The 115,343-nt window shown below is 70.9% G+C and carries 88 protein-coding genes and 4 pseudogenes (1 of these 92 cut by a window edge); 50 read left to right on the top strand and 42 right to left on the bottom strand.

Translation table 11 applies throughout. The features are described from left to right. A protein-coding gene (locus DRB89_RS05945) for a transglycosylase family protein (protein WP_112447220.1) crosses the window boundary here: on the bottom strand, window positions 1–556 show its beginning. It extends 749 nt beyond the left edge of the window; only the first 556 of its 1,305 coding nucleotides appear in the window; the start codon lies at window positions 554–556; its stop codon lies off the left edge, out of view. A gap of 298 nt (window positions 557–854) precedes the next feature. Between DRB89_RS05945 and gndA the strand changes: the two genes are divergently transcribed. Next, a complete protein-coding gene (gene gndA / locus DRB89_RS05940; protein WP_112447218.1) occupies window positions 855–2,300 on the top strand; it encodes an NADP-dependent phosphogluconate dehydrogenase in 1,446 nt (481 codons plus the stop codon). 126 nt (window positions 2,301–2,426) lie between these two features. On the opposite strand, the gene DRB89_RS43635 is transcribed toward gndA, so the two are convergent. From DRB89_RS43635 to DRB89_RS05920, 5 genes are all read right to left on the bottom strand, one after another. Further along, window positions 2,427–2,600: a hypothetical protein gene (locus DRB89_RS43635; protein WP_204357648.1), complete on the bottom strand. Its 174-nt coding sequence runs from the start codon at window positions 2,598–2,600 to the stop codon at window positions 2,427–2,429. A 47-nt stretch (window positions 2,601–2,647) separates the two neighbouring features. After that, window positions 2,648–3,280 carry an arylsulfatase gene (locus DRB89_RS05935; RefSeq protein ID WP_239516029.1) on the bottom strand — a complete coding sequence of 211 codons (633 nt, stop codon included), beginning with the start codon at window positions 3,278–3,280 and terminating at the stop codon, window positions 2,648–2,650. After that, a complete protein-coding gene (locus DRB89_RS05930; protein WP_112447216.1) occupies window positions 3,277–3,630 on the bottom strand; it encodes a GNAT family N-acetyltransferase in 354 nt (117 codons plus the stop codon). Before DRB89_RS05930 ends, DRB89_RS05935 begins: the two co-directional genes overlap by 4 nt. A gap of 15 nt (window positions 3,631–3,645) precedes the next feature. Further along, entirely contained in the window at window positions 3,646–4,065 is a 420-nt protein-coding gene (gene panD, locus DRB89_RS05925) for an aspartate 1-decarboxylase (protein WP_112447214.1), read from the bottom strand. A 560-nt stretch (window positions 4,066–4,625) separates the two neighbouring features. Beyond that, entirely contained in the window at window positions 4,626–5,129 is a 504-nt protein-coding gene (locus DRB89_RS05920) for a hypothetical protein (RefSeq protein ID WP_239516028.1), read from the bottom strand. 548 nt (window positions 5,130–5,677) lie between these two features. Here DRB89_RS05920 and DRB89_RS05915 point away from each other — a divergent pair. Continuing rightward, window positions 5,678–6,781: an alpha/beta fold hydrolase gene (locus DRB89_RS05915; protein ID WP_112447212.1), complete on the top strand. Its 1,104-nt coding sequence runs from the start codon at window positions 5,678–5,680 to the stop codon at window positions 6,779–6,781. Between the two features lie 1,427 nt (window positions 6,782–8,208). Continuing rightward, window positions 8,209–8,343, top strand: a pseudogene (locus DRB89_RS05900) (transposase family protein); the annotation flags it as partial. A gap of 157 nt (window positions 8,344–8,500) precedes the next feature. Here DRB89_RS05900 and DRB89_RS05895 read toward each other — a convergent pair. From DRB89_RS05895 to DRB89_RS05875, 5 genes are all read right to left on the bottom strand, one after another. Then, a complete protein-coding gene (locus DRB89_RS05895) occupies window positions 8,501–8,842 on the bottom strand; it encodes a YbaY family lipoprotein (RefSeq protein ID WP_112447206.1) in 342 nt (113 codons plus the stop codon). Continuing rightward, window positions 8,839–9,867 (bottom strand): MvdC/MvdD family ATP grasp protein, encoded by a 1,029-nt coding sequence (locus tag DRB89_RS05890; RefSeq protein ID WP_112447204.1) that lies wholly within the window; start codon window positions 9,865–9,867, stop codon window positions 8,839–8,841. Before DRB89_RS05890 ends, DRB89_RS05895 begins: the two co-directional genes overlap by 4 nt. Then, on the bottom strand, window positions 9,864–11,162 hold the full coding sequence (locus DRB89_RS05885) for a M12 family metallopeptidase (RefSeq protein WP_112447202.1): 1,299 nt from the start codon (window positions 11,160–11,162) through the stop codon (window positions 9,864–9,866). The genes DRB89_RS05890 and DRB89_RS05885 overlap by 4 nt, the downstream gene beginning before the upstream one ends. Window positions 11,163–11,377: 215 nt before the next feature. Further along, entirely contained in the window at window positions 11,378–13,468 is a 2,091-nt protein-coding gene (locus DRB89_RS05880; RefSeq protein ID WP_112447200.1) for a hypothetical protein, read from the bottom strand. 81 nt (window positions 13,469–13,549) lie between these two features. Beyond that, entirely contained in the window at window positions 13,550–15,580 is a 2,031-nt protein-coding gene (locus DRB89_RS05875) for a hypothetical protein (RefSeq protein WP_162688480.1), read from the bottom strand. Window positions 15,581–16,649: 1,069 nt separating this feature from the next. Here DRB89_RS05875 and DRB89_RS05870 point away from each other — a divergent pair. The 5 genes from DRB89_RS05870 (at window position 16,650) to DRB89_RS05850 (ending at window position 21,139) form a co-directional block, all read left to right on the top strand. Then, entirely contained in the window at window positions 16,650–16,976 is a 327-nt protein-coding gene (locus DRB89_RS05870) for a hypothetical protein (RefSeq protein ID WP_112447197.1), read from the top strand. Between the two features lie 46 nt (window positions 16,977–17,022). Next, window positions 17,023–17,328 (top strand): hypothetical protein, encoded by a 306-nt coding sequence (locus DRB89_RS05865; protein ID WP_112447195.1) that lies wholly within the window; start codon window positions 17,023–17,025, stop codon window positions 17,326–17,328. A 218-nt stretch (window positions 17,329–17,546) separates the two neighbouring features. After that, the gene (locus DRB89_RS05860) at window positions 17,547–18,734 is read left to right on the top strand and encodes a peptidoglycan-binding domain-containing protein (protein ID WP_162688479.1); all 1,188 of its coding nucleotides are present in this window, start codon (window positions 17,547–17,549) and stop codon (window positions 18,732–18,734) included. Between the two features lie 69 nt (window positions 18,735–18,803). Then, window positions 18,804–19,664 (top strand): thermonuclease family protein, encoded by an 861-nt coding sequence (locus DRB89_RS05855; RefSeq protein ID WP_112447191.1) that lies wholly within the window; start codon window positions 18,804–18,806, stop codon window positions 19,662–19,664. A gap of 287 nt (window positions 19,665–19,951) precedes the next feature. Further along, window positions 19,952–21,139 carry a hypothetical protein gene (locus DRB89_RS05850; RefSeq protein ID WP_112447189.1) on the top strand — a complete coding sequence of 396 codons (1,188 nt, stop codon included), beginning with the start codon at window positions 19,952–19,954 and terminating at the stop codon, window positions 21,137–21,139. A gap of 15 nt (window positions 21,140–21,154) precedes the next feature. Here DRB89_RS05850 and DRB89_RS05845 read toward each other — a convergent pair whose 3' ends face one another. The 11 genes and pseudogenes from DRB89_RS05845 to DRB89_RS05795 all read right to left on the bottom strand — a co-directional run bounded on the left by DRB89_RS05845 (window position 21,155) and on the right by DRB89_RS05795 (window position 30,156). Next, window positions 21,155–21,907, bottom strand: a complete 753-nt coding sequence (locus DRB89_RS05845) for a hypothetical protein (protein ID WP_112447187.1) — start codon at window positions 21,905–21,907, stop codon at window positions 21,155–21,157. A gap of 557 nt (window positions 21,908–22,464) precedes the next feature. Continuing rightward, window positions 22,465–22,611: pseudogene (locus DRB89_RS44260) on the bottom strand (replication-associated recombination protein A); the annotation flags it as partial. After that, window positions 22,608–22,991, bottom strand: a complete 384-nt coding sequence (locus tag DRB89_RS05835) for an MmcQ/YjbR family DNA-binding protein (protein ID WP_112447185.1) — start codon at window positions 22,989–22,991, stop codon at window positions 22,608–22,610. The gene DRB89_RS05835 and the pseudogene DRB89_RS44260, both read right to left, overlap by 4 nt. Beyond that, a complete protein-coding gene (locus tag DRB89_RS05830) occupies window positions 22,988–23,380 on the bottom strand; it encodes an MmcQ/YjbR family DNA-binding protein (RefSeq protein WP_112447183.1) in 393 nt (130 codons plus the stop codon). The genes DRB89_RS05835 and DRB89_RS05830 overlap by 4 nt, the downstream gene beginning before the upstream one ends. A gap of 41 nt (window positions 23,381–23,421) precedes the next feature. Then, entirely contained in the window at window positions 23,422–24,402 is a 981-nt protein-coding gene (locus tag DRB89_RS05825) for a zinc-binding dehydrogenase (protein ID WP_112453226.1), read from the bottom strand. Window positions 24,403–24,758: 356 nt separating this feature from the next. Continuing rightward, a complete protein-coding gene (locus DRB89_RS05820) occupies window positions 24,759–25,181 on the bottom strand; it encodes a nuclear transport factor 2 family protein (protein WP_112447181.1) in 423 nt (140 codons plus the stop codon). A 290-nt stretch (window positions 25,182–25,471) separates the two neighbouring features. After that, entirely contained in the window at window positions 25,472–26,281 is an 810-nt protein-coding gene (locus DRB89_RS05815; RefSeq protein ID WP_112453225.1) for an MBL fold metallo-hydrolase, read from the bottom strand. Between the two features lie 129 nt (window positions 26,282–26,410). Next, the gene (locus DRB89_RS05810; protein ID WP_112447179.1) at window positions 26,411–27,055 is read right to left on the bottom strand and encodes a DsbA family protein; all 645 of its coding nucleotides are present in this window, start codon (window positions 27,053–27,055) and stop codon (window positions 26,411–26,413) included. A gap of 120 nt (window positions 27,056–27,175) precedes the next feature. Next, window positions 27,176–27,670, bottom strand: coding sequence for a MarR family transcriptional regulator (locus DRB89_RS05805; protein ID WP_112447177.1), 495 nt, complete (start codon window positions 27,668–27,670; stop codon window positions 27,176–27,178). Window positions 27,671–28,352: 682 nt separating this feature from the next. Continuing rightward, window positions 28,353–29,693, bottom strand: coding sequence for an MFS transporter (locus DRB89_RS05800; RefSeq protein WP_112447174.1), 1,341 nt, complete (start codon window positions 29,691–29,693; stop codon window positions 28,353–28,355). Window positions 29,694–29,763: 70 nt separating this feature from the next. Then, window positions 29,764–30,156, bottom strand: a complete 393-nt coding sequence (locus DRB89_RS05795; protein WP_239516027.1) for an ester cyclase — start codon at window positions 30,154–30,156, stop codon at window positions 29,764–29,766. A 287-nt stretch (window positions 30,157–30,443) separates the two neighbouring features. Here DRB89_RS05795 and DRB89_RS05790 point away from each other — a divergent pair, with 287 nt between their 5' ends. The 4 genes from DRB89_RS05790 (at window position 30,444) to DRB89_RS05775 (ending at window position 33,977) form a co-directional block, all read left to right on the top strand. Next, window positions 30,444–31,031 carry a PadR family transcriptional regulator gene (locus tag DRB89_RS05790; protein ID WP_112447170.1) on the top strand — a complete coding sequence of 196 codons (588 nt, stop codon included), beginning with the start codon at window positions 30,444–30,446 and terminating at the stop codon, window positions 31,029–31,031. A 20-nt stretch (window positions 31,032–31,051) separates the two neighbouring features. Then, window positions 31,052–32,035 carry an NADPH:quinone reductase gene (locus tag DRB89_RS05785; protein WP_112463222.1) on the top strand — a complete coding sequence of 328 codons (984 nt, stop codon included), beginning with the start codon at window positions 31,052–31,054 and terminating at the stop codon, window positions 32,033–32,035. A 49-nt stretch (window positions 32,036–32,084) separates the two neighbouring features. Continuing rightward, the gene (locus DRB89_RS05780) at window positions 32,085–32,279 is read left to right on the top strand and encodes a hypothetical protein (protein WP_112447166.1); all 195 of its coding nucleotides are present in this window, start codon (window positions 32,085–32,087) and stop codon (window positions 32,277–32,279) included. Window positions 32,280–32,579: 300 nt separating this feature from the next. Continuing rightward, window positions 32,580–33,977 (top strand): glycoside hydrolase family 43 protein, encoded by a 1,398-nt coding sequence (locus DRB89_RS05775; protein ID WP_112447164.1) that lies wholly within the window; start codon window positions 32,580–32,582, stop codon window positions 33,975–33,977. A gap of 214 nt (window positions 33,978–34,191) precedes the next feature. Here the strand turns inward: DRB89_RS05775 and DRB89_RS42720 are convergent, their stop codons facing one another. The 7 genes and pseudogenes from DRB89_RS42720 to DRB89_RS05750 form a co-directional block, all read right to left on the bottom strand. After that, complete coding sequence (locus DRB89_RS42720) at window positions 34,192–34,308, bottom strand: prealbumin-like fold domain-containing protein (RefSeq protein WP_162688478.1); 117 nt, start codon at window positions 34,306–34,308, stop codon at window positions 34,192–34,194. Between the two features lie 265 nt (window positions 34,309–34,573). Continuing rightward, window positions 34,574–36,271, bottom strand: a complete 1,698-nt coding sequence (locus DRB89_RS05770; RefSeq protein WP_239516026.1) for an LPXTG cell wall anchor domain-containing protein — start codon at window positions 36,269–36,271, stop codon at window positions 34,574–34,576. Between the two features lie 548 nt (window positions 36,272–36,819). After that, window positions 36,820–37,263, bottom strand: a complete 444-nt coding sequence (locus DRB89_RS44255) for an RICIN domain-containing protein (RefSeq protein WP_275432065.1) — start codon at window positions 37,261–37,263, stop codon at window positions 36,820–36,822. A gap of 24 nt (window positions 37,264–37,287) precedes the next feature. Continuing rightward, a pseudogene (locus DRB89_RS05765) lies at window positions 37,288–38,895 on the bottom strand (glycoside hydrolase 43 family protein); the annotation flags it as partial. Between the two features lie 296 nt (window positions 38,896–39,191). Beyond that, the gene (locus tag DRB89_RS05760) at window positions 39,192–41,090 is read right to left on the bottom strand and encodes a family 43 glycosylhydrolase (RefSeq protein ID WP_239516025.1); all 1,899 of its coding nucleotides are present in this window, start codon (window positions 41,088–41,090) and stop codon (window positions 39,192–39,194) included. A gap of 1,028 nt (window positions 41,091–42,118) precedes the next feature. Further along, window positions 42,119–43,600 carry a non-reducing end alpha-L-arabinofuranosidase family hydrolase gene (locus tag DRB89_RS05755; protein WP_112447161.1) on the bottom strand — a complete coding sequence of 494 codons (1,482 nt, stop codon included), beginning with the start codon at window positions 43,598–43,600 and terminating at the stop codon, window positions 42,119–42,121. Beyond that, a complete protein-coding gene (locus DRB89_RS05750; RefSeq protein WP_204358136.1) occupies window positions 43,600–43,917 on the bottom strand; it encodes a hypothetical protein in 318 nt (105 codons plus the stop codon). The genes DRB89_RS05755 and DRB89_RS05750 overlap by 1 nt, the downstream gene beginning before the upstream one ends. A 383-nt stretch (window positions 43,918–44,300) precedes the next feature. Between DRB89_RS05750 and DRB89_RS05745 the strand changes: the two genes are divergently transcribed. The 6 genes from DRB89_RS05745 to DRB89_RS05720 all read left to right on the top strand — a co-directional run bounded on the left by DRB89_RS05745 (window position 44,301) and on the right by DRB89_RS05720 (window position 49,852). Next, complete coding sequence (locus DRB89_RS05745; protein WP_112463220.1) at window positions 44,301–45,209, top strand: TauD/TfdA family dioxygenase; 909 nt, start codon at window positions 44,301–44,303, stop codon at window positions 45,207–45,209. Continuing rightward, on the top strand, window positions 45,206–46,267 hold the full coding sequence (sbnB, locus tag DRB89_RS05740; protein WP_112447097.1) for a 2,3-diaminopropionate biosynthesis protein SbnB: 1,062 nt from the start codon (window positions 45,206–45,208) through the stop codon (window positions 46,265–46,267). Before DRB89_RS05745 ends, sbnB begins: the two co-directional genes overlap by 4 nt. An 830-nt stretch (window positions 46,268–47,097) precedes the next feature. Then, a complete protein-coding gene (locus DRB89_RS05735) occupies window positions 47,098–48,234 on the top strand; it encodes an AAA family ATPase (protein ID WP_112447096.1) in 1,137 nt (378 codons plus the stop codon). A 49-nt stretch (window positions 48,235–48,283) separates the two neighbouring features. Further along, window positions 48,284–48,889, top strand: a complete 606-nt coding sequence (locus tag DRB89_RS05730) for a 4'-phosphopantetheinyl transferase superfamily protein (protein ID WP_112447095.1) — start codon at window positions 48,284–48,286, stop codon at window positions 48,887–48,889. Window positions 48,890–48,993: 104 nt separating this feature from the next. Next, on the top strand, window positions 48,994–49,410 hold the full coding sequence (locus DRB89_RS05725; protein WP_162688477.1) for a hypothetical protein: 417 nt from the start codon (window positions 48,994–48,996) through the stop codon (window positions 49,408–49,410). Window position 49,411: 1 nt separating this feature from the next. Then, window positions 49,412–49,852, top strand: a complete 441-nt coding sequence (locus DRB89_RS05720; RefSeq protein WP_239516024.1) for a 2OG-Fe(II) oxygenase — start codon at window positions 49,412–49,414, stop codon at window positions 49,850–49,852. Between the two features lie 74 nt (window positions 49,853–49,926). Here the strand turns inward: DRB89_RS05720 and DRB89_RS05715 are convergent, their stop codons facing one another. Then, window positions 49,927–50,874, bottom strand: a complete 948-nt coding sequence (locus DRB89_RS05715; protein ID WP_112447090.1) for a methionyl-tRNA formyltransferase — start codon at window positions 50,872–50,874, stop codon at window positions 49,927–49,929. A 262-nt stretch (window positions 50,875–51,136) separates the two neighbouring features. Here DRB89_RS05715 and DRB89_RS05710 point away from each other — a divergent pair, with 262 nt between their 5' ends. The 8 genes from DRB89_RS05710 (at window position 51,137) to DRB89_RS05675 (ending at window position 71,402) form a co-directional block, all read left to right on the top strand. Beyond that, window positions 51,137–52,504 carry a lysine N(6)-hydroxylase/L-ornithine N(5)-oxygenase family protein gene (locus tag DRB89_RS05710; protein ID WP_112447088.1) on the top strand — a complete coding sequence of 456 codons (1,368 nt, stop codon included), beginning with the start codon at window positions 51,137–51,139 and terminating at the stop codon, window positions 52,502–52,504. A gap of 201 nt (window positions 52,505–52,705) precedes the next feature. Next, window positions 52,706–53,779, top strand: coding sequence for an iron ABC transporter permease (locus tag DRB89_RS05705; RefSeq protein WP_112447086.1), 1,074 nt, complete (start codon window positions 52,706–52,708; stop codon window positions 53,777–53,779). After that, the gene (locus DRB89_RS05700) at window positions 53,776–54,837 is read left to right on the top strand and encodes an iron chelate uptake ABC transporter family permease subunit (protein ID WP_112447085.1); all 1,062 of its coding nucleotides are present in this window, start codon (window positions 53,776–53,778) and stop codon (window positions 54,835–54,837) included. Before DRB89_RS05705 ends, DRB89_RS05700 begins: the two co-directional genes overlap by 4 nt. Before the next feature lie 39 nt (window positions 54,838–54,876). Next, entirely contained in the window at window positions 54,877–55,767 is an 891-nt protein-coding gene (locus DRB89_RS05695; RefSeq protein WP_112447084.1) for an ABC transporter ATP-binding protein, read from the top strand. A gap of 86 nt (window positions 55,768–55,853) precedes the next feature. Further along, complete coding sequence (locus DRB89_RS05690) at window positions 55,854–56,912, top strand: iron-siderophore ABC transporter substrate-binding protein (protein WP_112447083.1); 1,059 nt, start codon at window positions 55,854–55,856, stop codon at window positions 56,910–56,912. Window positions 56,913–56,914: 2 nt separating this feature from the next. After that, a complete protein-coding gene (locus tag DRB89_RS05685; protein WP_112447082.1) occupies window positions 56,915–58,702 on the top strand; it encodes an ABC transporter ATP-binding protein in 1,788 nt (595 codons plus the stop codon). A gap of 57 nt (window positions 58,703–58,759) precedes the next feature. Next, window positions 58,760–69,712, top strand: a complete 10,953-nt coding sequence (locus DRB89_RS05680; protein ID WP_112447081.1) for a non-ribosomal peptide synthetase — start codon at window positions 58,760–58,762, stop codon at window positions 69,710–69,712. After that, window positions 69,699–71,402 (top strand): ABC transporter ATP-binding protein, encoded by a 1,704-nt coding sequence (locus tag DRB89_RS05675; protein ID WP_112447079.1) that lies wholly within the window; start codon window positions 69,699–69,701, stop codon window positions 71,400–71,402. The genes DRB89_RS05680 and DRB89_RS05675 overlap by 14 nt, the downstream gene beginning before the upstream one ends. A gap of 85 nt (window positions 71,403–71,487) precedes the next feature. Here DRB89_RS05675 and DRB89_RS05670 read toward each other — a convergent pair whose 3' ends face one another. Next, window positions 71,488–72,603 (bottom strand): alpha/beta hydrolase-fold protein, encoded by a 1,116-nt coding sequence (locus DRB89_RS05670; protein ID WP_112447077.1) that lies wholly within the window; start codon window positions 72,601–72,603, stop codon window positions 71,488–71,490. A 185-nt stretch (window positions 72,604–72,788) separates the two neighbouring features. On the opposite strand from DRB89_RS05670, the gene DRB89_RS05665 reads away from it, so the two are divergent. The 6 genes from DRB89_RS05665 to DRB89_RS05640 all read left to right on the top strand — a co-directional run bounded on the left by DRB89_RS05665 (window position 72,789) and on the right by DRB89_RS05640 (window position 78,395). Next, the gene (locus tag DRB89_RS05665) at window positions 72,789–73,001 is read left to right on the top strand and encodes an MbtH family protein (protein WP_112447075.1); all 213 of its coding nucleotides are present in this window, start codon (window positions 72,789–72,791) and stop codon (window positions 72,999–73,001) included. A 293-nt stretch (window positions 73,002–73,294) separates the two neighbouring features. Continuing rightward, entirely contained in the window at window positions 73,295–73,960 is a 666-nt protein-coding gene (locus DRB89_RS05660) for an isochorismatase family protein (RefSeq protein ID WP_204357642.1), read from the top strand. 79 nt (window positions 73,961–74,039) lie between these two features. Continuing rightward, complete coding sequence (argC, locus tag DRB89_RS05655; RefSeq protein ID WP_112447073.1) at window positions 74,040–75,086, top strand: N-acetyl-gamma-glutamyl-phosphate reductase; 1,047 nt, start codon at window positions 74,040–74,042, stop codon at window positions 75,084–75,086. Continuing rightward, a complete protein-coding gene (argJ, locus tag DRB89_RS05650; protein WP_112447072.1) occupies window positions 75,083–76,234 on the top strand; it encodes a bifunctional glutamate N-acetyltransferase/amino-acid acetyltransferase ArgJ in 1,152 nt (383 codons plus the stop codon). The genes argC and argJ overlap by 4 nt, the downstream gene beginning before the upstream one ends. 44 nt (window positions 76,235–76,278) lie before the next feature. Beyond that, a complete protein-coding gene (gene argB, locus DRB89_RS05645) occupies window positions 76,279–77,208 on the top strand; it encodes an acetylglutamate kinase (RefSeq protein ID WP_112453215.1) in 930 nt (309 codons plus the stop codon). Then, complete coding sequence (locus DRB89_RS05640; protein ID WP_112447070.1) at window positions 77,205–78,395, top strand: acetylornithine transaminase; 1,191 nt, start codon at window positions 77,205–77,207, stop codon at window positions 78,393–78,395. Before argB ends, DRB89_RS05640 begins: the two co-directional genes overlap by 4 nt. 81 nt (window positions 78,396–78,476) lie before the next feature. Here DRB89_RS05640 and DRB89_RS05635 read toward each other — a convergent pair whose 3' ends face one another. From DRB89_RS05635 to DRB89_RS05625, 3 genes are all read right to left on the bottom strand, one after another. After that, window positions 78,477–78,911, bottom strand: a complete 435-nt coding sequence (locus tag DRB89_RS05635) for a GNAT family N-acetyltransferase (RefSeq protein WP_204357991.1) — start codon at window positions 78,909–78,911, stop codon at window positions 78,477–78,479. Between the two features lie 250 nt (window positions 78,912–79,161). Further along, the gene (locus DRB89_RS05630; protein ID WP_162688476.1) at window positions 79,162–79,392 is read right to left on the bottom strand and encodes a hypothetical protein; all 231 of its coding nucleotides are present in this window, start codon (window positions 79,390–79,392) and stop codon (window positions 79,162–79,164) included. Then, window positions 79,389–80,969, bottom strand: a complete 1,581-nt coding sequence (locus DRB89_RS05625) for an amidohydrolase (protein WP_112447065.1) — start codon at window positions 80,967–80,969, stop codon at window positions 79,389–79,391. The genes DRB89_RS05630 and DRB89_RS05625 overlap by 4 nt, the downstream gene beginning before the upstream one ends. A 178-nt stretch (window positions 80,970–81,147) precedes the next feature. Between DRB89_RS05625 and DRB89_RS05620 the strand changes: the two genes are divergently transcribed. Together DRB89_RS05620 and DRB89_RS05615 are read left to right on the top strand one after the other, a co-directional pair. Continuing rightward, entirely contained in the window at window positions 81,148–82,053 is a 906-nt protein-coding gene (locus tag DRB89_RS05620) for a hypothetical protein (RefSeq protein WP_112447064.1), read from the top strand. Continuing rightward, window positions 82,053–86,825, top strand: a complete 4,773-nt coding sequence (locus tag DRB89_RS05615; protein ID WP_112447062.1) for a caspase family protein — start codon at window positions 82,053–82,055, stop codon at window positions 86,823–86,825. The genes DRB89_RS05620 and DRB89_RS05615 overlap by 1 nt, the downstream gene beginning before the upstream one ends. On the opposite strand, the gene DRB89_RS05610 is transcribed toward DRB89_RS05615, so the two are convergent. Then, on the bottom strand, window positions 86,791–87,246 hold the full coding sequence (locus DRB89_RS05610; protein ID WP_112447060.1) for an Lrp/AsnC family transcriptional regulator: 456 nt from the start codon (window positions 87,244–87,246) through the stop codon (window positions 86,791–86,793). The two genes, DRB89_RS05615 and DRB89_RS05610, sit on opposite strands and share 35 nt — an antisense overlap. Before the next feature lie 128 nt (window positions 87,247–87,374). Here DRB89_RS05610 and DRB89_RS05605 point away from each other — a divergent pair, with 128 nt between their 5' ends. From DRB89_RS05605 to DRB89_RS05590, 4 genes are read left to right on the top strand one after another with little or no spacing between them, the layout of a single operon-like run. Then, window positions 87,375–88,385, top strand: a complete 1,011-nt coding sequence (locus tag DRB89_RS05605; RefSeq protein ID WP_112447057.1) for an asparaginase — start codon at window positions 87,375–87,377, stop codon at window positions 88,383–88,385. 43 nt (window positions 88,386–88,428) lie between these two features. Further along, window positions 88,429–89,301: a heavy metal-binding domain-containing protein gene (locus DRB89_RS05600; protein WP_112447055.1), complete on the top strand. Its 873-nt coding sequence runs from the start codon at window positions 88,429–88,431 to the stop codon at window positions 89,299–89,301. Between the two features lies 1 nt (window position 89,302). Beyond that, the gene (locus DRB89_RS05595; protein WP_204357640.1) at window positions 89,303–90,166 is read left to right on the top strand and encodes a heavy metal-binding domain-containing protein; all 864 of its coding nucleotides are present in this window, start codon (window positions 89,303–89,305) and stop codon (window positions 90,164–90,166) included. Beyond that, on the top strand, window positions 90,159–90,563 hold the full coding sequence (locus tag DRB89_RS05590; protein ID WP_112447054.1) for a hypothetical protein: 405 nt from the start codon (window positions 90,159–90,161) through the stop codon (window positions 90,561–90,563). The genes DRB89_RS05595 and DRB89_RS05590 overlap by 8 nt, the downstream gene beginning before the upstream one ends. A gap of 21 nt (window positions 90,564–90,584) precedes the next feature. Here DRB89_RS05590 and meaB read toward each other — a convergent pair whose 3' ends face one another. The 4 genes from meaB to DRB89_RS05570 all read right to left on the bottom strand — a co-directional run bounded on the left by meaB (window position 90,585) and on the right by DRB89_RS05570 (window position 96,736). Further along, on the bottom strand, window positions 90,585–91,568 hold the full coding sequence (gene meaB / locus DRB89_RS05585; RefSeq protein ID WP_112447053.1) for a methylmalonyl Co-A mutase-associated GTPase MeaB: 984 nt from the start codon (window positions 91,566–91,568) through the stop codon (window positions 90,585–90,587). 13 nt (window positions 91,569–91,581) lie between these two features. Further along, a complete protein-coding gene (gene scpA, locus DRB89_RS05580; protein ID WP_204357639.1) occupies window positions 91,582–93,777 on the bottom strand; it encodes a methylmalonyl-CoA mutase in 2,196 nt (731 codons plus the stop codon). Beyond that, on the bottom strand, window positions 93,774–95,630 hold the full coding sequence (locus tag DRB89_RS05575) for a methylmalonyl-CoA mutase family protein (protein ID WP_112447052.1): 1,857 nt from the start codon (window positions 95,628–95,630) through the stop codon (window positions 93,774–93,776). Before DRB89_RS05575 ends, scpA begins: the two co-directional genes overlap by 4 nt. A 62-nt stretch (window positions 95,631–95,692) precedes the next feature. Continuing rightward, window positions 95,693–96,736 (bottom strand): ROK family protein, encoded by a 1,044-nt coding sequence (locus DRB89_RS05570; RefSeq protein WP_343234845.1) that lies wholly within the window; start codon window positions 96,734–96,736, stop codon window positions 95,693–95,695. Here DRB89_RS05570 and DRB89_RS46260 point away from each other — a divergent pair. The 7 genes and pseudogenes from DRB89_RS46260 to DRB89_RS45885 all read left to right on the top strand — a co-directional run. Continuing rightward, window positions 96,680–96,829: pseudogene (locus tag DRB89_RS46260) on the top strand (ABC transporter ATP-binding protein); the annotation flags it as partial. The gene DRB89_RS05570 and the pseudogene DRB89_RS46260 overlap by 57 nt on opposite strands. Before the next feature lie 26 nt (window positions 96,830–96,855). Beyond that, a complete protein-coding gene (locus DRB89_RS05565; RefSeq protein ID WP_112447050.1) occupies window positions 96,856–97,242 on the top strand; it encodes a signal peptidase I in 387 nt (128 codons plus the stop codon). Between the two features lie 181 nt (window positions 97,243–97,423). Continuing rightward, window positions 97,424–99,673, top strand: a complete 2,250-nt coding sequence (locus DRB89_RS05560) for an MMPL family transporter (protein ID WP_112447049.1) — start codon at window positions 97,424–97,426, stop codon at window positions 99,671–99,673. Window positions 99,674–99,712: 39 nt separating this feature from the next. Further along, a complete protein-coding gene (locus DRB89_RS05555; RefSeq protein WP_112447048.1) occupies window positions 99,713–100,267 on the top strand; it encodes a GNAT family protein in 555 nt (184 codons plus the stop codon). Window positions 100,268–100,394: 127 nt separating this feature from the next. Next, a complete protein-coding gene (locus DRB89_RS05550) occupies window positions 100,395–100,961 on the top strand; it encodes a hypothetical protein (protein WP_112447047.1) in 567 nt (188 codons plus the stop codon). 141 nt (window positions 100,962–101,102) lie between these two features. After that, window positions 101,103–101,300: a hypothetical protein gene (locus DRB89_RS42715; protein ID WP_162688393.1), complete on the top strand. Its 198-nt coding sequence runs from the start codon at window positions 101,103–101,105 to the stop codon at window positions 101,298–101,300. Window positions 101,301–101,380: 80 nt separating this feature from the next. Beyond that, window positions 101,381–104,434 carry a helix-turn-helix transcriptional regulator gene (locus DRB89_RS45885; RefSeq protein WP_112447045.1) on the top strand — a complete coding sequence of 1,018 codons (3,054 nt, stop codon included), beginning with the start codon at window positions 101,381–101,383 and terminating at the stop codon, window positions 104,432–104,434. A gap of 26 nt (window positions 104,435–104,460) precedes the next feature. On the opposite strand, the gene DRB89_RS05540 is transcribed toward DRB89_RS45885, so the two are convergent. From DRB89_RS05540 to DRB89_RS05530, 3 genes are all read right to left on the bottom strand, one after another. Next, window positions 104,461–104,646, bottom strand: coding sequence for a DUF6191 domain-containing protein (locus DRB89_RS05540; protein ID WP_112447043.1), 186 nt, complete (start codon window positions 104,644–104,646; stop codon window positions 104,461–104,463). A 42-nt stretch (window positions 104,647–104,688) separates the two neighbouring features. After that, a complete protein-coding gene (locus DRB89_RS05535) occupies window positions 104,689–106,008 on the bottom strand; it encodes a PQQ-dependent sugar dehydrogenase (RefSeq protein WP_204357638.1) in 1,320 nt (439 codons plus the stop codon). 143 nt (window positions 106,009–106,151) lie between these two features. Further along, entirely contained in the window at window positions 106,152–107,159 is a 1,008-nt protein-coding gene (locus DRB89_RS05530; RefSeq protein ID WP_112447041.1) for an aldo/keto reductase, read from the bottom strand. 80 nt (window positions 107,160–107,239) lie between these two features. Here DRB89_RS05530 and DRB89_RS05525 point away from each other — a divergent pair, with 80 nt between their 5' ends. The 5 genes from DRB89_RS05525 (at window position 107,240) to ilvC (ending at window position 115,156) form a co-directional block, all read left to right on the top strand. Next, window positions 107,240–108,196: a 2-hydroxyacid dehydrogenase gene (locus DRB89_RS05525; RefSeq protein ID WP_112447039.1), complete on the top strand. Its 957-nt coding sequence runs from the start codon at window positions 107,240–107,242 to the stop codon at window positions 108,194–108,196. A 349-nt stretch (window positions 108,197–108,545) separates the two neighbouring features. Then, window positions 108,546–111,365, top strand: a complete 2,820-nt coding sequence (locus DRB89_RS05520) for an EAL domain-containing protein (protein ID WP_112453211.1) — start codon at window positions 108,546–108,548, stop codon at window positions 111,363–111,365. 215 nt (window positions 111,366–111,580) lie between these two features. Then, complete coding sequence (locus DRB89_RS05515) at window positions 111,581–113,470, top strand: acetolactate synthase large subunit (RefSeq protein WP_204357636.1); 1,890 nt, start codon at window positions 111,581–111,583, stop codon at window positions 113,468–113,470. Between the two features lie 32 nt (window positions 113,471–113,502). After that, on the top strand, window positions 113,503–114,027 hold the full coding sequence (gene ilvN, locus DRB89_RS05510) for an acetolactate synthase small subunit (protein ID WP_053677671.1): 525 nt from the start codon (window positions 113,503–113,505) through the stop codon (window positions 114,025–114,027). Window positions 114,028–114,154: 127 nt separating this feature from the next. Next, window positions 114,155–115,156 carry a ketol-acid reductoisomerase gene (gene ilvC, locus DRB89_RS05505; RefSeq protein WP_112447035.1) on the top strand — a complete coding sequence of 334 codons (1,002 nt, stop codon included), beginning with the start codon at window positions 114,155–114,157 and terminating at the stop codon, window positions 115,154–115,156. Window positions 115,157–115,343: the final 187 nt, after the last annotated feature.

Genomic DNA, 115,343 nt, shown 5'->3' with positions numbered 1-115,343 from the left:
GCGCGACCACATAGGGGTTGGGCAGCACCGAGGTCCCCGTCGGGCGGGGCGCGGACTTCGGCGGTGTGCTCCGCGGCGTGCTCGGCGGAGCGGCCGCCTTCTTCTCCTGGAGCTGGGCCTTCGTCTGCTGGACCGGGGTGACCGGTTTGGCCTGCGCGGGGAGGGCCGGGGCCGGTCCGCTGCGGCTCAGTCCGGCCTTCTTCCCGCAGACCGGCCAGGCCTGCGGGCCCTGCCCCTTCAGCACCTTCTCCGCGACCGCGATCTGCTGCTCCCTGGTCGCCAGGTCCGCGCGGGAGGCGTACGCCGCGCCGCCGAAGGCGCGCCAGGTGCTCTGGCTGAACTGGAGCCCGCCGTAGTAGCCGTTGCCGGTGTTGATGTGCCAGTTGCCCGTGGACTCGCAGGCCGCGACCTTGCTCCAGGTGTCCACCGAGGCGGCGTGCGCGGTTCCGGCGCCGATCAGGGGGAGCGCTATCCCCGCGCCACCGGCGGTGACCACGAGCGAGGCCCGGTTGATGCTGCTCGGCTGATACCGGCGGTGCCGGCCCCGTACACCCATGGGTGCCCCCACTGAAGACGTCAGGAACCGCACAACTTAACGCCGCGACCAGGGCATGACAAGGGCCACAACAAGACACGTCCGAGCGGTAGTTGATTACCCGCCAAAGGTAGGGGGGCCGTAAGGATCTCCGCCGGGGTAGCGTCGGTGTCCCGGCTCCGTCCGCACGTCGGAGCAGCACGCGGGCGTCACGCGCGCACTCGCCACGCACCACACGCGCGCACGCACCACGCGGGCATGACGGAAGCACCCCCGAACCACCCTCGAAGCACCCCCGAAGCACTCAGGAGCGCACCCCATGAGCAGCAGCACGGCCCAGATCGGCGTCACCGGTCTCGCGGTGATGGGCAGCAACCTCGCCCGGAACTTCGCGCGCAACGGATTCACCGTGGCCGTCCACAACCGCACCGCCGCCAAGACCACGGCGCTGGTGGAGGAGTTCGGGCACGAGGGCGCCTTCGTGCCCACCGGGTCCGCCAAGGAGTTCGTGGACGCGCTGGAGCGCCCGCGCCGTCTGATCATCATGGTGAAGGCCGGCGAGGCGACCGACGCCGTGATCCGCGAGTTCGCTCCGCTGCTGGAGCCGGGCGACGTCATCATCGACGGCGGCAACGCCCACTTCGAGGACACCCGTCGCCGCGAGAAGGAACTGCGCGAGCAGGGCCTGCACTTCGTGGGCGTCGGCATCTCGGGCGGCGAGGAGGGCGCGCTGCTCGGCCCGAGCATCATGCCGGGCGGCTCCGAGGAGTCGTACGCCTCGCTCGGCCCGCTGCTGGAGAAGATCTCCGCGAAGGCCGCCGACGGCACGCCCTGCACCTCGCACGTGGGACCCGACGGTGCCGGGCACTTCGTCAAGATGGTCCACAACGGCATCGAGTACGCCGACATGCAGCTCATCGCGGAGGCGTACCACCTGCTGCGCGAGGTCGCCGGCTACTCCCCCGCGAAGATCGCCGAGACCTTCCGCTCCTGGAACGAGGGCCGGCTGGACTCGTACCTGATCGAGATCACCGCCGAGGTGCTCGCCCACACGGACGCCGTGACCGGCCTGCCGTTCGTGGACGTGGTCGCCGACGCCGCCGAGCAGAAGGGCACGGGCCGCTGGACCGTGCAGATCGCCCTCGATCTGGGCGTCCCGGTGTCGGGCATCGCCGAGGCGGTCTTCGCCCGCGCGGTTTCGGGCCACGGCGAGCTGCGTACGGCCGCGCGGGACCTGGCCGGCCCGAAGGCCGCGCCGCTCTCCCCCGAGGCCGCGGCCGCCTTCGCCGCCCAGGTCGAGCAGGCGCTGTACGCCTCCAAGATCGTCTCGTACACCCAGGGCTTCCACCAGATCCAGGCCGGCAGCGAGGAGTACGGCTGGGGCGTGGACCCGGGCGCCGTGGCCTCCCTGTGGCGCGGCGGCTGCATCATCCGGGCCGCGTTCCTGGACCGGATCCGCGCCGCGTACGACGCCCGTCCGGAGCTGCCGAGCCTGCTGGCGGACGCCGGCTTCGCCGAGGAGATCGGGGCCGCGCAGGAGGGCTGGCGCGAGGTGCTGGTGGCGGCCGTCCGCCAGGGCATTCCGGTACCGGCCTTCGCGGCCTCGCTGGCGTACTACGACGCCCTGCGCTCGGAGCGGCTGCCGGCGGCGCTGACCCAGGGCCAGCGCGACTTCTTCGGGGCGCACACCTATCGGCGCACCGACCGCGAGGGCTCGTACCACACCCTGTGGAGCGGCGACCGCTCCGAGGTCCGTACGGCCTGACGCGTGCGCCTGACGCGCACACCTGACGCGTGCGGCGGCCCGGGCCCGGCGCGGCCGGGCGCCGGGCCGGTTCCGGCCGGGCCGCCGGTCGGTCGGTCAGCTCAGCGGCTCAGGTGCTCCGGCCGGTCAGCTCAGGGGCTCCGGCCCGGGCATCGGCGCGGGCCCCGGCGGCGGCGGGACCGGATCGGGCTCGGGCACCGGGCCGGGCGTCGGCGGCTCGGGCCGGGGCAGCGGCCCGGGATCGGGGAACGGCTTGGGCGCCGGTGCCGGGGCCGGATCGGGGAACGGGGGCTGTGTCATACCTCCACTCTGCCCCGGTCCCGCTTCTCCAGCGCGCCGGGCCGCGCCTATTTCCGCAGGGCGGCCGCGAGGCCCGAAGCCGGGCTGGTCAGGACCGGCGTGGAGGTGGTGGCCAGGGCGGCCGCTCCGGTCATGGAGACCTGCGCCAGGACGATGGCGTCCACATCCGCCAGGGCGTCGGCCGCGGCGGCCACCAGGCGCAGGGAGCCGGCCCCGTCACCCGCCGCGAAGCGGTCCCACGCCCCGTCGACCAGCAGGGTGCGGACGGACAGCGGCAGCCCGGCCTTCGCGGCCTCCTCCTCCAACAGCTCCACGGTCGGCGCGAGCGTCGACTCCACCGTGGCCAGTACGGCGATCCGCGGCCCGGTGCGGACCGCGTCGGCCGCCATCGGGCGGTCGACGCGGAGCACCGGGACGCCGAGGTCCTGGGCCAGGGTCTCGCCGACGGCCCCGAGGGTGGAGCAGGTGACCAGGACGGGCCCGCCGGATCCTTCGAGCAGCTCCCGCACGGCCGGGGCCTGCGACGCGGGCCCGAGCGCGCGGGCCCGCTCCAGCAACTGCGGCACCACCAGGTGGCGCAGCACCGCGCCGGGGTGGTGCCGGTCGCGCAGGGCGTCGAAGACCGGGACGTGCACGGGCGAGGTGTGCAGCAGGGTCAGGCCCGGCGCGGGCGGCGTCACCACAGGTCCGGGTCCGAGTCGAGCTGCGCCTTGGCGACGACGACGACCTCGGCCGGCGCCTCGGGCGCCTGGTCGGGGTGTTTGGCCGCCCAGCTCGCGGCATAGGGGCACAGCGGGACCACGGGCACGCCCTCGGCGGCCGCGATCCCGTAGAAGGCCTTCACCAGGTTCCCGGCGATGCCGCGGCCCTCGTGCCCCGGCTCGACGACGGTGTGGACCGCCACGAGTGCGCGGGGCTCCTCGGCGAGCACGAAGTAGGCGATGAAACCGACCACCGCCCCGCCCTCGGCGGCGAGCAGCCTCCCGGATGTGCGGTCGTCCACGATCTCGATCGGATCGGCCTGCGGCATGGTCCCCGACTCCCCTCAGACAGCCACCGCGTGGGGGCTGCGCTCCTGGTCCGTTCCCGGAACGGGGGCGGACGGATCCGCGCCCAGCTCGATGATGCGGTTGTCCGCGTCGACGTGCACGACGCGCGGCTTCAGCGCTCGCGCCTCGGCGTCCTCGACCTGCGCGTAGCTGATGAGGATGACCAGGTCGCCGGGGTGCACGAGGTGCGCGGCGGCCCCGTTGATCCCGATGACCCCCGAGCCCCGCTCGCCCTCGATGACGTACGTCTCCAGGCGGGCCCCGTTGGTGATGTCCACGATGTGCACGAGCTCGCCGGGCAGCAGGTCGGCCGCGTCCAGCAGATCGGCGTCGACGGTCACGGACCCCACGTAGTGGAGGTCGGCCTGGGTGACCGTGGCCCGGTGGATCTTGGACTTGAACATGGTCCGAAACATGAAGAAACTCCCGAAATGTATGCTCCCTGCCTGTTTTCCACAGGTCAAGGGCGGTCTCCGGAGCCTACAACGATTCGCATGTTCGGTCAGCTTTCCCCGGGTCTTTCAAGACTCATGCTGACCTACTGCTGACTTTTCCGACGCACCGTCAGGGCAGTGCAGCAGCTCTCCTGCACCCCGATCCCTACCGCGACGATGCCCCGCCGATACGCACTCGCGGCAGAAGACATCAGTGAGGCTATCTCTACACAGGGCGGGAACCGTTAATGCGAGTACCTCGCAACCGGAAAGGAGCAATTTCCCTCTATAGGGGGGTGAGCCATCCCTGGCATAGAGGTCACTGCTGCCCGGTACCGCCTCACGAAGGCGATTTCCCACCCGGGGTGGGTATCCGTCAGATCTGACGGATACCCACCCCCAGAACCACTCACACAAGCCCCAACACCCCCGGGACACAGAAGATCTCAAACGCGGTCTGAGGATCTTCCGGGTCTTCATGGTGGCGAAGACTCGCTGAAGCGCGAACGGGTGGCTCAGCATGTGCTGCGCCACCCACTTCTTCACGTCATGGCGTGGTCCTCTGGGACGTACTCGGGAACCACGCCGAGTAGCGCATCGACGGCCGCTCGCCCCTTGCCGCCGGCCCCGGGCATGAAGTGGGCGATGGGGTCGAGAGTGATGGTGGGGCTGGACTGGCCGAGCCATCGGGCGGGGGTGACCACGGACTCGCCGGCTTCGAGGACGATCGAGGCGTAAGCGTGCCGGAGCACGTGGAAGCCGTCCTTGCGAGGTGCCTGCCAGCGCTCGCCCTTCTCCCGCATCGGGATGACACCGACCTCCGCGAGGAGCGGCTTCCGGACCTCGACGTTGAAGATGTTGGCGCGGATCGCGTTGCCGTACGTCGTGGTCAGGACGAGCGGGAACGTCTGCTTGTCCCGCTCGGGCTCCGGACCACCCCACGGCAGCTCGACCTGGACGGCCGGGTGCTGGAGGAAGTAGGCGGCCAGTTCCTCGGCGACCGACGGAGGCATGTCGACGACGCGCGTCTTCCCGTCCTTGGGCAAGGTGAAGTACAGGCGACCATTGCGGATAGCGCCACGCTCGCAATCAACGTCCTCCGGGGAGAGGCCGAAGCCCCCTGGCGCAGCCCGCACCCGAGAGCGACGACGACCGCGATCCGGTCTTGCGGCCCTCAGCTACCCGCCAATGCAGCCGTGGTCCGCATACCGCGAGTGGGGCGACGCAATGAAGGCCTGGGTCAGCCGGGAGGGCCCCCTCAAGGGGCTTGCAAGGTCGCGGAGGCGAAGTTCCCGACGAAAAAGCTGGGGCCCTGCTGAACTCGTGTAAAAAGAGGAGCCCCGACGGCACTACCGACGTTTACCCCAGGCTCACCGGGCCGAAGCCTGGACCGCTCAACCGCCGCCGCCTCACAGGCTGGCATCGACAGCAGGCTCCGTGCCGAAGTAGCAGCCGCGGAGCACCTCCTTTCAGATCGTCCAGGGAGTCCGCAACGCTGCTGACGTCGAGACGGCTCCCTGCGGGCAGGCCGTCGCGGACGGGGGCGCGTGCCCGGGCCGTCGGGGTGCCTCAGGGATGGCGAGCGTGGTGACCTATGACGCAAGCGGCCAGAGAAGAGCTCGGCGTTGTCTTCGTCCATGGGTTCAAATCCTCCCCGGACACCTGGAATCACTTCCTGCGGCTGATCGACAGCGACCCGGACCCGTCCTTCGTGGCCCCCAAGACGTTCCGGTACGCGACGCGGCTGTGGAGCTTCAATCCGCTCCGCCGCATTCCCGACTTCGATGACGTAGCAGACAGCCTCAAGGGCTTCCTGGAATCCGAGACCTCGGACGTACGGGACCTGGTACTGGTGGCCCATAGCCAGGGTAGCCTCAACGTCCAGAGGTACCTGGCCCTGATGGTGACCGAGGGGCGCAGGATGGAGCTGCGCCGCATCCGCCGCATCGTGATGCTCGCGACCCCCAACAGCGGCTCCGCGTTTCTCGTCACTCTGCGCCGCAGCTGGTTGCGGAAGAACCCTCAAGTGGAGCAGCTCAACCCGCTGGTCAGCCAGATCAACCAGACCCGGCGCGTGGTGAACACCCAGATCGTGCACGCGCCCCTGGTCGCCGACCGCATACCGATGACGGCCTACGCCGGCGAGGAGGACGGCATCGTCGTGGCTGCATCGGCGTACGGCCCGTTCACCGATATCGGCGTCCTGCCCGGCGACCACTTCGGAATCCTGCGCCCCGACTCCCCCAGACACCGCTCGTACCTCGCCCTGAAGCGCGCGTTCCAGGCGGCCGCCGCCGACGCCCCGCCCGTGGAACGCGTGCGGACGGTCTCCGCGGCAGCCCTGGGCGTCCACGCCGCCCTCCCTCCGGGCGCTTCGGTCGGCCCCGTGCACCGAGGCCGCCGAGGACCTCGGACGCCTATCCGACAGCGCCTGGCGGCTCGACCTACGCAGGCAGTCGGTCCGACTCGGCTGCCGGGCCGTGCTTGCCGTGACACTCCACCGCCGCCCGGCAGCTCTTCCGCCGGATCGACGGCCCGCTCGACCCGGACCGCGCAGGGGCCGAGTGGATCGCCCGGCACATGGACATCACTGACACGAACGGCGTCGCCAGACTGCTCATGGCCTTCCGTGAGGCCGGTGCGGACAGGGCGTCCGCCGCATTGCTCGCGCGGGATCCTGTCGCCCACGCGGACCTGACCCGCCCGAACGCGGCCGAGAGCCTGCTGCGCGCCCTCCGAGGCAGCGGGGCTGACCAGGCCGCCGGCAACCTGGCCCGCCTGCTGGTCGACCGGGCCGGGATCACGGACCCCAAAGAGGCAGCGAAGCTGATCGAGAGCTCTGCCGGGTGGCCCCACCTACGGCGCAGGACCGATCCCGCGGCCTCCCTCCGCACTCAGGGACCCGGTGCTGGCATACGGCAGGCCGTCCGCGAGCCGGTTCCCGCGGAAGGGGGGACGTTCGGCCGCGACCCCGACGGAAGCCGCTCCCCGGCCTGGACCTGGCACGACATAGGCGTCCCCTCCGGCGATATATGAGCCAGGGATCGCTGACTAAAAGCCTCGTCGCCACGCCGCTGACCTGCGGAAACGCCAAGATGTCAGATGTCTGCAGGTCAAGTGCGTCCCGCACGCTACACCGGCACGCGTCAGAGCAAGGATGTTTAGGAACATCGATCCCCTCTGACGAGAAGGCCCCTTGCCTGCACTTCCGTGCGAACCAGGCCATTGTCACGCCGCAGAGCAGGCGCCGAATCGGACAGCCGCTTCGAAGTGTTCAGGGACTGACGCCGACCTACCTGATAGTGCATCAGGTAGGGGAGGACACAGGACGACTCGCAGTCCCCGAAAGCCCTCCCGGACCGGTCACGGACCGGATTTCCTGGTCAACGCCAACCGAACCCAGTGGATCACGCACGATCGCGGACGAGGGCTTCGCGCCCCTGCTCCTGATGTCGCCAGTCGGCATCACCCTCCCCGCAACCCGGCGACCCAGGTCGTCGCCAGCGCGGATTCGATCAGGTCTCGGGAAGCCTGTCCATTGACAGTGGAGGGCTGGAGGCGCCCGAACGCCCTGCGCAATAAGGCAAGCCGATCCTGATCCTTGATTGTTTCGGCCCCACGGTATCCCTCGACCTCGACCCTGCTGTCGTCGAAGACCGAGAAGCCGCCTCCCGGATGGACCGGGAGGCGAGCTCGGGCCGGGATGATCCCCAGAGACAGGACCGGCAGGTCCGTGGCCTCCAGCAGCCGGAGAAGCTGGGCTCGCATCTTCCGACCCGCCGAAATCGGTGTACAACGCCTGCTCACCCAGCAGGATGTGGACCGGCCTTCCTGGCCGATGTACTGCGCGCGAGCCGTGCGGGCAGCTACCCCTGCGTCGATGGCAGCTGGACAGCCGCAAACTCAAGCTCGACGGAGCCTCGACCACCGTCGGCGCGCTCTCCGCGGCCGAACCGTTGCTGGAACCGCCCGCCCGTTTCCCGCTGAGCTGGATCAGACCCGCGTCGTCGGCCCACAGGACTCGTCTCCTTCACCGGCAACCGCTACTCCGTCCCGCCCGGGCTGAACCGTTCCGGGTTCGGTAGAGATCTCAGATGTTGATTGTGACTGGGATTTCGTGGTGCTCAGGACCGGGTGCTGGTGGCCGCGTACTACCGCACGAACCTCATCATGAGGCAGCTCGCGCCGCTGTTCGGCTGCTCGCCGGCGACGGTGTGCCAGGGGATCCAGCGACTGCGGCCGCTGCTCGCGATCGAACCTGCCGCCCGCCCGGCCGACGCTGAACCTGACGGTACTGAAGCGGCCGGGGTGGGGCCGCCCGGTTGTGGGCATCCATCCCCCTGGAGGCACGACGGGCGGCGCCCCTTCCGGGCCCGAGCGGTGAGGGTCCCCTCCGGCGCGGAGGGGACTCTGACTCTCACACCCTGCTGACTTCCGCCACGATCCCCTGGGTTTGCTGGGCGGATACGGCGGTGGTCCGGGTCGTGATCAGGTCGCCGGCCTCGACGATCCCGCTGCCGTTGAGGTCGACGTGGACGCGGATGCCGTACGTCTCCCCAGGGTCCAGATCGTCCACGTCGACGCGGAAGGGAACACTGGCGCCGGGGGTGAGCTCCAGGTCCGTTTGCGACTGGCTCCCCGTGACGGTGGAGGGCGCGTCGCTCCGTGAGGTGCTGCGCACTTCCACCACCACCCGTGCCGCGCGGGTCGTGGGTGCGTCGGCAGGCATGGTCACCGTGCCGGTGACCGCGTAGCTCATGGTCCGGCCACCGAACTGGCCGGCCTCGGCGCCGTCCGTTCGGCGACGACGTTCTCGCCCACCCTGCTGGTCCGCTGGGATCCCATGGCGTCGAGGCGTGACAGAAGCCCGGCGACCGCGCTCGTGATCGGCAGCCCCGCGTGCTCCTCGGCGAACAGCCACTGACCAGCGGGGTTGACCTCGAAGAAGACGTACTGTCCGTCGGGCCGGCGGCGCAGGTCGACGGCGCCGTACACCAGCCCGAGGTGGCGCATGAGCCGGAGCAGCGTCGCAGTGAGGGCCGCCGGCAGGGTCACCGGCCGGACCTTGGACTCACCGATCACCATCCGCATGTCGACGGGATAGCTGGTGTCGGTGGCGTCGATCTCGGCCGCGAAGACGCGCTCGCCCACGATCGTGACGCGGAGATCGACCCCGGCCACGAACTCCTGGAAGATGACCGGGGCGTAGCGGACGGCCTCGAGATGCTCCAGGTCCTGTAGTCGCACGACTCTTGTTTCACGCCATGCCTCGGTGGTGGCGAGGAAGGACTTGAACACCGTGCGCCCGATTCCGACCTCGTCGACGAACCGCTGAGCTCGTTCGGGCTGATTGGTGACGAGAGTACGCGGCAGCGTCAGACCGACTCTGCGCGCGGCCTCCCACTGGTAGGGCTTGTGCTGGGCCATCCCGTCCAGGAGAGGGGGGTTGACCCAGGTGCAGTCCATCGCCTGGAAGAGACCGTGCAGCGCCTGGCCTGTCTCGCTGACCGCGAAATGGTGGTCCAGCGGGGAACCGAGCTTGGGGTCACAGGTGAAGGGCCGTACTCGCCTCCACCATGCCGCGTGGCACCGATCGAGCTCTGCGTGGCCGGCCGGGGTGGTGAGGGTCAGCTCTGGCCTCCCGACAAGGGGGTACTCGAGGTTGATCGCACCGCGTACGGGGAAATCAGCGAGGTCGATACGCAGAACCTCGCGCCCGGCCGCCTCCAGGTGGCTCATCACCGCCAGTGCGTGATCCTCCTCGTACGACACGATGAGGATCACTGCTGCGGCCCGGTAGAAACGCCACGGCCGAGCAGATAGTCGAGCCTGCCCACGAGTTGCGTGTGGTCCGCCATCACGGCGGTCATGCTCTGCTGGAGCCCGGCCACAGCCTCGGCGAGCCGGCCCACCTCAGCCGCGAGACCGTCGGCCTGGCCAACCAAGGACGGCGCCTGATGCCCTGTGGCCAGGATGTAAGGGCTGGTGGGTACCAGGGCAGGTGTCTGCAAGTCGATCCCCTTCGGCGGCTGGTCATGGGTCGGGTCCTTGGGCAGCTCCTTCAGCGTCCAGTCCTCGATGCGGTCCTTGGCCACTTCCTTGGACGTCTGAGGAGCGGGCGGATAGAGCGCGTGGACGCCCTCCACATCACCGTCGGACAGAAATTCACGCTGCCCCATGACGACGCCGGGGGGCAGCGGATGCCGCGGGACGATCGTCGGTTTCAACTCGTCGATGGCGAATGCGTTCCACCCGTAGTGCATGATCGACGAGAAGTCGTAGGGGCCGAAGTCGTCTCCGTCGCCACCCGCTTTGTAGAAGTTGTAGTGCTCGTCCGGCAGGATGTTGTCGAACTTGATCTCGATGAACAGATCGCGGTCTTCGCGGCTCTGCTCGTGCCACAGACCCACTGAGTGACCGATTTCGTGCATGGCGCTTCCGAGACCGCATCTCGGGCCGAGTTCGATCACCTGAAGCCCGCCCTTCCGCCCGACCGGAGAGCTGCACGAGTCGCCAGGGGTGAAGCGCACGAAGTCGGGGTACTGATCCGCGTTCGCGGGCGTGCGCAGGACAAAGCGGATGCGCGTGCGAAAGGTCCAGACATCAATGGCTCGTGTCACGCGTTCCAGGTTCGGCAGGGCGGGGTCAATTTCGTAGGGAATGAGCGCGTTGGGCCAGCGATAGTTCTCTCCCACGATTCCCACCGAGGCGAATACGCGGGACTCCATGTCGCCGGGTGCAGGAACGACGGCCTTCATCTCCTCGACCGTGCCGAGGACGATGTCGCCTTCGAAGATCGCCTTGCCGTTCACGTCGGCGAACATCAGCCCTTTGTGGCGGAACGTCGCCCCATCCACCAGCGCGGTCCCGGAGACGGGTCCGGTCCGGTACTCACCGCTGCCACGCACACCCGAGCCATACGTGTCCGGGGCACCGGTGTCCGAAGCAGCCCGCTTGCGGGAAGGAGCCTTCTTCGCGGAAGCGGAATTCTTCGCAGAGGCGGACTTCGTTCGGGCCGTGCTCGACTTCGACGCGGTCTTCTTCGCACCACGCCCCGGCTTCGACGGACTGGCGTTCATCACTCACCTCAGTGCCTGGGGGCTGTCTACCCATGTGTTCCACGTCCCGCCACTCGCCTAAAGCCCCCAATCAGGTGGCGTAACCAAGACTTCTCTGCGGCGAGGATGCAGATCACCGGGCATGCCCACTCACCCCTGAGGATGCGCCGCGACGCCCTCGGCGGGCCCATCGGGTGCACCAGGAATCGGGTGGTTCGGTCCGCGGGTGGTTCTCGTCAGTGGATCGTCGACGACGTGACAACGAGAATGGGCTCGTCGACGAAGTCGTGTGGGACGGAGACGGTCCGTGCGCCGGAGCTTGTGTTCACGGTCAGCACGACCGTGCTGTCCAGACCGGTGATGGCGGAGTCCACCGGGAGCGAGACGTGCACGAAGTCGACGGTGTGGGACGGGCTCAGCGTCAACGCGGGCACCGGGTCCCCTGGGTTGGCGATGAGCGTGATCTCCGCCTTGATGGTGCTGACACCCTCCGCCTCGAAGTTCAGCCCGGCCGCGTTCACCGTGAGCGGATGCTGCACCTCCTGCACGGTGTGGGTGTGGAACGCGAGGAAGGTCAGCATGTCTGCCTTCGGTAGCGGAGCGGCGACTTCCAGGGTGCGCGACACCTCCACCACCGTGCCGGAGCCGACGCCCTGGAGGGTGGTCGTCTGTCCAGCTTCGAGCACCCTGCCCCCGAGGGGCACGATCGGCGCCGGGCCCTGGCCGTCCCTGACATCTGCGCACTGGAGGAGCTTGAGGTCGAGTGGTCCCCGGTTCTCTGCCTGGGCGCTGGGCTGTGACCCGGGTTGCCGAGTGGTCACCAGGTCACCGCTGTGGGCGGTCCGGCGCAGGTTCAGCAGCAATTGGGTGCGCACGGGTTGGGGAAAGACGTCGTCGAGCCGGACCGCGATGGTGCCGAACAGCGGTGCCGGCCCCGGCGACGCGAGCTGTTGCAGGAACAGGTTGACGAGGGTCGCGGCCGGCGTGGGCCGGTCGTCGGAGATGTCGACGCCCACTTGGATGGTGGTGCCGTCGCCATCGGCGAAGGCAACCTGTCCGGCCGGGAAGCCTTGGAGGGTGGACGGAGTACGGGAGTCCAGCCCACTCGGCAGGGCGACGTGCAGGGTGCGTCCGACGGCCTCCGGGATACCGGTGACGTCCGCCCGTAGGCGGGCGATGTCGATAGGGTCGGCCATCGGACCGACCGTGAAGGTGAAGTGGAACCGGCAGCCGCTGAGGGAAGCGGGCGACTCGTCGACGATGGAGTCGAGGGCCGCGAGGGCGCCCTGCGCGGTGACGAGGATCCCGTAGGCGTCCGGAACAGCGATCACCGTGCCGCTGACCTGGCCGAAGAAGATGCGCTGGAGCGACGGGTACTTCGTCACGATGTCGCCGAGCGTCGTCAGTTCTCGGTACTCCGAACGCGGTCCCGCGAAGGCGTTGAGGTCGTTGCCGTCGATGATGGGCCGGGTCATGCCCTCTGCCGTGATAGTGAACCGGCTGCGGTGGTCATCGGTGTTGAAGTTGAGGCCGAGCGACAGGCTGCGGTGGAAGCGGGCGGTGCAGGGGAAGAAGACGTACGCGCCGATCCGGTCGATGAGGGACGGCTCAAAGGGAGCGCCCCCGGTGTCGCCGCCGTCACCGAAGACTTCGAACTGAAATCCCTGGAAGATCGGCCCGTGGACCGGGAAGCCGGTGTCGGGCGACGTCACGAGGGTCGTCTGGTATCCGGAGTAGGTCGGCTCGAACTCCAGCCGCAGCTCGCCGCGCCGGGTGAGGTGCACATAGGCGGCCTCGACCAGCGAACCGGACAGCTCGAAGGTGGCAGTGAAACTGGTCCCGCTGACCGTGGCCGTGCTGCCGATTACCGTATGGACGCTGACCGATCCGTCGGACTCCGTGATGGGCACGGCCAGCTTCACGACCGGCTGCAGGTCCGGCACGGGGTGCAGCTGCCCCGACTCGACGGAGGAGAGGACGCTGTCCGACAACACCTCCTTCAACGTCAGGGTGAGCGTGGCGCGGTTGAACGGTCCTCCGTCGGCGGCGACATCGCCGGGCTGGACGACGTCGAAAGCGAATTTCGGGTCCCGGGCGGGCAGGACGTACGACGGGAGGAACCACGTTGCCTCGGGAAAGGGGCCGAAGGCGAGCACATCGGGGGCAGAACTGCTCTCCAGGCGCGGGAGCAGCGGCACATCCGCAGGGAGTTCGGCGCTCCTGTTCTCGTTAAAGACCGAGTTGATGTGGTCTCCTGTCCGTCCCATCAGCCAGTGCTTCGGCTCCGCGACGAGGAATTCGTCGAACCCCTGCTCCATCTGTCCCATGGTGTCTTCCCGTCGGGATGATCCGTCGCGTCCCGGACGGGCGGTTCGGCCCGCCCGTCCGGGACATGCGGTCCGGTGGTGTCACGTGGTGACATTGGCGGCCGCGAGGACGTACCGGTTGATGGTCTCGATCTTGTCTGCGGGCGCTCTCGGCAACGGAGCGGGCAATTGCGGAATGTACTTGATCAGCCCTTCCGAGACGGGAACCCGAACCGGCTCCGAGGTCGAGTAGAAGACTGGCTCGTCGGTGAAGTTGGGCCCGAGCACCTCGACCGACATGGTGTAGCTGATCTCTTCCGCCAGGACGTACTTGTCGGAGTACACCTCCCACAACGCGTTCTTCACGTTGTCCTTGGTGACCACGATCGGCGGGAAGGTGTCGTCGCCGATGGTCGGCGTTATCTGGACGGTGATGTTGGACGGGAGCCGGACCGGAGACACCATGAAGCGCACGAACACGTAGCCGACCTGACTCGCGGTCATGACCGGGGCGTGGTCGGTGGTCAGTTCCTCGATCACGGCCACCGCCGGGTCGGTCGGGGCTATCGCCCGGGAGAGGTTGACCCGGGGGTCCTGCCCGTCGAAGATCAACTTACGCCGCAGCTTCACCTGGTCCGATGGCCAGCCGTCAACAGGGTTGTCCAGCCGCAAGAACGAGACGTTGACGAAGTCCCTGGCTGTCAGCTCCCGCCAGACGGCGGGCTTCTCCGCACCGGTCGGCTCCGTCTCGCCGGGTATGTAGTGCTGGCCGCTCGTCCGCATGGTCAGGTTGACCTGGCCATTCTCCATCGGCCTCGAGAAGTCGGGGTAGCCGGCCTCCAGCTGGACGGCCCTGAGCGGGCTCCTCAGTACGGTGCCGTCGGAGAGCTTCTCACTGAAGTTGACCTCGCAGAACCCGGCGACCTGGACCTTCTTGAAGAACTCGCCGATGTCGATGATGAACAGATACTTGTTCAGATCGGCCCGGACGGCAGGCAAGAGGTCGTTGAGGTTACCGCTGACGGTATGGCTCACGGCTACCGTCTGGTCGAGGACCAACTCCTGGCGGACGTGGACCCCATTGTGGGCATGCGTGGACTTGATCGACACGGCCGAGCCTCCGAACAGCCCGCTGAACCAACCGCGGTCGGCCGTCGCCTTGGAATCGCTCTTGGCGGGGTCGAAGTCGAAGATCTCGTGCTTGACCAGCTCGAGCGCCGTCTTTTTCATCTCGTTGACGTTCTCCTCCACCCATTTCTTGGTCTCCGCGTCGAGCACCGCATTGTTCTGCGTCATGTGCGTTTTGATGGCGCCGCTGGTGATGCACCTCTGGTATGCAAACTCCGCTTCGAGCGAGTTGATGCGGAACAGGCCGCCTGCGGAGACCGCGGCCGAGAAGGAGTCGAACACCTTGTCGATGTCGACATCCACTTCGATCGTGACACCGTTGATGTAGAAGGTTTCCTGGAGCGCGTTGGTGACCAGGAACGGCGGCGAGGCACCGGCCTTCAGCGCGCTCGCGATCTGGCCCGCGGCCGGCAGGTTACAACTGATCAGGAACGAGCAGATGCCCTGCGCCTCGATGCTGCCCTTCCCGCTGTGCTGGGCGGTCATGAGAATCTTTCCGCCCGTGACGACCGGATCCTGAACGGAACACACCACGGCGCTTTCCGTGATCGGAATGATGCCGAGCGACGGCTCCGGATCGTTGTCCTGAAAGTTGAAGAAGGGCCCGATCCGTGCCGGGATCTCGTGCTCCCGCTGCTTCAGCTTCTGAATCGCGCCGGTGATGACGCTGGGCGGAATGGCGAACGTCGTCGAGAACGCACAGAAGCCGCCGCCCAGTTCGGTGCCGGCCAGATCGCCGGGCGTGACGTGCGCCTCCTCCGACATCAGGCCCTTGAACAGGGTCATCTGGAAGTCGAAGTCTTGCGGGGAATCTTGCTTCCGCGCCAGGAAGACGCGGGCGGGCTGGAAGTAGTACTGAGTGGGCAGGCCCGCCTGCCGCAGCTCCGGATTGTGCGCGTCCGGGTACACCTGGAGCTGGAACGGTCTGCCGGTGTCGTCATTGACGGTGACGATGACGAAGTTCGGACCGAACAACGGCCCGACTCCCGATGCGAAGTCAGCCATGAGTGGAACCCCCTGCCGGAGGATCTAGCAGATCTGCTGGAGGAGTCACCCGGTACGGCCCGGCGCATCAAAAATCACCGCTCCCTCGTGGGCATGGAGGCCGGTCGACGGGTGCGCTGTGAAGTTACTTCGACTGTAGGCCCAACTCCCCTTGAACCGCCACCTGCCCAGATAGTTCGTTCGGCAACTGTCGGACGACCGAGCAATCTGTCCCGTACCGGTCAAGGAGATCGGCAGGCCCGCTTGACAGGGATTCAGGCATCCTCGAAGACCCCCTCCTCGGACGGATGCGTCATTCCCATCGTGTGGCCGTCGGTGACCTCTACGAAGTGGTGCAAGCTGGCACGCCGCTCGCCCGTGAACAGGACGGAGAATCGGTCCTGACACCCGCCAGATAAGCGTCGGCAGCATCATGCCGAGGCACGCCCCCCATCGCCCAACCCCGCCACCTCGACCCCGAACTCGGCCTCGCACGCACGACCGTCTCACCACACGGCCCAGGTCCCAGCGCAGCAAGAGTCGGCGAAGCCGCCCGGTCCGGAATGGTGTGCGGCATTCGCCGGCCAACTTCTCGCAAGGCCCCGCCGGCCACCAGTGACCGGGGCTCGTCCTCAGCGGTCGTGGTGGCGGGGCTTGAGTCGCCGCAGGGTGCAGCCGTCGCGGGTCAGGTCCAATGCCCTGGTGGGTGGCCTGATTGAAGACGTATTCGGCCCGCTCGTGGACGTCGGCCAGGCCGGGGCAGAGAACTGTCGCAGCCCGGTCGACTCGGAGGGCAAAGAATCTCTTCCTCCTGCACGACCAGCTCCGGCCCCTCCGGCCACCTGACCCTTCACCGCAATGGCGGTGAGGGGTCACCCCCGCGAATGCTCTCCTCCGAATGGGCGCAGCGGAAGCTCGGCAGCTGGGGAAACGCGGGCTGCGGGCCGCGACCTGCGCCGTTCCGGCCGCCCTCTCGTGGTGCTCCACATGGTTCAAAGGGCACGCCGGGATCTCCATACTCGGTCAGGGTTGGTCTCGGCCGGGGCCGCTCGGTGCTCCGCCACAGGGTTGCCGATCGAGGAGAACACGCATGGCCTTCGACGAGGACTTCGCAGCGGCGCTCGCGCAGCGTGGCATCCAGATGGATGCCGTCGACGTTCCCGCACCGGATGTGATCGGCGGTGCGCTCGACAACATCAACGGCTTCATGAGTGGCATGGACGACGCTGTACGCGAGGGGTTCGACGATAGTTCTCTCGAATTCACCGTGTGCTCGGTTCTGGCAGATCCATCGGTCAACATCGCACCTGAGATCTCCTCAATTCTCGCTGCCTACGACCGCACCCCGAACATGCGGCTCACGGAGCTTCTGCAGGCGACGCGCGAAACGCTCGACCAGGTGCAGGGTCAGGGCTAGGCACCGCTGGCGCCCGGTCAAAATCCGAACAGACGGGAGAAGAGATATGGCGATCGAGGAATTCGCTAACTGTTACGGTGCGCGGGTCCAGAACACGGTGGACACGATCATCGAGGACCTGCGCAACCTGGGGGCCGACGCGATCCGCCGGGTCGTCGAGTGGAATCGCAACCTGCGTGATTCCGACAGGGCCCTCGTGCTGGCGCTGGCGGGAATCGCGTCTGCGGTAGTCATCAAGATCCTGGAGAAGCTGCTCGGCCCCACGGCAGCCATCTGTTTCGTGGGGCTGCTCGGCGGTGCCTCGTGGGCGCTGCTGATCCGTTCGTTCACCGAGTGCGTGGACCAACTCTGACCGACCGGTCCGCGCCTGCGTCGCCAAGTTCGGCGCATTCCGCGCCCTTTGGTTGACGCACCAACTTTTCATGCACCGCATGACTGTCTCCGAGGTGCGCTCCAGGGCGGCCCGGATATGCTGGTAGTGGGGACGCGCGCTAGCGCGCGTGGCACTCGTCACATAGCGTCAAATCAAGTGGTCTGAAATCACCAAACGCACGCGTAGGGGTGACTCCCGTGGCGAAGTTCTGCACAACGCCCCGTGCCGCCGGTGCGCCCCGTTGGGCAGCGGCCAAGGTCGGCACGGTCGTCGAGTGGGTCGTCAGGCAGGAATACTGCTTCAGTAAGGGCGGATGTAACCCGTACCAACGTGGCGGCACCGGTACGGACTTCTTCGACGAGAGGTCCGATACGACACGGTGTCGATTCCTTGCGAGTTTCCTGGCCACCCGCCAGCAGCTGGATCCGGCGGACGAGGGATTCATCTCCGGCTCATGCGAGCAACGCAAGAAGCCCGTCGACTCGAGTGATGACGAGAACGAACGGTTCGCGGTGCCGGACATCATCACCCACGAACCAGACGTACGTATGGAGTTCTATGAGATCAAACCCAACTCTGCCGAGGGCAGGGAAGCCGCGCGGGCCAAGGTCGAGACGTTCCTGTCGCTGGTGGACTTCCTCGCCGTAGACAGACCGGACTTCAAGAAGTACGAAAAGGGAACGCGATTCAATCCCGATCGAACCATCACGTTCTACCAGCGCAACTATCTCGGCATCGTCCCTTGCAAGGCCTCCCTGCACTACAGGCGTGCGACGGAGCCCGAGATAGCTGAGGGCGTCATCGTCTACGAGATCTGCGCGGAGGTGGACGGGGAACTGCTTGAGTCGTTCGCCAAGGCGATCATCGTCTCAGCGGTCATCGCCGCGCTCGCCGCGCTGGCCGCCGCGGCCGTCATCATCTTCGGCGGCGGCGTGCTCGGGCCGGCGGTGCTCGTCTTCAACTCCCCCATGGGCGGTTCGGTCGGACCGAGCGGGGACAACGACCCCCAGGACGTCAGGTACGTCCAGGCGCTCCTCAACGACTGGCGGGCCAGTACGGGTGGATCGCTCATCGCTATCGACGGTTCGTTCAGCGAGGAATCGGCCGGTGCGCTCTCGGACTTCCAGAGCGTCGCCGGACTGGAGGACACCGCGGGCAGTCTGACGCCGGGCGACCCGACGGAGACCGAGCTGGAATCCACTCACCTCAACAACCTCATGGCCGCCGCGGACCTGAGCGAATTCCGGCCGGAGGGCCTCGGTGACGTCGTCTTCGGTCCGGATCCCGACGGCGTTGACACCGAGCTGGAGGAGGAACAGGATCTGCAGACCGCGTTCAACACTTTCGTCCAGCAGTACCTGCAAGATCTTCGCAACGTCGTGTAGCGCGGATCGCCGCGCCCTTTTCGAGGGTGCCCCTGGGGGGTGGAACGTATCCACTGCTGAGGAGTCGTCATGCCCATGCTGCTCATCAAGGGCTTCTACGACATCAAGGGGTCGCAGCCGGACGGGGACACAGTTCATTTCACGGCCGATGACCCGGCCGAGTGGGACCTCGTCGGTGGAGGCGGCGGCCGTGCCGTCGAGCACAGTGCGGTCGGGCGCGCGAAGCTGCGTCTGGACGCGGTCGACGCGCTCGAGACCCACTACGGCCCGTCCCGTGACCACCAGCCGCTCCAGTTCGCCCACGCCGCACGCGACGACCTGCTGACGTCGCTCGGCTTCACCGACGTCCAGCGGCAACCGGACGAGACCGTGACCGCCACCACCCCGGAAACGGTTCCCGGCTTCGTCCTCACCCGCGGCGCCGACGTCCACGGCCGCTGCATCGCCCTGGCCGGAGCCGGCGCTCCGCCCGGAACCAGCGGCCTCGAGATCGACGTGGACGTCGCCGTGCTGCGGACGACGGTCAATCACCATCTGCTCGTCGAGGGGTTGGCGTACCCCACCTTCTACCGGAGCCTGTTCACCAGTCTCCGTGCGGAGATGACCGCCGTGGCCGTGCAGGCACGGGACGCCCGCCGGGGTCTGTGGGCGAGCGACGTGACCACGACCGGAGCGAAGATCACAGGACTGAGCTCGCTGACCGACGACGTGGTGATCCTCCCCAAGCTGTTCCGCCGCACGCTGGACTACCTGCGCCTGGCCATGCCCCTATCGTGCTACCCCGCCTTCCTGGCCGGCGTCCAGGACCGGTACTCCGTCCTGTCCACCGGTGAGCGGCGCGCCGGCCTGCACCACATCGTCGAGGTGGCGAACGGGCACACCGTGAGGATGACGCACCAACCCGAGGACCTGGTCTTCGAGGACTCCTGACATTCCATCGATCGAAGCAGTTCCACAGCCCACCCGCCGTCCTACCCGACGGTCGACCACAGAATCAGGGGTTGCGATAACGCACGCCGGGCCGGACCGCGTGGTTCCCAGCAGACTCCGCGCCCCTCGTTCACGCTGAGTCCGTCGCACACCGTCGACTTCGTGCACGTGTCGCTGCCGGTGGACTCCGCCGTCAGAGGACTGGACAGCGCCGGCTGCCGACCCGGTGTTCCGCTGACGACGAGCCCCGCCGACACGAACTCCATTCACCGACAGGGGCGTGTGCCATGCCTGACAGCGTCTTCCCCGCAGGGCCGGTCTTCGGACCCGACTCGCTCGTGATCGACATCGACGACGGCGGGCCGGCGGATTCGGCTGTCGGCGTCCGTATCCGGCCCGATGCCCACAACACCGGTCTCGCGGCCGCAGGCGAACCCACCCGGTACTACTTCGAGCCGCCGCGAATGACCGTGGCGACCCGGTCCGGCAGCACCGACCTCGACTTCTCGGCCACCGTCATGCTCAAGGCCCCCGTGGGTCCCCACCCCGAGTACATCGGCGGTTCCTGCACCTTCTCGTGCACCGCCGCCCTGCCCGACGGCGCGGCGGCCCGCATCGTTGAGAAGCTCGCGGACCACGACCACCCCGATCCACCCGCCCGGATCGCCCCGTTGTTCGCCCACCGGGACGGGGGCCCCGCGCCCGAACTCCTCATGGTGCCGATCACCGCCAACACTGTGTCGTGCGTGGTCGAGCACCCGCCCACCGGCCCCGGCCCGCTGCTCATGAGCGTCCAAGGCGGAGCGGGGGGCGGCATCGACATTCAGGCACGCAGCTCGTTCCTGGTGTCCTTCAGCCCTGCCGCGGCCGAAGCGGTCGTGACCAACCTGCGGGACGCCGCCGCGCCACCGTTCCTCGTCCGCAACGTGCTCACCGAACAGTTCGACACCGGACAGGCGATCGTCCACACGGACGTTGACATCGACATCGAGAAACTGCACGAGGTTTTCGCGGCGGCCGTACCTCCCGGAGAATCGTGGCCCGGCGGTGACGCCGCAGGCGCCGCCTACCGTGCCGCTGTCGCGGTCGGCGCCGTGCGTACGCATGTGACCGAGACCCGCCCGGCCGGGACCGTGCTCGTAGACCCCTCCGTCGGCGCCTGGCTCAGCGACACCGACGAGCTCCGCAAGGCTGTCTTCCGCATGGCCAGGGAATCGCTTTTCGATGTCACCGCCGCCACCGCCCCCCAAGCCGGGCAGGACGAACCTCCCGCGCCCGGGTGGTGGGCCGAGGTCTTCGGCGACGCGCGGGTGACACTCAAGAGCGATCCGCCGACGGGCAGCGTGCACCTACAGGAGAGCCTGATCACGCATGGCACCGTCACCGTCGAGCACACGATCGAGGGCGGTCTGGCTGAGGTGGCCGCGGCGGCCCGGACCCAGCTGGACAAGTACCTGACCGTGATCGCCATCTGAGGATCGACGAAGAACTCAGCCCTGCGCGGCGGCCGCCAGCGCAGTGAGCACGCGGTGGGTCTTACTGTCAGGAAGCCCGGACAGCGTCACCCCTCGTTCGAGCACCGCTTCTTCGAGCTTGCGCAACTTGCGCTCGGCCCGTTCCTTGAACTCCTCCGCGTCGTCCCCGTCCTTGGGCTTCACACGGATCGAGGCCTCCAGGAAGTCCAGGCCGACGGCCGACCACGCCTCCAGGTCGACCTCCAGGTCGTCGAGCGGAACGTCGTCCACCTTCGTCGAGAAGATGGGCCCCAAAGTGACCAGTCCGTCCAAGTGGACGTCGCGCGCGCAGGCGTGCAGGAACTGGTCCTGCACCGCGTCGAGCAACGCGGAGGGATCGGCCCCGGGCTCCACCGCGGCCGGTAGTACCCCCGTCGGGTGACTGTGCACCAGGGAGGCCGCCAGCACGCGGCCGTTCCTTGACCAGTCCTCCTCGATCTTGTACGTAATCGGCTCCACTTCGAACGGGGCGGAGAACCGGCCGACCAGCTGTTCCCGGGTGCAGGGACGCAACTTGACGACCAAGTCATCCCGGCCACCACCGATCCTGAGCCGTACGATCACACCGGCGTCCAGGAGCGATACCTTCCCCTGAGCGACACCGGCCCGGTCCTCGGCGAACCAGATCCGACGCGTCATCAGCGCGCCCTGCGGGGCGCCGAGAGCCGACAGTGCCCCCGCCACGTCGCCCTCGATGTTGACCTTGATTTCGACCGGCAGCAGCTCCACGACATCGCTCCTGTACTCGTCTCGAGAGCCAGTGAAACCTTCCCTTCCAGGATATCGACACCGCCTCTGGGCCGCAGTCCGGATCTCTCGGACCCACTGTGTCCGGAAGCGGCTCGAGTGCGCGTGTGAGCAACACGCGGGCTTGACACAGTCGCAGGGCTTGAAGAGCGAGACCACGTCATGGGCGAGCTGTCGGGCCGTGCAGGGCAGCCTTCCGGTACAGGCCGGAAGGCCATCGGACCAGTCCTCAGCTGTCGCGCCCGTAGGTCAGCGCCGGCGGAACACAGGTCGACCTCATGCTGAGCGTTTGCTGACCTGGGACCCCACAACATGTCTCTGACCTACACGGATGCCCAGATATCAGGTGTTGGACTTGAACATGGTGCGAAGCATTTTGAACTCCTAGAAGACGGCTCCCTGCCAGCTTTCCGCAGGTCAAGGGCGTTCTTCACTGTACATCGGCACGCGTCAGATCGAAGTTTATTAGGAACATCGACCCCCTCTGGCGAGAGGGCTCCCTGCCTGCACTTCCATGCGAACCAGGCTGTCGTGACGCCGCCGACCAGGCGTACGAGCGGGGCATCCGGGGCCAGGAGATGGTTCTGGCCGACCACGTCGGCGAGGGTACGCGGGCGCAGCCGATCGGCCGGCGGGCGCGGCGGCTCGTCGCCGAACAAGGGCAGCGCGGGTTCGGTGTGGGTCATCGGATGCCCTGGCTCAGCGAGGCGTCCTTGGGCGGTGGGCCGTGGACGAGGTCGTAGGAGTGGCTGACCAGGTACTCGATCAGGTCGGCGGTGATGTCGGGGCCCGCGCCGACCGAGATCCAGTGCGCCTTGCTGAGATAGCGGCCCGGCACGATGCTCTCGTAGCGCATGCGTAGCGAACCGCCCTGCTCCGGCTCGCACTTGACGGTGATGATCTGGTCGGCAGGCTCGTCGGGGGCATCGGTGACGATCAGGAACACTTTGCCCGCCGTCTTGTAGACGTCGAGCTTCGGGGTGAAGGGGCGGTCGTGGCTGACGTCCGGGAGGCCGGTGGCCGTGCGGCGCGCGGTCCGCTGGATCCGGGCACCGGTGAGGGTCACCGCGCCCCCGCGCGGATGCCGAAGGTCTTCGGGTTCACGGGCTGCTTGGCCTTGGGGAGTCGGGCGACGACCAGCCGGTAGGAGTCGGCGACCAGGTCCTCGACCAGGTGCGGGTCGATCGAAGCACCGGGGGCGAGGGTGATCCCGTGCTTCTTGTTCATGTGGGAGCCGGTAGTGATGTCCGCGAGTGTCGCCCGCAGCGCTTCGGCCTCCCCCGGGCTGGACTTGAGGATGACGACCGGTCGGCCGGGCACCTCCGTCATGAGCATGAACACCTTGCCGTGGACCTTGAAGACCTCCCATTCAGGCCCGAACCGGTACTCCAGTGTGGCCATCGGCAGGCTCTCACCTCGCTCCTGGGCCGTCTCCTGCAGGGTCTGTCCATCCATCAGGGCAACCTCCCTTTCGTGTCCGGTGGTTGAGCATCGTTTCAGTCGAGTACGACGACGTGCTTGCCCGGGAACGCGCCGGACTCCAAGTCGGCCTGCGCCTCGCGGACGGATTCCAGGCCGTGATAGACCTTCGCGACGCGAACGTTCAGGCGTCCGTCGGCGACGGCGCGCAGCTGGTGGTCGAGGACGTCGGCAGGCAGGTCAGTGGCCGCGCCGCCGTACGCGGTCAGCCGTACCCCGTTCGGGATGAAGCCGAGGGGGCTGAAGTCCGGGATGGTCCACTCGTCCGCCAGCGCGCCGGTGAAGCAGACCGTGCCGTGGAGGCGGACCGCGCGCAGGGTGTCGTGCAGACGCCCGCAGCCGACCAGTTCCAAGGCCGCATCAACCCCGTCCGGGCAGATCTCCCGTACGGCATCGGCGATCTCACCGTCGTCGAAGACGGGGTGATCGACGCCGAGGTCGCGCAGCATGTCCGCGCGGTCGGGGCGGCGGGTGGTGGCCAGCACGGTGGCGCCCAGGTCCTTGGCCATGGCGGCGGCGGTCAGACCGACCGTGGACGTGCCGCCGCGGATCAGCAGAGTCTGTCCGGCACGCAGGTCCAGGCCGGTGGCCAGGGAGCCGTAGGCGGTCTGGACCATCTCCGGGAGCGCGCCGAGCGTCGCCCACGGCAGGTCCGAGGTGAAGGGGATGACCTGTCCGGCTGGGACCAGCACGTACCGGGCGTACGCCCCGTCGTAGGAGCGCCCCATCCCGCCCATCATGGTGGCTACCTGCTGGCCGGGGGTGAGGCCGCTGCCGGCGGGGGCCTCGTCGACCACCCCGGCGCACTCGATGCCGGGCACCCGCGGCAGCGTCACGTCGCGGCTGGACAGGCCCCGGCGGGTGGTCACCTCGGACTCGTTGATCCCGAACGCCTTGACCTTGATGCGGACCCATCCGGGGCGTACCGGGGGCACGGGCAGGTCCGTGGCGACGAGTTTGTCAATGCCACCCGGTTCAAAGACGACGATGGCGCGCATCGTGCGGGGCCCGGTCTCCTCGACACGGTTGGCCGGTTCGTTCATGGTGATTCCTCGGTTCGGCAATGCGGCGCTCGTTGGTCGATCGGTGACGCCGCCGTGCGCGTGGACCTTGGTCGGGCGGAGCCGGACGACCAGTTCGCCCGGAACGCCGTTGCGGGGGCCGAACTCTTCGGCCTGCTCCGTCCGCGCCGCCCCCTGCGGCAATTCGCGCTGCTCGCGGTCCCCTCACAAGCCCTTGAGGACGTATGCACCGTGACCGGCGCGTCACCGCCCCCGTGACGTCGCCGGCGCTGGATCTCGACGGGCTCAAGACCCCGGTCGAGGACGTCCGGCGGGGAACTGGGCGGGTGCGGTTATGCGCCTGGGTGCATGGCGTCGCGGACCAGGGCGGTGTCGACGAACTGCTCGAAGCGGACGATCTTTCCGCCGCGTACGACGAAGTGGTGGGCGACGCGCACGTTGAGCGGTTTGTTGGTGGCCTTGTTGGTGGCGGTGTAGCGGGCGAGGACGACGACGTTCTGGCCGTCGACGACGTAGGTGTCGTCGTGGGCGGCCCAGTCGTCCCAGGACTCGCCGAGCTGTTCCATGACGGCGGAGGTGACGCCGGTGGGGGTGCGGTAGGTGCCGGCCAGGGGGAAGCCGGCCATCTCGGTCCACTCCACGTCGTCGGCCAGGGTGGCCCGCAGGGCTTCGAGGTCGCCGTTGGCGGAGGCGACGTACTGGCGGCGCACCACATCGGCGGGGGCGGCGGAGGCGTGGAAGTCGGTGGTCTCCATGGGTTACGGCCTTTCTCAGATGGGGTCGGGGGTGCTGGTGGGGCACAGGCGGTAGGTGGGTACGCGCCTGGCTCCTGCGTAGCGTTGGAGCAACTGGTGGATGCCCGCGCCGCCGGCCGGCGCGATCAGGTACGCGGCGAGGTAGCCGTAGGTCCCCAGGAGCGCGGGGCCGAACTGGCGGGCGCGGGGCCGGCGGCCTGGGTGTCGCGGGCGGTGGTGCTCATGGGTTCTCGCTGGGCTCGGCGGGCACGGTCCGGCCTGCGTCCCGGCCGGACCGTGGTCGGGGTGGGTCAGCCCCAGGTCATTTCGCCCTTGGCGACCTTCGCGCCGAGCTGGGCCGCGATGAGCATGCCGGATCCGGGGTAGCGGGCGACCAGGGCGTTGGTCAGGGCCTCACCGTTGTCGGCCTTGTCCAGCTCGTCCTCGAAGGCGGTGAGGTAGTTCCGGGTGTAGGCGATCGGGCTCGCGTCGAGGGCGGCGGCAGTGGGCAGCCGGTGGCCGGGGACTGCGAAGGCGGGGTCGAGGGCCGTCATCTCGTCCAGCAGCTCGATCCACACGGCGCGGTCCTGGGGCTTGCCGGTGTCGGCGACCCAGACGTGCTCGTTCTGGAAGAGCAGGACGCCGGCGACGATCGCCCGGTGCTCGGCCTGCCACAGGTAGTGGCGGTCGGGCAGTCCCGGGTGGCCGCCCTTGAGCTGGAAGACGTGGCCTTCGAAGGTGAGGTCGCCGGTCAGTTCGGCCATCTCGACCAGGCGGGTGGGGCGGTTGGCGCCCACCGGCTCCCAGGCCTTGAGCTTGCCCTCGTACGCGGCCTTGATGTGCTCGATCACCAGCGGTGTCGCCAGGATCTCGGCATCGGGGAAGGCGTCGGCGATGACCTCGGCGCCCCAGTAGTAGTCGGGGTCGGCGTGGCTGATGAACACCTTGGTGAGGTTCTTGCCGGAGTCGAGGATCTCGGCGGCCAGCCGGTGTCCGTCGGCGCGGGTGAACCCGGTGTCGATGAGGAACGCGCCCTGCTCACCGGTGATGAGGGTTGCGGTCTTGTTCTTCGAGCCGACGGGGAAGTCCAGGTCGATGACCTTGAAGTCGAGAGTACTCATCATCATGTCCTTTGCCGGAAGCAGAGTGAGGGGTGCTGAGGTGTGAGGCTGGGTTGCCCGCCGTGTGGGTTCAGGTTCGCGCCGCCCGGGTGCGGGCGGCACCGACCGTGCCGGTGTGTCGGCCGGGATTCAGCGGCCGGATGCGGCCGACCGGGTGCGGGCGGCGCCGAACTGCTCCAGGAGGGTGTCGATCTTGTCGGGGCCGGCGTGGCCTACGGCGAGGACCGCGGTGCGGTCGCCGTCCTGGACCAGGAGGGTCGGGTAGGCGTTCGCGCCCAGAGCTGCTGCCCGCCGGAAGTCGGCCTCGGCCGCGAGGGAGGTGGCCGGTGCGGCGAGCGCGGAGCCGACCTCCAGCGCATCAAGGCCGGCTGCCGCGGCGATCCGGGTGAAGGTCTCGGGGTCGGACAGGCTCAGGCCGTCCTGGTAGAACGCGGCCTGTACGGCCATGGCCAGCTCCACCGCCCGCTCCGGGGCCGCCTGCCGCAGCGCCGCCGTGCCCCGGGCGGCGTCCTGGGAGTCCATGACGAACGAGCCGTCGGCGATCAGCCGCTCGTACCCGGCCCCGAACCCGACACCGGTCAGCTCGCTGATCTTGGCGTTCGCACCCTGGACGTAGCCGAACTCGCGGATCGGCACGGCCCGCTGCCCGGTGAACAAGCCGCCCGACACGACCTCGACGGGCAGTTCGGGGTGGCGCAGGGTGACCTCGGCCAGGGTGGGGGCAAAACCGTAGGACCAGCCGCAGTAGGCGTCGAAGACGTAGACGAGTTTCATGGGGAGGCCTTCGCAGAGGGAGTCGCTCCGCACCGAAGCGATGTACCTGCCTGAACAGTATCTGCCATGTCAGGTATTCCCGCATGGTGAAAGGCCCCCATCGTCGGGGCTTCCGCCCCCCTACCGCAGGCGGGGCAGGGCGTCCCGCGCCGAGTGGGACAGGATCCGCAGGCACTCCATGAACTGCTCCCTCGCCTCCTCGGGCAGCGGCGCCAGGAAATGGCGGCGGATGTTCTCCACGTGCACCCGGCTGGCCCGCACGACGATGTCCTCACCCCGCCCGGTGAGCCGTACCAGCTTGCCCCTGCGGTCCGCTGGGTCGTCGGCGCGCACCACCAGGCCGGCCGCCTCCATCCGGTCCACCAGGCGGGTCATCCCGCCCGTGGTCAGGACCCGCTCCTGCGCGATGGCCCGCATCGACATGCCCGAACCGCCCGCCCGTCCCACGATCAGCAGCACCTCGTACATCAGGTGACTGATCCCGAACTCCTCCTCGATCGCACCACCGAGCAGGTACTCCAGCCGCCCCGCGGCCCCCTGCAGCCGCCCGAACGCGAGCACCAGCTCGTCGTTCGCCGCCTCCTGCGCCGAACCGATCCCCGCACCTTCGCCCACCCGCCACACCCTTCGCTCGCCAGCTCCGCTCTCGGTACGATCATCGCCCCTCCCTGCCGCCCGGCACGCGGCAACGCCCTCCCAGGTGGGCGCCGGGGAGGGCTACTGCCGGGCGGGTCCGGCGGGTGACACGGACGGTAGCCAGGACCCACGCGCGACATCCATGTCATGAACGGCCCAGGAGCGGTCTCTCACCGAAACCTGGCACTACGCAGAACTCCGCCAAAGCGTCCGGCCGGAACTCGGATGACTGCTCGGGCGAGCAGGGGCAACGGTGCCCCCCGGGGGGGCATCCATGAGCCTGGTCAGAGGGTGACCGCCACCTCCAGCGGGTCCCATATACAGGACTTCGCCTTGTGGTTCCGGGCGACCGGGGCCGCCGACGTCGAGCCCGTCACCGCGACGACTGCTCGGCGCGCGCGGAACCCGCTCCGGGCCGGCAACCGACGCACGGCGAGGCGGCTGGTTGGCATCGAGCAATGCGTCACTTATGCGAGCGGCACCTTGGAAGGCTTGGAGCCGTCCGGGACCCGGTTGGCGATCGACTTCGCGTGGACCTCGTGGAAGGTGATGCCGAGGAACTCCGGGGGTGTCGAAGGTCCGGGTATGCACTGTGTCGGGGGGCGAAGAGTGCGGCGGGCCCGGCGGCGTCGGCGAGGTTGTTCCAGCGCACGAAGTCTGCTCAGCGGGCTTGGGGTTCGGGTTCCGGGGCGAGATGGCCGGGCCGGGGTGCACGGATGGCTGGCGCGGTTTCCGGGAGGCGGCGCAGGACGGGCAGGACGGCCAGGGCAGTGGCGGCGACCAGGGCGCCGGGGATCAGGGCCCAGCCGGTGGAGTCGACCAGGGCCTGGGAGGCGTAAGGGGTGAGTCCGCCGAAGAGGGCGGTGGCTGCGGTGGCGCCGAGCGCGAGGCCGCTGAGGCGCTGGGAGACGGGGAACTGTTCGGCGATCGCGGAGGCCGCGACCGCGCTGATGCCGCCTGCCACGCAGGCCAGGACGACCGCGCCGGTCAGTGCAGCGGCGAAGCTGCCCTGGGTCATGAGGCCGAACATGGCCGGCGGCAGGATCACCGCCAGGGCACCGAAGAGCGTGAGTGCGGGGCGGCGGCCGACCCGGTCGGACAGGACACCCGCGAACGGCGTGACGACGATGACGACGAGGGCCGCGATGGTCGACAGCCACAAGGCGTCGGACTCCCTGAAGCCGCTGACCGCGCCGAGGTAGGTGGGGACGTAGCTGATGCCGACGTAGTACGTCACCGAGCCGAGCGCCGAGATCGCGCACGTCCGGTAGAGCGCGGGGCGCTGGGTGCGCAGAGTGGTCATCAGTGGGCCCGCGCCCTTGGTGTCGGGCGGGGGCTGCTGCTCGAAGGCGGGGGATTCGCGCATGGTGGAGCGGGCGATCAGCACCGTGGTGGCGAGCAGCGCGCCGAACAGGAAGGGGATGCGCCACCCCCACGCGTCCAGGGCGGGACCGGGGACGAGGGTGACGGTGAGGGCAGTGACCCCGGCGGCGAGCAGCGCACCGATCTCGCTGGCGGCGGAGGCCAGCGAGGCGACCAGGCCGCGCCGGTGGGGTGCGGCGCCTTCGACCAGGTAGGCGGTGACGCCGGTGTACTCGCCACCGACGGCGAAGCCCATGACACAGCGCAGCAGCAACAGCAGAACCCCGGCGGCGGAGCCGATCTCGTCGCGGGTCGGGAGCAGGGCGGTGGCCAGCATCGCGGAGGTCATCACCGCCATCGAGCCGAGCAGCACCTTGCGGCGCCCGAGCCGGTCCCCGATGTGGCCGAAGGCCATCGCGCCGAGCGGGCGCATCAGGTAGGCGACGGCGAAGACCGCCAGGGTGATCAGGAGCGAGGTGGAGCCGGTGCCGAAGAACACCCGGGACAGCACGGTGGTCATGTACAGGTACAGCGTGAAGTCGTACCACTCCACGACGGTGGACAGGGCCGCCACCAGAATGGAGGACCGGGGCAGGACGGCTATCGCCTGAGCGGGCGGTGGGGGTGCGAGGGATTCCATGATGTGCCTTGCGGGAGGGCGGCAGCGCGGACCTGGACGGTTGCGTGGGAGGAGGAGGCGACTGTCTGCCTCACGGCGCCGGTACGGCGCCGATCTGCTGCATCACCCCGAGGAGATCGGGCTGGCCCCGTTCGCCGACGATCCGGCCGTCGGCCAGGTAGTAGAAGTTCATGGCCTGCACCGAGATCTTGTTGCCGGTCGCCGGGATCCCGAAGAATTCACCGTCGTGGGTTCCCCGCATGGTGAACCGCGCGGCGACCGTGTCGCCTTCGGTGACCGTCTCCTCCAGCGTCCACTGGACGTCCGGGAAGGCGCTGCGCATCATTCCGAGGACTTCCATGTACCCATCGGGCCCCCGCAGCGGTTCCGGGTGGCTGGGTGCGTGGAACACCGCGTCCGGAGAAATGACCTCGCGGGCGAGATCCTCGTTGCCCGTGTTGATGAACTCGACGAAGCGGTTCATCACTGACTCGGTGGACTGCGATTGCATCTAGTGCTGTGACCGGAAAGGTTCACCGGGTCGCGGCGCCCGGCACGGCACCTCGCCGCGTTGTCGGACCACCGAAGTACGTCCAGTACAAGCGGCGGCCCTCCGCCTTGCGATGCACCGCACCGGACACCGCGACCCGGCAAACCTTCCCGGCCACAGCACTAGCTGTGCCTCTCCAGAAACGTTTGGGCGGGTACCTACGAGCGTAACATCGAATCGATGTTCACATCGATTCGATGCACCTGTGCGAAGATGGACTCATGCTGGAACTCGCGATACTCGGCTTCCTCGCCGAGGGACCCCTGCCCGGACACGAGCTGCGCCGCCGCGTCTCACAGCTGACCGGCTATACGCGGCCGGTCAGCGACGGCAGCCTGTATCCGGCGATCAATCGCCTGACCAAGGCGGGCTTGATCGAGCGGCGCGCCGACCCGGCCGCGGGGGCGGCCCGGTACGTGCTCAGCCTGACCGCGGCCGGACGGGCCGACATGCTTCAGCGTCTGCGCGAGCCCGCCGACCACGAGATCACCGACTTCACCCGGTTCTACATCGTCCTGGCATTCCTCTCCCACCTGCCCGACGCAGCCGAACAGCACGCGGTGCTGAGCAGACGGCTGGAGTTCCTGGAAGAACCGGCGAGCTTCTTCTACGACCACGACCGGCCCCTGCGTGCCGAGGAGGTCGCCGACCCCTACCGGCGGGGCATGCTGCTCACCGCCCGCGCCACCAGTCGCGCGGAGCGGACCTGGCTGCGCGAAGCCCTCGGAGACGAAGCCCCCGTATTCGACACCGGACGCGCCGACAGCGATCCGCACGCACCCGCCGCTCCCGCCGCTCCCGCGAGCTGACTGTCCACGGAGGTACCCCCATGCTTGCTTCCTGGTACGACGACCAGGGCCCCGCCGCCGATGTCCTGCACGTCGGTGAACTCCCTGATCCCGCCCCCGGCCCCGGCGAGGTCCGCGTCCGTGTCACCGTCTCGGGAGTCAACCCCGGCGACACCAAGAAGCGGCGCGGCTGGCTCGGCTCGTCCATGCCCTACCCACGGGTGATCCCGCACAGCGACGCCGCCGGAGTCATCGACGCCGTGGGCGCCCAAGTCGACGCCCGCCGCGTCGGACAGCGGGTCTGGGTATACGGCGCCCAGTCCTACCGCCCCTTCGGTACAGCTGCTCAGTACACCGTCGTACCCGACCACCAAGCCGTACTTCTGCCCGACCATCTGACTGATGAGCTGGGGGCGAGCCTCGGCATCCCCGGTATCACCGCCCACCGCACCGTCTTCGCCGACGGCCCCGTCGACGGCCGACCGGTCCTGGTCCACGGAGTCCTCGGCGGCGTCGGCTCACTGGCCGCCCAGCTCGCCCACTGGGCCGGCGCCACCGTGATCGCCACCGTCCGCCGCACCGCGGACCTCGACCACGTCGACCCGGCCGTCGTCTCCCACGCCGTCGCCCTGGATACCGGCGACCCCGCCGCAGCCATCCGCTCGTACGCGCCGCAGGGGGTCGACCGGATCATCGAGGTCGCCCTGTCCGACAACGCCGACCTCGACAACGCCGTCGCCGCCAACAACGCCGTCATCGCCGCCTACGCCACCCGCACGGACCGCACCGAGATCCCCTTCTGGCCGCTGCTGTTCAACAACGTCACCCTGCGCCTGCTCGGCAGCGACGACTTCCCCGCCGAGGCCAAGCGCCAGGCCGCCCGCGACCTCACCTCCGCCGCCGCCGTCGGCGCCCTCACCATCGCCGTCGGCGACCGCTACCCGCTGGACGACATCGCCAAGGCCCACGACCACGTCGACGCCGGCGGTGGCCACGGCCGCATCCTGCTCACCATCCCCCAATAGCGCAGACGGAGTGCCGGCCGGCCACCGAGGGAGGGGCGTCGCGCCGGCGATGAAGCTTCTGGCGATCAGCTTCGCGCGTTCGCACGGCGTGCACTGGATGCGGGCCTTCCACCACCCGGGCAACGCTGCGGCCATCGGCATGAACCGGCGGCTGGGCTTCGTCGAGGCCGACGTGCCCGTCCGGGACGACGGATCGGGTCGGGCCGCGCTTCCCGGCCGGGCAACGGGACGACCTTGCGCGTGACCTTGACGCGCTACTCGGGCAGACCCATAGTGATGGCCACCGAGCCGCTCTCATCTACCGCGTGTCCTGGCTGAATTGATTGTTAGCGCTAACATTCGATCCTGCTTCCACCGTCCCCGCACTCCCGACGGGCTGGGCTCCACGGAACGGGCAGCAACCTCCCGCCCCGGGACGCAACGTCCGCGACCACCCGCGGGACCCGTTGCATCCCGTGGTCCGGGCGCCCCCGCCCAGCACTGCGACGGTGCATGCCGTGCCTGCCGAGAACGGCCGCCCGCCCCCACGCACCCTGGAGCGCAAATGACCGCAACAACCGGCCCCGGCCCCCACCCGTCGCGACGCCTGTTCCTCGGTATGGCCGCCACCGTCCCGCTGGCCCTGAGCGGCACGCTGGCCCTGGGCGCGCGGCCCGCCTACGCTGCCGACGCGGCCTACGTCATGGGCTACTTCACCGAGTCCGCGGCCTTGCTGGACGCCAACTACGGCCTGCACTTGGCCGTCAGCACCGACGGCCTGCGCTGGATGCCGCTCAACCAGAACAACCCCGTGGTGACCCCGACCGAGGGTGCGGGCGGCCTGCGTGATCCGTTCATCATGCGCAAGCAGGACGGCACCTTCGTCGTACTCGCCACCGACCTCAAGGGCTTCGACTGGGGCTACAACAGTCAGTACATCCACGTCTGGGACTCCGCGGACCTGCGCAGCCTCACGGGATACCGACGCCTCAAGCTGCACGACATGATCACCCACAGCTGGGCGCCCGAGACGTTCTGGGACGCCGGCCGGGGCGCGTACGGGATCATCTACTCGTCCGTCAATGCCAGCGGCCACGGCGTGATCATGGTGAACTACACCACCGACTTCCAGACGGTGTCGCCCCCGCAGGTTTTCTTCGATCCCGGCTACGACATCATCGACGGCAATCTGGCCGTGGGCGTCAACGGGGTCAACTACCTCTACCACAAGAGGGACGAGGCCCTGGTCGGCGCGCGGTCGACCACCCTCAATCCGGGCAGCTTCACGCCCTTCAGCACGGCGGCCGCTCACGGTGCCACCGAGGCGCCGACCCTGGTGAAATCCCTGACCTCCGGATCCTGGTACCTGTGGGGCGACACCTACTCGCCGAACGGCGTCTTCTACGCCTGGCAGAGCAACGACCTCGCCGCCGGCACCTGGACCCCGCTCGACCAGCGCCTCTACACCCAGCCGCTCAACTCCAAGCACTGCACCATCGCGACGATCACCACGAGTGAGTACGACAACCTCGTGGCGAAGTGGGGCAGCCCCGCCTGGAACCGGCTGAAGTCCTACAACTACCCCGACCGTTACGTCCGTCATGCCAACTCCGTCGGCCGGATCGATGTCTACCCGTTCGACCCGTACACCGACTCGCAGTGGAAACTCGTACGCGGCCTGGCCGACAGCGCGGGCGTGTCCTTCCAGTCGGTCAACTTCCCGACCCGCTACCTGCGGCACTCCAACTACGACCTGCGGCTGGAAGAGAACGACGGCACCGCGACCTTCGCCGCGGACGCCACGTTCCAAAGGACCGCCGGCCTGGCCGACTCCTCCTGGTCGTCCTTCCGTTCGCACAACTTCCCGACGCATTACATCCGGCACACCGGCTACGTCCTGCGCATCGACCCGATCGCCACCACCACGGAGAAGGCCGACGCCACCTTCCACGTCGGCTACTGACGGGGGTCGGCTCGGGCCTTTGGCTTCACGGCCGTTGGGAAACGCCGGCCCGGTCCCCTCGGGGTGAACCCGAAGGGACCAGGCGATGTCCGTGGGGAGATCGCCCAGGACGGGCCCGTCGACCGTACGCGGTGGGGCAGGGGGAGGTCCGGTTACGGAAGGTGAACGCGGGTGCGTGGCTTGACGCGCACCGCGCGGGGCCGGCTTCATGTGCCTACGAATGGGAGTGCTCCCGGCGGTGCGGTGCTTTGGTCTCCTGCCAGTAGTAGCTCCCCAGCGGGACGGTCGCGGTGCAGACACCGTCGGCGCCGGTGGTGCAGGTGGCGCCCACGGACGTGTCCGGGCGGCGCTACCGGTCTACAGAAGGCCGGAGATCAGCAGCGGGGTGGGGCGCAGCGATCGGCGCTGCCTCCTGCGGTGCGCCACACGTGGCGCCAGTTCCGTTAGATGCCCCGCATGGTGGCATCGGTGGAGTCTGCGAACAGCACCGACCCGGTCTCGTCCCGTGACCGCCGACGCCGGCGCGGAGGCCGACGGCCCGGCGCGCGCCACGGGTGGGTGGCGTTGCTGCCGGGCCGTCGGTCACTCACGCGGTCTCACTTCCCGCGCAAAGCCCCGCGGCGACGTCCGCGAAGCACCAGCACGCTGCCGGCGACGATGACCAGCAGGCCACCGAGGGCGCTGTAGGTGATGGTGTTGCTCACCCCGGTGGAAGCCAGGCCGCCGGACGTGCTGCCCGGGGTCGGCTGGCCGACGGGTACGCCGCGCTCCGCCTGCGCACGGGTGCCGGTCGTGCCGGAGGCGGTAACAACCGGCGTGGCGGCGGTCGGCGTGGGGGCGGGCGTCGGCTTGGCAGCGCCGGCGGTCCCCGACGCGGGCTTCAGCTGAAGAGTCGTGATCGAATACGGCGGCAGCGTCTGTGCGACCGCCGTACCCCGCTTCGCCGTCGTCAGGGCAGTATCTCCCTTGGCATACGAAACGGTCGTGACCGCCCCGGCGGCCGGGGTGAATCCGGCGTACGAGAGCGACACCGGCGCCGCGTTCTGCGGGCTCTTGTTGATCAGCATGACGTTCAGACCGCCGTTGCCGCTCCGCACCGCGTGCACGGCAACCGACGAGTTGCCCGAGGACGACTTGACCATGGTGTCGCCGGGCTGCGCCAGTGCGGTCAGCGAGCGGATGCCCCAGTAGGTGGGGAAGGGCGTGTCGCGCGGCGGTTGGCACTTCCCCCCGGCGCAGGTTCCAGCGGAGAGAATGCCCCCGTCCCGGTAGTCGGTCTCGCCGTGGACGGTGGTGGGTGCTTCGCCCGAGCCGTTGTGCAGGTTCCACCAGTCCACGTGGGTGGCACCCTGCTCGAACCAGGTCATGTAGGTGTCCGGCGCGAACAGGGCCGCGGCCTGGCTGGTCAAGGCGGGCGAGCCGACGGCGTCGGTCTCGGTGACCGCGATCTCCACCGAAGCGGCGCGCGAGCCCGCGTACTTGGCGATCAGCGAGCGCAGCGAGGACGTGGCACCGGCGATCCGCGAGGGGGTGTTCAGCAGGTCGGCCGTGGTGGTGCCGCCCGGATACCAGTGGACGATGACGAAGTCGATCGAGCTTGCCGCGATGGAGAGCACCGTGTGGTTCCAGTCGGCGCTGTCACCGGGAGCCTTCTCCTTGTCCGGCCAACCACCGGGGGTGGTGAGCACCGCTCCGATCTTCACCTTCGGGTCCACGGCCTTCATCGCCTTCGAGTAGGCGACCAGGTTCTTTCCGTACTCCTTCGGGCTCTTGTCGGCGTGGGTGTCGGTTTCCCAGCCCTTGCCGTTGCCGTAGTGCCCGTTGCCGTAGACCTCGTTGCCGATCTCCCAGTACTTCACGCCGTAACCTTTGTCGACGTTGGCGTACTTGACCCAGTCGGCGGCCTCCTGGGGGGTGCCGGAACCGTAGTTCGCGGTCAGGATCGGCTGGGCGCCGACCTTCTTCGCGGTGGCCATGAAGTGGTCGAAGTTGGTGTTGGAGGGGATCCAGCCGCTGCCGTCGCCGGAGGTGTGGGTCTTCCAGTGGTAGTCGTCCGCGCCGGAGCCGCCGGGATAGCGCAGTTGCCGGACTCCCGCGGCCTTCATCAGCGATGTCACCTTGGGGTCCCCCATGTGCTCGTCGCCGAAGCCCGTGTTGAGGCCGACACCACTTCTGGGCACCGTGCCCAAGGAGGTACCGGCATCCACACTGATGCGGACGGTCGGCGCGGCGCCCGCGCTGGGCGCCAGGGCGCCGACACCGGCCGAGGCGGCGAGCACCGCCACCGCCCCCACGACCAAATGCCGGAGAATCCGGCTACGGCGGGGCGTGCGATCCCGAGGCATCGGCTGCTCGGGGGATCTCGGGTTGCCTGGTGACATGTGGGGCTCCGATCGGGTGTTGACACAGAGGGTGTAGGGCCGCTGATCACGGCTCGCCCTCGTCGGTACACCCCTAAGTGGCCGGCCGGAGCGGAAGGGTTGCCGTTTCAAACATCTTTCGCCGAGACGCGGTCGCACCGTCTCACCGGACCCGGTGGCCCCGTGACACGCCCGGGCTGGTCCTTGCCGCCGGGGCCGCGGCCAAGAGCGCCACCTCGGAGCGTCCATCAGTAGGTGCCCGTCCTGGCGCTGGACAGCTTGTTCCCGTCCACCACCGCGTGACGCCACCGGTGGTGCCGCTCGTTGGGCCCGGGTGACAACTCCTCCCCCGCTCCCGTCCGACCCCGGCGACCGGCCGCACCCGGCGGCGGCCGCCGCGGGCTGCCACCGAAACTCCCCTTGCGCAGCAGGCAGGGGGAGTTTCGGTGGGCTTGAACCGGATACCGGTGTCAGCAGGAGGACTAGCCCGTGGAGCCGACGCGGACGAGCTTCCACTGCTGGTTCACTCCGCCCCAGTCCGAATACTGGACGATGCCGGTCCCGTCGGCGGAGGAGAAGCCCGGTACCTCGACGGCCTTCCCGCTGTTGCGGTTGATCAACCGGACGTATCCGTCCGGTGAGTCCACCAACCGGAACTGCTGGTTCACGCCACCGTGGTCGCTCCACTGGTGGATGGCGGCGTTGTCGGCCGTCGACCAGCCGGAGACGTCCAGCAGCTTGCCGGAGTGCCTCGCCTTCAACTGGTAGTAGCCGCCACCGGAGTCCACGAACTGGAACTGCTGGTTGGGCCCGTCGTACCGGGCCCACTGCGTGAGGGCGGCGCCGTCCGCGGAGCTCACGCCCGCCACGTCCAGTGCCTTGCCGCTGTTGCGGTTGACCATGACGTACCAGGCGTTGGTGTCCACAGGGGCCGCCGGCGCGTGCGCGCGCAACTCGAAGCGTTCCACCAGCACTCCGCCGCCGAGGGCCCGGGTGGCATGGTTGAAGACGGCGAAGCGGTAGCCCATGAAGAAATGAGGCCTCTCGCTCATGGTGAAGGCCGGGCCGAGCCGGGTGAAGGTGGTGCCGTCGGTGCTGTAGGAGAACGTCGCCTGACGGCCCGGCCCCGGGCTGATGTCGGCGGCGGCGCGCAGCCAGACGCGGCTGCCGGACGCGGGGAGGTCGGCGCGGGCCTGCTCGGTGCCGGTGCTGCTGGTGTTCCAGCTGGCGTCCATGGTCAGGCCGTCGACCATCACCAGCCTGCTGACGCCGCCCTGCCGCGTGACACCGATCCAGGCGGAGGAGTCCCGCAGCATCGCCAGCCCGGCCCGGTCGCCGTCCGCCATCCCGGAGCAGTCGAGCACGACGGTCGCGGTGGAGGCCGGGCCCTGGATGCGGCGGGTGAGGGTGTTACGGGCGCTGTAGAGGTCGTCGGTGACGGTGGCGGTCCTGAGGGTGAGCCCGTTGTTGACGGTGAACGCGGCGGTGTCGGGGTTGTGGTTCCACTCCCAGTACGGCGCCAGCGCCGTTCCCCGGAAGGTGTCGGCGCCGGTCATCGGCGGGAGCGGGTGCGGGGTGACCGGGTAGGGGTATGTCTCGCCCCACGTGCCGTTGACGGTCTGGAGCTCGGGCCAGCCCTCGGCGTTCCAGGTGACCGGGGCCAGGGCGGGGACGCGGCCGCCGGGATAGGCGTCGATGAAGCCCACGTAGTACCAGTCGCCGTTCGGGGTGTCGACCAGCGAGCCCTGGTGCGGTATGCCGCCGCCGGGGATCGGGCCGGGCAGGTCCAACAGCACCTCCCGCATCTTGTACGGGCCGAAGGGGCCTGATGTGGATTTCCAGATGTACTGGCCGTTGGGCGGGCGGGTGACGAAGATGTAGTAGTTCCCGTTGATCTTGTAGAAGCGGGAGCCCTCCATATAGTGGATCTCGTCGGGCTTGGTGAGCACGTGCTCGGACCTGACCTCGGTGCGCATGTCCGGGGAGAGCTGCGCGACGCGGATCTCGTTGGCGCCGTACGCCACGTACGGGGTGCCGTCGTCGTCGAAGAGCAGTCCCGCGTCGTAGTAATTGCTGCCGATCGCGGCGTGCCGGGTCCAGGGGCCCGCCGCGTTGGTGGCTCTGTATACGTACGACCGCTGCCCGCCGATCTGGCCCAGCCAGTAGAAGGTCCCGTCGCTGGGGCGGTGGCGCATCGAGGACGCATAGATGCCCTGGACGTACGCCCGTCCGCCGTTGAGGTCGTACGCGTCGCCGAAGTCGAGGACCGGCACCGAGTGGCCGATGAACTCCCAGTTGACCAGGTCGTAGGAGCGCAGGACGGGCGCGCCCGGCGAGAAGTGCATGGTCGAGCCGGTGTAGTAGTAAGCGTCGCCGACGCGGATGACCTCGAGGTCGGCGAAGTCCTGCCAGATCACCGGGTTGGTGAACCGCTCCTGCTGGGCCGTCGTGGCCGCCGCCGCGCTCGCGCCTATCACCGGCAGCGTGGTGCCCGCGACCAGGCCGACGGTGGCCGCCATGACTTTCCGTCGGCTGTGGGGGTGTTGGAGCCAGGACATACGAGATCAGCTTCCTCACGCGTGGGGGACCGAGAGCCGAAGTGTGAGCGTTAACATTTCCGAGGACGAACCGTGCAGGGGGTGATCTGGGCGTCCCTCAGCATGTGCAGGAGCAGCCAGAGTGTTTGTCATTTCTGTCTGCAAGAGGTCACCAAGGGGTAGCGAACGTTCCGCATCGGAACGAGCAAGGGGACCGAGGGCTGACCCAGGCCGGGCGGCGAGATGAAGCCGTCGCGCAAAGGCACTGGACAGGGTCGGGCACCGGGTTACCGGACCGGGCCCGACCCCGTGTTGGTTCAGCTCTTGCCGGTCAGGCGCCAGACCTGGTTCTTCTTGGTGGCCAGGGCACTGGCGGAGTCACAGGTCCACTGGTGGACCAATGCTCCGACGGCGGTGGAGATCCCGCTGACGTCCACGCACTTGCCGCTGTGCACCGCGACGAGCTGGTAGTCGTTGGCGGCGACATGCCGCAGCGTGAACTGCTGGTTCGTGTCGCCGTGGCAGGTCCACTGGTGGACCGCCGCGCCGTCGGCGGTGGAGACACCGCGGATGTCGAGGCACTTGCCGCTGTGGCGGTTCACCAGGGAGTAGGTGTCCGCCACCCCTGGCACCGGGCGGAAGTCGAACCGCTGCTCCTCACCGGCGCCGCAGGTGTACTGCCGGTACTGAGTGCCGTCGGCGGTGCTCTGGTTGGGGTCGTCCAGGCAGTGCCCGCTGTGCTGGGCGACGGCGGTTGACGAGAAGGCGGGCTGGCCGGTGGTGAACTGCCACCAGTTCATGTTGAACAGGTACCCGCTGCCACCGGCGAAGCTCAGGTACAGATCGTGGGTCCCGGTCGCACCGGTGACAGGGCACGAGACCGTGCTCCAGGTCTGCCAGCCTCCGGTGCCCGACACCGTGCAGGTCCCGGCCGTCGGCCCAGTAGCACTGTCCAGGTGCAGCTCAACTCGGCCGCCGCTGGTGTTTGAGGCCACCCTGGCGGTGAACGAGCCGGCACCGGTGCCGAATGCCACGCCCTTGACCTTGATGTAATCGCCGTTTTCAATCCAGCTGATGTTCATCCCGCCCTCGCTGGAGGGTTCGGTTTCGATGCCGCTGCCCCACGCGATGGACTCGGCTTCCTGGCGGACATAAGGATCGAGCGTGCCGGCCTGCGGCGCCCCGGCCGTCGTCATATTGATCGTCGGGATCGTTCCGTCAGCGTTGTAGGAAAACTTCTCCACTGCGACCGAGCGGGTGAAGCCGCCGCCGCCCGGGAGGGCGCCGTTGTGATAGAAGAAATACGAGTTGCCCTGAAAGTCCACGATGCCCGCGTGGTTGGTGAAGCTGTTGCCCTGGGCGGGCATGACTGTTCCACGGTAGGTCCACGGTCCGGTCGGGCTGGGTGCCGTGGAGTAGGCGATGAACTCCGAGCAGCACTTGGCGGCATACACCATGTAGTACAGGCCGTTCCGCTTGTAGACCCATGGTGCTTCTTCGTACAGCGTGGGACGGTCGGGGTTGTCGGTGCGGGACCCGAAGCCCTCGGTGGTGAGCGGAATTCTGACGGGGCTGCCTGCGTAGGACGTCATGTCCGCGTTCAGCTTGACGTACCAAAGGTTCGGGTTGCCCCAGTACAGGTAGGCCTGGCCGTCGTCGTCGATGAAGACGGTCGGGTCGATCTCGCTGTTCTCCACCAGCGGGTGGCCGAGGGCGTCCCGGAACGGGCCGGTGGGGCTGTCCGACACCGCCACGCCGATGGCGAATTGGCCGGTCGCCCGGACCGACACCGGCACGTACCAGTAGAACTTGCCGTCCCGTTCGACAGCCTGGCCCGCCCACGCGTTGGCACCCGCCCAGCTGAAGGTGTTCAGGCTGAGCGGTGAGCCGTGGTCGGTCCAGTTGACCATGTCGGCGGAGGACCACACCCGCCAGTCATTCATCACGAAGGAGGAGGTGGAGGTGTCCTCGTCGTGCCCGGTGTAGAGGTAGACCCGCCCGTTGTGCACCAGTGGGGCAGGGTCGGCGGTGTAGACGTGCTGCACGATCGGGTTGTCGGCCCTGGCCGCCGTGGGATGCACCGCGGCGGGAAGGACGACGAACGCCAATATGAGGATCATCAGCACCCAGGCTGCCCGGGCGAGGCTCGTACCGGCGGCGGGTGACCTCACTGCGGTCGGGTGAGCCGTTGCCCTGTGGACGGCGGTACTGGCCATGGTGTGATCCTTCCTGGTGCTGCGCGTCGGGGACTGAGCAGCTGGTCAGATGCGGAGGAGGGACGTTGCTGCGCTCGGGGTGTGGTCCGTGCGAACCGTGCGATGCGGACGGAGCCGCCGAGCGCTGGCGACCGTCAGACCGTCTTCGCCTACTCGGATGCCGGGCGGGCGGCCGCTGCCTGCACGGGAGTTGGTGGTGTCGGCCATCGTGCTGCCTTTCGGCCGTCCGGGCCGGTGACCGCGTCCCGCATCGGGGCGGTTGGTCATCTGGGTTGGTGCGCTGAACTGCGCGAACGGACTGTTTGTCCGGGGTGGCGGCAAGACGTGACCCCTGCGGGGTGGGGATGCCGGGCCTCCGGCGTATTGTTAGCGCTAACAACTTGAAAGTCGAACATCCGGTGTGTTGCAGGGAGAAAACCACGGCACATGAGAGGCCGTCAAGTACCCGCGTCGAAACCTGTCCGTCACTGAGGCGTCATCCGAATCTCGTCCTGTCAAAGTTGCTGACGGGACGGACGTGAGTTGCCGTACCGGCCGGGCCTGCTCACCCTGCAGCGCTGACCCGCCTGATCCACGGTGATCGCGATGTGGTGCGGTCCGCCGACGTGTAGACGAGCGGTTTACGGCGTGGGCAACTCCACCTGCTGACCGATACTCACCGCACCGAGGAACCCCAGCCGCGCATCGGCTGGGGTTCCTCATCCTGTGCGCAGGCGGTTTCAGGGCCCCCGGTTGGGGAGCCTGGACTGCCTGTCGTGACGGACATCTCAGCAGGGAGCGGCAGGACAGGCCGGAAGCGACGGCGGCGACACCAGCATCACCGTCAACGGCATCACCGTGACCGCGAACGGGGGCCGCGGAGGCAGTGCCTACGAAGCAGGCGCCGGCAGCGGCGGAACGGCGGCCCCTACGTCCTGGCGCCTGGGACCGGCACGCTGGCTCTTCTCTTCGCGTGACCCGGGCGGGCTCAGCCTTCCGCCGAGCCCGCCACGCCGGCTCCGGTCCGGAGCCGGACCCGTGTCACGTCGTTAGCGCTGCCGTGTCAGCAGACCCGGCCGGTAGGGCCATTGGCCGTATTCGCCGCCGGAGTTGGGGTCGCGTCCCTGGTAGAGGAACTGCAGGTTGCAGGGATCGACGGTGAAGGTCTGATCGGCGCTGGTGCGGATCAGTTCGCCATGGCTGATGTCGTTGGTCCAGGTGACGCCGCTGTTGGCCTTACCGGCGAAGGAGTTGCTCTCGGTCGCGGCCTGGGGTGTCCATGAGCCGTTCAGGCTGGTGGCCGTGAACGAGCGGAAGTAGCGGCCCTGCGAGCCCCTCGCCTCGACGAGCATGAGGTAGCGGTCCTGGCCCTGGAGCTTGTAGACCTGCGGGGCTTCGAACAGGTTGTCCGCCGTATCGCTCATGATCGTCGTGTAGTTCGAGCCGAAACTGCTCGGGAAGTTCCCGATCGGCATGCTGGCCCGGTAGATCTTGCCGTTGTCACCGGCGAAGAACAGGTACATGTTCGTGCCGTCGGCGATGAGCGTCTGGTCGATGGGGCCTGTGGTGGAGCCGGTGATGCTTCCGGTGAAGAGCACCTGCTGTGAGGACCAGCCATTGGGGTTGGACGGGTCGCTCGACGTCCGGTAGGAGAAGGCGCTCCCGCCTCCCCACTGGTAGGCGAGCACCCAGATGTTCTTCGGCGCGAAGTAGAAGAGCGTGGGCGCGACGACGGAGTTCGACATCGTGTTCTGGCTGGCCGAGGCCATCTCCGACCAGTTGGTGAACAGGCCGAAGTTCATCGAACCCCAGCCCGTTCCCGTTCCCGCGGCGCCGTGCGTCGTCGCATAGACGAGATGCTTGCCGTTGTAGGGAGCGACGGTGAAGTCCTTGAGCGACGCCCACCCGGCCTTGGGCTGCGCCAGTGCGCCCGTCGAGGTCCAGCGGTATGTCGACGGAAGAGCGCACGCACCGGGGTTGCCGGCACCGACCTTGACGAGCTGCCACTGCTGGTTGGTGCCGCCCCAGTCGTCGTACTGGACGACGTTCGCGTTGTCGGCGGTGGACCCGCCTTGTACCTCGAGAGCCTTGTTGCTGTGGCGCGCGATGAGCCTCACGTAGCCGTCCGAGCTGTCGGCCAGCCGCCACTGCTGGTTGGTCCCGTTCGCGTCGGCCCACTGGACGATCGAGGCGCCGTTCGCGGTGGAACCGTTCTGGACGTCCAGCACCTTGCCGGAGTGGCGGGACTTGATGCGGTAGTTACCGCCGCCGGAGTCGACGAACTGCCACTGCTGCTGGTTCTGATCGTTCCGGGTCCACTGGGTGATGCGGGCGCCGTCGCCGGTCGCCAGGTTGTAGACGTCCAGGGCCTTGCCGCTGTTGCGGTTGACCAGCACGTAGGAGGCGTTGGGGTCGACGGTCGCCGCGCTGGCGGGCTGGACACTGAGGAAGGTGGCCAGGAGCAGCAAGGGCGCGAGCACGGCGAGCAGACGTCGTCTCAGGTGGACCGGGGAGGGATGGCGAAACCACATCAGAAGGGCTCCTTCGGGAGGTGGGGGTGAGGTGACCCCGACGGACCGCGGAACGGCCGTATTGGGCGGTCGGGGACGGGATAGGTGTGAAGGCGGCCGCACATGCCGAAGCGTTGGTGCTCCGGACGCTCCAGTCGCGACACTTCGCCGTGGTCGAGGTGGGAGAGGTCTCCGGCCTTCAGCCGTTCCAGCTGACGGCCGGTCGTGACGGCTGCGGCCAGGGAGCCGTCACGCCAGCGGAGCCACCAGGCGTCCAGGAGCTCGCTTTTCAGGCAGTGGGCCGCGATGTGGAAATCCTGCAGCCCGCCTTCGCGCAAGGCCAGGAAACCCTCGACTGCCAGGTCTCGGCGGCGGCGCGCTGCCGCGGAGTGGTCACCGGTCAGGGCGGCCGCCTTCCGGCCTGGCTTTTATCCACTTCTGACTCTGCCGACGATCTGCCGTATCTCGTACGCGCGCGGCGGGAACGCGGCCGGATCCGACGAGCGCCTGGACCTGGCGCGTACGGCGGGCCAGCGGGTCAACGCCTACCTCGGGCCGGAGACCCACGACCGGCACTCCGTGACGTTCAGCCCCCGCAACGTGATCATCCACAGCGTCAGCGCGGCCCTGGAGATGAGCGACCAGACGAAGGCCCTTCGCCGTAACCGGGAGGCAGACCCCGCACCCAACGCGGTCCGTCCCCACCCCCGCCCCGGCCGATCTGCCGGCCTGGGCAGCCGAACACCGCCACACCCTGCACGGCCTCGTCACCGAACACGGCGCCGTACTCGTCCGCGGGCTCGGCCTGTGCGACGCCGGGCAGGTGGGCTCCGTCTTCGGCCGATTGACCCCCGCCCTGATGACCGACACCGAGGCCTTCGCCCCCCGTCAGACCTACGCCCCGGGCGTGTACTCCTCCACGGCGTGGCCCGCCAACCAGCCCATGTGCATGCACCACGAGCTCAGCTACGCCCACAGTCCTCCCGGTCTACTGCTGCTGGCCTGCCTGACGGCGCCCACCACGGGCGGGGCCACCGCCCTCGCGGATTCCGCCGCCGTCCTGGACGCACTGCCGCCGGAGCTCGTCCAGCGGTTCGAAGAGGAAGGCTGGCTGCTCACGCGCACCTACAACGACGACATCGGCGCATCCTGGACCGAGGCGTTCGCCGCCGACGACCGGGCGGGCGTCGAGGAGTACTGCCGCGCCAACGCCATCGAGTTCGCCTGGCAGGACGACGGCAGCTTGCGCACCCGCCAGCGCCGCCCCGCCGTGGTGCGCCATCCGGCCACCGGCCGGCGCTGCTGGTTCAACCAGGTCGCCTTCCTCAACGAGTGGACGCTGGCGCCCGAGGTACGGGAGTACCTCGTCGACGTCTACGGCCCCGAAGCCCTGCCGTTCAACACCCGCTTCGGAAACGGCGACCCGATCGGCGAGGACGTGGTCCAGCTGATCAACACGGTCTACGCCGAGCACACCATCCGCGAGCCGTGGCGGTCGGGCGACCTGATGCTCATCGACAACATCCGCACCGCCCACAGCAGGGAGCCGTTCGAGCCGCCGCGCGAGGTCCTCGTCGCCATGGCCGCCCCGCAACCCCCGGTCCCGGCCCCCGAGGGGAGCACCCGATGACCACGTCCCGCCCCACCGCCGCGCAGGCTCCGATCGCCGTGCCCCCGTTCGCCGTGATCCCCGGGGCCCAGGTCCAGCACACCCTCCAGGGCCAGGAACACCAGATCGTGGAGCTGATCGAGGCCACCTACCATCTCCACTCCGTCGGGGAGTCGGTGAACCCGCCGTCGTACTTCCTGCGCTTCCCCGACCGCCCGACCGCCCGCATCATCGCGCTGCCCGCATCGATCGGCGGGGAGGCGCGGGTGGACGGCCTCAAGTGGATCTCCAGCTTTCCCGACAACGTGCAGGCCGGCATCCCCAGGGCCTCGGCGGTGCTGATCCTCAACGACCACGACACCGGCTACCCGTTCGCCTGCCTGGAGAGCTCCATCATCAGCGCCACCCGAACAGCCGCGATGGCCGCATCAGCGGCCCACAGGCTCAGCCAAAGCCGCGGGACACGACCGGCCCGCGTCGGATTCTTCGGAACGGGCCTCATCGCCCGCTACATCCATGCCTTCCTGACCGCGACCGGCTGGTCCTTCGACGAGATCGGCGTGCACGACACCTCTGCCGACAGCGCAGCCGGCTTCCACAGCTACCTGCAAGACACCCACGAGACAACCCGGATCACCGTGCACGACAGCCCCGAGGAGCTGATCCGCTCCAGCGACCTGCTCGTCTTCGCCACCGTCGCCGGCCGGCCGCATGTCACCGACCCGGCATGGTTCGACCACAACCCCCTGGTCCTGCACGTGTCACTGCGCGACCTCGCCCCCGAAATCCTGCTCGCCTCGACCAACATCGTCGACGACATCGAGCACTGCCTCAAGGCCGACACCTCACCCCACCTGGCCGAACAGCTCACCGGGAACCGCGACTTCCTCACCGGCACGCTGCACGACGTCATGACCGGCCGCACGGCGGTGCCGCACGACCGGCCGGTGGTGTTCTCGCCTTTCGGCCTGGGAGTACTCGACCTCGCCGTCGGCAAACACGTCTACGACGAAGCCGCCCGCACGGGGCAACTGCACGTCATCGACGACTTCTTCCACGAACTGAGCCGATACGGGTGAACGGCCCGACACCGGACAGAGGCCGGGTCAATTCAGGCCAACTCGCTTGGAGGAGCACGTAGTCGGGAGGGCTCCTTTCGTCGTGGGCTGCGGGGGGCCGGCCGGCCCGCGGCGGCCCCGGCGGTCGGCCCGCGGTGATGCGCGTGAGGGGATTGACTGCTGGTCAGGTGGACCGCCGGCCGGTTCGGCGGTCACCGGTCGGGGGCGGCGTACCGAGAATCCCCCGGAGGGTCCGGCGCCGTCCGCGCCCGTCGCCGGCAGCCGCTCGCGGACTGGCCTGATCCCGGGCGGTGGCATCCGAGTGGCGGAATGCCTTCAGTAACGTCCCTGCTCCGGGGCATACTTTGATCAAGGCATATGCGTTCGGTGGTGTCCGTGCGGGGCACACCAACCCGGGCGGGATCTTGCCATGTTCGCAACCAGCATGCCGCGGCCGGCTGTGCCGCGCAGACCCGTGACGGCGCCGAGCGCGACGGGGGTCCGCGTCGTGTAGGAGCGGACCGATCCGGCCTCCGGGGCGGCGGGAGCGGTCACACCACTCCCGGGCGCATGCCCGGAAGGCTTCCCGAGCCCCTTTCCCAGAAGACCCGACCGGCTCCGTCCGGCGGTGCCTTCGTGATGTTCGGCGTGTTCCGGGTGGGCTGCGCAGGCGAGTTGCGGCGCCCCCGAAGCGGAGCGGGAACCGCCCTGCCCCCCGCGCGTCCTCCCTTGGTGGTCCCCGAGCGCCGCGGCGCGGCCGGATTCCCCGTGTGCGGTGCCGCGGTCGCGCGCGGCCCGCCCAGGGTTCGCCAACCACGGTCGCTTCCTACGTCAGTGAGCGGAGTTGTCTGATGCCGCCGTTCCCCGACCACGGGATGAGCCACCTCCCCTCGCGTGCCAGCGTCTTCGTCGGCCGGCGCCCCGAACTCCGCGCGGTCCGGGAGCTGCTCACCCGGGACCGCCCCGAACGGGGCCGGGCGACCCCGATCCTGGCGATCGACGGCGCCCCCGGCGTCGGCAAGAGCGCTCTCGCGCTGGAGCTGGCGCACGAGTCGCTGGACCGCTTCCCCGACGGTCAGCTCTACGTCGATCTCGGGGGATCCGGCGACAATCCGCTGAGCGCCTTCGACGTGCTCGCACAGCTGTTGCAGAGCCTGGGGGTCGAGCCGTCCGCCCTGCCGCTCGGCCTGGACTGCCGGGTGAGGCTCTACCGCAGCATGCTGCACGGCAAAAGGGTGCTCGTCGTACTGGACAACGCGCTGGACTCGCACCAGATACGGCCATTGATACCGCAGGGGTCAGCCTGTCTGATCGTCACCAGCCGGCAGCCGCAGCGTGGTCTGGTCGTCCGCTACGGCGCCCACCGCATCGGCCTGAAGCCGCTGGATCCGGACACCGCGGCGGACCTCCTGCTCCGGCTGACCGGGTCCGGGCACGGTGCGCGGCGGCCGTCCGCCGTCGACCGGCTCGTCGAGCTGTGCGGGTACCTGCCGCTGGGCATCAGGATCACCGCCGGGACCCTGCTCGGGGATCCGTACGGAAGTCCGGAGCGGCTGGCCGCGCAGTACGAGGACCCGGTCACCAGGCTGGACCTGCTGGCGGTCGACGGCGACGAGGAGATGAGCGTCCGCTCCGTGTTCGCGGCCAGCTACCGCGTCCTGCCCGACGATGTGGCCCGGCTGTTCCGGCTCCTGTGCAGGGCGGGCCTGGAGGAGGTCGGCCTGCTGTGCTCGCTGCGGCTCGCGGGCGCCACTGCCGCCGTGGCCTCGGGGCAGTTGGAGTCGCTGGTGGGCCATGGCCTGCTGGAGCGCGTCGGGCCCGAGCGCTACCGGATCAACGAGCTCGTGCGGATCTACGGGGCCGAACGCGCCGAGGCGCAGCCGGAGCCGGTCCACCTGCACGCGGCCCGTCTACGACACCCTCATGGCCGAACAACTCGAAACAGCCGTAGAACGCAACGGCAAGGGCGATCTGGGGGGCGCTGCTGAGCGGAAACGACACCTGGACCGTGCGTGGTCACGACGCGGTCCTTTCGCCGTGATCGACCGGATACTGCCGCGGTCCGTCTCCGCGTACGAAACCCACGCCGACTCGCAGGACGGCTTCCTCTTCCCCGAGGAGCGGGCGATCGTCGCCCGTGCCCTTCCGGGGCGGGTCCGGGAGTTCACGACGGGCCGGTACTGCGCCCGTCAGGCCCTGGCCTGCTTCGGCGTCCCGCCCGGGCCGATCCTCCGCGACGACCGCGGCGCGCCGCTGTGGCCGGACCGGATCAGGGGGTCGATCACCCATTGCCACAGTTACCGGGCCGCGGCGGTCGCCGAATCGTCGAGCATCGGGGCGATCGGCATCGACGCCGAGCCGCATGCCGCCCTGCCTCCCGGAGTGCTCGGAACGATCTCCGTGCCCCACGAAGCCGCGGACATCAGGGCCCTGTTGCGGGAGCGCCCCGGCATCAGATGGGACCGGCTGCCGTTCAGCGCCAAGGAGAGCGCGTACAAGGCGTGGCGGTATCCGCCGCCCGGGCCGGAGGGGGGCAGGGTCCAGAAGGACCTGGACTTCAAGGACATCGTCGTCTCGGGACGGTGGCTGGCCGGAGCGGACCTCCTCCTCACCGCGGTGGTCGTGCCGGCGGTGCCTGCCTGAAACGGGTTCCGGGCGGTGGTGCAGGCGGCCCTGCCCGGCGTACTCCCGTGCGCCCCCGTGTGCTCCTTCGGCGGCATCGGAGGTTCCGCATACGGTTCCGGGCCATGAGCGGAAACGCGATGGAACCGGCCACGCCGACGGAAATCAGCAGCCAGGCCTTGCCTCCCTCCGACCAGTGGTCCACGGTCCCGGTGGTGCCGGCGCCGGTCTGCCGCCTGGAGAACTTCCTCGGAGCGGAACGGGCCGGCTCCCTGCTGGAGTACGCGATCTCCCGGCAGGGCGACTTCAGCGCGGGGACGGTCGTGGACCCCCTTTCGGGCCAGGTGTCCCACAAGGGCCGCAGCTCCCTCGTCCTGCCCGTGACCAGCTCCGTGTTCAGCGCGCACCTCGCGGACTGTCTGCCCCTGGTCCAGGAGGTCCTCGGCCACCGGGCCGCGCTCACGCAGACCCTGACGGTCCTGACGGCGCACGGGGAAGGGGGGGCACTACGGACTGCACACGGACGCCTCACGGGTCCGTGACGTGAGCACGGCGCTGTCGGCGGTGTACTACCTCCACGGCACGCCCCGCGGCTTCGGCGGCGGTCAGCTCCGGCTGTACGACACCCTGCTCCACGCCGGCGGAGCACAGCCGGCGGAGTCCTACCGCACCGTCGAACCCGAGCACGACAGCATCGTGTTCTTCCCGGCCGGGGCCTTCCACGAGGTCGTCCCGTCCACCTGCCCGAGCGGGCGGTTCGCCGACCACCGTTTCACCCTCACGACGTGGATCAGCGGCGCGGAGCCCGCGGCCGCGGCGCCCGGCACCCCGTTCCCGGTGTGGCAGTGGATGGCCCGGGCGGCGGAACGCACCCGTCCGCTGGCAGGCGTCGCGCGCGATCACGACGGCGCCGGCCCCATCGCCCTGCCGGCCGCCGCACCGGCCACCCGCCTCACCCTCCCGGACCCGCGCACGGCCCCGTAGGAGGGGGATGGGGCCGTGCGCGAAGGTGACCGCCGGCTCGCCCGGGGACCGTCCGGGGCGGGCCGGCGATCGGCTCAGGGGCGGTCGGCGAGGTAGCCGCCCATGGTCTTGAAGTACTCGGACGCGGGCAGCTCGCGGCCGTCCTCGGTCCGTACGCGGGTGATGGCCAGGCCGTGGTTGCGACCCGTGCGGGCGTCGGCGCCGGCGACGATCACCACGCCCTCGCCCTCCCGGTAGAAGATGCGGCCGGGGGTGCCGCCGTACAGGCCCTCGGACAGGACGGCGGAGAGCACCTCCAGGCGCTTGCCCTTGTGGAAGGTGAACGCGGCCGGGTACGGCGCGGACTGGGCGCGGACCAGGCGCTCCAGGACCTCGGCGGGCCAGGACCAGTCGATCCGGATGTCCTCCTCGGCCCTCTTGTGGAAGAAGCTGGCCTGGGACCGGTCCTGCTTGGTGAACTCGGTCTGCCCGGAGGCGATCAGGTCGAGGGCGCCGATCGTGACCGGGGCGATGAGGTCGACCGTCTTGTGGAACAGGTCCGTGGCCGTGTCCGTCGGGCCCACGGCGACCGCGCGCTGGACGACGATGTCGCCGGCGTCGAGCTCCTCGTCCATCATGTGCGCCGTGACGCCCACTTCGGCCTCGCCGTTGATGAGGGCCCAGATCAGCGGGGAGAAGCCGGCGTACTTGGGCAGCAGCGAGTCGTGCACGTTGAGGGTGCCGTACCGCGGCAGCGTGTAGATGCGCGGCGGGATCCAGGTGCGCCAGTTGTTGGCGACGAGGATGTCCGGGTCGGCTTCCTTGAGCTTCTGGAACAGCTCCTCGTCGTCGGGACGGTTGCGGATGACGACCGGAACGCCGTGCTCCTCGGCGAGGTCGGCGACCGAGTCGCTCCAGATCTTCTCGTAGGCGTGCTCGCTCTTGGGGTGCGTCACGACCATCACCACGTCGTGCTCGGAGTCCAGGAGCGCCTTCAGGGTGCGATGGCCCCAGGTCTGATAGCCGAACATGACGACCCGCATCGGGGTTCCTCCTCAGAAGAGCACAATAACCAGAAGCAAGTAAAGCAAGGCTTACCTAACAGTGCAACAACCCCGATTCTGGGCTCTATTGACCCGAGTGTGGGCGTGTTGTCCGCTTTGCCTGGTCGACAGCCCGCCTGGATCAGGTTAGCTTTACCTAAGTTCCACTCGGCTGCCGGTCACCGGCGTGCCTGGACTCCCCCCTTTCCCCCACCTTGACAAGACGCCTGGCAGGCGGCTGTCCCGCACCAATGGGAGTGACATGTCACAGGCTCTTCCTGGCGACGCACCACTGATCCACGATCTGATCGGCATCGGCTTCGGGCCGTCGAACGTGGCCATGGCGATCGCGCTCAGCGAGCACAACGCGCGCGTCGGAAGGCAGGAGGCGGTCACCGCTCACTTCTTCGAGCAGCAGCCCCGCTTCGGGTGGCACCGCGGCATGCTCATCGACGACGCGACGATGCAAGTGTCCTTCATGAAGGACCTGGTGACGCTTCGGAACCCGACCAGCGAGTACAGCTTCCTCTGCTACCTGCAGAGCAAGGGCCGGCTGATCGACTTCGTCAACCACAAGAACCTGTTCCCGCTCCGCGTGGAGTTCCACGACTACCTCGAGTGGGCCGCGGCCAAGGTCGACGACATGGTCTCGTACGGCCACCAGGTCGTCTCCGTCGAGCCCGTCGTGCGTGACGGCGTGATCGAGTACCTCGACGTGACCGCGCGCTCCGGCGACGAGGTCGTCGTCCACCGGGCCCGCAACCTCATCGTCGGAACCGGGCTCCGCCCGGTCATGCCGGAGGGCGTCGAGCGGACCGAGCACGTCTGGCACAACACCGACCTGCTGTCGAAGGTGGACGGCCTGGAAGGCACCGAGCCCACCCGCTTCATCGTGGTCGGCGCCGGCCAGAGCGCCGCCGAGAACGTCGCCTACCTGCACCGCCGCTTCCCCCGGGCCGAGGTCTGCGCGGTCTTCTCCCGCTACGGCTACAGCCCCGCGGACGACAGCAGCTTCGCCAACCGGATCTTCGACCCCCAGGCGGTGGACGAGTACTTCTCGGCGCCCGAGGACATCAAGCGCCGGCTGATGGACTACCACGGCAACACCAACTACTCCGTGGTGGACATCGACCTCATCGACGACCTGTACCGGCAGTCGTACCAGGAGAAGGTGCTCGGCACCGAGCGGCTGCGCTTCCTGAACGTCTCGCGCCTGACGGGCGTGGAGGAGACGGCCGACGGGGTCCGCGCCACCGTCAAGTCCCTCGTCACCGGCGAGGAGAACGTGCTGGACGCCGACGTCGTGGTGTGCGCCACCGGCTACCAGCAGGCGGACGGCCTGGGCCTGCTCGGCGAGGTCGCCGACCGCTGCCACCGCGACGACCACGGCCGGGTCCGGGTCGAGCGCGACTACCGCGTGAGCACCGACCTCGAACTGCGCTGCGGCATCTACCTCCAGGGCGGCACCGAGCACACCCACGGCATCACCTCCTCGCTGCTGTCCAACACCGCGGTCCGCGTCGGCGAGATACTCGACTCGATCCTCGACCGGAACCTCAAGACCGTGCCCGACCAGGTCAGGCCGGTCGCCGGGGGAGCCGAAGGCGGAGCCCGCCAGCCGGCCATCTAGTGCTGTGACCGGCCCGTCGGCCCAGGCCCGCTGCCGTGTCTGTGGTGCGTTCGCACCGGCAGGCACGGCAGTAGTGTGCATGCAGCAGAACCCCGAGAAAGGAACGTCCGTGTCTCCTGGCACCCGTCGCCGCGCCGGCGGCCCGCCCGCCCACGGGCGCGTGATACCCAGGCGGCACACCGTCCGCGCCGGACGCACGGGATGACCCGCCTCGACACGGGCACGGCCACCGTGGAACGCCCGGCGCCCTCCCGGATCGCGGCGGCCCGGCGACGCCGGCTGGCGGGCCTGGCCACCATCCTCGCGGTCCTCCTGGTCGCGGCCGTGGTCTCCCTCGCGGTCGGTGCGCGCGCGCTGAGTCCCGCCGAGGCGTGGCACGGGCTGTTCGCGGCCCCGGACCCCGACCAGAAGGTCTCGGACGCCAGGCTCATCATGCAGACCGTGCGGGTGCCCCGTACGGTGCTCGCGATCGTGGCGGGCATCGCCCTGGGCGTCGGCGGGGCGCTGATCCAGGGGTACACGCGCAACCCCATCGCGGACACCGGCCTGCTGGGCGTGAACACCGGCGCCTCGTTCGCCGTCGTGTCGGCGATCTCCCTGCTCGGGCTCACCGACCCGTTCCAGTACGTCTGGTTCGCCTTCCTGGGCGCCGCGATCGCCGGTGTCGTCGTGTTCGGACTCTCCAGCATCGGCCGGGGCGCCGGCAATCCGCTGACGCTCGCCCTGGCCGGGCAGGGGGTCACGGTGTTCCTCATGGCGATGACCACGGCCGTGGCGTTGTCGGACAAGGCGGCGCTGAACGCCCTGCGGTTCTGGAACTCCGGCTCCGTCGCGGGCGTCCGCTTCGACGTCATCTGGCCGGTCACCGCGTTCATCGTGGTCGGGCTGGTGCTGGCCCTGGCCACCCTGCCCTCCGTCAACCTGCTCAACCTCGGTGACGACGTGGCGCGCGGACTGGGTGTCAACATCACCCTGATCCGGACCGTCGGCATCATCGCCATCACCCTGCTCGCGGGCGCGGCGACGGCGGCGTGCGGCCCCATCGCGTTCCTCGGACTCATGGTGGCGCACGTGGCCCGGCACCTGGCCGGGCCCGACTACCGCTGGCTGGTGCCCTACGCGGGTCTGCTCGGCGCGGTCGTCCTTCTGGTCTGCGACATCGTGGGGCGCGTGGTGGTGCGGCCGGGCGAACTGGACGCGGGTGTCCTCGTCGCCCTGCTCGGCGCCCCGTTCTTCGCGGTCCTGGTGTGGCGGGGAAAGTTCAAGAGCGCATGAACGTGACAGTGGTGAAGCGCCCGGTGGCGCCGGGCGTGCGGCTCGGCCGCGTGTCGTTCGTGTGGCGGCCCAGGATCGTGCTGGTCACGCTGCTGCTGATGGCCGCGGCCTTCCTGGTGTTCTGCCTGTCCATCGCCGTGGGGGACTTCCCCATCGGCCTGCCGCAGGTGGTCGCCACGCTCTTCGGCGGGGGCGAGCGGGTCGACGAGTTCGTGATCATGGACCTGCGCATGCCGCGGGCCCTGGCCGGGCTCGTCGTGGGCATCGCCCTGGGGATGTCCGGGGCGATCACCCAGTCCATCGCCCGCAATCCGCTGGCCAGTCCGGACATCCTGGGCATCACCGGAGGCGCCAGCGCGGTCGCGGTGTGCCTGGTGACGGTCTCGGGCGGGGCCACCGCCGCGGTCGTCAGCTCCGTGGGCCTGTCCGGGGCGGCGCTCGCGGGCGGTCTCGCCACCGGGCTGCTCGTGTACTTCATGGCGTGGCGGCGCGGGGTCGACGGCTTCCGGCTCATCCTCATCGGCCTCTCCGTGAGCGCCGTGATGGAGGCGGTCACGACCTGGCTGCTGGTCACCGCCGACATCAGGGACGTGGCGCGGGCCCAGGCGTGGCTGGTGGGCTCCCTGGACAACCGGTCGTGGGACGAGGTGGGGGTGGCCCTCTGGGGCACCGCGATCCTCGCGGTCGTCGTGGCGTGCGTCGCCTTCCAGTTCAAGCCGCTGCACTTCGGCGACGACGTGGCCGCCGGCCTCGGCGTCCGGTACGCGGTGGTACGGGCCGTCATGCTGCTCTGCGCCGTGCTCCTGGCCGGCTTCGCGGTGAGCGCGGCGGGACCGGTCCCGTTCGTCGCCATGGTGGCGCCGCAGGTGGCGATCCGTCTGACGAAGTGCCCCACACCGCCGCTGGTGGCGTCCGCCGTGGTGGGCGCGCTGCTGCTGATCGGCTCGGACCTGGTCGCCCGTACGGTACTTCCGATCAGCCTGCCCGTCGGCGTGGTCACCGCCGCGATCGGCGGCCCCTTCCTCATCTACCTCCTGGTGCGGGCGAACCGCCGCTAGATGGTAAAAAGGTTAGGCAAGCCTAAATAAGGGGGGGGCATGGTCGCTCAGCACATCACCGGGATCGAGTCCGGGGCCGGGTCCGGGATCGATTCCGGGACCGTGGACGGTGCGCGGCTGGCGGCCAAGGGCGTCACGGTCGGGTACGGCGATCGGACCGTGATCGACGCGCTGGACGTGTCGATCCCGCCGGGTGTGGTGACGACGATCATCGGCCCCAACGGCTGCGGCAAGTCGACCCTGTTGCGGACGCTGTCCCGGCTGCTCAAGCCGACCAGGGGATCGGTCGTGCTGGACGGCGAGGACATCGCCCGGCTCCGGACCAGGGACGTGGCGAAGAAGCTCGGCCTGCTGCCGCAGGCGCCGGTGGCCCCGGAGGGGCTCACGGTGGCCGACCTCGTGGCCAGGGGCCGCCACCCGCACCAGAGTTGGCTGCGGCAGTGGTCCTCGGACGACGCCTCCGTCGTGGAGCGCGCGCTGGCCATGACCGGGGTGGCCGACCTGGCCGACCGTCCCGTCGACGCGCTCTCCGGGGGTCAGCGGCAACGGGTCTGGATCTCGATGACCCTCGCCCAGGGCACCGACCTGCTGCTGCTCGACGAGCCCACCACCTACTTGGACCTGGCGCACGCCGTCGACGTGCTCGACCTGGTCGACGACCTGCACGAGTCGGGATGCACGGTGGTCATGGTGCTCCACGACCTCAACCTGGCCGCGCGCTACAGCGACAACCTGATCGTGATGAAGGCGGGTTCGGTCCTGGCGCAGGGTCACCCGCGCGATGTGCTGACCGCCGAGCTGCTGCTCGAGGCGTTCGGTCTGCGCGCCGTGGTGATCGACGATCCGGTGGGCGACCGGCCGCTCGTCGTGCCCATCGGCCGGACCCATGTCCAGAGTTCGGGCAACCGGAACGAGAGCCTCGCGACTTAGGCTAGGCTTACCTCACTTCCCCGGGGTACGGTTTGCCTGCCCTTATGTGGGGCCGCAGTGGACAGCACGAAAGCAAGGGATTCCGGATGCTCCTCGACCGAACGACACGTATGAAGCCCTGGCGGCGGCTGGCGGCAGGCGTGTCCGCCGCGGCCCTCGGTGTAGGCCTCCTCGCTGGATGCGGTTCCGACACGGCGGACAAGGACAAGAAGGACGACGCTGCCAACGCCCCGGCCGCCGCCGGTGCGTTCCCGGTCACCGTCGAGCACTTCTTCGGCTCCACCGAGGTCAAGAAGGCCCCGCAGCGGGTCGTGTCCGTCGGCTACACCGACGACCAGAACATCCTCGCGTTCGGCATCAAGCCGGTCGGCATGGTCGACCAGTACCCGAACCCGGCGGGTCAGAGCCCCGACATCAACACCCAGTGGCCCTGGGTGAAGGACAAGTGGGGCGAGACCAAGCCCGAGGTCATCATGAACAACGGTGACGCCGGCCCCAACTTCGAGAAGATCGCGGCCCTGCGCCCCGACCTGATCATCGCGGTCTACTCCGAGATCGACCAGGCCGCCTACGACAAGCTCTCGAAGATCGCCCCGACGGTCGGCCGCACCAAGGCCGAGAAGGAGCCCTTCAGCGCTCCGTGGTCGGACAACGCCCTCCACATCTCCAAGGCGCTCGGCAAGGCCGATGAGGGCAAGGCGATGGTCCAGGGCATCCAGGACAAGCTCGCCTCGGTGAAGAAGGCGCACCCCGAGTTCGCCACCCAGACCGCCGTCTCGCTGTCCTGGTACAAGGACGCGGTCAACCCCTTCACCACCACCGACGTGCGCGGCCAGCTCCTGACCGGCATGGGCTTCAAGGGCCAGGCCGAGATCGACAAGCTCGCCGACGGCAAGTTCTCCTTCGGGCTCTCCCCGGAGCGCATGGACCTCATCGACGTCGACCGCGTCTTCGTCATCAACGACAAGGCCGACACGGACGCGCTGAAGAAGTTCGACCTCTTCGCCAACCTGAAGGTCACCAAGGCCAACAAGGTGTCCTACCTGCTGGACAGCGAGGGCGCCGCGGCCGGCGCGGCCATGTCGCAGGCCACCCTGCCCTCCCTGCCCTTCGCCATCGACGAGCTCGTCAAGTCGGTCGGCTAGGTGTGAGCGCCACCGATACGCGTGTCGCCCCGGCAACCCTGCGCACGACGACCGGACGTGAAGCGGCCCGATGGGTGGCGGCGAACTGCCGCACGATGCCCTGGCTGACGTCCGCCGCCGTCCTCAGCACGGTTGCCGGTGCGGCGCTCCAGATGCTCCCCGTGCTGCTGCTCAGCCGGGTGGTCGACGGAGTGATCGGGGGCGAACCGCGTTCGATCCTGATCACGATCGGGGCCCTGATGGTGGCCGCCGCGCTTCTTGGCGCGGCGGCCACCGCCTTGTCGACCTACCTGATCGGGCGGCTCGGCGCCGACCTGCTCGCGCAACTGCGCGAAGGCGCCGTCCGCGCCGTGCTGGGCATGCCCAGCGCCCGGATCGAACAAGTGGGCCGCGGTGACGTGCTCTCCCGGGTCGGCGACGACGTCGCCGTCCTGTCCAAGGGCATCCGGTCCGCCATTCCCACGGTGTTCTCCGCCGGTGTGCTGGTGGCCATCGCCACGGTCGGCATGTTCGGGCTCGACTGGCGCCTCGGCCTGGCCGGCGCCTGTGCGCTGCCCGCCTACGCGCTGGCCCTGCGCTGGTACCTCCCCCGGTCCGCCCCGCTCTACCGGCAGCAGCGGGTCGCCCAGGCCGATCGCGCCCAGGCGCTGATCAGCGGTCTGAACGGCATCGAGACGGTGCGGGCGCACCGCCTGGAAGAGGCGTTCCGCGAGCGGGTGGAGGGCGACTCCCGGCGGGTGAAGGACCTCGGGATCGAGGTGTTCCGCTTCTTCGGCCGGTTCGTCGGCAGGGAGAACCGGGCCGAGTTCATCGGCCTGGCCCTGATCCTCGTGGTGGGCTACGTCCTGCTGGAGACCGGCTCCGCCACCCTCGGCGCGGTGTCGGCCGCGCCGCTGGTGTTCCACCGCCTGTTCACCCCGCTGGGCGCCATCATGTTCACCTTCGACGAGGCCCAGAAGTCGGGCGCGAGCCTGACCCGGCTCGTCGGAGTGCTGGCGGAGCCCGCGGAGGAGAGGCTGCTCGGCGACTCGGCCGCCGCGCCGGCGGACAACGCGTCGTACCCGGTGACGGTGAAGGGGCTGACCTTCGCCTACCCCGGCTCCGAGGAGCCGGTCCTGCGGGACGTCAGCCTGACGATCCCGGCGGGCGGCTCACTGGCCCTGGTGGGCGCCACGGGCGCCGGCAAGACGACCCTGGCCGCCCTCATCGCCGGCATCGGGACCCCCCAGGCCGGGTCGGTGCGCGTCGGGTCGACCGACCTCGCCGATCTGGACGAGGCCGGGGCGAGGTCGCTCGTGAGCATCCTGACCCAGGAGACGCACGTGTTCTCCGGTCCGCTCGCCGACGACCTGCGGCTGGCCGCGCCGGCGGCGACCGACGCCGAACTGACGGCCGCGCTGCGCACCGTGGGCGCGCAGGAGTGGGTCGAGGCGCTGCCCGACGGGCTGTACACCGCGGTCGGCGAGGGCGGTGAGCGGGCGGACGGCACCAGGGTCGCCCAGATCGCCCTGGCCCGGCTGGTGTTGGGCAGGGCGCCCGTGGTCGTGCTCGACGAGTCGACCGCGGAAGCGGGCAGCGAGGGCGCTGCCGAGCTGGAACGGGCCGTTCTGGCCGCCTGTTCGGGCCGGACCACGCTGTTCGTGGCCCACCGGCTGACCCAGGCGGTGGCGGCCGACCGGATCGCCGTGCTGGACGCGGGACGCGTCGTGGAACAGGGCACGCACGAGGAGTTGGTGGCCCTGGGAGGCCGCTACGCGCGACTCTGGCGGGCCTGGCGAGACGGTAGTTAGGTAACCCTAATTTAGGTTAGGCTAGCCTTCGTACCTTGGAAGGGTGTTGAGTCTTCAATGATGGAACCGAGCGCTCGTCTCGTGCTGATCTCTCCTACGCGCCTGGCCGACGTGCGCCGGCGCACCGGCGGCCACGCCGATCGGACCGTCGCCGAGGCCTGTGCCATCGGACTGTCGTTCTGGGCGACGGGCGAGAGCCCCGACGGCATCGACCTCACCCCGGGCACGCTGTTCGCGGACGTCCTCGGATGGGTCGACAACGGCGGCAGCGCACCGAGCGGTTGGGAGACCGGCGAAGCCGGCCCGGACGGCATCGGCATCGCCGTACCCGAGGGGGTCCTGGCGTCCGACGCGCAGCGCGCGCTGGACGACCTGGCGGACTTTCCGGACCGGCCCATCGGAACCATCGGCCCGTCCGACCCGGCGGAGCGACTCAAGACCCTGGCCGAGTGGAACGACACCGGGGCGGACCGGGTCCGGCCGACCATCGTGGAGATGTTCCGCGAGCAGGCGCGGCTCAGGCCGGACGCGGTCGCCATCATCGACGAAGACCGCTCGCTGACCTACCGCCAGGCGGCCGAGCTGTCCGCCCAGCTGGCCCACCACCTGATCGGACGCGGACTGGGCGCCGAGCAGGTCGTCGGCATCTCGCTCGGCCGCTCCGCCGACATGGTGATCGGCCTCCTCGGAGTGCTGCAGGCCGGCTGCGCCTTCGTACCGCTCGACCCGCAGTGGCCCGCCGCGCGCCGCGCCGTCGTCATCGACGACGCGCGGGTCGTGGTGCAGCTGAGCGGCTCCGGCGAGCACGACCCCGCCGAACCGGCCGCCGTCACCGTCGACCTCGACGACTGGCGGTACGCCGACCAGCCCACCGAGGGCACCGGAATCACCGCCCCCGGCAACTCCCTGGCCTACGTGATCTTCACGTCCGGTTCCACCGGCCGCCCCAAGGGCGCGATGATCCGCCACGAGGCGATCAGCGAGCGCCTGCTCTGGCAGGTCAACGAGATCCTGGGCTTCGGCCACGACGACGCGTCCCTGTTCAAGGCGCCGCTGTCCTTCGACATATCCATCAACGAGATCTTCCTCCCGCTCGTGTGCGGCGGCCGGCTCGTGGTCCTGCGGCCCGGCGGCGAACGCGATCCGCACCACCTGCTGAGCGTGATCGCCGAGCACCGCGTCACCTTCACCTACCTCGTCTCCTCCATGCTGGACGTCCTCCTGGAGATCGCGGGCGACTCCGACCGGCTCGACAGCATGCGCCACGTGTGGTGCGGCGGCGAGGTGCTCACCCCCGAGCTGTACGAGCGCTACCGCACCCGGCTCGACATCCCCATGTACCACGGCTACGGCCCGGCCGAGACGACCATCGGCGTCTCCCACGTCATCTACCGGGGCGAGGCCGAACGCCTGTCGACCTCGATCGGCAAGGCCAACCCCAACACCCAGCTGTACGTCCTCGACGACGAGCTGCGCCCGGTGCCGGTCGGCGTCGGCGGCGAGCTCTACGTGGGCGGCTTCCTCCTCGGCCGCGGATACGTCGGCGCACCCGGGCTGACCGCCTCGCGGTTCGTGGCGAACCCCTTCGCGGACGACGGCTCCCGCCTCTACCGGACCGGTGACCTCGCCCGGTTCGCCCCGGACGGATCGCTCGACTTCCTCGGCCGGGCCGACAACCAGATCAAGATCCGCGGCATGCGCCTGGAGCTCGAGGACGTCGAGGTCGGCCTCGCGGAGCACCCCGGGGTGCGGCACACCTGCGTCATCGCGAAGAAGAACAGCGCGGGCGGCACCTACCTCGTGGGGTACGTGATCCCGGCCGCCGACAGCGAGGGCCTGACGGCCGACGAGGTCAAGGCGTGGGCCGCCGGGCACATGGTCGAGTACATGGTGCCCGCCCACGTCGTCGTGATGACCGAGTTCCCGCTCACCGCGAACGGCAAGCTCGACCGCCGCGCACTGCCCGAACCCGAGATCGTCACCGGCTCGTTCCTGCGGCCCTCCACCGACGACGAGCGCGCGGTCTGCGCGGCCGTCGCCTCGGTACTGCGGCTGGAGGAGGTGGGCGTCGACCAGGACTTCTTCCAGCTCGGCGGCGACAGCATCCTCGCGATCTCGCTGCTGAGCGCGCTGCGCGAAGCGGGCCTCTACGTCACCGCGGGACAGATCTTCGCCAACAGCGTCCTGGGCGCGCTCGCGGCGGTGGCCGGCCGCGAGGACGTCGCCCGGGCGGACCACGCCGACGTCGCGACCGGTCCCGTCACGGGATCGCCCATCGTCCAGTGGCTCGGCCGCACCACCGACGCGATCGACGGCTTCGTGCAGGCGGTCGTGTTGAACACCCCGGCGGACCTCACCGCCGACGCCCTCGCCGCCGTCCTCGACTCCGTCGTGGCCCGGCACGACATGCTGCGCGCCCGGCTCGTCCGCGGCGAGCGCTGGAGCTTCGACATCCCGGAGGCCGAAGGGATCACCGCCGGCTGGCAGGAGAGCGACCTCCCGCTCGACGAGTGCGTCGCCCTCGCCACCGAAGCGCTGGACCCGGACAACGGCGTGATGCTGCGGTCCGTCTGGCGCCGTGAGGCACGCCAACTGGTCCTCGTCGCCCACCACGTGGTGGTCGACGGCGTGTCCTGGCGGGTCCTGATGGAGGACCTGGCCACGGCATGGCGCCAGACCTCCGCGGGCGAAGCCGTCGAACTGCCCGCGGTGGGCACGTCGTTCCGGCGCTGGACCCAGCTCCTGGGCGGCGCGGAGTTCGACGCGGACCGCACCCACTTCGAGCGCCCCCTGCCGGGACCCGACGCGCCGCTCGGCCGGCGGGCACCGTCCGAGGCCGACACGGTCGAGCGTGAGCGGGACCGGACCGTCACGGTCGGCCCCGAGGTCACCGCCGCGCTGCTGGGCGAGGTACCGGCGAAGTTCCACGCGGGCGTCAACGACGTCCTGCTGACCGCGCTCGCCGTCACCCTCGCCCGGTGGCGCCGCGACCGCGGCCAGGACCAGACCTTCGCCCACATCGAACTCGAGGGCCACGGACGCGAAGGACGCCACGTCGCGGGCCCCGCCGGCGTCGAGCCGGAACTGTCGCGGACCGTCGGCTGGTTCACGACCCTGTTCCCGGTGACCGTGGACCCCGGCCGGGCCGCCGACTTCACCGCCCCCGAGTACCTCGCGGCCGCCCTCAAGGCGGTCAAGGAGGACCTCGCCCGGGTCCCGAGCAACGGCGTCTCCTACGGCGCCCTGCGCTACCTGTCCGACGCCGCCTTCACGGCCCCCGCGCCCCAGGTCCTGTTCAACTACCTGGGCCGCTTCGACGCGGGCGCGTCCGGGGACTGGCAGCTCTGCGGAACCACCGGGCAGCTCGGCGAGAAGCGCGACCCGCGGATGCGCCTGCCGCGCGCCCTGGAGTTCAACGCGATCGCCGAACCCGCCGCCACCGGCGAGTACGAACTCGTCACCACCATCTCCTGGCCCGACGGGATGTTCACCGACGAGGACGTCGAGGCGATCGGCGGGTACTTCCGGGAGGCCCTCACCGCCCTGGCCGCGCTCGACGAAGGCGGCCACTCGCCCAGCGACTTCCCGCTGGTACGCCTGACGCAGGCCGACGTCGACGCCCTGGACGGCCCCGCCCTGCGCGCCGTCCTGCCCCTGACCCCGCTCCAGGAAGGCCTGTACTTCCACTCGGTCTTCGACGAGGACTCCGCGGGCAGCTACGTCGAACAGCAGCTGCTGACCCTGGAGGGCGAGCTCGACGCCGGCCGCCTCGCGGCCGCCGCCACCCGGCTCCTCGTCCTGTACCCGAACCTGGCCGCGCGGTTCCAGGCCCTCGCCGACGGCCGCGTCGTCTCCGTGCTGGAGAGCGGCGCCGAGGCGCCCTTCACCACGCTGGAGCGGCCCGGCATCACCGACGAGGAGCTCCACGCCCACGCCGAGCGGGACCGCCGCGCCGGATTCGACCTGGCCACCGGCCCGCTGATGCGGTTCACGCTGGTCCGCGACCCGGAATCGGGCCGCGACGTCCTGGTGCAGACCGTCCACCACATCATCGCCGACGGCTGGTCGGTGCCCGCGATGCTGCGCACGCTGCTCGCCGAGTACCACGCGCCGGGCAGCATGTACACGCTGAGCGGCTTCCCCGACTACGTCGGCTGGCTCGCCGGCCGCGACGCGGACGAGAGCGACCGGGTGTGGGGCGCCGAGCTCGCCGGGCTCCCCGGCCCCTCGCTGGTGGCCAGGGAGCACACCCCGTCCGACCGCTTCGCCGACACCTCCGTGGAACCGGCCGAAGACATCGACGCGGCCGTCCGCGCGGCCGGCGTGCCGCTGAGCGTGGCCGTGCACAGCGCCTGGGCACTGACCCTCGGCTCCATCCTGCACTCCGGCGACGTGGTCTTCGGTTCCACCGTCTCCGGCCGCGACGCGGACGTCCCCGGCATCGGTGACATGGTCGGCCTGTTCATCAACACCATCCCGCTGCGCGCCCGGTGGACCGCCGGCACCACGGCGGGCGAACTGCTCGCCTCGGTGCGCGAACACCAGGGCGCGGTCCTGCCGCACCAGCACGTCTCGCTGGCCCGGATCGGCCGCCAGGCCGGCGTCGGCCCCCTCTTCGACACCCTCGTGGTGTTCGACGTGGCGACCGACGTGGCCGCCCTGCGCCGGACCGGCGACACGCTGGCCATCACGGACCTCGTCAACGAGGGAGCCCCGCACTACCCGCTGACCCTCGTCGTGGAGCGGGCCCTCGACGGGCGCCCGCGCTTCAACCTGATCTACGACGGCGAACTGCTGCGCGAGAGCAGCGCCCAGGACATCCTCGGCCGCTTCGCGCACACCCTCACCGGCCTGCTCGCCCGGCCGGACGCCCCGGTCGGCGACCTCGTGCCCAAGGAGGGCAGGAGCCCCGCACGGATCACCCCGACCACCCTCGGCGGCCTGTTCGACGCCGCGGCGGACCGGGACCCGGCGGCCACCGCCGTCACCCAGTGCGCGCTCGACGGCACCACCCGGTCGCTGACCTACGGCGAACTGGCTGCCGCCAAGAACGAACTGGCCGCAGCCCTGCGCGCGGCCGGGGTCCGGCCGGGCCGGCGCGTGGCCGTGGCCGTCCCGCGCACCATCGAGCAGGTCGTCGCCCTGGTCGCGATCGTCAGCGCGGGCGGCGCCTACGTACCGCTCGACACGGCCTATCCGGACGGGCGCCTCGAGTACGTCCTCGCGGACGCCGCGCCGCAGGTCGTCCTCGTCGATCCCGGTCAGCGCGAACGCTTCACGGAGCTCCTGGACCGTGCGGGCGTCACCGCCCGCGTCCTCGTACAGGGCGACGAGCCGCACGCTTCAGCGGACGCCGAGGCGAACGCCCGGGACGGCGAGGCCGGCGAGGTCAGCTGGCACGACCCCGCCTACGTGATCTACACCTCCGGCTCCACCGGCAAGCCCAAGGGCGTCGTCGTCCCGCACTCCAGCGTGGTCGCGCTGCTCGCCAACACCCAGCCGGACATGGCCTTCGGCCCGGACGACGTGTGGGTGCAGTTCCACTCCTACTCCTTCGACTTCGCGGTCTGGGAGCTGTGGGGCGCCCTGGTCCACGGCGGCGAGCTGCTCGTCCCCGACTACGGGCTGACCCGCTCCCCGGTCGACTTCCACCGCCTGGTCCGCGAGCGCGGGGTGACCGTGCTCAACCAGACGCCCTCGGCCTTCTACCAGTTCGCCGAGGCCGATCGGCACGCCGGCCGGTCGCTCACCGGCCCGTCGCTCCCCGCCCTGCGCCGGGTCGTCTTCGGCGGCGAGGCGCTGGACCTCGGACGGCTGCGCGGCTGGGTCGAGCGGCACGGCGCCGCCTCGCCCGAGCTCGTCAACATGTACGGGATCACCGAGACGACCGTCCACGTGACCCACCGGGTGCTGACCGGTGAGGACTTCGCCTTCGGCGACGACGTGAGCCCCATCGGCGGCCCCATCCCGGGCCTGACCACCTACCTGCTCGACGACCGGCTCCAGCCGGTCGCTCCGGGTGTCGTGGGCGCCATCTACGTGGCCGGCGACCAGGTCTCCCTCGGCTACCTGGGCCGGCCGGGCCTCACCGCGGGCCGGTTCGTCGCGAACCCCTTCGCGGGCGACGGCTCCCGGATGTACCACACGGGCGACCTCGCGATCCGCACTCTCGACGGCGAGCTGGAGTTCACCGGCCGCGCCGACGACCAGGTGCAGCTCAAGGGCTTCCGCATCGAGCTCGGCGAGGTCGAGGCCGCGCTGCGGGACCTCGACGGCGTCGTCGACGTGGCCGTCACCGTGGCCGACAGCGGCGACCACCTGGTCGCCCACGTCGTGGGCCGGGTCCCCGGAGACCTCTCCGCCCTCCTCGCGGAGAAGCTGCCCGTACACATGGTGCCGGGCCGGGTCCTGCCCGTGGACGCCCTGCCGCTGACCGTCAACGGCAAGCTGGACCGCAAGGCCCTGATCGAGCGGGCCGCGCAGGACGACACCCCGGTGGCCGCCACCGGCTCCGCCGCGGACTCCGTACTCGCCCCGCTGGTCGCCATCTTCGCCGACACGCTGTCCCACCCCGACGCGGACGCCGACACCGACTTCTTCGGCGCCGGCGGCGACAGCATCATCGCCATCACCGTGGTCAACCGGGCCAGGGCGCTCGGCCTGCCGATCGCACCCCGCGACGTGTTCCTGCTGAAGACGCCGAGGGCGCTCGCCGAGCTCCTGGGCACGCGCACGCCGGCCCAGGCGTCCGCGCCCGCTCCCGCGCGCCGCGAGGACGGCCCGGTGGCCCCCACGCCGATCATCCTGCGCCAGCGCGAGCTGGGCGGCTCCCTCGCCCGGTTCGCCCAGGCCAGAACGCTGGACGTGGCCGAAGGCACCGCGCTCGCCGACATCGAGCGCGCCGCCGACGCCGTACTGGCCGCCCACCCGGCCCTGCGGATACGGCTGCGCACCGAGCACGGCGCGTGGACCCTGCGCACCGAACCCGCCCGCGAGGCCACCGTCGTCCACTCGGACGCGGCGGACGCGGCGGACGCCGCGAACGAGGCCGCCGGCCGGCTCGACCCCGAGACCGGGGACGTCATCGCCTTCACCTGGCTCGCGGCCACCGGCACCCTGGTGATCACCGTGCACCACATCGCGGTCGACGCGGTGTCCTGGCTGATCCTGCTGGACGACATGGCGGCCGCACTGCGCGGCGAGACCCTCGCACCGGCGACCACGTCCTACGCCGAGTACGCGGAGGCCCAGGTCCTGCGGTCCGTCGGCGACATCGCCGGCCTCGGACACTGGATCGACACCCTCCAGGCACCCCCGCTGCTGCCGGCCGTCGGCCCGCTGCGCGACACCACCGTGGTGCTCGACGCCGCCGTCAGCGACCGGGTGACGCGCACCGCGCCCGCCGCGCTCGGCGTCGCGCTCACCGAGCTGCTGTGCGGCGCCCTGCGCACCGCCCTGACGCGGATCCAGCCGGCACCCACCGATCTCGCGATCGAGCTGGAGCGCCACGGCCGGGTCGCGGTGGCGGAGCACCACGACTACACCCGCACGGTCGGCTGGTTCACCGCCATCGCGCCCGTCCGGCTCACCGCGCACACCGACCCGGTCGCGGCGGCCCGCGAGCTCGCCGAGCGCCAGCCGGACGAGTCCGGGCACCTGGCCTACGGCCGGCTCCGCCACCTCAACCCGCAGACGGCCCCGCTGCTGACCGCCCGTCCGCAGGTGCTGTTCAACTACCTCGGCCGGGGCAGCGAGTCCCAGGCGCTCCACATCACCGGCGCCGACCGGGACAGCCCGTACGCCGTGGAGGTCAACGCCTGGACCGACGCGGCCACCGGCAGCCTGCACGCGACCTTCACCCTCGCCGAGGAGATCCCCGACGAGCTCGCCGCGCACTGGCTGGACGCCCTGGAAGCCCTCGCGGAAGCCTCCGCGACCGCGGAGCGCACGGCGCCGGTCACCGCGCTCCAGCGGGGCCTGTACTTCCAGGCCCAGCTGGCGGGCTCGGCCGGACACTACGTCGCGCAGAGCTACTTCGCCCTCGACCGGCGCCTCGACACCGGAGCCCTGGCCGAGGCCATGGCCGTCGTCATGGCCCGGCACCCCGTCGTCGGCGCCGGCTTCTCCACCGACGACGACGGCAACCCGGTCCAGGTCCTCAAGGCGGGCCGCCGGGTCGGCGTCCACACGGTCGAGCTGTCGGGCGACGAGGAGGTCGAAGCCTTCCGCGTCCGGGACCGCAACACCGGATTCGACCCGGCCGAGCCGCCGCTGATCCGGCTCACCGTGGTCCGGCTGCCGGGCGGCCGCGACGGCCTGCTCCTCAGCTACCACCTGCTGCTGTGGGACGGCTGGTCCCGCGCGATCGTGCTGCGGGACCTCTTCGAGGCCTACCGGGCCGTACTCGCCGGCGAGCAGCCGGACGCGACCCAGGCCGAGCCGCGCTTCGAGGACCACGCCCGGGCGCTCGCCGCCAAGGACCCGGCCCTCTCGGAGCGGTTCTGGGCCGGGCACCTGGCCGGGCTCTCCGGCCCGACACTGCTCGCCGGACCGGCACCGTCCCTCTCGGACGACCTGCCGCCCGCGCTCGTCCACACGCTCACGGCCGAACAGTCCGACCTGCTGCGGGATACGGCCAAGGCGCACGGAGTCACCCTCAACTCGGTCCTCACCGGCGCCTTCGGCCTGCTCCTCGGCGCCCACACCGGCCGCGGCGACGCCGTGTTCGGCGTGACCGTCTCCGGCCGCGAGGGCGAGGGCCTGTCCGACATCGTCGGCGTGCTCCTCAACACCGTGCCCATGTGGACGCGGGCCCGGCCGGACGACACGGTCGGGGACTACCTGTCCGCCGTACAGGCGGCCCGGGTCGAAGCGATGGAGCACGAGCACCTGGGGCTCGGCGAGATCCAGCGGGCCAGCGGCCACGACACCCTGTTCGACAACCTGTTCGTGCTCCAGAACTTCCTGGACCTGGACGGGCTCGCCGAGATGAACGCCCGCCACGGCATCACCGAGGTGAAGTCGGACGATTCCACCCACTACCCGTTCACCTGGGTGGTCACGCCCGGCGACCGGCTCACCGTCAAGCTGGAGCACCGCCACGGCGACAGCGCCGACGCCCGCCGCCTCCTCGACGACTACGTCGGGGTCCTCCAGGACCTCGCCCGGTCCACCGGACCGGTCGGCGCGCTGCCCGGCCTCGGGCCGGTGCCCGAGCCCGCCGTCCGCACGGACATCGGCACCGACACGGTGGTCGACCGCTTCGACCGGGCCGCGGACCGCTCACCCGAGCGGATCGCGCTCGTCGCGCACGGCCGGAGCCTGACCTTCGCCGAACTCCAGGACCGCAGCCGCCTGCTGGCGGGCGTGCTCGCCGGCCGCGGCATCGGCCCGGAGAAGACCGTGGGCCTCGCGATCCCGCGCTCGCTGGACTGGATCGTGGCCCTGTTCGCCGTGCTGCGCACCGGAGCGGGATACGTACCGCTGGAGCTGGACCACCCGGACGAGCGGATCGCCACGATCGTCGCGGACGCCCGGCCCGAGGTGATCCTCACCGTCAGCGCCGTCTCGCCCCGGCTGACCGGCGAACTGATCGAACTGGACCGCCCCCTTCCCGAGGCCGAGCCGTTGGTGACGTTCGCACCGGACGACCCGAACCGGCTGCGGCACCCCGCGTACACGATCTACACCTCCGGTTCGACGGGGAAGCCCAAGGGCGTCGTGACCGAGTACGCCGGACTCACCAACATGCTGGTCAACCACCAGCGCCGGATCTTCGAACCGGTGCTGGCGGAGCACGGCGACCGGGTCTTCCGGATCGCGCACACCGTGTCCTTCGCCTTCGACATGTCGTGGGAGGAGCTTTTGTGGCTCGCCGACGGGCACGAGGTGCACATCTGCGACGAGGAACTGCGACGCGACGCACCCGCCCTGGTCGAGTACTCCCGCGAGCACGGGATCGACGTGGTCAACGTGACCCCGACGTACGCGCAGCAGCTGGTGGCCGAGGGCCTGCTCGACAACCCGGACCGGCGCCCCGCGCTGGTGCTGCTGGGCGGCGAGGCGGTCACCCCGACCCTGTGGCAGCGGCTCGCCGAGACCGAGGGGACCGTCGGCTACAACCTGTACGGACCCACCGAATACACCATCAACACCCTGGGAGTGGGCACCTTCGAGTGCGTGGACCCGGTGGTGGGCGTGGCGATCGACAACACCGAGGTGTTCGTCCTGGACCCGTGGCTGCGGCCGCTGCCGGACGGCGTCCCCGGTGAGCTCTACGTCTCCGGCATCGGCATCGCCCGCGGCTACCTCGGCCAGTCGGCCCAGACCGCGCACCGGTTCGTCGCGTCCCCGTTCGGGGCTCCCGGCGAGCGCATGTACCGCACCGGCGACCTGGTGATCAGGCGGCCGGACGGGAACCTGATGTACCTCGGCCGCACCGACCAGCAGGTCAAGATCCGCGGCCACCGGGTAGAACTGGGTGAGGTCGAGGCGGCGTTCGCCGCGCACCCGGCGGTGCGCTTCACCGCCGCGGTCGCCCAGCCCGACCCGCAGGTCGACGGCGCCCACCGACTGGCCGCGTACCTCGTACTGGCGGACGGTTTCGACCTGGCGGCCGTCGCCGCCGAGGTGGGCGCCGGACTGCCGGACTACATGCGTCCGACGCACTACGCTCAGGTCGACGCCATCCCGCTCACGGTGAACGGGAAGGCCGACACCAAGGCACTGCCGGAGCCCAAGCCGCTGGGAGCGCTGACCACTTCGGGCGAGCGCGGCCCGGAGACCGAGACCGAGACCCTGGTGTGCGAGTTCTTCGCCGAGGCCCTGGACCTGGACGACGACGAGGTGAGCGCGGTGAGCGACTTCACTTCCCTCGGGGGACACTCCATGCTGGCCGTACGGCTGGTCGGACTCCTGCGCCGGGAATTCGGCCCCGCCATCACCATCCGTGACCTGCTCACCCTGCGAACCCCCGAAGCGATTGCACGGCACCTTGATGACAACTCCTGACGACCGGGGATCCCGCCGCCCGGGATCCGACATCCTCCGCACCGCCATACGCCGCAACACCGGTGCCATGGTCTGGGGCACCGTCCTCATGGGCCTGTACCAGGCGGGCGAGACCGCTTTCCCGATCGCGCTCGGCCTGATCGTCGAGCACACGATGCGCGAGCGGAGCACGGAGGCGCTCGTCCTCTCGATCTCCGCGCTGGCCGTGATCATCACGACCGTGTCGCTGTCGTGGCGGTACGGGATGCGCATCCTGCAGAAGGCCAACACGACCGAGGCCCACCGCTGGCGGGTGCAGGTCGCGGCCTGCGGCCTCCAGCCGGTGGCCCGGGACGTGGACCTCAAGTCCGGCGAGGTGCTCACCATCGCCACCGAGGACGCCGACCAGACCGCCGACATCGTCGAGGTCGTGCCGATGCTGATCAGCTCCTCGGTCTCGGTGCTGATCGCGGCGGTCGCGCTGAGCCTGGCGGACCTGCGGCTCGGCCTGCTCGTCATGGTGGGAACGGCCCTGATCCTGTCTACCCTCAGCGTGATGTCCAAGCGGATCGGCAGCAGCACCAAGGAGCAGCAGGCCCGGGTGGCGCGGGCGGGGGCGAAGGTCGCCGACCTGATCACCGGTCTGCGCCCGCTGCACGGCTTCGGCGGCAACCACGCGGCCTTCCGGTCGTACCGGAAGGTCAGTACGGAGGCGAAGGAGCAGGCGATCACCGTCGCTCGCGTCAACGGCGTCTACACGGGCACCGCGCTGGGCCTGAACGCGACCCTCGCGGCCTCGGTGACCCTGACGGCCGGCTGGCTGGCCTTCGACGGGCAGATCAACATCGGCGAGCTCGTCATGGCCGTGGGCCTGGCGCAGTTCATCATGGAACCCCTCCGGCTGTTCTCGGACATGCCGAAGTACGTGATGATGGCCCGCGCTTCGGCGGAGCGGATGGCCCTGGTGCTCTCCGCCCCGCCGGTGGCGGCCCCGGGGACGGCGCGCCCGGCCCCCGGCGCGGACCTGGAGATCGACTGCGTCCGGTACGCGTCCCTCCAGGGCCTGAAGTTCCACGTCCCGGCGGGGGAGTTCACGGCGATCGCGGTCTACCAGCCGCGGGCGGCGGCGGAACTCGCGTCGATCCTGGCCCTGAACGTGCCGCCGGCCGCGTACGGGGGAGTGGTGCGGATCGGCGGGCAGGACCTCGCGGAACTGTCGGTCGAGGCGGTGCGCGAGCACATGCTGGTGAACCCGTACGACGGGGAGATCTTCGCGGGGACGCTGCGCACGAACATCGACCCGTCGGGCACCAGCCGTTCGGTGTCCGAGGCCGTCGAGGCGTCCATGCTGACCGATGTCGTCGCCCTGCACCGGCAGGGACTCGACCACGAGGTCCGCGACCGCGGCTCGAACCTCTCCGGGGGGCAGCGTCAGCGGCTGTCGCTGGCGCGGGCCCTGGCCGCGGACTCCGACGTGCTCGTCCTGCGCGACCCGACGACGGCCGTGGACGCGGTCACCGAGCAGCTCGTCGCACGCAACATCGCGGAGCTGCGCCGGGGCCGCACCACCGTCGTCATCACGAGCAGCCCGGCCCTGCTGGACGCCGCCGACCGGGTCCTCGTCCTGGACGAGGGGGTCGTCACCGCCGAGGGCACCCATCGCGAACTGCTGGCCACCGACCCGGCGTACTGCCTGGCGGTGACGCGGTGATCCGGTGACGCGGTGACCGCATGACAGAGGGGCCCGGGTGCACGGCGGATCGCCGCGCACCCGGGCCCCTCTGTCATGCGGTGTGTCAGGCCAGGGCCCAGGCGACATCACGGAGCAGGGCCTGTCGCCAGCCCGCCCGGTCGTGGCCCGACGCCGACCTGGAGATCCGCACGGTCGAACCGGCCTGCTCCGTCAGGGTCTCGACCAGCTCGCAGTGCGGGCGCATGCGCGTCTCGTGCTCTCCCAGGTCGAACGCGATCCGCAGCGTGGACGGGGCGGGGCGCTCGCGCAGGCGCGCGGCGATGGCGCCGCCGACCGGACCGCCCAGGGGGTCCGGCAGGTCCGCGGCCTCCGGCGTCCACCAGAACGACCCCGACTGGCAGGCGACGCGGGAGACCAGCTCCGGGAACTCCGTGGCCGCGTACATCGCGCTCAGTCCGCCGAGGCTCTGCCCGGCGACCACCAACCGGTTCAGGTCCGCGGGCACCCCGCACTCCGCCACCAGCGGCAGCAGTTCGTCCCGTACCGCCTCCCACAGCGCGGGCCGGCATCCGAACTCGGCCTGCCGGTCCTTGGTGGGCAGGAACACCAGCGTGGCCGGGGGCATGTCGCCGGCGTCGAAGGCCGCGTCGAAGGCGGTCACGGCCGGGTGCAGGTACAGCCAGTCGTCCCCGTCGAGCAGCAGGACCACCGGTCCGCCGCCGCCCACGGGGTGGACCCGTACGGTGCGCCGTCCGCCGAGCCGTTCGCTCGCCCAGCGGATCCGGGTGCGCGGCAGGGGCAGTACGTCGTCGGCGCCGACGGCCGGCCAGTACGGCTGGGGCGACGCGTCCGGAGTGGCGGCGATGGACCGGTCGGCGCCGGCCCGGACCGGGTTGAGCGGATCGGCGTACGACGATCCGTCATCCGCGAGGAACCGGTAGGTCACCCGGAGCCGGGCGGGCATGGGCACCTCGGCGTACCAGCAGTCCGTGTCGCGCCACCGGAGCAGCGCCACCGGATCCGACCAGCTTTCGAAATCGATGACCGTCGGGGTGCCGCGCCACAGGAACAGGGTGACCCAACCGCCGTCGCCGGAAGGCACGGACGCGGGAGCCGCGGCCGCCCAGAACTCGTCGGTGCCGGGCGTGCCGGGCAGGTCGAACGCGGCGAAGGGGCTCTCCGCGCCGTCCTCGGCCCGGACCCGTTCACGTGCGCGCATCGGTGCCTCCTTGTGAGGGGGAAGGGGAAACGTTAGGGTCTATAATTAGGCGAGCCTAACCTAAGTGTTGGGCTCTCTTCATTCCCGATCGACCTTCCCCGCGGGCACGGCACCCGCTGCCGGGCCGCGCGTCGCGCGCCCGCCGGTACCCGCCGGTCCCATCGGGCTCCTGGAGGAATCCAAGCATGAGCACCAACCCGTTCGACGATGCCGACGGCCGTTTCCTGGTCCTGGTGAACGACGAGGGCCAGCACTCCCTGTGGCCTTCCTTCACCAGTGTGCCCGGAGGGTGGACGATCGCCCTCGGGGAGACCACCCGCGACGCCTGCCTGGAGTACATCGAGTCCAGCTGGACCGACCTGCGCCCCCGGTCCCTCGCGGCGGCCGTCGACGCCTGATCCGGCCCGCCCCGGGCTGGCTGACCCCGGCGGGCAAACCCCTCGACGGCGGGCGGCTCCGCCTCGACCCGGCGCGCGTGACCCTGCGGACGGCGGCGGGGCGGTGGACGTCGGGCTCTAGGAGGTCGCACTCGCCGAGCCCGATCCGCTCGCGGTCGAGGAGGCCGCCCCGGTCTGGGCGTCACGGCAGGCAGTGGAAGCAGGGTCAGGAGAAATTAGGTTAGGCTAAGCTAAGTGAACGGCGGCCTCGTGTGGGGCCCGCGCGCACGCGGCATCGGGGGGAGGGGATCGTCATGGGCCTGCCGGCCATCGGCTCCTATCCCATGCCCGACCGCTCCGCCCTGCCCCGCGCCCGCGCGACCTGGGCCATCGACCCCGGCCGCGCCGCACTGCTCGTCCACGACATGCAGAACCACTTCGTGGGGGACCTCCCCACGGACCGGTCCCCGGTCGTGGAACTGGTGGAGAACATCGAGGCCCTTCGCGCCCTCGCCGCCGCCCTCGGCATGCCGGTCGTCTTCACGGCCGAGCCGGCCGCCCAGCCGCCGGGCCGGCGCGGTCTCGCCGCGGACATCTGGGGGCCGGGCATAGGCGACGGGACGGACGCCGCGATCATCCCGCCCCTCACCCCGCGGCCGGGCGAGCACGTCCTGGCCAACGTGCGCCACAACGCCTTCCTCCGCACCCACTTGGGGAGCCTGCTGCGCTCGGAAGGGCGCGACCAGCTCATCGTCTGCGGGGTCCACGCCCACCTCGGCGTCCTCCTGACCGCGGCGGACGCCTTCATGAACGACATCCAGCCCTTCGTGGTGGCCGACGCGGTGGCCGACTTCTCCGCCGAGGAGCACACGATGGCCCTGCGCTGGGCCGCCCGCAGCGCGGTCGTGTGCACGACCCAGACCCTGCTGCGCGACCTGCTGCTCAGCAGGGGGGCGCGAGATGTGCGCAAGGACGCGTGAGCGCGTCCCGCCGGCGGCCGCACCCCGGGCCCGGCCCGTGCCGGCGGCACCCCCACGAACAGAGAGAGAGCGCAACGACATGACCGTACGGGTCGCGGTGGCCGGTGCCAGCGGCTACGCGGGCGGGGAACTGCTCCGCCTGCTGACGTCGCATCCCGGCGTGGAGATCGGCGCGCTGACCGCGCACACCAGCGCGGGGCGTCCGCTGGGATCCGTGCAGCCGCAGCTGCCGGAGCTCGCCGACCGGATCCTCCTGGACACCTCGGCCGACTCCCTGCGCGGCCACGACGTGGTGTTCCTCGCCCTGCCCCACGGTCAATCGGCCGCCCTGGCCGCAGCGTTGGAGTCCGGCACGCTGATCGTGGACTGCGGCGCCGACTTCCGGCTGCGGGACCCGGCCGCCTGGGAGCGGTTCTACGGCTCCGCCCACGCCGGGACCTGGCCCTACGGCCTGCCCGAACTGCCCGGCGCCCGGGACGGGTTGCGGGGCGCCACCCGGATCGCCGTTCCCGGCTGCTATCCCACGGCCGTCACCCTGGCGCTGTTCCCCGCCTACGCGGCACGTCTGGTCGAGCCCGAGGCCGTCATCGTCGCCGCCAGCGGAACCTCCGGAGCCGGGCGCTCGCTCAAGACCCACCTCCTCGGCACCGAAGTGATGGGCTCCATGAGCCCGTACGGAGTCGGCGGCGGCCACCGGCACACCCCGGAGATCGCCCAGAACCTGTCCCTGACGGCCGGCGAGCACGTGACGGTGTCCTTCACCCCGGTGCTGGCGCCCATGCCCCGGGGCATCCTCGCCACCTGCTCGGCCCGGCTGCGCCCGGTCGCGGGAACCTCCGCGATCCCCTCGCAGGACCAGGTGCGGGCCGTGTTCGAAGCCGCGTACGCCGACGAGCCGTTCGTCCGCCTGCTGCCGCCCGGCCAGTGGCCCACCACGGCCGCCGTCCTCGGCTCGAACACCACCCAGGTGCAGATCGCCGTGGACCCGGACGCCCGCAGGCTGATCTGCGTGAGCGCCATCGACAACCTGACGAAGGGCACCGCCGGTGGCGCGGTGCAGAGCATGAACATAGCCCTCGGCCTGCCGGAACGGCTGGGCCTGCCCACGAATGGAGTGGCTCCGTGAGTGTGACCGCCGCCCGGGGATTCCTTGCCGGCGCAGTCAGCGCCGGAATCAAGGAGTCCGGTGATCCCGACCTGGCCCTGGTGGTGAACCGGGGGCCGTCCCGCGCCGCCGCCGGTGTCTTCACCTCGAACCGCGTGCAGGCCGCGCCCGTCCGCTGGTCCCGCCGCGCGCTCGCCGACGGGCGGATCTCCGCCGTCGTCCTCAACTCCGGCGGAGCGAACGCCTGTACGGGTCCCGGCGGCGCCGACGACGCGCGGGCGATGGCCGAGCACACGGGCCGCGCCGCGGACGTGGCCGCGGACGAGGTGGCGGTGTGCTCCACCGGCCTGATCGGCGTCCGGCTGCCGATGGACCGCGTGGAGTGCGGCATCGCCGCCGCGGCGGACCGGCTGTCCCCCGAGGGGGGCCGGGAGGCGGCCGTCGCGATCAAGACGACGGACTCGGTCCACAAGACGGCGGTGGCCGCCGGCGCCGGCTGGACGGTCGGCGGCATGGCGAAGGGCGCGGGCATGCTGGCCCCGGGCCTCGCCACCATGCTGGTCGTCCTGACCACGGACGCCGACGCGAGCGCCGAAGTGCTCGACGCGGCGCTGCGCGAGGCGGTGCGCACCACCTTCGACCGGGTGGACTCGGACGGCTGCATGTCCACCAACGACACCGTGCTGCTGCTCGCCTCGGGCGCCTCGGGCATCGCGCCCGCCCCCGGGGAGCTCACCGCGGCCGTGCACGCCGTCTGCCGTGACCTGGCGCTCCAACTGGTGGCGGACGCGGAGGGCGCGTCCAAGGAGATCGAGGTGGTGGTCGTCGGCGCGGCCTCGGAGGCGGACGCCGTCGAGGTGGGCCGCTCGGTGGCCCGCAACAACCTCCTCAAGTGCGCGCTGCACGGCGAGGACCCGAACTGGGGCCGGGTGCTGTCCGCGATCGGCACGACCTCGGCCGTCTTCGACGCGGACCGGCTGGACGTGGCGATCAACGGTGTCTGGGTGTGCCGGGACGGGGCCGAGGGCGAGCCCCGCGACAAGGTCGACCTGTCGGACCGCCGGATCACCATCACCGTGGACCTGCGCTCCGGTGACTCCCGCGCCGTCATCTGGACCAACGACCTGACGGCCGAGTACGTCCACGAGAACAGCGCCTACAGCTCGTGAGCGGGGCGGAGATGACGCGGACGAAGACGCAGATGCCGACGCAGATGCCGACTCAGACGACGGGTACGAGGACTCCGGCCGCCGTGCCGGCCGCCGAGGACCTGCCCTGGCTGGAGCAGCTTCAGGGCCGGACGGTCGTCGTCAAGTTCGGCGGCAACGCCATGGTGGACCCCTCCCTGCACCGGACGTTCGCCCAGGACGTGGTGGAACTCTGGCACGCGGGCCTGCGGCCCGTCGTCGTGCACGGCGGCGGACCCCAGATCAGCGCGCTGCTCGACCGGCTCGGCCTGGAGACGCGTTTCGAGGCGGGGCTGCGGGTGACCACGCCGGAGACGATGGACGTGGTGCGCATGGTGCTCACCGGCCAGGTCCAGCGCGAACTGGTCGGGGCCATCAACGCCCACGGGCCGTTCGCCGTGGGCATGTCGGGCGAGGACGCCCACACGATGACCGCCGTGCGACGCCCGGCCTGGGTGGACGGCCGGCCGGTGGACATCGGTCTGGTCGGCGAGATCGTCGCCGTGGACACGGCGACGATAGGCGCCCTGCTGGAGCAGGGCCGCATCCCCGTGGTCTCACCCGTCGCGCGCGGCGAGGACGGTCAGGTCTACAACGTCAACGCCGACCTCGCGGCATCGGCACTGGCCGTGGCCCTCGGGGCCGACCGGCTGGTGGTGATGACCGACGTCGAGGGGCTGTACGCGGACTGGCCGCACAGCACCGAGGTGATCGACCGCCTGACGGCCGGTGAGCTGGACGCGCTGCTGCCGGAGCTCGCGAGCGGCATGCTCCCCAAGATGGAGGGCTGCCTGCGCGCCGTACGGACCGGCGTCGCCAAGGCGCAGGTCATCGACGGTCGGGTGCCGCACGCGCTGCTGCGCGGAGTCTTCACCGAGGACGGACCCGGCACCACCGTGGTGCCGGACGACGTACCCGGGCCCGAGGGGTCCGGCGGCAGGGAGGACGGCGCGTGACCGCCGACGGCACGACACCGCTCGCCGACCGCTGGCGCGCGGTGATGATGGACACCTACGGCACGCCCCCGCTGGCACTCGTCAGGGGCGAGGGCAGCACGGTGTGGGACGAGGACGGCCGCGCGTACACCGACTTCACCGGCGGGATCGCCGTCAACGCCCTCGGGCACGCCCACCCGGCCCTGGTCTCGGCCGTGCGGGACCAGGTCGCCCGGCTCGGGCACGTGTCGAACCTGTTCGTCTCGCAGCCGGCCGTCGCGCTGGCCGAACGGCTGCTGGCCCTGCTGGACAGGCCGGGCCGGGTGTTCTTCGCGAACTCGGGCACCGAGGCGGTCGAGGCCGCGTTCAAGATCGCCCGCCGCACCGGGCGCCCGCACCTGGTCGCGACCGAGGGCGGGTTCCACGGGCGCACCATGGGGGCGCTGGCCCTCACCGGCCAGCCGTCCAAGCGCGACCCCTTCCGGCCCCTGCCCGCGGAGGTCACGCACGTTCCGTACGGCGATGCGCGGGCGCTCCGCGCGGCCGTCACGGAGCGCACGGCCGCGGTCTTCCTCGAACCGCTGCAGGGCGAGGCCGGAGTCGTCCCGGCGCCCGGGGGCTATCTGCGGGCGGCCCGCGAGATCACCCGCGCCACGGGCAGCCTGCTCGTCCTGGACGAGGTGCAGACCGGGATCGGCCGCACCGGCCACTGGTTCGCGCACCAGGCGGAGCCGGGGCTGGATCCGGATGTGATCACCCTGGCCAAGGGCCTGGGCGGCGGTCTGCCGATCGGCGCCGTGGTCGCCTTCGGTCGCGCCGCCGAGCTGCTGACCCCGGGTCAGCACGGATCCACCTTCGGCGGCAACCCGGTCGCGTGCGCGGCCGCCCTCGCGGTCCTGGAGACCATCGAGAAGGAGGGGCTGCTCGCCCATGCCGCGCGGGTGGGCGAGCGACTGAGGCTCGGCGTCGAGGCGCTGGCGCACCCCTTGGTCCGCGAGGTACGGGGCGCCGGCCTGCTCCTGGGCATCGCCCTGGCCGAGCCGGTCGCCGCGCGGGTCCAACGGTCCGCGCAGGACGCCGGGTTCCTCGTGAACGCGGCGGGCCCGGGCGTCGTACGGCTGGCTCCCGCCCTGACGCTGCCGCAGGAGCGGGCGGATGCCCTGGTGGCGGCCCTGCCCGCGGTGCTCGACGCCTCGTACGACGGGTAGCGGCGGGTGGCGGCGGGCCCGGTCCGCCGTTCCGCCCCGGGGCGGGTCCCTCACCGGGCCCGCCCCTTCGCCGTCCCGGACCTACAAGGCCCGGGACAGGACGCGTGCGCCGCGGCCGGGGTCGAGGGACAGTGCCCACTCGGCGGGCGCCAGGCTCGGGGAGGACGGGGCGAAACCGTGGCGCAGGAAGAGGCGGCCGCTGCCGGTGGTCGCGGTGAACAGGGCCGCCAGCGAACGGCCGCGCGCCCTGGCGAACGCGGCGTGCAGCAGGCGGGCGCCCGTGCCCGAGCCCTGCCGGTGGGCCGCGACGCAGAAGTTGTACAGCACGCCCGCGGCGGGGTGTTCGCGCAGCGCGACGCAGCCTTCGAGGGTGCCGTCGGGTGCTTGCGCGACGAGGAAGTCTGAGGCCCGGGAGAGGTAGACGGAGAGCGGGCGTTCGCGGAGCGCCCCCGCCTGGACGAACGGCCGGGAGAGGGCGGCGAGCGCCGGGCCGTCGTCCCGGCGTGCGGGGCGCACCGAGAACTCGGGGACCCCGTGCCACCGGGTGGCGGGGGTGCGGGACGGCAGGGTGGCGAGCGCGGCGGCAGGGGGCAGCGTGGCCGTGGTCAAGGTGTTCCTTCCTCGGTTCCGCCGTGCGCGGGTGCGCGGGTGCGGGGGTCTCCCGGACGAAGTCCGGGACGCCGGATCGGCGCGGGACCCCCGGCGGAACGGTCGAAGTAAGGTTAGCCTTACCTAGGTCGTTGGGCCAAGCCGACGCGCGCGGCGGCTACCCGCACGGACGGCCGGGGTAGGCCTCGCTCTCCGGCGTCCCCGCCTCGCGCATCCGGCGCATGACCTCCGCGAGGACCGCGTCGTCCACGTCGACGGGGATGTTGAACTCCCGGTCGAAGACCATGGAATCACCCGCGCCCGCGTGCCAGATCACCCAGCGCGGCGGCATGGCGGGCACCTCCCACAGCGGGGAGAACTGTTCCAGGACGTTCATCTGACTGCTCACAGCTTTCCCGCATCCGTCGTTTCGTGTCCGTCGACAAAGGTCGTCAGGACCTCGATGTCGCCGATCCGGGAGGGATCGACGTACCGCGGGTCGTCTCCCAGGACGACCAGGTCGGCGCGCTTGCCGGGGGTGAGGCTGCCGGCGCTGTCGTCCCACCGGCAGGCGTACGCACCGGCGACCGTGTAGGCGCGCAGCGCCTCCTCGACGGTGATCGCCTCGTCGGGCCCGATCCGCCGCCCGGAGGCGGAGGCGCGCTCGACCATGAACTGCACGGCCCTCAGCGGTGCCCCGTCGGTGACGGGGCGGTCCGAGCTGCCGACGAGCGTCACCCCGTGGTCCAGGAAACCCCGGCCCCGGTACATCCAGGGCGCCCGCTCCTCGCCCATCACGTCCGCGTAGTCGTCCCCGAAGGAGTGCAGGAAGGTCGGCTGGACGACCGCGCTCAGGCCCAGGCGCGCGAAGCGCGGAAGCTGGTCGGGGCGGATCAGCCCGGCGTGCTCGATCCGGTGCCGGGCGTCCGGCCGGGGCCGCAGGCGCTGTGCCCGTTCCAGCGCGTCGAGCGCGAGGTCGGCGGCCCGGTCGCCGATGGCGTGGACGGCGAGCTGCCAGCCGGCCAGGTGGCCGTCCACGATGAGCTGCGCGAGGCGGTCGGGGTCGTCCTGGAGCTGGCCGGTGTGGTCCGTGCCCGCGTACGGGGCGGTGAGCGCGGCCGTGCGGGCCATCATGCCGCCGTCGGTGTAGATCTTGAGTGCGCCCAGCGACAGCCAGTCGTCGCCGAACCCGGTGCGCATGCCCAGGTCCAGGGCGCGGGGGATGCCGTCGTCCCGCTGCGCGTCGCGGGGGGTCAGGGTGTCGCCCGCCGCCATGAGCTGGACCCGCAGGGGCAGCCTGCCCTGGTCCCGCAGCAGTTGGTAGGCGCCGAGCTCCACCGGGCTGTTGCCGAGCAGGCCGCCGCCGATGCCCGCCTCGGCGACGGCGGTCACGCCTTCGGCGAGGCAGGTGCGCGCCGCCCGCTCGACGGCGTCGGCGAGTTCGGCCTGCCCGTACGGCAGCCGGAGCCCGCGTGCGGCGGTCATGGCGCCCTCGGCCAGGAAGCCGTCCTGGTGCGGGACATCGGCCGGGAGCAGGGCGAGGACCGTGCTGTTCACGACGCATCCGTGGCCCGAGTCGTGCATCAGGAACACCTTGCGCCCGCGGCTGACCGTGTCCAGCTCGGCGGCGGTCAGGTGCCGTCCCAGGGCCCGCTGGTCGTAGCCCATCAGGTCAACCCACGTACCGGGCGCGGCCGTACGGGAGACCGCCTCGGCCACGACCGCCAGCACGTCCTCGACCCGCTCGCACGGGGCGACGCTCGGGGTGCTCTGCTTCAGTCCGGTCCAGGCCAGGTGGACATGGCTGTCGATGAACCCGGGCAGCACGGTGGCGCCCTGCACGTCGATGACCTCGCGGGCCGGAAGGGAGGTCACGGCCTCGTCCAGGCCGACGATGCGGCCCCGCCAGATGCCCAGGTCGCGGGCGACCGGGCGGGCCGGGTCCATGGTGAGGATGTTCGCGTTGGTCAGCCTCGAACACAGCAAGGGCAGTCCGTCCGTCGTAGGGGTCTCGGCCGCCCGATTCAACTTAGGCAAGCCTAACTGAACCCCCGGCGCACGGTCAACGCGCGTACCGCGACCCCTGCCCGGCGCCGGGATCCACGCATCCGGCAGGGGGCGGGAGTCGCTCGCGTAGGCTTGTTCTCCTTACGCGGGAGGGGCATTGAGCGCTGTCGTCTTTGTGCACGGGGTGGGCAAGCAGTATCTGAGCGAGGACTCGCTCGCGCGGGACGTCGTACCCGAACTGCTCGGTGGTGTGCGGCTCGCGGGCGGTCCGGTTCCGGCGCCCGACGACGTCGGAGTGGCGTTCTACGGGGACCTGTTCCGCCCCGCCGGCGCGCGGTCCGGCCAGGAGCCCCCGTACGACGCGGGCGACGTCGAGACGGAGGAGGAGTTCCGGCTCCTCATGGCCTGGTGGGCCGAAGCCGCCCGGACCGACCCGGGGGTACCGGATCCGGCGGAGTCGGGAACCCGCGGTGCGGGGGGCCTGCTGGTCTCGCAGGCGCTGCGGGTGAACGCGGTGCGGGCGGCGCTCGACGCGCTCACCGGCGCGGTGTTCCTGCGGGGGGTCCTCGACCGGGCGCTGATCGGGAGCCTCAAGCAGATGGCCGCGTACTTCTCGGACGACGACGTCCGCCGTGCCGCCCGGGCCAGGGTCGCGGCGCGGATCACACCCGAGACTCGGGTCGTCGTCGCCCATTCCCTCGGCTCGGTCGTCGCCTACGAGACGCTCTGCGACGAGGCGCACCACGGCGACCGGGACGTGCGCGCCCTGGTCACCCTCGGATCCCCGCTGGGCATGCGCGCCCTGGTCCTCGACCGCCTCCGGCCCGCTCCGACCGAGGGCCGCGCGGTGTGGCCGAAGCCGGTGCGGGACTGGACCAACATCGCCGACGCCACGGACATCGTGTCCCTCGTGCGCGAACTGAGCCCCGCGTACGGCGCGCGCGTGGTCGACAAGGCCGTCCACAACGGCAGCCACATGCACGACGCGACGCGCTACCTGACGGCCGTCGAGACCGGCCGGGCCATCGCGGCCGGGCTCGCACGGGAGCCACGGGCCCACTGATGCGCTACCTCATCGCGGCGGGCACGCGCCGGTACCGGGAGCATCCCGAACTGCCCCTGGTGCCCGATGACGTCGAAGCCGTGGTGGAGCTCTTCGGGTCGATGGGGTACGAGCGGGTACTGGCCTCCGTGTCGCGGGACCCGCACTCCGCCGACTTCGAGGACGCCCTGTCGGACTGGTGCGCCGCCCCGGGACTCACCGCGGACGACGTGGTCGTCGTCTACTACGCCGGGCACGGGGACCGGGCGCCCGTGGGGAACTACCGGCTCGCCTGCGCGGACACCACGTACGCCCGCCCGCGCTCGTGGCTGTCCCTGCCCAGCCTGGCCGAGGTGCTCGCCACCTCCCCCGTGCGCAACGTGCTGTTCATCGTCGACGCCTGCCACGCGGCGGCCGCCGGCGCCGAGATCGGCGCGGTGGCCAACGCCATCGTGGCCGGCCGGGGACGCGGGGAGGCGCTCGGCTCGGGCACCTGGCTGCTCGCCTCCGCGCGCCACCGGGACGCCGCGGTCGACGGCGCCTTCGTCGCCGAACTGGCCAAGGCCTGCGGGCAGGGGGAGGGCCCGTCGCAGCGCCACCTGGCGCCGGGGACCGTCGCCGACCGCGTCAACCGGTCGTTCACGGCGTCCGGACTGCGACAGCGGGCCGCGTGCTCCTCCGTCGACCAGGCGGAGCCGCCGCCCTTCTTCCCGAACCCCTCGTTCGACCCCGCGGCCGAGGTCACCGGCGACGGGCCCGTCAGCGGGGACACCTCCGACCTCTTCTCCCATTTCGAGCCGCGGGGGCGCGGGGTGGAGCAGGTGTACGACCCGGGGTCCTACTTCACGGGCCGGGAGCGGGCCCTGAGCGAGGCGCGGGCCCACCTCGCGGGAGAGGGCGGCGCGGGGCTCCTCGTCGTCACCGCGGACCCGGGCTCGGGCAAGTCCGCCGTACTGGGCCGCCTCGTCCTGGACGGGTGCACCGACGCGTCCGTCAACGCCCACCACCAGACCCTGGACGCGCTGGTGGCCCGGCTCGCGGCCGCGGCGGACGTACGGGCCGCCGGCCCCGCCGCCCTGTTCGCGGCCCTGGCCGACCGCCGTACGCCGTTCCGCGTCGTCGTCGACTCGCTCGACGAGGCCGGCCCGGGCGGTGACAAGGCCGAGGCGCGCCGCATCGCCTGGGAGCTGCTGCGCCCGCTCGCGGGGGTCGCCTGCGTCCGGCTCGTGGTCGGCTCGCGGCGCGAACTGCTGCCCCACACCGGGGACCGGGTGCCCGTCATCGACCTCGACGACAGCGCGTACGCCGAGGACACGGACACGGCCGAGTACGTCGCCCGGATCATCTGCGACACGGGCGCGCCCTACCGGGACCGGCCCGGCGTCGGGCGCCAGGTCGCGCGCGAGGTGGCCCGCCGGGCCGGACGCTGCTTCCTCGTCGCCCGCATGACCGCGAGCGCGCTGCTGCGCGGCCGGCCCGTGGACACCACCGTGCCGGGTTGGGCGGAGCAACTCCCCTCGGACGTGGGCGGGGCCTTCGAGACGTACCTCCAGCGGCTGCCGGCGGGGCGCTACGGCTCGACGATGGCGCTGCTCACGGCGCTGGCCTTCGGCGAGGGCAACGGACTGCCGCGCAAGATCTGGGTGCGGGTGGCGGCGCGGCTGTCCGGCCTCCCGCTCACCGAGGCGGACGTGGACGTGCTGCTGGAGGAGGACGGCTCGTACCTGGCCCATGCCGAGGTGGACGGGACGCGGTACTTCCGGCTGTACCACCAGGAACTGACGGACCACATGAAGAGCCGGGTGCTCAAGCACCGTGATCTCGCGGACGTCCAGGAGTGCTTCGTCGAAATCCTGCTGGGCCTGGTCCCGGGTCCGGGCCCGGGCGGCCCGGTCCCCGAGCGGGACTGGCCGCGGGCCCACCCCTATGTCCGGGCCCACCTGGCGACCCACGCGGCGGGTTCCGGGGCGCTGGACGACCTGATCGAGGACGCGGCGTTCGTGGTGAGCGCGGAGCGCTCGACGCTGCTGCCGGCGGTGCGGCACGCGAGGCGCAACCCGCTGCTGTCGATGGCGGTCGAACGCTACGGCTACCTCCTCGCGGGCCGGGCTCCCGACACCTCCGCCGACCCGGCCGGCCTGCTGGCCTTCGTGGCCGGCACGTACGGGCAGGAGGCCCTGGCCCGCCAGGCGGAGGGACTCTCGGCGTCCTTGGAGTACGTCCGTGTCGAGCCCCGCGCGATCACTCCGCACCGGGTGGTGGGACGGCACGACGGTGACGCGTACGCGATCAGGTCGATGAATCCGAACTGGACGATCGAAGACCTCGTGCTGCGCAACGGGGGGAGGGTGGTGCTGGCGGCTCCGCCCCGGGAGCCCCACGTGCACGTCTGGCTGCTCGACGATCCGTCCCAGTCGACGATCCTTCCCCACCCGGCGAGGGTGGTGGGCCTGGCGCTGCTCACGGACCGATCGGGGGGTTTCGAGGCGGTCACCCTCGACACCGAGGGCACGCTGCGGATCTGGGACGTGGAGCACCAGACGCTCGCCCGGTCCCTTCCGGACACCGGCTTCGAGTGGCTCTTCGACGCCGGGTTCCTCGCGGACGGGACAGCCGTCGCCGTCGTCGGGAACAGCGAGCGCGTGGCCGTGCTCTCCCTTCGGTCGGCGGAGCTCCTCGTGGAAGTGGACTGCCCCACTCCGAAGGGCCGCAGGTGGCACGACGAAGCCAGGGCCTCCGCCTGTCTCAGCCATGACGCGGACGGCCGCGTCAGCCTGCTCACCTGTGACGGGGTGCGGGGCCGGGTCGTGCTGCACGCGTTCGAGGGGGAACGGGTCGAGAGCGTGTTGCTGGAGGGTCTGACGCGCCCCCTGCTGATGGATCACCTCCACGGGCCGAACGGAACCCTCGCGGCCATCGCCGTCCCCACTGTCGAGATCACCCTTCTCGACCCGGGGTCGGGGAAGAGCAGGTCCATGCCGTTCGGAGGTTCCGAATGGCAGGTGCATTTGGCTGGATTCGCGTACGGCAGCCGTGCGGATCCGGTCCTTGTGGCGCAAGATCACGATCGCTTGCTGATCACGGACTTCGACGGCCCGACCCGGTGGACCGAGGCCGAGGACAACGGGGCGTCCGGCGCGATGCTCATGGCGCCCGTGACACACGAAGGGCGCCTCTACGCGCTGGTGGACGGCTTCGGGACCCATCCGTCCATGGTGGTCGACTGCGTCTCGGGTGACACGGTCGGCCCGCTGCTCCTGGGGCACGAAGGCGCTGTGTGCGGCTTGCGTCTCATCAGTGCTCCGGGAGCCGACGGACCCGACATGCTGGCCATCGGCAACGACGGAACCGCCAGGCTCTGGTCGTGGGGAGTGCACGAGGCGGGGACAGGAGGGACGCGATCCGGGATCGCCGATGGGGAGCTCCGCCAGATCGAACGCCTTCTCTCCTGGACGCAGGACCCCAGTGCGGCCCTGGCTCTGTCCGGAGGCTCCTTCATGAGGTTCGAGTCGCCCCTCGACGGCCGGAGGCCGAAGGGCGGCCCGCTCTCCTCCGCCGAGGCGGTCCAGCCCGGATATCGCCTGGAGGAGGAGGACTGCTTCGAAGATCCTGACGGTACGCTCCACTTCCTCGCCTGGGAATACGCGCCGGTCGTGGACGAGGCGGATGCCCAGGTGCCCGACGGGTCGCAGCGGCGGGTTCCGCTCTCGTTGCGCGTCTGGCACCGCGTTCGACCCGGAGGGTCCGTCGAGAGCACGTCCATCGATTGGCTCCTTCGTGGGGAAGACGACTCCCGCGGACAGCTCCTTCCGCCGGCCACCGGGCAGCCGCACAGCCGCGTCGTCGGATTCGATGGTGTGCACACCCGTGTGCGTCTCCTGAACGCTCCTGACGAGTCGTCGGAGTGGGTGAACCTCCCGTGGACCGTCGATGCCGAAAACGACTACGTCTGCTCGACCGTGTTCACGGTGCCCTCGGGCGACACGGTTCTCCTGGCGGGGTCCAGAGGGGTACAAGGAAGGGACCACAGCGTGGGTGGGCGCCTTCCCACGAGTGGCGCCGTCGATTCCGGTGCGGCCGGTGTGGATGCGGACGGGGAGAAGCCCCCGACGCTGGCCCGCATGTGGAACGTCGCCACAGGAGCTCCGCACGAGAGCCGAGAGCTTGAGCTCGCGCACGATGTCGTCCTGCTGGTGCCCGATCACGGTGCGGCCGGAACCCGCTGGGTCGCGCAGTACGGCCGAGACGGTGCGGCATCGGTCATCGATGTCGCGGGAAAGCGCCAGTACGCGGTCAGCCGGCCGAGCTCCACCACCAGGTCATTCCACGGGCCCGCTCACCCCTTCGAGCTCGGGCACTCCTTCTTCCTCCGCTGGGCCGTCACGGCAACGGGTGTACCGGTCCTGCTCTACCTGGACAGGGGCCGCCCGAGCGATGCGATCCCCGGTCCCGTGTCCGTATGGGATTCCGCTTCCCCCGACACGACCGGAAGCCTGCCCGTCCCCGCGACCCGCCTGCTCTGGACCGGGACAGCGCCCAGTGGTGAGGCGCTCGTCGCGGTCAGTGACGGGCAGGGGGTGGCCCTGTGTCATCTGCCCAGCTGCGAGAAAGTCTGGTCCGCGCCGCTGCCCGCGTTGGTGACCTCGCTGCGGGCGCTGCCGGGGAACCCGTTCCTCGACCTCGCCGTCGGGACCCAGCAGGGAGTGGTGTTCCTGCGCCCCCGGCTCTCCGCCGCCTGGCGCGAGCGCCTCGGCGTGGTCAGTGGCCGACCGGGAGTCCCGTCGGTTCCTTGATGCGCTTCATGATGATCTGGGAGTTGACCTCCGTGACGCCCGAGAGGGCCGTCAGCTTCTCGATCCAGAGGCGCTCGTACGCGCGGAGGTCCGCCACCGCGATGCGCAGGAGGCAGCCGGGGCTGCCGAAGAGGCGGTAGGCCTCGATGATGTCGGGAATGTCCTGGAGGGCCGCCTCGAACGCCTCGACCGCCTCGCGGTCGCGGCGGACCTCCACGGAGACCAGCACCTCGAAGCCGCGGTCCACGGCCTCGGGGGAGATCACCGCCCGGTAGCCCTGGATGACCCCGTCCTGTTCGAGCTGGCGCACCCGGCGCATGCAGGGGGAGGGGGTCAGGCCCACGCGCTGGGCCAGCTCCTGGTTGCTGAGCCGGCCATCGGCCTGGAGCTCGCGCAAGATTTCTCGATCGATCGCGTCCATGGCGCAATTATCGGCTATCCAGTATTGCGTGTGGGGTCGAATTCGCAATCGCGTTGCGCGTAGATCGGCCTACCATTGCGGTTTGTAGAAAATTTGTGCGGAGTTGTGTGAGAGGGAGGGCGGCCGTCATGGGACGCATCGTCGTCATCAGCACCGGCGGGACGATAGCCAGTCGCTGGCAGGGTTCCGGGTTCGCGGCCGACGCCGACGGGGCCGAGGTCATGGCGACCGCGCCGCTGCCCGAAGGCGTCACCATCGAGGTCGTCGACCTGTTCAGCGTCAACAGCCCCCGGCTGACCACCGCCCACCAGCTGACCCTGCTGCGGACCGTGCACGAGGTGCTGGCCGACCCCGGTGTGGAAGGCGTCGTCGTCACCCACGGCACCGACACGCTGGAGGAGTCGGCGTTCTTCGTCGACCTGCACCACCACGACGCCCGGTCGGTCGTCTTCACCGGTTCGCAGCGGCCCATGGGCGCGGCGGACGGTGACGGTCCCGGCAATCTCTACGATGCCCTGCTGACCGCGGCGACCACGCGGGGGCTCGGTGTCCTGATCGCCTTCGCGGGGCGCGTGCACGCCGCGCGCGGGACGGTCAAGACGCAGGCGGTGGCGCTGGACGCCTTCGCCGACCCGTCCAAGGAACTGCTCGGCAAGGTCGGCTTCGGGAAGGTCACCGTGCTGCGGAACCCGGTCCGGCCGGAGCCGCTGCCGCTGCCGGCGATGCCCGAGGAGCCGGAAGGGCCGCCGCGGGTGGACGTCGTCATGCACCACGCGAGCGGTGACCCGGTGCTGCTGAACGCCGCGGTGGCGGCGGGCGCACGGGGCATCGTGCTGGTCGGCACGGGGGCGGGGAACGCGACGCCGGAGATCGTGGACGCGGTGAAGGCCGCGATCGGGCAGGGCGTGCTGGTGGCGCTGACCACGAGGGTCGGCGCCGGGCCGGTGACGGAGATCTATACCCACGGGGGCGCGGTGGACCTGGTCGAGGCCGGGGCCGTGCCCACGGGTACGCTGAGGGCGCCCCAGGCGCGGATGGCGGTGCTCGCCGCACTGCTGGCCGGGGGCGACGCGGCGGAGCGGGCGGGAGTGCTGCGCCAGGCGCTGGCGGCCGGGGGGCCGGTGCTGGTCTCCGCCTGACGGCAGCACGTACCGGGGTTGGCGGCGGGCCGATGAGGAGCTGATGGCACAGCGGGGGGATGCCGGTCCGCCGGGGGGCGAGGCCGGCGGGACGGCAGCGCCACGGGCCGCCGGCACATGGGACTCGGCGCTGTCGTCGCAGGAGTTCGCGGCGGTCAAGGGCGTCGGGTTCGAGCCGGTCGGGCAGGTGCTCGGCACGGCCGTCTTCAACATGGGCTACACCGGGCAGTGGGGCTGCCCGGGCGCGTGGTCGGACGCGGGCGACACGCCGGCGCCGCCCTCGCCGTGGGCCTCGACCCTGTCGCAGTCGGTGCGCGCGATGTACGAGGCGCGCAGGCTGGCGCTGGCCCGCGCGGTGGCCGAGTGCCGCGCGCTCGGCGGCGACGGGATCGTCGGGGTGCGGCTGCGGATCGGCGAATTCCCGGCGGGAGGCCTGGAGTTCACGGCACTGGGCACCGCGGTGCGGGCCCGCTCGCGCATCCGGCCGGGCCGGCCCTTCACCTCGCACCTGACCGGCCAGGACTTCGCCAAGCTCCTGCACACCGGATGGGTTCCCACCGGACTCGCCTTCGGCATCGCGCACCGCATCCGGCACGACGACTGGCGCACCGCGGGCCGCACCCGCTGGACCGCCGGGAACCAGGAGGTCGACGGCTACACCCTGCTGGTCAACCGCGTCCGCCGGGACGCCCGCGCACAGTTGGCCCTCGACGCCGCGAAGCACGGCGGCGACGGTGTGGTGGTGGACGACGTGCGGTTGACGGTGGGCGAGAGCGAGTGCCCGGCGTACGCGTCCACGCGCGACCTCAGCGCCGAGGCGGTCTTCGTCGGGACCTCCATCGCCCGGTTCCGCCGCCCGCAGCGGCCCGCCGGGCCCAAGCCACTGACCATCATGAGACTGGAGCGCGAGCACTGACATGAGCGAGCGAACGGGGCGGGAACTGATCGGGGAAGCAGGGGGGCCGGCCGACGAGGGCCTGCCCGAGGACGCGATGCGGCGGCTCGCACAGCTCCAGCCGGGGGAGCGGGGCTCCCTGTTCACCTCCGACCTGAGCGTGAACGAGTTCCTGCTGGTGCGCGAGGTCGGCTTCCGCCCGCTCGGCCTGGTCCTCGGCTCCTCCGTCTACCACGTCGGCATCCAGCTCGGCCGCTGGTCGAAGAACCAGGAGCTGACCAAGCTCTCGCAGGCCATGTACGAGGCGCGGGAGCTGGCGATGAGCCGGATGGAGGCGGAGGCGAGCGCGCTGGGGGCGGACGGGATCGTGGGGGTCCGGCTGGACATCGAGTTCAAGGAGTTCGGCTCGGACATCGCCGAGTTCATCGCGGTCGGCACGGCCGTGAAGGCGGACGGCGCGGACCCGGGCCCGGGCGGGACCTGGCTCAACAACAAGGGCAAGCCGTTCACCTCGAACCTGTCCGGCCAGGACTTCTGGACGCTGGTCCGGGCCGGATACGCGCCCCTGGACATGGTCATGGGGTCGTGCGTCTACCACGTGGCGCACCAGCGCTTCGCCCAGGTGCTGAGCACCTCGGGCCGCAACGTCGAGATCGAACCGTTCACCCAGGCGCTCTACCACGCGCGCGAGCTGGCGATGAGCCGCATGCGGGCGGAGGGGCAGGCCCTGGAGGCCGAGGGGATCGTGGCCGTCGACCTGCGGCAGCACTCGCATTCCTGGGGCTCGCACACCACCGAGTTCTTCGCGATCGGGACGGCGGTGCGCCCGCTGCGCGAGGACCACGTCATCGACCGGCCGACCATGGTGCTGGGCCTCGATGGCTGAGCGGGAAGTGGAACTTCTGGCCGCTGCGCTGCGGCGGGACAGCGCGGACCTGGACCTGTACGTCAGGGTGCTCGCGGCGAACCTGGCGGACTCGCTGCCGCCCGGCACGGTGCGGATCGAGCGCAGGCGCTCCGTGGCGCAGCGGCTGGCCGGGCGCGAGGGCCCGGTCGCCGCACTGGACGTCGAGCTCGGGGAGCGGCGGCTCTCGCTGCGGACGGACCGGGGCCGGGTGGCCGGGGAGATCTGCCACACGGTGCGGGGCATCGTGCTCTCGAGGCGCCCCGTCGGCCTGGACGAGTGGATCGACGCCCTGGCCCGGTCCCTGGCCGAGGCCGCGGCCTCGAACGCCCGGGCCCGCGAGGCCGTCGAACGCTTCCTGGACGGGCCGCGGCCCTAGGAAGCGCCGGGCCCCGTGCGCCTAGGAAGCGGTGAACGCCGCCAGGAGGCGGTCCGCCGCCAGGGTGGGGGTCAAGGTGCCCGCCCGGACCGCCGATTCCAGGCCCGGGGCCAGGCCCCGTACGGCCGGGTTCGAGCGGAGGCGCTCCAGCAGTTCGTCACGGACCATCGACCAGGTCCACTCCACCTGCTGCGCCGCCCGCTTCGCCGTCAGACGACCGCCCGCGTCCAGCAGCACGCGGTGCTGTTCCAGGCGGTTCCAGACGTCCTCCAGGCCCGTCGACTCGCGGGCACTGCACGTCAGGACCGGCGGGGTCCACGCGGCGTCGGCCGGGTGCATCAGGCGCAGGGCTCCCGACAGCTCGCGCGCCGCCGACTTCGCGTCGCGCTCGTGCGGGCCGTCCGCCTTGTTCACCGCCAGGACGTCGGCCAGTTCCAGGACGCCCTTCTTGATGCCCTGGAGCTGGTCGCCCGTACGGGCCAGCGAGAGCAGGAGGAAGGAGTCGACCATGCCGGCGACCGTGGTCTCGGACTGGCCCACGCCCACGGTTTCGACGAGGACCACGTCGTAGCCCGCCGCCTCCATCACGATCATCGACTCGCGGGTGGCCTTCGCGACCCCGCCCAGCGTGCCCGCCGAGGGAGAGGGCCGCACGAAGGCCGCCGGATCGACGGCGAGGCGCTCCATCCGGGTCTTGTCGCCCAGGATGGAGCCGCCCGTGCGGGTGGACGAAGGGTCGACCGCGAGGACCGCCACCCGGTGGCCGAGCCCCGTCAGCATCGTGCCGAACGCGTCGATGAACGTGGACTTGCCCACGCCCGGCACGCCGCTGATGCCGATCCTGCGCGCCCGCCCCGCGTGCGGGAGGAGCTCCGTCAACAGCTGCTGCGCCAGCACCCGGTGCGCGGGCAGGGTGGACTCGACGAGGGTGATCGCGCGCGCGATGAACGCGCGCTTCCCGTCGAGTACGCCCTTCGTGTAAACGGCAACGTCGATCTTCGCCACCCGCGTCAGCCGCCTACAGCTCGTGGCCCAGGTCCGCGGCCAGCCGCGTCACCAGGTCGTGGGCGGCGTCCGGGATCACCGTTCCGGGCGGGAACACCGCCGTCGCACCCATTTCGAGGAGGGTGGGGACGTCCGCCGGCGGGATGACCCCGCCCACGACGATCATGATGTCCTCGCGCCCCTCCTCCGCCAGCGCCTCGCGCAGCGCCGGTACGAGGGTCAGGTGCCCGGCGGCCAGCGAGGAGACGCCCACCACGTGCACGTCCGCCTCGACGGCCTGGCGGGCCACCTCCCCCGGGGTCTGGAACAGCGGGCCGACGTCCACGTCGAAGCCCAGGTCGGCGAAGGCGGTCGCGATCACCTTCTGGCCGCGGTCGTGCCCGTCCTGGCCCATCTTGCAGACCAGGATGCGCGGACGGCGGCCCTCCGCCTCCTCGAACCGGTCGAGGAGCGCACGGGTGCGCTCCAGGGACGGAGACTCGCCTGCCTCGGTTCGGTACACACCCGAGATGGTACGGATCTGGCTCGCGTGCCGCCCGTACACCTTCTCGAGGGCGTCCGAGATCTCACCGACCGTCGCCTTCGCGCGCGCCGCGTCCACCGCGAGCGCCAGGAGGTTGCCCTCGCCGCGCTCCGCCGCGTTCGTCAGCGCCCGCAGGGTGTCCTGCGTGACCGCCTCGTCGCGCTCCTCGCGCAGCCGCCGCAGCTTGGCGATCTGCTGGGTGCGCACCGAGGAGTTGTCGACCTTCAGGACGTCGATCTGCTCGTCCGTCGCGACCCGGTACTTGTTCACGCCGATCACCGGCTGGCGGCCGGAGTCGATGCGGGCCTGCGTCCGGGCCGCCGCCTCCTCCACCCGGAGCTTGGGGATGCCCGCGTCGATGGCCTGCGCCATGCCGCCGGCCGCCTCGACCTCCTGGATGTGCTGCCAGGCGCGGCGGGCCAGGTCGTAGGTGAGCTTCTCGACGTACGCGCTCCCGCCCCAGGGGTCGATGGAGCGGCAGGTCCCCGACTCCTGCTGGAGCAGCAACTGGGTGTTGCGGGCGATGCGCGCGGAGAAGTCCGTCGGCAGCGCGAGCGCCTCGTCGAGGGCGTTGGTGTGCAGCGACTGCGTGTGGCCCTGGGTGGCCGCCATCGCCTCGATGCAGGTGCGCGTCACGTTGTTGAAGACGTCCTGTGCGGTCAGGGACCAGCCCGAGGTCTGCGAATGGGTGCGCAGCGAGAGGGACTTGGCGTTCTTCGGGTCGAACTGCTTGACCAGGCGCGCCCACAGCAGGCGGGCCGCGCGCAGCTTGGCGACCTCCATGAAGAAGTTCATGCCGATCGCCCAGAAGAAGGAGAGGCGCGGCGCGAAGGCGTCCACGTCCAGCCCGACGGCCTGGCCGGCCCGCAGGTACTCCACGCCGTCGGCGAGGGTGTAGGCCAGCTCCAGGTCGGCCGTGGCCCCGGCCTCCTGGATGTGGTAGCCGGAGATCGAGATGGAGTTGTACCGCGGCATCTTCTGCGAGGTGAAGGAGAAGATGTCCGAGATGATCCGCATCGAGGGCTTCGGCGGGTAGATGTAGGTGTTGCGGACCATGAACTCTTTGAGGATGTCGTTCTGGATGGTCCCGGCGAGCTTGTCGGGGGAGACGCCCTGCTCCTCCGCCGCCACGATGTAGAGGGCGAGGACCGGAAGCACCGCGCCGTTCATCGTCATCGACACGGTCATCTTGTCCAGCGGGATGCCGTCGAACAGCTGGCGCATGTCGTAGATCGAGTCGATCGCCACGCCCGCCATGCCGACGTCGCCGGTCACGCGCGGGTGGTCGCTGTCGTAGCCGCGGTGCGTGGGCAGGTCGAAGGCGATCGACAGGCCCTTCTGGCCCGACGCGAGGTTGCGCCGGTAGAAGGCGTTGGACTCCTCGGCCGTGGAGAAGCCCGCGTACTGCCGGATCGTCCAGGGCTGGTTGACGTACATCGTCGGGTACGGCCCGCGCAGGTACGGGGCCACGCCCGGGTAGGTGTGGAGGAAGTCCAGGCCCTCCAGGTCCCGGCCCGTGTACAGCGGCTGTACGCCGATGCCCTCGGGCGTCTCCCACAGCAGCTCGGCGGCGTCGGAGCCGGTGGACTCCTTCAGCGCCGTGCGCCACTGGTCCTCGGACCCGGCGGCCGGGGCCGCGCCGTCCAGCGCGAGTTCGGAGAAATCGGGGATCCCTGTGCTGCTCAAGACGGCACTCCCATCCGGTCGAGTACGGAGGACAGCACGGCGACCGCGTCGCAGCCCGCGAAGACGTACTCGTCCACGGCCGCCGCGGCGGTGCCGGGCTTGCCCGCGAGGAACACGGTGCTCGCGCCCGCCGAGCGCAGGGCCGCGACCACCGCCTCGGCCTGCTCCTCGTACAGCGCGTCGCTGGAGCAGAGCACGGCCATGCCGTCCGCGCCGCTCGCGGCGTACGCCGCCGCGGCCGTTTCCGGGGTCACCGACACCGGGTCGTGCACCGGGGTGACGCCGCCCGCCTGGAACAGGTTCGAGGCGAAGGTGGCACGGGCGGTGTGCGCGGCCGCCGGGCCCAGGGCCGCCAGGAAGATCGTGGGCCGGGCGCCCGTCGCCGCCAGGTGGGCGTCGCTGCGGGCGCGCAGGGCCTCGTACGCCTCGTCGCGCCGCACGCGCGGCAGTCCGCCGGTGAGCGGGGCCGGCGCGGGTTCGCGTACGACCGGCTTCTCGGAGAGGTGCGGGAACTCGCTGACCCCGGTGATCGGTTCGCGGCGCTTGGCCAGCTTCTTGGAGCGCTCCGCCCAGGTGGCGGCGAGGCGATCGGCGACCAGGCCGGAGCGCAGGGCGGCGGCCTGGCCGCCCGCCTTCTCCACGGTCTGGAAGAACTCCCAGGCCGCGTGGGCGAGTTCGTCCGTGAGCTGCTCGACGTAGTACGAGCCGCCGGCCGGGTCGATCACGCGGGCGAGGTGGGACTCCTCCAGCAGGATCGTGGAGGTGTTGCGGGAGATGCGGCGCGCGAACGCGTCGGCCAGTCCGAGCTCCTGGTCGAACGGGAGCACGGTGACCGCGTCCGCGCCGCCCACGCCCGCCGCCATGCAGGCGATGGTCGTGCGCAGCATGTTCACCCACGGGTCGCGGCGGGTCATCATCACCGGCGAGGTGACGGCGTGCTGGCGCTGGGCGCCGGCCGCGGGGGTCCCGCAGGCCTCGGCGACCCGGGCCCACAGGCGCCGGGCGGCGCGCAGCTTGGCGATCGTGAGGAACTGGTCGGCGGTCGCCGCGTAGCGGAACTCCAGCTGCCCGAAGGCCGCCTCCGCGGTGAGGCCCGCGCCGGTGAGGGCGCGCAGGTACGCGACCCCGGTGGCCAGGGAGAGCCCCAGCTCCTCGGCGGCGCTGCCGCCCGCCTCGTGGTAGGGCAGGGCGTCGACGGTCAGGGCGCGTACGTGGGGCCAGGCGGCCGTCTCCGCGGTGAGCGCGGCGGCTTCCGCCAGATCCAGGGCGCGGCCCGTGCGGGCCTCGTGGCCCAGCGGGTCGGCGCCGAGCGAGGCGCGGGCGGCCTCGGGGGCCACCCCGCGCTCGGTGTACAGCGCGAGCAACGCCCGCGCCGCCTCGGCGTACTGGGCCCCGGGGTCGAGGGAGACGGGCGCGAGGTCGAGGTAGACCCCCTCCAGGGCGCGGGCCAGGCCCTCGGCCGGGAGGCCGGCGTCGCCGACGGCCAGCCACAGCGAGGTGGTGCCGTTCTCCAGGTCGGCCAGGGCCGCCTCGTTCACCCGTACGGGATCGGTGCCGGCGATCCGCTGTCGGACGTCCCAGCCCGAGGCGGCGCCGCCCTCGGCACGTCCGCCCCGTACGAAGGGTGCGAAACCGGGGAAACCGGTGTCCGGGGAGGTTTCGGGCGCGGTGTACAGCGGGCGGGTGGTGAGCCCGTCCTCGAGCTTCGTGGACAACGCGTCTTCCGCTGCCTCGCCGGAAACTTCCTTGCCCGACTTGCGCAGGACGCCCTCTACAAGGCGCTGCCACTGCTCATGCGTCGCGTCAGGGAACTCGGCGGCCAAGGAGAGCCCGTCATCAGGCAGGACCGTCATGGCTCGAATGTTAGGGGGGTCCATGTGAACGACCTATAACCACCGGATGTGATCTCGCCCTCTCATGTGAGACGGGAGGGGTCACGGAAGAGCGGGGCGAGCAGGACGGTCGCGGAGGCTACCGGGAGTACGGCGGGCCCCGCGTGCGGGGCGACGATCCGCCGCCCGTAGCGGTCGGGGTCGCCGGCCGCCTCGCGGATCTCGTCGAGGTAGCCGTCGTGCAGGATCGCGGAGAGCTCGCTGACCACCATGACGGCCGGGTTGAACACGTCGAGGAGCAGGGCGGCGGCCCGGCCGACGGTACGGGCGCGTTCGCGCAGCAGCCGGTCGGCGCGGGGGTCGCCGGTGGCGGCCGCGTCGACGAGGAGGTTGACGGAGGGGTCCGGGACGATCCCGCGGCGCACGGCCTCGGCGCCGAGGACCGTGTCGGAGGCGCTCGCCTGGAGACAACCCGTACGGCCGCACGCGCAGGGGGTGGGCGAACCGGGGACGGGCAGGTGTGCGACGTCGCCGGCGGCGGCGCCGGGGCCCTGGTGCACGGTGCCCTCGATGCCGAAGGCGGCATCGACGACGTTGCCGATGAAGAGGTGGAGGAGGCTGGAGCGGGCCTCGGGGCGGCCGAAGAGGATCTCGGCGTGGGCGATGGCGCGGGCGTGGTTGTCGACGGAGACGGGCAGGCCGAGGCGGTCGCGGAGCCCGGCCGCGAGGGGGACGTCGCGCCAGCCGAGCGCGTCGTGGCGGACGACGGTGCCGTCGCCGGGGCGGACCCAGCCGCCGAGGGCCGCACCGAGGCCGAGGAGGGGCCGGTCGGTCCTGAACTCGCGCAGGAAGCGGTCGAGTTCGGTGGCGATGAGCTCGGGGAGCCGGTCGGGCGACTGCCCGGCGTGCGGGAAGGCCCGGCGGACGAGGACGCGGCCGCGGAGGTCGACGAGGCTGAAGGTGGAGGCGGGCACGCCGATGTGCAGGCCGGCGGCGAGGGGGCCGCCGACGGGGCCGGTGTGGAGGTCGAGGGGGATCCGGGGCCGGCCGGGACCGCCGGGACCGCCGGGCTCACCGGCCTCGCCCCGCGCCACGTCGCGGCCCTGGGCGTCGCCCGGACCTTCCAGAACCTGGCGCTCCCCCCGCACACCACGGTCGCCGACAGCCTGCTCCTGGGCCGCCACCGGCTGATGCGGTCGGGGTTCCTGGCCGCCGGACTCTCGGAGATGTATATAAGAGCCAGACGGTGTACACCGGCAAGGCCGGACCCGACGCCGCCGTGGACCGGGGCTGGCTGCTCGGCCACTTCAAGGAGCCCGGCGATCCGCGCCACAGCGAGGACGTGGAGATCAAGTGGGGCGTGCACCCCAAGGGTGACGAGCGGGCGCGGTGGGTGCGCGGCGAGTCCCGCACGGCGCTGCAGGTGCTGATCAGCGGCCGGTTCCGGCTGGAGTTCCCCGGCCGCAGCATCGTGCTCGCCGAACAGGGCGACTACGTCGTGTGGGGACGCGGCGTGGACCACTCCTGGTACGCGGAGGAGGACTCCGTGGTGCTCACCGTGCGCTGGCCCTCGCTGCCCGGCTACCGGACCGAGGACCAGTCCGGCCGGACCTCCGCTCCGAACCCCGTGTGACCATGGTCCCGCACCTGCCCGGCAGCCTGTGACGATGCCCACGAAGGCGGCCAACGATCACAGAACGCTGCGATCGTGAAGGTGTAGACCATATTTCGAGACGTTCAGCGTTCAGTGTTCAGGCGTTCTTTGCGACGGGCCGTTCCCCGGTGAAGATCCGAACCACCAGGGAGCTCGTCCGTTGGCAGCAATCGCACGGTGGTGCATGCGGCACCGCCTCGTCGTCGTCCTGCTCTGGAGCCTCGCGCTCGGCGGGACCGCCGCGGCCGCGGTCGGCGCGGGAACGGCGTTCTCCAACGACTACGAGGTCCCCGGCACCGAGTCCAGCAAGGCGCACGCCCTGCTCCGCGAGGGCTTCCACGGCCAGGGCGGCGATTCCGACACCATCGTGTGGCGGGCCCCGGACCACCAGAGCGTGCGTACGCCCGCCGTCGAGGAGCGCATGGCGCGGGCGCTCGACTCGATAGCGGCCCTGCCCGGCGTCGGATCGGTCGCGGGCCCCTACGGCACCGAACCCGAGAGCGCCGCCCGGATCAGCGCCGACGGACGGACCGCCTACGCCGTGGTCACCTTCGACCGGCAGGCCGACTCGGTCCCCAAGTCCGAGGCGAAGGCCGTGGTGGAGGCCGCGAAGAACCCGACGACCCAGGCCGACGGCCTCCAGGTCGAGCTCGGCGGCCGCGCCATCGGCCTCACGGAGGCGCCCGGCGCGCACCTCGCCGAAGCCATCGGCGTGGCCATCGCCGCCGTCGTGCTCTTCCTGGCCTTCGGCTCGCTGGCCGCGAGCCTGCTGCCCATCGCGACCGCGTTGGTCAGCGTCGGCACCGCCTATTTCGGCATCACCCTCCTCGGGCACGCGATGCCGGTCGCCGACTTCGCCCCGATGCTGGGCACCCTGGTGGGCCTCGGCGTGGGCATCGACTACGCGCTGTTCATCGTCACCCGCCACCGCAAGGGCCTCCAGCGCGGACTCCCGGTCGAGGAGGCCGCCGAGAACGCCGTCGCCACCACCGGCCGGGCCGTCGTCTTCGCCGGGGCCACCGTCTGCATCGCGCTGCTCGGGATGCTCGTGCTGCGGCTGAACTTCCTCAACGGCGTCGCGATAGCCGCCTCCCTCACCGTGGTCCTGACCGTCGCCGCCTCGGTGACCCTGCTGCCCGCTCTCCTCTCCTGCATCGGCGCGCGGGCCCTCTCGCGCCGTGAGCGCCGCAGACTGGCCGCCGAGGGCCCGCGGGCCGAGTCCGCCACCGGCTTCGCCGCCCGCTGGTCCGCCTTCGTCGAGCGCCACCCCAAGCTGCTCGGCATCCTGGCCACGGCGGTCATGGCGGTGCTGGCGCTGCCCATGCTCTCGCTCCACCTGGGCACCTCCGACCAGGGCAACAACCCGGCCACCTCCACCACCCGCAAGGCGTACGACCTGCTCGCGGACGGCTTCGGCCCGGGAACGAACGGCCCGCTGACCGTGGTCGCCCGCCTCGAAGGCGCCGGCGACCGACTGGCCGTGGACCGGCTGGCCGATTCGCTCCGCACGGCCGGGGGCGTGGCCTCCGCCGGACCGGCCGTCTTCAACCGGAGCGGCGAAACGGCCGTCATCACCGTCGTGCCGGACTCCCCGCCGCAGTCCCGGGCCACGAGCGACCTGGTCGACACGCTGCGCGAGGAGGTCATCCCGCGCGCCGCGCAAGGCAGCTCCATGCAGGTCCACGTGGGCGGCGTGACCGCCGGCTACGACGACTTCGCCGCCGTCATCATCGGCAAACTGCCGCTCTTCGTCGGGGTGGTCATCGCGCTGGGCTGCCTCCTGCTGCTGCTGGCCTTCCGCTCCATCGGCATCCCGCTCAAGGCGGCCGCCATGAACGTCGCCGCCGTCGCCTCCTCCTTCGGAGTCGTCGTCGCGGTCTTCCAGTGGGGCTGGGGCAGCGAACCGATGGGCCTGGGCAGCGCCGGCCCCATCGAGCCCTTCCTGCCGGTGATCATGGTCTCGGTGCTCTTCGGACTGTCCATGGACTATCAGGTCTTCCTCGTCAGCCGGATGTACGAGGAGTGGCTGGAGACCGGGGACAACAAGCGGGCCGTGCGCGTCGGCCTCACCGAGACCAGCCGGGTGATCAACTCGGCGGCGGTCATCATGATCTCCGTCTTCCTGGCCTTCGTGCTCAGCGGCGACCGGCTCATCGCCATGTTCGGCATCGCGCTGGCCGTGGCCGTCGCTCTCGACGCCTTCGTCCTGCGCACCCTCCTGGTCCCGGCCCTCATGCACATGCTCGGCGGCGCCAACTGGTGGCTGCCGGCCTGGCTGGACCGCCGGCTGCCGCGCATCAGCATCGAACCCCCCGAACGCCGGCCCCGTGCGACACTTCCGGCACAGCGGGCCGGCGCCTCCGCAGCCACGAGCGAGGACGGCAACGAGCCCGCCACAGCATCCCGGTGACGCGGTGAACCGCCGCCCGAACCCCAAGGACGAGCCCGCATGTTCTCGACAGACCTCGCCGAAGGCGCCCAGCTGTTCCCGCTGGAGATCCGGCACGCCGAGGAGCTCCTGGCGCACATGGACCGCGGCCGGGAACACATCGGTCGGTTCGTCGGACTGCCGGACGTCGTCGCCGACCTCGAAGGGGCCCGGTCCTACCTGGCCGCCTACGCGCAGAAGGCGGCCACCGACACCGGGCGGCTCTACGGCATCCGGGTCGACGGCGTCCTCGTCGGCGGGGTCCTCTTCCGCACCTTCGACACCGCGAGCGGCACCTGCGAGGCCGGCTGCTGGCTGGAGCCCGCCATGGTCGGCCGCGGCCTGGTGACCAAGGCCTGCCGGACCATCATCGACTGGGCCTTCCGGGAGCGCGGCATGCACCGCGTCGAGTGGCACGTCGCCTCCGGCAACAAGAAGAGCATCGCCGCCGCCGAGCGCCTCGGAATGACCCGCGAGGGCGTCCTGCGGGAGAACGACCTCTACCGCGGCGCCCGCCAGGACACCGAGATCTGGTCGGTCCTCGCCCACGAGTGGCCCCCGGCCCCGACCGCGTAACCGCGTCCCCGGCACCTGCCGTTGCCGCACCCGCCCCCGGGTCCCCCGAGGACCGCGGGCGGCCGGGTGCGGGCGGTCCCGCCGGATTCTCAGAAACCTCTCATACAAGCCGCCTACGGTGCCCCGCATGGACACCACGAAGACCCCCGCCCCGACCGCTCCCGAGGCGGACTCCCCGGCCGACCTGAAGAAGGCCGCCGCCGACGAGTCGACCGCCCCGGTCGCCGCCGACCCCGCCGTCGAGGAGATCCTCGACGAGGACCTCGAGGACGACCTCGACGACGAGCTCGACGCGCCCGCCGAGGGCGGCAGTGGCGTCGCGGCCGCGGCCTCGGCCGTCGTCGCCGCCGGTCTCGGCCTGATCGCCCTCAGCGGCAGCTGGGTCTCCCGCGTCGTGGCCGAGCGCACCACCCTCGTCGGCCAGATCGGCTCGGCCAACGCCACCAGCACCGAGGAGAAGATCGAGGCGCTGTACGGCAACGCCTGGCAGATCACCGCCCTGGTCAACGGTGTCCTGTCGACGATCGCGCTGCTCATCGCCGTCTTCGTCCTGGCCCGCCCCGCCTTCGGCGCCCCCGGCCGTACGCTCCCCACCTGGGTCCGTGCCGTGTCCTGGGCCGCCGTGGTCCTCGGCGCCCTCGGCGTGATCGTCTTCGGCGTCATGTACTTCCTCCCCCTCCCCAAGGCCGCTTAGACCTAGGCCGCCTAGGCACTGCCTTAGTCCGCTTCGGGGACCCGCGGCCCCGGACTAAGGACCCCCGGTCCGCCCGGATGCGGCATGCTCCCGATGCGCGGGTACCCCCTGGGAAGCGAATCTTGGATCACACCGAACGAGGTGCCGAGAAACGCAACCAGGGAGTACGAGATGTTCGAGTACGAGATCGCCACCGCCCGCCGCGAAGACCTCATCCGTGAGGCCGACGCGTACCGCCTGGTCCGGGAAGCGAAGAAGGCCCGCCGCGGCTCCTCTCGGTTCCAGGAATCCGAAGGGCCGGTGAGAAGCCTGCGGGGCAGCTTCACCCGCGCCGCGTAACCCGCGCCGCGAACCGCGTGAACGGCCGCGTGATGAGCAGCGCACCGATAACAAGTGCCGATGGGCAGGGCCTCTGTGCGATGCTCGGCGGCGTGGAAACCAGATCTGTCAGCCCGGTGTTCGTCGGCCGAGCCGACGAACTGGCCGTACTCACCGACGCCCTGACGCGCGCCACCGGCGGCCAAGAGCCGCAGGCACTGCTCGTCGGCGGCGAGGCCGGGGTCGGCAAGACCCGCCTCACCGAGGAGTTCCTCTGCGAGGCCGACCGCCGCGGCGCGGTCGTCGCCGTCGGAGGCTGTGTGGAGATCGGGGCGGAGGGCCTTCCCTTCGCCCCGTTTTCGACCGCCCTGCGCACCCTGCACCGGCTGCTCCCCGCCGAACTTGCCGCAGCGGCCGCCGGCCAGGAGGACGAGCTCGCCCGCATCCTCCCCGAACTCGGCGAGACCCCGCGCGGCCCCCACGACGAGGAGAGCACCGCCCGGCTCTTCGAGCTGACGGCCCGGATGCTGGAGCGGCTCGCCGCCGACCGCACCGTCGTCCTCGTCCTGGAAGACCTGCACTGGGCGGACACCTCCACCAGGCACCTGCTCTCGTACCTCTTCAGGGCGCTGGGCAGCGGCCGGCTCGTCCTGGTCGCCACCTACCGCGCCGACGACGTCCACCGCCGCCACCCGCTGCGCCCGCTCCTCGCCGAGCTGGACCGGCTGCGCACCGTCCAGCGCATCGAGGTGGCCCGCTTCAACCGCGCCGAGGTCCGCCGCCAGCTCGCCGGCATCCTCGCCTCCCAGCCCGACGAGGACTTCGTCGAATCGGTCTTCGACCGCTCCGACGGCAACGCCTTCTTCGTCGAGGAACTCGTCGCCTCCCGCTCCAGCGGCTGCGTCACCGGCCTCACCGAATCCCTGCGCGACCTCCTCCTCGTGCGCGTCGAAGTCCTCCCGGACGCCTCGCAGCGCGTCGTGCGCATCGTCGCCGAAGGCGGCTCCACGGTGGAGTACGGGCTGCTGCGCGCCGTCACCGGGCTCACCGAGGACGAGCTGATCGAAGCCCTGCGCGCGGCGGTCGGCGCCAACATCCTCCTCCCCACCTCCGACGGCGACGGCTACCGCTTCCGCCACTCCCTGGTCCGCGAGGCCGTCTCCGACGACCTGCTGCCCGGCGAGCGCGCCCGGGTCAACCGCCGCTACGCCGAGGCACTGGAGGCCGACGACTCGCTGGCCCGCGCCGAGGAGCGCGTCATCCGGCTCGCCAACTACTGGTACTACGCCAACGACGCCGTCAGGGCACTGCCCGCCGTCCTCGCCGCCTCGGTGGCCGCCCGCCGCCGGCACGCCTACGCCGAGCAGCTGCGCCTGCTGGAGCGGGCCATGGACCTGTGGGAGGGCGTACCGGAGGAGGTGCGCCGCGAACTGCGCCCGGCGGACTACACCGAGGTGTACCCGCCCTGCGGCTGCGACCCCGCGACCACCCCGCTGCAGCGCCTGGACCTGCTGGCCGAGGCCACCGTCGCGGCCCGCTTCGGCGGCGAACGCGAACGCGCCCTGAAGATCACCAAGATCGCGCTGCGCTCCCTCGACGACGGCCACGACCCGCTGCGCGCCGCCTGGTTCTGGACCGAGCGCTCCCGGCTCGTCGCCAGCCTCGCCCGCGGCGACGGCTGGGAGGAGCTCGCCACGGCACAGGAGCTCGTCCGCGGGCTGCCCCCGTCCCAGGTGCACGCCGAGGTCCTCGTCCGGGCCGCGAGCTGGGGCATGCTCCACGACCCGGGCCCCGACAACCTCGCCGCCGCCGAACGCGCCGTGGAGTACGCGCGGAAGGTCGGCGCCGAGGAGACGGAACTCAACGCCCGGATCACCGTCGGCACCCTGCTCACCGACGCCGGGGAAGCCGAGCGCGGTCTCGCCGAGCTGTACGCGGTCAAGGACCGGGCCGCCGAACTCGGCCTCGGCGTTCTGACGGGACGCGCTCATGTGAACCTCACCTCTCAGTTGGAAAGCATGGGCCGGTCCCGCGAAGCCGTGGAACTGGCAGAACAAGGTGCCGAACTGGTCAAGAAGTCCCAGCTGATGGACTCCGAGGCCTGGGTCCGCGGGAACCTGGCCGAGAGCCTCTACAGCCTCGGCCGCTGGGAGGAGGCCGCGAAGGAGGCCCGGCTCACCATGAGCCTCGTCAGCAGCGCCGCCCCGCGCGCCGCTGCCGCCGCACGCCTCTCCTACCTGGCCCTGGCCCGCGGCGAGATCACCGAGGCCGCCGGCCAGCTCACCGCCGCCCGCGCCCACTTCGGAGCGCACGACGGCCAGCCCCAGCACCGGATCCCGATGTTCCGCCTCGGGATCGGCGTGGCCGCGGGGGAGGGCCGGATCGCCGACGTCCGCACCCAGGTCGGCGAGGCAGTCGCCGACGGCTTCCCGCTCGGCCACCACCGCTACGCCTGGCCGCTGCTGCTCGCCGCCGCCACGGCCGAGGCCGACGCCCGGGGCCTGCCGTCCGCCGAAGCCGGCCGGGACCAGGCGCTCGCCGTCCTCGCCGCCGCCGCCCGCGCCCTGGAGGCCCCGGTCCCGGTGTGGGCCGCCCACGCCGAGTTCCTCCGGGCCGAGCTGCTGCGCGCCGAGGACCGGGACACCGTCGCCGACTGGACGGGCGTCGAGGAGTCGGTCCGCCCCTTGGAGCGCCCGTACCTGCTGGCCAGGGCCAGGCACCGGCTCGTGGAGGCCCTGCTCGCCGCCGGCGGCGACCGGGAGGCCGCGGCCGGGCTGCTCCGCGAGGCCCACACGACGGCGGAACAGCTCGGCGCCCGCCGGCTCCGCGAGGACCTGGCCCTGCTCGCCCGGCGCGCCCGGCTCCCGCTCACCCCCGTGCACACCGCCAAGGACGCTCCGCCGCCCGAAGTCGACCCCGTCGAGGCGCTGGGCCTGACCAGCCGCGAACGCGACGTGCTGCGCCTGGTCGCGGCGGGCCACACCAACCGCCAGATCGCCGAGGAGCTCTTCATCTCCCCGAAGACGGCAAGCGTGCACGTCTCGAACATCCTGGCGAAGCTGGGTGTCGCGGGCCGCGGCGAGGCGGCCGCCCTGGCCCACCGGCTACGGCTCTTCGGCCCGCCCGCCCCGAAGGCGGCCCACGCGACGCGCTAGTGCGGTGGACCTTCCCGGTCACAGCACTAGAGCCCCGGGTGCTCCTCCGGGTGCTCCTTGGGGCGTATGAGCACGGTGCCGGAGTCCAGATCTATCGGACCCTTTCCCGGGTCGCCGTCATTCACGTCGACCCGGGAGAGCTCCAGCCGCTTCTTCTCGTCGTCCGCGTGCTTGCGTCCCGGGCTGAAAATCTCCTCGATCATGTTGAACATCGCGCCCACCGTGCCTTTCGTCCCCCCGTCGGGGCCCGCCGGTCATCGCACCGTCAGTGTCAGGATCCTGTCGTCGCCCGATTCCGGCGACCCGCGCCCGTCCGTCTCGCTCGTGACCAGCAGCAGCTTGTCCCCGCCCAGGGCCACCACGGTCCGCAGGCGGCCGTACTCACCCTCCAGGAAGGCCTCGGGCTCCGCCACCGGGTTCGCCCCGGCCAGCGGAATCCGCCAGAGCCGCTGCCCCCTGAGCCCGGCCATCCAGACCGAGCCCTGCGCCCAGGCGATCCCGCTCGGCGAGGCCTGCTCGGTCTTCCACACCGCCACCGGATCGCGCATCCCCGGCTTTCCGGCCTTGCCCTCGGCCTCCGGCCAGCCGTAGTTCGCCCCGGGCTCGATCAGATTCAGCTCGTCCCAGGTGTTCTGGCCGAACTCGGCCGCCCACAGCCGTTTGTCCTTGTCCCAGGCGAGCCCCTGCACATTGCGGTGCCCGGAGGAGTAGACGACCGAATCGGCCTCCGGATTGCCGTGCACCGGCTGTCCGTCCGGGGTCATCCGCAGGATCTTGCCGCCCAGCGACTCCTTGTCCTGGGCCAGCCCGGTGTCCCCGGCCTCGCCCGTCCCGGCGTAGAGCATCTTGTCCGGGCCGAAGGCGATCCGCCCGCCGTTGTGGATCATCCCCTTGGGGATTCCCCGGAACACCGTGTCGGGTGCGCCCAACTGCTCTCCGACCGGTCTCTTGTCGTCATACCGGAGCCGGGCGATGCGGTTGTCGGACTCGGTCGTGAAGTACGCGTACACCATGCGGTCCGAGGCGAAGGAAGGGGACAGGGCCAGGCCCAGCAGCCCGCCCTCGCCGGCCGGGGCCACCCCGGGCACCTTGCCGACCTGGGTCACCTCGCCCGTGCCCACATCGACCCGGCTGATCGTCCCCTTGTCCCGCGAGGCGATCAGCAGGTTCCCGTCGGGCAGCGGAGCCACCCCCCACGGGGACTCCAGGCCCTTGGCGGCCACGCCCGTCACCGTCACCCCGCCCTTGGCCGGCGGGCCGGCCTCCGAGGGGGAGGCGGACGCCCCGCCGGAGGCCGCCGGCGCGGGGGAGGCCGCATCCGGTGACGAGCCTCCCGGCCGGGCCCCGGCGCCGCCCGGCGGCGAGCACCCCGCCGCCAACAGCGCCCCGCACCCGGCCAGGGCGAAGGCCGCCAGCACTCCGCGCGCCCCGGCCCGACCCGGCGCCGGGCCGCGCACCTGGTCCTGGCCCCAGTCCTGGCCCCAGTCCTGGCCCCGCTCCTGGCCCCAGTCCTGGACCCGGTCCTGGCTCCGCTCCTGGCCCCGCTCCCGGTCCTGATTCCGTTCGTATCGCATCGCCGTGCTCCCCTCCGGTCCTCCGATCGTGCCCTTCACATGACTCAACAGCCACGGCCGTTCCCGAAGTTCCGCCACTCGTACACTCGATCGAGTGGTCGTGGGTCGGCCCGGGCCTCAGCCCCGCGCCTCAGTCCCACGCCTCAGTCCCAGGCCCCCACCGGGTCCGGCAGTCCCGACAGCTCGGCCAGGTCCTCCGCGGTCAGCAGGACCTCCGCCGCCCGCGCGTTCTCCGCCGCCCAGCACGCCTGCCCGGTTCCGGGCACCGGAACCACCTGCGGACCCTGTGCCAGCACCCACGCCAGTGCCGCCTGCGCGGCCGTGACCCCGGGCCCGTGCCGCCGGGCCACCCGCCGCAGCCCCGCCACCAGCACCTGGTTCGCCGCCATCGCGTACGCCGTGAACAGCGGATGGCGGGCCCGCACGTCCTGCGCCTCGAACCCCTCGCCCGGGGTCAGCGTCCCGGTCAGGAACCCGCTCCCCAGCGGCATCGCAGCCAAGAACCCCACCCCGCGCGCCGCGCACCACGGCAGCAGGTGCCGCGCCGCCTGCGGCGACCACACCGACAGCTCCGCCTGCACCGCGCTCACCGGGAACACCTGCTGCGCCCGTTCCAGATGCCGCAGGGTCGCCCCGTACGACCGGTCCCCGAGCCGCCCCGCGCCCGGCCCGGTCCCGGCGCCCAGCGCGCAGAAGCCGAGCGCCCGCACCTTCCCCGCGCCCACCAGCTCCGCCAGCGCGCCCCACGACTCCTCCACCGGCACCTCCGGGTCCACCCGGTGCAGCTGGTACAGGTCTATGACGTCGGTGCGCAGCCTGCGCAGCGAGGCGTCGCAGGCCCGCCGCAGGTACCCGGGCCGGCCGTCCGCCACCACGTGCCGCCCGTCCGCCCGCAGCCCCGCCTTGGCGGACACGAAGGCGTCCTGGCGGCGCTCCCGCAGCACCCGCCCGAGCAGCAGCTCGTTCGTGTAAGGGCCGTACAGGTCGGCGGTGTCCAGCAGGTTCGCGCCCAGGTCCAGGGCCGTGTGCACCGTCCGCAACGAGTCCTCGCGCCGCCTGCGCGCAGGCGCGTACGCCCCGCTCATCGGCATGCACCCGAGTCCGACGGCGCCCACCGTCAGCGCCCCCGACCCGATCGACCTGCGCTCCACCCCTGCGTCCCCCTTGGTCCTCCCGGTCCGGCACACAAACTAACGGCTCGATCCGGATCCCCTGGCATAGCCTCCTGATCATGACTGCAGAGATTCCCGAGACCCTCGACGTATGGCTCCCCTTCCCCGCCGAGGAGATCGAGGGGCTGCCCGATGCCTTCCGCTACCGCCTCTGGGACGGCGAGGAGGCCTTCCCGGCCGATCCGGCCGCCTGCGTCTTCTACGTCACGCCGTACATGAAGTCCCCGGCCGTCACCCTGCGCCCGCTGCCCGCGATGGAGCGCCTGCGGGTCGTGCAGACCCTCACCGCCGGCATCGACCACGTCCTGGGCGGCCTCGGGGACCTCGGCCCCGGCGTACGGCTGTGCAACGCCCGCGGCGTCCACGAGGCGTCCACCGCCGAACTGGCGCTCACCTTGACCCTGGCCTCCCTGCGCGGGATCCCCGGCATGGTGCGCGGCCAGGACCGCGAGGAGTGGCGCTTCGGGTTCTACGAGGCCCTCGCGGACAAGTCCGTGCTGATCATCGGCTACGGGGCGATCGGCTCGGCCATCGAGGACCGCCTCGCGCCCTTCGAGTGCGAGCGGATCACCAGGGTCGCGCGGACGGCGCGCACGACGGCGCGCGGGCCGGTGCACGCCCTCGCCGACCTGCCCCAACTGCTGCCCCTGGCCGACGTGGTGATCCTCTCCACCCCGCTCACCGAACAGACGCGGGGACTGGCGGACGCGGAGTTCCTGCGCCGCATGAAGGACGGGGCGCTGCTGGTGAACGTGGCCCGCGGCCCCGTCGTCGACACCAAGTCGCTCCTGGCGGAGGCGGAGTCGGGCCGGCTGCGCGCCGCGCTGGACGTCACCGACCCGGAACCGCTGCCTTCAGGCCATCCGCTCTGGCATGCTCCGGGTGTCCTGATCACCCCCCATGTGGGCGGCAGCAGCTCGGCGTTCGAGCCCCGGGCCAAGCGCCTGGTGGCCCGCCAGCTCCGCCGCTTCGCCGCCGGATCGCCCGTGGAGAACACGGTGTTGATCACGGAGTGACGGCTGGTGCGCACGCTCCGCAGTCGTGCGGATGCGCCCGGTGGGCACAACTCCCCAGTTGGTGACGGAGCGTAGAGAAGCTATGTCCCTGAGTGACGAAAGTGGTGTATCGTCCGGAACAAGGGGCTGCGGCGCGGTGGTCTGGCGCTGGGGAAGTGATCGGACACTTTGGGGGGCGACGGGCGATGTACGGCCAATGGGTGAAGGATCCGGTGCGGCGAAGCGGCCGCAAACGACGGTGCCGGGACTGGGGCACGCCGAAACCAGCCAGCGAGGGGGACCGGTGAGTGCCCCGGGGGCGGCGCTCCTGACCCGTCGGCCCCTCGCGGGCGGCGGCAAGGGTCTGGCGATGCAGCTCCTCCTCGCGGTGGTCAGCAGCGGGTACGGCGTGGGCGCCGCCCTCGGCTGGGGCTCCAAGGAACTCGCCGATTTCATGGGCGACTTCGGGCTCAGCGCCGCCGGGCTGCTGGCGGCAGTCTCCTGCTTCACGTACGCGCGGGCCATCGACAGCCGCGAGCGCCCGGCCTGGCTGCTGTTCGCGTTCTCCTCGCTCATGGGCAGCTGCGGAAACGCCGTCTGGGGCTGGTACGAGGTGGTCCTCGGTGAGAGCGTGCCGAAGCCCTCCATCGCGGACTTCGCCTTCCTCTGCTTCGCACCGCCCGCCATCGTGGGCCTGCTCGTCCTCGCCAAGCGCCCCGTCACCAGAGCCGGCTGGGTCTGCCTCGGGCTCGACTCCTGGCTCATCGGCGGCTCCCTGCTCACCCTCTCCTGGAGCCTGGCCCTCGCCCACGCGGCGCGCACCGCCCAGACCGGGGCCCCCGGCAGCGTCCCGCGTGCGGCCCTCTCGCTGGCCTATCCGCTCCTGGACATCGCGCTCGTCTCGATGGTGCTGGTGCTGCACTTCCGCCGCTCCGAGACCAACCGCTCCGCCGTGAACACCGCCATCGCGGCCCTCTCGCTGACCGTGCTCAGCGACGCGCTGTTCACCTCGCCCCTGCTCAGCGCCGAGTACCAGTCCGGCCAGCTCCTCGATGCGGGCTGGTTCGCCGGCTCGCTCCTCCTCGCGTACGCGCCCTGGGGCGCCCGCCGGCTCCACCAGGGCCCCGAGTCCGTCGCCCACGCGCGCGCCGAGCGGCCGCACAGCCGCCCCATCACCGGCTCCCTGCCCGCCCTGACCCCGTACCTCGCGGCGGCCGTCTGCACCCTCGGCATCCTCTACAACGTGGTGGACGGCCGGAAGGTCGACCGGGTCGTCGTCTTCACCGGCTGCACGGTCGTCCTCGCCCTCGTCATCCGGCAGGGCATCATGCTCCTCGACAACATCGCGCTGACCCAGGAGCTGGCCCAGAAGGAGAACCACTTCCGCTCCCTGGTCCAGGGCTCCAGCGACGTCATCATGATCGCCGCGCCCACCGGGACCCTGCGCTACGTCAGCCCCGCCGCCGCCGGGGTCTACGGCCGCGAGGCGGAGGAGCTGGTCGGCACCGAGCTGGCCGCCCTGATCCACCCCGACGACCTGGGCCGCGTCGTCCACGAGGTGCGCCGCTTCCTGGCCGCCCCGCCCGCCGAGGAGCCGACCACCCGCATCGAGTGCCGGTTCAAGTCCGGCGAGGGCGAGTGGCTCAACGTGGAGTCCACCGTCAACCGCCATCAGGGCGGGCTCATCCTCAACAGCCGCGACGTCACCGAGCGGGTCAGGCTCCAGGCGCAGCTCCAGCACAGCGCCGAGCACGACCCGCTCACCGACCTCCCCAACCGGGCCCTGTTCACCCGCCGGGTCCGCCAGGCCCTGACCGGCCGGCGGGCCGGGGACCACAGCACCGCCGTGCTCTTCATCGACCTCGACGGCTTCAAAGCGGTCAACGACACCATCGGCCACCAGGCGGGCGACGAACTGCTCGTCGAGGCGGCCCGCCGGCTCCAGGACTCGGTCCGGTCCGGGGACACCGCGGCCCGCCTCGGCGGCGACGAGTTCGCCGCGCTGATCCTGGGCGACGGCAGCCGCGACCGCAGCGCCCGCGAGTACCTGGTCCACGAGATCGCCGACCGGCTGCGCACCACGCTTTCCCAGCCCTACCGGATCTCCGGCAGCGAGGTCCGGGTCGCGGCCAGCATCGGCGTGGCCTTCGCCGACCCCGGCATCACCCCTTCGGACCTCATGCGCAACGCGGATCTCGCGATGTACCGGGCCAAGGCGGGCGGCAAGGACCGGGTCGAGATGTACGCGCCGCAGATGCAGGCCGAAGTCGTCCGCAAGGCGGAGCTGGCCGGGCGGCTGCGCACCGCGCTGCACGAGGGCGAGTTCGCGCTGCTCCACCAGCCCGTGGTCTCCCTGGCCACCGGCGAGATCTCGGCCGTGGCGGCGCAGGCCCGGTGGCGCTCCGCCCAGGGGATCCTGTTCACGCCCGCCGAGTTCCTGCGGGTCGCCGAGTACAGCGAGGGCGGCCACCCGGGCCACCCGGCCCTGCCGGACGCCTCGCGCACCGCCGAGTTGGGGCGGTGGCTGCTGGAGGAGGCCGTCGGGCAGGCCGCCGAGCGGCACCGGGCCGGGCACGACGTACCCGTGGCCGTCCGGATGACCGCGCAGCGGCTGCTGGACCGGTCGATGCCGCTGGGCTCGGTGGAGGCCCTCCTCACGCGCAACGGGCTGCCGTCGGGGGCGCTCGTCCTGGAGCTCGCCGTGTCCGACCCCAGGGTGCCCTTCGACGACCTGGAGCGGCGCCTGGCGGCGCTGCGGCGGCTCGGGGTCCTGATCGCCCTCGACGGCTTCGGCAGCGGCTACGCGGCCATCAGCGCGCTGCGCAGGCTCCCGGTGGACATGCTCAAGCTCGACCGGGGCCTGGTCGAGGGCGTCGTCGAGTCCGCTCGCCTCCACAAGATCACCGCAGGTTTGTTGCGTATCGCAAACGACCTGGGCATGCAGTCGGTGGCGGAGGGCGTGGACCTGCCCGAGCAGGTGCTGGCCCTGCGCGCGATGGGCTGTACGCACGGGCAGGGGATGGCCTTCTCGGGCCCTCTCGACGAGTACAGGCTGCGGCGGGCGCTCGTGAGAGGTACGTTCCCAGTACCGGGCGGTGCGGCCCAGCCAGCATTGGCCGGTGGTTCCCCAGGGGGCTCGATGGCCATCCACAGAGGCTCACATAATGAGACGCCCGTCCCACCCGCTTGACATCACCCTCCCGCCGGAGGGAGGGTCAGTGCCATGCGCACCCGAATTCTCGTACTTGGAAAGCGCGTCGGCTGAAGCTGGGACCAGCATGTCCCCGCTCAACGCACCCGACGCGCTCCCCTCGCTTGCCTCCCGGCACGAGGGGTTTTTTGTTGCACTGGCAACGTCGAATCTCGTAAAACCCTCCTCGTAAAACCCTCAGCTTCGAGAAGAGAATGCCGATGACCGAGCAGGCCACCGGGGCCCACCATCCGCAGCCGCGGGCCCGTACCGGCGGACACCAGTCCGCCGCAGTTGAGCACGTCACGGGTGCGCAGTCCCTCATCCGCTCTCTCGAAGAGGTGGGGTGCGACACCGTCTTCGGCATCCCGGGCGGCGCCATCCTCCCCGCGTACGACCCGATGATGGACTCCAAGAAGGTCCGTCACATCCTGGTCCGCCACGAGCAGGGGGCCGGCCACGCCGCCACCGGCTACGCGCAGGCCACGGGCAAGGTCGGCGTCTGTATGGCCACGTCCGGCCCGGGCGCCACGAACCTGGTCACCCCGATCGCCGACGCGCACATGGACTCCGTCCCGCTCGTCGCCATCACCGGCCAGGTCTCCTCCAAGGCGATCGGCACGGACGCCTTCCAGGAGGCGGACATCGTCGGCATCACGATGCCGATCACCAAGCACAACTTCCTCGTCACCAAGGCCGAGGACATCCCGCGGACGATCGCCGAGGCCTTCCACATCGCCTCGACCGGCCGCCCCGGCCCGGTCCTGGTCGACATCGCCAAGGACGCCCTGCAGGCGAAGACCACCTTCTCGTGGCCGCCCGCCCAGGACCTCCCGGGCTACCGGCCGGTCACCAAGCCGCACGCCAAGCAGATCCGCGAGGCCGCCAAGCTCATCTGCCAGGCCAAGCGCCCGGTCCTGTACGTCGGCGGCGGCGTCATGAAGGCCGGCGCGACCGCCGAGCTGAAGGTCCTCGCCGAGCTGACCGGCGTTCCGGTCACCACCACCCTGATGGCGCTGGGCTCCTTCCCCGACAGCCACCCGCTGCACGTGGGCATGCCCGGCATGCACGGCGCGGTCACCGCCGTCACCGCCCTGCAGAAGGCCGACCTGCTGATCGCGCTCGGCACCCGCTTCGACGACCGCGTCACCGGCAAGCTGGACAGCTTCGCCCCGTTCGCCAAGATCATCCACGCGGACATCGACCCGGCCGAGATCGGCAAGAACCGCGTCGTCGACGTCCCGATCGTCGGTGACGCCCGCGAGGTCATCGCCGACCTGATCCAGGCGGTCCAGGCCGAGCACACCGAGGGCCACGCCGGCGACTACAGCGCCTGGTGGAAGGACCTCAGCCGCTGGCGCGACACGTACCCGCTGGGCTACGAGAAGCCCTCGGAGGACACGCTGTCGCCCCAGCAGGTCATCCAGCGCATCGGCCAGATGGCCCCCGAGCACACCATCTACGCGGCGGGCGTCGGCCAGCACCAGATGTGGGCCTCGCACTTCGTCAACTACGAAGAGCCCCGCACCTGGCTCAACTCCGGCGGCGCCGGAACCATGGGCTACGCGGTCCCGGCCGCGATGGGCGCCAAGGTCGGCATGCCCGACCGCACGGTCTGGGCGATCGACGGCGACGGCTGCTTCCAGATGACCAATCAGGAACTGACCACCTGTGCGCTGAACAACATCCCGATCAAGGTCGCGATCATCAACAACGGTGCGCTGGGCATGGTCCGCCAGTGGCAGACCCTCTTCTACAACCAGCGCTACTCCAACACCGTGCTGCACGCGGACGAGACGGGCCAGGACACGGCGGTCGGCTCCCAGCTCGGCGAGTCCAGCGCCCCCCGCAAGGGCACCCGCGTCCCGGACTTCGTCAAGCTGTCCGAGGCCATGGGCTGCGTGGCACTGCGCTGCGAGGACCCGGCCGACCTGGACCGGGTCATCGCCGAGGCCAACGCGATCAACGACCGTCCGGTCGTCGTCGACTTCATCGTCCACGAGGACGCCATGGTGTGGCCGATGGTCGCCGCCGGCACCTCGAACGACGAGGTCATGGCCGCCCGGGGCGTCCGTCCCGACTTCGGCGACAACGAAGACGACTGAGCCGAGAGAGCCTGAGAGAGAGAACGACTCACATGTCCAAGCACACGCTCTCCGTCCTGGTCGAGAACACGCCCGGCATCCTCGCCCGGATCGCCGCGCTGTTCTCCCGACGGGGGTTCAACATCGACTCCCTCGCGGTCGGTGTCACCGAGCACCCCGACATCTCGCGCATCACCATCGTCGTGAACGTCGAGGACCTCCCGCTGGAGCAGGTGACCAAGCAGCTCAACAAGCTGGTCAACGTGCTCAAGATCGTCGAGCTGGAGCAGCACAACGCCATCGAGCGCGAGCTCGTCCTGGTGAAGGTCCGCGCCGACAACGAGACGCGCTCGCAGATCGTCGAGATCGTCCAGCTGTTCCGCGCCAAGACCGTCGACGTCTCCCCGGAAGCCGTCACCATCGAGGCCACGGGCGGCACCGACAAGCTGGGCGCGATGCTCAAGATGCTGGAGCCCTTCGGCATCAAGGAGCTCGTCCAGTCCGGCACGATCGCCATAGGGCGCGGCGGCCGGTCCATCACGGACCGCAGCCTGCGCGCGCTCGACCGCAGCGCCTGAGCCGTCCGGGCCGCGTGCCGGCCCGGCGGCTGCCCGCTCGCTCGCTCGTATGGCGAGACCGAGAACCACGTATTCCGTTCCCCGCCGTACGGTGGGAGCAACACCAGCGCACCAAGGAGATATCCCAGTGGCCGAGCTGTTCTACGAGAACGACGCCGACCTGTCCATCATCCAGGGCCGCAAGGTCGCGGTCATCGGTTACGGCAGCCAGGGCCACGCCCATGCGCTGTCGCTCCGTGACTCCGGCGTCGACGTCGTCGTCGGCCTGCACGAGGGCTCGAAGTCCAAGGCCAAGGCCGAGGAGCAGGGCCTGAAGGTCCTGCCCGTCGCCGAGGCGGCGGCCTGGGCGAACGTCATCATGATCCTGACCCCGGACCCGCTCCAGGCCGAGATCTACGCCGAGTCCATCGAGCAGCACCTGGAAGAGGGCGACGCGCTCTTCTTCGGCCACGGCTTCAACGTCCGCTACGGCTTCATCACGCCCCCGGCCAACGTGGACGTCGCCCTGGTCGCCCCGAAGGGCCCGGGCCACCTGGTCCGCCGCCAGTACGAGGAAGGCCGCGGCGTGCCCTGCATCGCCGCCGTCGAGCAGGACTTCACCGGTTCCGCCTTCGCGCTCGCGCTCTCGTACGCGGCCGGCATCGGCGGCACCCGCGCCGGCGTCATCAAGACCACCTTCACCGAGGAGACCGAGACCGACCTGTTCGGTGAGCAGGCCGTCCTCTGCGGTGGCGCCTCCGCCCTGGTCAAGGCCGGTTTCGAGACCCTGACCGAGGCCGGCTACCAGCCGGAGATCGCGTACTTCGAGTGCCTGCACGAGCTGAAGCTCATCGTGGACCTCATGTACGAGGGCGGCCTGGAGAAGATGCGCTGGTCGGTCTCCGAGACCGCCGAGTGGGGCGACTACATCACCGGTCCCCGCATCATCACGGACGCCACCAAGGCCGAGATGAAGAAGGTCCTCGCGGAGATCCAGAACGGCGAGTTCGCCAACACCTGGATGGCCGAGTACAAGGCCGGCCTGCCGAAGTACAACGAGTACAAGAAGGCCGACGAGGCGCACCTGCTCGAGACCACCGGCAAGAAGCTGCGCAAGCTGATGAGCTGGGTCGACAACGACGAGAGCTGATCGCGCGCGGGGCGGGGCCGGGACGGTGCGTCCCGGCCCCGCCGCACATCGGGCGGGGATGCGGCACGGGCCCTGAAAACGGCCCGCTTGTCCACCCCGGCCAATCACGGACGGGTGATCCTTCCGTACAGGCGGAATTCCGTACGGGATCCGCCACTACACTGCTCAACACAACGCGTCAGGCCCA

Source organism: Streptomyces sp. ICC4 (assembly GCF_003287915.1).
In the GTDB taxonomy this organism is placed as follows: Bacteria; Actinomycetota; Actinomycetes; order Streptomycetales; family Streptomycetaceae; genus Streptomyces; species Streptomyces tritrimontium.
Note: the sequence above shows the minus strand (reverse complement) of the source record. Positions and strands in the feature narration are given on the sequence as shown.

What these genes read in the sequence shown, in the direction of transcription:
- gndA (WP_112447218.1), top strand. Translation starts at nt 855, where the DNA reads ATGAGCAGCAGCACGGCCCAGATCGGCGTCACCGGTCTCGCGGTGATG.
- DRB89_RS43635 (WP_204357648.1), bottom strand. Translation starts at nt 2,600, where the DNA reads ATGACACAGCCCCCGTTCCCCGATCCGGCCCCGGCACCGGCGCCCAAG.
- DRB89_RS05930 (WP_112447216.1), bottom strand. Translation starts at nt 3,630, where the DNA reads ATGCCGCAGGCCGATCCGATCGAGATCGTGGACGACCGCACATCCGGG.
- panD (WP_112447214.1), bottom strand. Translation starts at nt 4,065, where the DNA reads ATGTTTCGGACCATGTTCAAGTCCAAGATCCACCGGGCCACGGTCACC.
- DRB89_RS05915 (WP_112447212.1), top strand. Translation starts at nt 5,678, where the DNA reads ATGACGCAAGCGGCCAGAGAAGAGCTCGGCGTTGTCTTCGTCCATGGG.
- DRB89_RS05895 (WP_112447206.1), bottom strand. Translation starts at nt 8,842, where the DNA reads ATGAGCTACGCGGTCACCGGCACGGTGACCATGCCTGCCGACGCACCC.
- DRB89_RS05885 (WP_112447202.1), bottom strand. Translation starts at nt 11,162, where the DNA reads ATGAACGCCAGTCCGTCGAAGCCGGGGCGTGGTGCGAAGAAGACCGCG.
- DRB89_RS05880 (WP_112447200.1), bottom strand. Translation starts at nt 13,468, where the DNA reads ATGGGACAGATGGAGCAGGGGTTCGACGAATTCCTCGTCGCGGAGCCG.
- DRB89_RS05875 (WP_162688480.1), bottom strand. Translation starts at nt 15,580, where the DNA reads ATGGCTGACTTCGCATCGGGAGTCGGGCCGTTGTTCGGTCCGAACTTC.
- DRB89_RS05870 (WP_112447197.1), top strand. Translation starts at nt 16,650, where the DNA reads ATGGCCTTCGACGAGGACTTCGCAGCGGCGCTCGCGCAGCGTGGCATC.
- DRB89_RS05865 (WP_112447195.1), top strand. Translation starts at nt 17,023, where the DNA reads ATGGCGATCGAGGAATTCGCTAACTGTTACGGTGCGCGGGTCCAGAAC.
- DRB89_RS05855 (WP_112447191.1), top strand. Translation starts at nt 18,804, where the DNA reads ATGCCCATGCTGCTCATCAAGGGCTTCTACGACATCAAGGGGTCGCAG.
- DRB89_RS05850 (WP_112447189.1), top strand. Translation starts at nt 19,952, where the DNA reads ATGCCTGACAGCGTCTTCCCCGCAGGGCCGGTCTTCGGACCCGACTCG.
- DRB89_RS05830 (WP_112447183.1), bottom strand. Translation starts at nt 23,380, where the DNA reads ATGGATGGACAGACCCTGCAGGAGACGGCCCAGGAGCGAGGTGAGAGC.
- DRB89_RS05825 (WP_112453226.1), bottom strand. Translation starts at nt 24,402, where the DNA reads ATGCGCGCCATCGTCGTCTTTGAACCGGGTGGCATTGACAAACTCGTC.
- DRB89_RS05820 (WP_112447181.1), bottom strand. Translation starts at nt 25,181, where the DNA reads ATGGAGACCACCGACTTCCACGCCTCCGCCGCCCCCGCCGATGTGGTG.
- DRB89_RS05815 (WP_112453225.1), bottom strand. Translation starts at nt 26,281, where the DNA reads ATGAGTACTCTCGACTTCAAGGTCATCGACCTGGACTTCCCCGTCGGC.
- DRB89_RS05810 (WP_112447179.1), bottom strand. Translation starts at nt 27,055, where the DNA reads ATGAAACTCGTCTACGTCTTCGACGCCTACTGCGGCTGGTCCTACGGT.
- DRB89_RS05800 (WP_112447174.1), bottom strand. Translation starts at nt 29,693, where the DNA reads ATGGAATCCCTCGCACCCCCACCGCCCGCTCAGGCGATAGCCGTCCTG.
- DRB89_RS05795 (WP_239516027.1), bottom strand. Translation starts at nt 30,156, where the DNA reads ATGAACCGCTTCGTCGAGTTCATCAACACGGGCAACGAGGATCTCGCC.
- DRB89_RS05790 (WP_112447170.1), top strand. Translation starts at nt 30,444, where the DNA reads ATGCTGGAACTCGCGATACTCGGCTTCCTCGCCGAGGGACCCCTGCCC.
- DRB89_RS05785 (WP_112463222.1), top strand. Translation starts at nt 31,052, where the DNA reads ATGCTTGCTTCCTGGTACGACGACCAGGGCCCCGCCGCCGATGTCCTG.
- DRB89_RS05780 (WP_112447166.1), top strand. Translation starts at nt 32,085, where the DNA reads ATGAAGCTTCTGGCGATCAGCTTCGCGCGTTCGCACGGCGTGCACTGG.
- DRB89_RS05775 (WP_112447164.1), top strand. Translation starts at nt 32,580, where the DNA reads ATGACCGCAACAACCGGCCCCGGCCCCCACCCGTCGCGACGCCTGTTC.
- DRB89_RS05760 (WP_239516025.1), bottom strand. Translation starts at nt 41,090, where the DNA reads ATGGCCAGTACCGCCGTCCACAGGGCAACGGCTCACCCGACCGCAGTG.
- DRB89_RS05755 (WP_112447161.1), bottom strand. Translation starts at nt 43,600, where the DNA reads ATGTGGTTTCGCCATCCCTCCCCGGTCCACCTGAGACGACGTCTGCTC.
- sbnB (WP_112447097.1), top strand. Translation starts at nt 45,206, where the DNA reads ATGACCACGTCCCGCCCCACCGCCGCGCAGGCTCCGATCGCCGTGCCC.
- DRB89_RS05735 (WP_112447096.1), top strand. Translation starts at nt 47,098, where the DNA reads ATGCCGCCGTTCCCCGACCACGGGATGAGCCACCTCCCCTCGCGTGCC.
- DRB89_RS05725 (WP_162688477.1), top strand. Translation starts at nt 48,994, where the DNA reads ATGAGCGGAAACGCGATGGAACCGGCCACGCCGACGGAAATCAGCAGC.
- DRB89_RS05715 (WP_112447090.1), bottom strand. Translation starts at nt 50,874, where the DNA reads ATGCGGGTCGTCATGTTCGGCTATCAGACCTGGGGCCATCGCACCCTG.
- DRB89_RS05710 (WP_112447088.1), top strand. Translation starts at nt 51,137, where the DNA reads ATGTCACAGGCTCTTCCTGGCGACGCACCACTGATCCACGATCTGATC.
- DRB89_RS05705 (WP_112447086.1), top strand. Translation starts at nt 52,706, where the DNA reads ATGACCCGCCTCGACACGGGCACGGCCACCGTGGAACGCCCGGCGCCC.
- DRB89_RS05700 (WP_112447085.1), top strand. Translation starts at nt 53,776, where the DNA reads ATGAACGTGACAGTGGTGAAGCGCCCGGTGGCGCCGGGCGTGCGGCTC.
- DRB89_RS05695 (WP_112447084.1), top strand. Translation starts at nt 54,877, where the DNA reads ATGGTCGCTCAGCACATCACCGGGATCGAGTCCGGGGCCGGGTCCGGG.
- DRB89_RS05690 (WP_112447083.1), top strand. Translation starts at nt 55,854, where the DNA reads ATGCTCCTCGACCGAACGACACGTATGAAGCCCTGGCGGCGGCTGGCG.
- DRB89_RS05680 (WP_112447081.1), top strand. Translation starts at nt 58,760, where the DNA reads ATGATGGAACCGAGCGCTCGTCTCGTGCTGATCTCTCCTACGCGCCTG.
- DRB89_RS05675 (WP_112447079.1), top strand. Translation starts at nt 69,699, where the DNA reads ATGACAACTCCTGACGACCGGGGATCCCGCCGCCCGGGATCCGACATC.
- DRB89_RS05670 (WP_112447077.1), bottom strand. Translation starts at nt 72,603, where the DNA reads ATGCGCGCACGTGAACGGGTCCGGGCCGAGGACGGCGCGGAGAGCCCC.
- DRB89_RS05665 (WP_112447075.1), top strand. Translation starts at nt 72,789, where the DNA reads ATGAGCACCAACCCGTTCGACGATGCCGACGGCCGTTTCCTGGTCCTG.
- DRB89_RS05660 (WP_204357642.1), top strand. Translation starts at nt 73,295, where the DNA reads ATGGGCCTGCCGGCCATCGGCTCCTATCCCATGCCCGACCGCTCCGCC.
- argC (WP_112447073.1), top strand. Translation starts at nt 74,040, where the DNA reads ATGACCGTACGGGTCGCGGTGGCCGGTGCCAGCGGCTACGCGGGCGGG.
- argB (WP_112453215.1), top strand. Translation starts at nt 76,279, where the DNA reads ATGCCGACTCAGACGACGGGTACGAGGACTCCGGCCGCCGTGCCGGCC.
- DRB89_RS05615 (WP_112447062.1), top strand. Translation starts at nt 82,053, where the DNA reads ATGCGCTACCTCATCGCGGCGGGCACGCGCCGGTACCGGGAGCATCCC.
- DRB89_RS05610 (WP_112447060.1), bottom strand. Translation starts at nt 87,246, where the DNA reads ATGGACGCGATCGATCGAGAAATCTTGCGCGAGCTCCAGGCCGATGGC.
- DRB89_RS05605 (WP_112447057.1), top strand. Translation starts at nt 87,375, where the DNA reads ATGGGACGCATCGTCGTCATCAGCACCGGCGGGACGATAGCCAGTCGC.
- DRB89_RS05600 (WP_112447055.1), top strand. Translation starts at nt 88,429, where the DNA reads ATGGCACAGCGGGGGGATGCCGGTCCGCCGGGGGGCGAGGCCGGCGGG.
- DRB89_RS05595 (WP_204357640.1), top strand. Translation starts at nt 89,303, where the DNA reads ATGAGCGAGCGAACGGGGCGGGAACTGATCGGGGAAGCAGGGGGGCCG.
- DRB89_RS05590 (WP_112447054.1), top strand. Translation starts at nt 90,159, where the DNA reads ATGGCTGAGCGGGAAGTGGAACTTCTGGCCGCTGCGCTGCGGCGGGAC.
- DRB89_RS05575 (WP_112447052.1), bottom strand. Translation starts at nt 95,630, where the DNA reads ATGACGGTCCTGCCTGATGACGGGCTCTCCTTGGCCGCCGAGTTCCCT.
- DRB89_RS05555 (WP_112447048.1), top strand. Translation starts at nt 99,713, where the DNA reads ATGTTCTCGACAGACCTCGCCGAAGGCGCCCAGCTGTTCCCGCTGGAG.
- DRB89_RS05550 (WP_112447047.1), top strand. Translation starts at nt 100,395, where the DNA reads ATGGACACCACGAAGACCCCCGCCCCGACCGCTCCCGAGGCGGACTCC.
- DRB89_RS45885 (WP_112447045.1), top strand. Translation starts at nt 101,381, where the DNA reads ATGCTCGGCGGCGTGGAAACCAGATCTGTCAGCCCGGTGTTCGTCGGC.
- DRB89_RS05540 (WP_112447043.1), bottom strand. Translation starts at nt 104,646, where the DNA reads ATGTTCAACATGATCGAGGAGATTTTCAGCCCGGGACGCAAGCACGCG.
- DRB89_RS05535 (WP_204357638.1), bottom strand. Translation starts at nt 106,008, where the DNA reads ATGCGATACGAACGGAATCAGGACCGGGAGCGGGGCCAGGAGCGGAGC.
- DRB89_RS05525 (WP_112447039.1), top strand. Translation starts at nt 107,240, where the DNA reads ATGACTGCAGAGATTCCCGAGACCCTCGACGTATGGCTCCCCTTCCCC.
- DRB89_RS05520 (WP_112453211.1), top strand. Translation starts at nt 108,546, where the DNA reads ATGCAGCTCCTCCTCGCGGTGGTCAGCAGCGGGTACGGCGTGGGCGCC.
- DRB89_RS05515 (WP_204357636.1), top strand. Translation starts at nt 111,581, where the DNA reads ATGCCGATGACCGAGCAGGCCACCGGGGCCCACCATCCGCAGCCGCGG.
- ilvN (WP_053677671.1), top strand. Translation starts at nt 113,503, where the DNA reads ATGTCCAAGCACACGCTCTCCGTCCTGGTCGAGAACACGCCCGGCATC.